Below are 115343 nucleotides of genomic sequence, written 5' to 3' on the forward strand. Positions count from 1 at the left end.
AGAGGTGTATCCGAAAACCCTAATTTAATTTCTTCCGCGGGGGGATAATTAGTTTTCTCAAGCTTAAACCCTTCTGGAATTTGAATGCTAACCTGGCTCGGGATTAAATAATCTTCTTTAGGTTTATCAGAATTTATATGCCAGGTATCTTTGATATTTAATTTTACAGCAATTTTAAATTGACCACCAGCATTCACTTTATCAAATGATGAAATTGTATTTATCCTGATTAAGTCTTCAGGACCAAACTGAGATAAAGACGAATCTTGTAAACCAACTAAAAAAATAATTACTATCAGATAAAAATATTTATTCATTACGATTCCATGAATTTGAGTTTATTAATTTTATTTTCTCCAGCCTTGAACAATTGGATATCTTCTACCATAACCAAAAGCTTTTTTAGAAATACGTAAAGCCGGGGCAGCTTGTCTTCTTTTGAATTCGTTTAGGTCAACCATACGCAATATCTTTTCGACCAATTTCTTATCCCCAACGGTAGAACTAATTTCAATTGCTTCTTTATTTTCTTCAAGATACATTCTTAAAATTTTATCGAGGATTTCATAAGGTGGAAGTGTATCCTGATCTTTTTGATTGGGTTTGAGTTCTGCAGAGGGTGGTTTTTCAATAATATTGTGTGGAATAATTTCTTTATTTCTATTAATATAATTTGAGATTCTATAAATATCTGTTTTATACACATCAGCAATTACAGCCAATCCTCCATTCATATCCCCATACAAAGTGCAATAACCCGTTGCCATTTCAGATTTATTGCCGGTGGTTAGTAAAAGATAATTTTCATTGTTCGCCAAAGCCATTAAATAAACACCACGAATTCTTGCCTGCAGATTTTCTTCAACAATGCCTTTCATTGATGATTTAAATTCCAATGACAATTTTTTGAGCGCTTCATCAACTGCGGATTGTATTGAAATATTTGAGTGTGAGATGCTTAAATTCTGAATGAGATTTAAAGAATCTGTGATACTTCCTTCGCTTGAATATTTTGAAGGTAATAAAACCACGTGAACATTCCCCGCCCCTAAAGCTTTTACAGCAATGTAAGTGACCAATGCTGAATCAATCCCGCCGCTCAATCCAATTAATACTTTTTTAAAATTTAATTTGCTGCAGTACTCCTTTAAGCCGAAAATCAAAGAGTTCAATACTTCTTCTTCAAATGATTTTTCCGAATTATTTATTTCGGGGTATTCTTTGTTTGTATCGAAAATAATATAGTCCTCTTCAAAAGATTTACCAAGCCTTACTAAATTTCCTTTAGCATTGAAGCACATACTTGCACCATCAAAAATTAATTCGGTTTGCGCTCCGACATTACAAACATAAGCTAACGGAACTCTGTCATCTTTGGTTAAAACCGATAACATTTTTCTGCGGTCTTCTCTTTTTCCGTAAGAATATGGACTAGCTGAAATGTTCAAAAGTACCGTTGCTCCTTGTTCAATCAGTTTTTTAACCGGGTCATTACTGTATCTTCGCATAAACCAATAATCACTATCATTCCATATATCTTCGCAAATAGATATTCCTAATTTTTCACCCTTAAATTCATGAGTAAATACCTCAGAAGCTGAATCAAAATATCTCATCTCATCAAATACATCATAATTCGGAATTAATGATTTGTGTTGAACGAATTGAATTTTGCCATTATAACACAGAAGTGCTGAGTTGTGAATATCTGTTCCAATATTATCATCGTCTTCGGTAATTGACCCAAAAAGCAATCCAACCTCTTCGGTTTGAGAAGCAATTTCAGAGGCAGCATTCACAACCGCATCCCTGAATTCTTTTTTTTCGACAAGATCTAAAGGTGGATATCCGGTTAAAATAAGTTCCGGAAAAAGAACGAGATCAGCTTTATCCTCAATTGCTTTTTGGTAGCCATCAATAATTTTTTTTTTGTTGAAAGCTATATCGCCTATAATAGAATTTACCTGACAGAGTGCAATAATCATAAATATTGAAAAAGTTTATTCTAAATTAAATTGAATTTTTTATCAAACAAAGACATTAAAAACTGCATGCACAATGTTAATACAAATTGCGTCAAAAATTACTTCCCTTTCTTCCGTTAATGAATCCGATACTCAAAATATATTACCGATTGAATAAAGGAATTAAACATTTAGAAATTAATAATTATTATTACATTCGAAAAAAGATTCAATTGTTAAGTAAAGTTAAAGGTGAAGAAATGAATAAAAAATTATATAGATCGAGAAATGACAGAATGCTTGCCGGAGTTGCCGGTGGACTTGCTGATTACTTCGGCATTGATCCTGTGTTAGTGAGAGTGATTTTTGTACTGGTTTTTTTTCTCGGCGGTGGTGGATTATTGGCATATATAATTTTATGGATTGTAGTTCCTGAGGAACAATTAGTCTTTAATATGTCTGAAGGTCAGAATTCGTCAACCGGCACAGGTCCTTCAGCTAATTTGAACACTGATCAATCTTCAACAAATTATTTTGAGAACTATCAAAAAAATTTAACACAAAAAAGTAATAACAGATCACTACTGGGAGGAATAGTTTTAATTGTTATTGGAATGTTATTTCTCGCGGATAATTTTATTCCGCATATTCATTTCGGAGACTTCTGGCCATTAATTTTAATTGCGATTGGTGTTGGCTTATTATTGAACTCTAAAAAAAATTGAAGGAGATAAAATGAAACCGAAACATATTTTTTGGGGAACCTTGTTTATTATACTCGGAGCATTAATTCTTGTCAATAATTTTCAATCAATTAATCTTGATTGGGGTTCGCTCTGGAAATTTTGGCCTGTTGCTATAATTCTTGGAGGTGTCTCTATCATTTCAAAAGATTTAGTATTAAAATCTATTATTGCTGGATTAGCGGCTTTAGTACTTGCCGTAACGGTATTTGCTTCAGTAAAAACTTTTGGTGAATGCACAGACGATAACTTCAGAATAGTTTTCGATGATGATGAAGAGTACGACTCTACAAACTCATCGGACACTAACTTTTATTTTTTCAATTCTAAAGAAGAAATTAAACATGCAAAACTTTCTTTTAATGCCGGGGCGGGTTCGTTTAATTTAGTTTATCCGACAGACACTTCCATTTTTTCCGCACAAGTTTCGGGAAAAGATAAAAACTACACTTTAATTTCTAAAGTTGAAGGCAGCAATGCTGATATCGAAATGGAAATGAAGCAATCGCGTTTTAATATTTCAAAAAATAATGTTAAACACAAAGTAAATTTATCCTTAAATAATAAACCCGAATGGGAACTCTATTTTGATATTGGCGCGGCAGCTATTGATCTTGATCTTTCTCCTTACAACATTCAAAAAGTTGACATAGACATGGGTGCTGCTTCATTGAAAATTAAGCTCGGAGATTTAAATAAGGAAACTAAATTTTATGTTGATGCAGGGGCATCATCTATCGAAATCTCAGTGCCGGAAAATGTTGGATGTGAAATAAGAACCGATGTATCCCTTTCTTCAAAAGAATTTGACAGATTCAATAAGATTAATTCTGATCTTTATCGCACTGATAATTTTGAGAAAGCTGAAAAGAAAATCTATCTTTACATTAATTCAGGTGTATCCTCAATAAATGTCAAACGTTACCCTAGTGGTTGGTGAGAAATTAAAAACCTTGTAGAAAGTCAATCAATTGTTTTTTTTCGAGCTTGAGGAAGCCATTTGTGCTTTTCCAGTACAACACAATCATGTTCATCGAAAGTTATTCCTTCATTTACCAGAAGCTCTTTCATTAAATTCGGATCACCAAAATGAATTTTGCCAGTTAATGCACCAAATCTGTTTACAACCCTGTGGCATGGCAATCCGGAATCTTTAGCTCCATTTAATGCCCATCCAACTGTGCGCGCAGAAGATCTAATTCCGCACACTTCAGCTATGTCTCCATAAATAGCGACTTTACCGTAAGGTATTTTTGCAACGACATCAAATACTTTTTGAAAAAAATCTTTATTCTTTTTTCTTAAATTCTTTTTTTTATAACCGGCTCTCATCAATATTAATTTTTACTAAATTTAAGTAAATAAGCTTTGATGAAATTTGAAATATCCCCATCCATTACACCTTGAACATCCGAAGTCTCTTCATCGGTGCGATGATCTTTAACCATATTGTATGGATGAAAAACATAAGAACGGATTTGACTCCCCCATTCAATTTTCATTTTTGCCTTTTCAATTTCATCAAGAGCTGCCATCTGTTTTTCCACTTCCAATTGATAAAGTTTGGAACGCAAAGGCCGCATTGCTTTAACTCTATTTTGACCTTGAGAACGTTCGCTTTGGCATGCCGCCACAACTCCGGTAGGAATATGCGTGATTCGTACAGCAGTTTCAACTTTATTTACATTTTGCCCACCCTTTCCACCTGAACGATAAGTATCAACACGCAGATCGGCTGGATTTACATCTATTTCTATCGTGTCATCAATTTCAGGAATTGCAAAAACAGATGCAAAGGAAGTGTGTCGTCTTTTGTTGGAATCAAAAGGTGAAATACGCACAAGCCTATGAACTCCATTTTCAGCTTTCAGATAGCCGTAAGCAAATTCACCGTCAACCTCAATAGTGACACTTTTAATTCCAGCCCCATCACCCTCTAACATATCCACCAATTGCATTTTGAAGCCGTTCTTCTCCCCCCATCGTAAATACATTCTCATAAGCATATCAGCCCAATCCTGTGCTTCGGTTCCGCCAGCACCAGAATGAATTGTAATAATGCAATTGCTTGAATCATCTTTACCGCTAAGCATATTTTTCAGCTCGGCTTTATCAATTGCGAGATTTAGATTATTTAATTCGGATTGAACTTCGGGTATTAGTGATTCGTCATTTTCAATTTGAGCAAGTTCAATTAATTCTTCGAGTGATTGCGCTTTAGAGTAAATTTTTTGCCATAACTCAACCCAATCCTGTAATGATTTAGTTTCAGCTAAAATTTTTTGTGCCTCAATCTGGTCATTCCAAAAGGAGCTTTCTGTACTTTTGTTTTGAAGGTCTTTTATTTTCGCTATTTTATTTTCGACGTCAAAGATAACTCCGTAAATCTTCGATTCGTTTTTGATATCCTTTTAGTGTTTTTATTTCGTCGTCGTACATTTCTATCCTTATTATTTCCTAAAATTAAATTTCAATTTCCATTCGAAGCAGTGCGGCAGCAAGCGTTTTTCCCTGAGCATCATGCTTCAGCGAAACAGTTCCCCCTCCCCCAAGTGTGTTATGAAGCAAAAAATTCAAAGCCCTCAGATTTGGTAATTCGTATCGCTCAACTTCACCAAGGCAAATTCCTTTAAAATGACTTTTAACTTTTTCAACAGTTAAATGTTTTCTGATAATTTCGTAACCATCATCATTATATGCAATAATACCAACATTTGCGGCATCACCTTTATCGCCGCTCCTACCATGAGCAATTTCAATTAATCTTTTTTTCATTTTATACCTCAAATATTTTTACTTCGGGTTGAACTAACGTTTTTGGGATCAGTGCAGGCCAGTAGGCTACTACTTCACTTGGTTTTGGTCTGCCGCCTGCAAAACCCGTTACACTTGGCGGTCCGGTTAAAATTAGAGGTGCAATTTCTTTACCAAATCTTTCAACCGAAAAATAATCCTGCGAACGAACTGCAACTCGAAGCATTATTTCATTAATATTTTCTTCATCTAATTTAGCTGCAAGCGGACCGTGACAGGAATTGTAGCCGATAAATTCGCTTCTGATTTCATCAAATTTTAGATTGAGATTTTCTAATCGCTTCCGTAGAATTTGATCTGCAGCTTTTGCTTTGGTTAAAGCATCAGGCCATGAGTAAGTCAATGAAGCTGAACTGGAATATCCGCTTGAGTATGAGCAAGATACTTTATAGAAAGGAGTTTCTTTAGCTCCTTTCACATTGAATACTTTAACTCTGTTGTTACCGAGATCATCGAGTTTAATTGATGTGAAATCAGCAACGCAATCGGGGGTGATGTAAGATTTCGGATCACCGATTTCATAAAGCAATTGCTCAGCTACAGTTTCGAATGAAACTCTGCCTCCGGTGTTTTCATGTTTGGTAATGATGACATCACCATTTGGAAAAGCTTCTGCAATAGGGAAACCAATTTCTGCGAGATTAGGAATGGATTGCCAATCTCCCAAAAAATTACCGCCCGATGATTGCCCGCCGCATTCAAGAATATGTCCTGCAACTGTTCCGGCAGACAACAGATCGTAATCGGCTTTCCCCCACCCAAATTCATAAATCATTGGGGCTAAAGTTAATCCTGTGTCGGTTGTTCGTCCTGTGATTATTATTTGCGCATCTTTCTGCAATGCTTCGACAATCGGGAAAGCTCCAAAGTAAACATTTGCACTTAGAATTTTATCTTTGATAATTGAAATGGATTGATTGTCTTCCATATTAGCAAGTCCAGCACCTTTACTAATTAAGTCATCCAGATTATTTTTGATATCGTCTCCAAGTACAACACCAACCTTTAGTTTTCTAATCCCTAAATCTTTAGCAACATTGATAACTGCTTCGGCACAGGCGATAGGATTCACTCCCCCGCCATTTGTAATTACTTTAATATTTTTCTCGATACAGATTGGCAAAATTCTTTTCATCAATTCCGGGATATCCTTTGCGTAGCCGAGGTTTGGATTTTTATTTTTTTGCTTTTGTAAAATTGACATTGTTACTTCTGCAAGGTAATCCATCACGAGGTAGTCAATCTGTCCTTTAGTAACTTGATGGTAGGGGGCATCAATCAAGTCTCCCCAGAATCCTTGTCCCGAGGCAATTCTAATTTTTTCTTTCATTTAATTACTCAATTCTATTATTGAATTAGATATTTCATTTAATTGATTTTCAGAATTTATTTTAAACCAGTGAATTCGTTTATCTGCATTGAACCATGTCAATTGTCGTTTAGCAAAATGCCGGGTATTTCTTTTGATCAATTCGATGGCTCTTTCAATAGATATTTTATTATCTAAATAGGAAAATATTTCTTTGTAGCCGACTGTATTCAATGCATTAAGTTCTTTTGTAAAACCTTTTGCTAAAAGTGATCTAGCTTCTTCTACTAAACCATTCTTTATCATCTCATCAACACGATTATTAATTCTTTCATAAAGAATATTTCTTTCCCAGTTTAGACCAAATTGAAAATATTTTATATTTATTTCACGCTCATATTCTTTATGAAGCTCGGAAATTTTTCTTCCCGTTAAATGATAAACTTCGAGTGCACGAATCACGCGTTTCCAATTTTGAGGAAACATTTTTGCTGCTGCATCAGGGTCAATAGATTTTAATTTTTCATACAGAAATTCATTACCATTATTTTTTCTTAGAGCAGAAAGATGTTTTCGGTACTCTTCATCATTGTCCTCAATTTCGAATAATCCATCAACCAATGCTCGAACATAAAGACCCGAACCACCGACTACAATTGGTATTTTATGAACATTAAATAATTTCATAAAAATACTTAAAGATGATTTTTCAAATTTGCTTACATTAAATTCTTGAGTAGGCACAAACTCATCTATAAAATGATGCTTAATTTCTGATAGTATTTTTGCATCAGGTTTTGCGGTTCCAATATTTAAATATTTGTAAATCTGTCTGCTGTCAGCCGAAATAATTTCCGAGTTCAAATTTTTTGCTAATAAAAATCCAAGCGAAGATTTACCAGAACAAGTCGGACCGGCAATTACAATTACTGTGCGTTCCAACCTTCTTTACCAATTAAGAGAACAAATTTGAATTCGGGAATTTCTTTAGTCTCAAATTCATTTTCAGAAATTTTGGTTATGACAATTAGTTTTTGAGAATTACGATTTCCAACTGGAATCACCAACCTTCCACCCACCGCCAATTGTTTTTTTAATGTTTCGGGAATTGAAGGAGAACCTGCCGTAACAATTATTCCGTCGAATGGTGAATATTCATCCCATCCCAAAGTGCCGTCACCATATTTTGTATAAACACGGATTCCTAGTTCATCAAATAATTTTTGCGTATTGTGTAGAATATCAAGCTGTCGTTCAATACTATAAACAGAAGCTCCCATCTTGTTTAATATTGCTGCTTGATATCCCGAGCCTGTTCCGATTTCAAGGATTTTGTTGTCCGGTTTTACTTTTAATTCCTGTGTCATAAGCGCAACAGTGTAAGGCTGCGAAATCGTTTGTCCAAATCCAATAGGTAAAGCAACGTCTTCATAAGCATGATGCTTCATAGCAGGGGGACGAATTTATGTCTCTCAATCTCACCAATAGCTTTGAGAACAAAAATATCGTCAATTCCTTTATTAGATAATTTATCTACTAACTCTTCTCTTTTAACTCTGTACATCTTTTAATTATTTTTTCTTTATCTAAAGATAAAAATAAATGAGTAATTATTTAATTTTGAATGACTAAAATACATTGGATAAAAAATGATCGAATCAATTTCTGGTGCATTGTTAATTATGGGTATGCGTATTTGCGATGTAACTATCGGAACAATTAGAACATTATTAGTTGTTCAGGGAAGAAAATACTTAGCTGGTGCTGCTGGTTTTGTTGAAGTTCTGATTTGGATTTTTGTGATAAGATTTATTTTTCAACATCTTGACAGTGGTTATAATTATTTTGGATACGCTGCAGGCTTTGCAATTGGAAATATTGTTGGAGTTACACTTGAACAAAAAATTGGATTGGGCTTTGTCCAGTTAAACATCATATCCAAATATGCAACTGATGAAATTGCAAACTCGCTTCGAAAATCAAAATACGGAGTTACGATATTACCAGCAGAAGGGGGAAGCGGTGGCGTTTCGATAATTGTAGTAATTGTTGCCAGAAAGTTTCAACCGGATGTAATTAAACTTGTTGAATCAATTGATAAAAGTTCATTTATTACTGTTCAGCCTTCGATGCCGTTTCGTGGATACACCCACGGACCAAGAAAATAAATTATTTTTTTTAAAAGATTTATTGATTTTAATGTTTTTTTTTGCAAATATGCAGTTGAAATAATTTGTTCTTTTTCAAAAAAACAAATAAGAGACAAATGAATCACTCATTTTCTGTTTCACTAAATAACTTACTTACTCATAATTCAATTCTGGAGGTATAATGAATAGACTTCAAACTATTCTGCAAGCAACTCTTCTTTCATTAGTAGTAGTTGCGTTCACGTTCGCTCAGGACTTTTCTCGTTCTAGTATTTTCAATCACGAAAGAGCTCCTTATCAAGTTGATGCAACCGTCCTGCAGTGGGATGACGGCGTTAATTTTGATGCTATCGGTTTAACATCCGGTGGTACTTTCGAAGTCTCTGCTCGTTTCCCAGCTTCATTAGTCGGTGGATTAGCCGGCATGACTTTAGATCAGGTAGAAATTTATCTTAATGATCTACCCTCTCCATTGGTCATAAAAATTTATGATCAGGGAACACCTTCTCTTCCTGGTGCATTATTATACAGCGAAGACGTTACCTCAAGTGCTGTTGGTCTTTCTTGGAATACTTTCACACTTGCTTCATCAGTCACACTTTCAGGTAATGACATTTGGGTTGGGTATGAAGTAACTCATGGTGCTGGATTATTTCCTGCAGGTGTTGACGATGGTCCAGCAGTGACTGACGGTGATTGGATTTATTTCAGTGGCGCTTGGGACCACTTAAATAATTTCGGTTTACCTTACAATTGGAACATCCACGCTTATGTTAATGATGGCGGCGGGGGAGATCCTATCGTTTTCGCTGATAATTTCGACGCTTACACTGCTGGTCAGCAATTAGCTTGTCAGAATCCAGTTGACTGGACTACATGGAGTGAAGATCCTTGCAACGCTACTGAAGATGCTTTCATTTCTAACGCTCAATCTTTTAGTTCCCCAAATTCTGTTGTCATCGTTCAAAATAATGATCAGGTTAAATTACATGGCGATTTAACATCAGGTAAATGGGAAATTAACTTTATGGTTTATATTCCAACTGGAGCTGCTGGTTATTTCAACACACTATCTGGATTTACCGGTGGTGCTTATGAGTGGGCAATGGAATGTTACTTCAATGCTGGTGGTGCTGGCAGCATAAATGCTGGTGGTACGGGTACAGGAACTTTTACATGGGTTCCGGATCAATGGAAATTTGTTCGGGTTGTTGTTGATTTAGACAATGACATGGGCGAATTCTGGTACGATGGTAGTATGGTAAATTCTTGGATGTGGACTGCAGGAGCAACTGGCACAGGTGGAGCACTTCAATTAGCTGCTAACGATTTCTTTGGAGCTACTGCAACTGATCAAATGTATATAGATGATTATCAATTGATAGATCGACTCATTCCTGTTGAGTTAACCTCATTTACTGCGACTTCTAATAATAACGAAGTCGTACTAAACTGGTCAACTGCAACTGAAACAAACAATCAGGTTTTTGAAGTTGAAAGAAAATCTGAAGGTTCAGAATTCAGAACTATCGGTTATGTTGATGGTAAAGGTACAACAACAGAACAGCAGAATTATTCTTATATGGATAAAAATGTTGAAGTTGGCACATATACTTATCGTTTGAAACAAATAGATTTTAACGGACAGTTTGAATATTCAAATGAAGTTGAAGTTGAAGTTTCAGCACCATCAGTATTTGCTTTGGATCAAAACTATCCAAACCCATTCAACCCTTCTACCATTATTAATTATAGCATTCCGGAAGTTGGTTTCGTTAAATTAGCAGTCTTTAACCTTTTAGGTGAAAAAGTTGCTGAATTAGTAAATCAGGTTGTTGAAGCCGGTAGCCATCAGGTTACTTTCGATGCTTCATCACTTCCATCAGGTGCTTATTTCTACAGTATTGAAAGTGGAAACTTTACTCAAGTAAAGAAAATGCTTTTAACCAAGTAAGAAATATTTCCTTCCTTACTAAAAGAGCCGCTGAAATATGCGGCTCTTTTATTTTAAAGTGTTATTCAAATTATAATTTTCCGTCTGCACTTAATATGGGGTTAACTTGCTCCTTCTTCTTTTTTAGAATTGTAATCTAAGCTGTGGTTGATCTAAAGGGGGGATCGATTTCTTGTGGACTTTACTTTACCTGAATTATGTTCCTCCACCCTTCTTTGAATTTCATTGGTTGAACCAATATATCTTTTATTGTCCTTTAGGCTTTGAAGGATATAAACGAAGTACATAACCTTAAATGTTTTTTTGAAGCGCCGGTCGGATTCGCCCCGCATAGCGGGGTTGCAGACCTTCGCTTTAGGCCACTTGAATATGTATCAAAACTTAGTGCTATGAATTAACATTAAGATGATTCAATTCAAAGTCAAGCTTTCCCTTCCGACTCTTAATATACAATTCTCTTTTTGTGGCTTCTTCTTTTGTATTATACTCTTCAAGGTGAATTAATCTGAGGGGGGTTCGATTTCTTGTTGACTTAACTTTACCCGAATTATGTTCCTCCACCCTTCTTTGAATTTCATTGGTTGAACCAATATATCCTTTATTGTCCTTTAAACTTTGAAGGATATAAACGAAGTACATAACGCTTAAATGTTTTTTGAGGCGCCGGTCGGATTCGAACCGACGAATAAAGGTTTTGCAGACCTTCGCCTTAAGCCACTTGGCTACAGCGCCATATCAAAAATGTTTCAAAAAAAAACAAATCCACTTTCGTGGATTTTTGAGCGGGAAACGGGACTCGAACCCGCGACTTCAACCTTGGCAAGGTTGCGCTCTACCAACTGAGCTATTCCCGCATTATTAAATTTTCGAATGCAAATATAAGAGCGCTAACTTAATCTTGCAAATTTTTGCTTACTCAATTTATTCTTTTGTAAAAAGAAATTATCTTTAAAACAATAAATAGAAAAAATATAATGGAATTTACATCAAGTATAATTGTAGGCTATCTTTTTGGTTCTTTCCCAACTGCTTATTTGTTGATGAAAAAAACGAAAGACATCGATATCACAAGTGCAGGTTCTGGTAATGTTGGAGCTATGAATTCCTACGAAGTATCTGGATCAGCGATGATTGGATTCTTTGTATTTGCAATAGATTTTCTTAAAGGATTTCTGACCGTATTCGTTCTTAATATGTTATTAAATAACTCATTTATTTTTGCTGCAATAGGAGTTTTGTTTGCACTGTTTGCTCATTGTTTTAATCCTTGGTTAAACTTCAAAGGAGGTAGAGGTTTGGCTACTGCCGCAGGAAGTGCTGTATTAATTTTCCCATTTTTATTTTTCGTTTGGGTATTACTATGGGTAATAATTTATATAATGAAAAAAGATATTCTATTCAGTAACATTGCATCTAATATTTTAAGTCTTTTTGTTGTCACATCAACTCCAACACTGGCCGTAAAGTATAGTTCAGCAGCTTCGGTTGAAATTGGTTTATTAATGTTATTTACATCTTCATCAATGCTGATAATAATAATAAAGCATATTGAACCTTTAAAAGAAATAATAAAAAATAAAACAATATTTAACGGAAAAATAAAATCATGAATAAAACTGTTTTTGTTCAAATATTATCAATGTATTTATTGGTTGGGTCATTACTCCACCCTATTAAAAGCCAGGGTTTAGATAGTTTATCCCATAACTTTCAGAGTAGCTCTTACGAAACGAAAAGTGGAAACAATGATCAAATTTCAAATCAGCGAAGAAACATTATTACTCAAACAGTAGAGCGTGTAAGCTCTGCGATAGTCGGAATCAATGTAACAGAAATTCGTCAATACCGGGACCCATTTTCAAATTTCTTTGACGATCCATTTTTCAGACAATTTTTTGGAAATCGTGGAAATAATAATCAGGAAGTTAAAAGTCTTGGTTCAGGTTTTATTATTTCTTCTGATGGCTACATAATAACAAATGATCACGTTGCTGGTAATGGCAGTAAAATTACAATCACCATGACAAATGGAAATCACTACGATGCGAGAATAGTTGGAACTGATCTGGTTTCTGATATTTGTTTGTTAAAAATTGATGAAAATAATTTGCCTTATGTTACTCTTGGAAATTCAGATGATATACTTATTGGGGAGTGGGTAATAGCTCTCGGAAACCCTTTTGGATTATTTGAATTAAATGATCAGCCAACAGTAACAGTTGGAGTAATCAGTGCTTTTGGAATGAACCTCGAACCAATTGACGGGAGATTTTATCTAAACATGATTCAAACTGATGCTTCAATCAATGGAGGTAACAGCGGCGGTGCATTGGTAAATAGTATTGGCGAAGTAATTGGAATGAATACTCTTATTTTCACTGCCGGCAGTCAAGGAAGCATAGGGCTGGGGTTTGCAATTCCAATAAATAAAATAAAAAAAATAATTAATGAGCTTAAAGAGCGTGGAGTAATTGATCGCGGCTTTGATATTGGGATGAGAATTCAAGGCATTGATGAAGGAATTGCAAAGTACTATAATCTAAAGGATACCAAAGGCGTTATTGTTACACAAGTAATGCGCAACTCACCCGCTGCAAAAGCGGGAATTGAACCGGGTGATATTATTATTCAGGTTGAGAATTATAAAATAAATAATGAAAATATTATTCAAGGTGTATTTCAAGAATTTAGAAGAGATCAAACAATTAAGATTAAGCTTCTTCGAGAAACAAAAGAACTTACACTGCAAATGAAGTTGGAGAAAATTTAATGATTGAAAGATACACCCTCCCCGAAATGGGTAAAATTTGGACTGATGATTACAAATACAGCACCTGGCTTAAAATAGAAATACTCGCCTGCGAAGCAAGAGCATCTAAAGGTGATATTACACCCGAAGAATTAATTTTGATTAAAGAGCGATCAAAATTTGAAGTAAGCAGAATTATTGAGATTGAAGAGACTACCAAACATGACGTTATTGCATTCCTAACCAACGTTGCCGAACATGTCGGGACAGCTTCCCGGCATATTCATTATGGAATGACTAGTTCGGATGTTCTCGATACTACCCTCTCCTTTCAAATTAAGAGGGCTGGAGAAATTTTAATGAAAAAACTTTTTGCCTTAAAGGAAGTTTTGAAAGAAAGAGCACTTGAGCATAAATACACTGTTTGTGTTGGCAGATCGCATGGAATTCACGCAGAGCCGACAACAATGGGATTAAAATTCGCTTTATGGTATGAAGAGATAACAAGAAACATAAAACGGTTAGATCACGCTATCGCAGTTATTTCTGTTGGGAAAATTTCCGGTGCAGTGGGTACATTCGAACATCTTTCGCCGGATGTTGAAGAATATGTTTGTAAAAATTTGGGGTTGAAAGCCGCTCCAGTTTCAACTCAAATTATACAAAGAGATCGGCATGCAGAATTTATGACTACCCTCTCCATTATCGGAGCTACTCTTGAAAAAATTGCAATTGAGATTAGGCACTTGCAGCGCACAGAAGTGTTGGAAGCAGAGGAGTTTTTTTCAAAAGGACAAAAAGGTTCATCGGCTATGCCTCACAAACGAAATCCAATTGTTAGTGAGCGAATAGCAGGTCTTGCACGAATACTTCGTGGGAATGCTTTAGCTTCGATTGAAAATGTTGCACTATGGCACGAAAGAGACATTTCACATTCTTCCGTTGAGAGAATTGCTATTCCTGATAGTTGCATCGCTCTTGATTACATGCTGGATTTGGCTGTCAAGCTTTTGAAAAACTTAATTGTTTATCCTGAAAACATGAAAAAGAATTTAGATATTACACGAGGACTTGTTTTTTCTCAAACAATTTTATTGAAACTCATTACAAAAGGGATGTCAAGAGAAGACGCATATAAATTGGTTCAAACTTGTGCGATGACTGTCTGGAATGATCAAAGTAAAAATCTAAAGGATGAACTTTTCCGGGACAGTGATGCAAGTCAAATACTATCTAAAAATGAAATTGAAGAAATATTCAATTCGAAAAGCATGTTAAAAAATGTTGACATTATTTTTAATAGAACCATTCTGAAAGATTAATCCACCCACATAAAATTGCTTGCATATTTTGTTACTTTGTTTTATTTACTTACTGAAACTTTAAAAATATTTTGAATTTTAAATCGGCAAATAATATGAAAAAACTTCTCATTGCCGCAATTGTCATAATTGCTGCAAATTTTTTAATAATTCGTTCATCACAAATTTTTACTAACGATAAAGATTCCTCTGATACTTCCAAGGTTGTACAGCCCGAAGAAATATTTTCTCAAGAGAATCAAATAATAAATACAATATTATCACGCTATCATTACAACAAGTTTCAACTTGGTGATTCACTATCTTCAGTCATTTTTGATCGCTATATCAAATCGCTAGACCCAAGCAGAAGTTACTTCCTCAAATCTGACATTGACGAGTTTGAGGCATTCAGATATAAAATTGATGATTTCTTAAAACTTGGTGAACTTAACCCTGGCTTTACAATTTTTAATCGTTTTAAAGATAGATTAAACGAGCGTATTGATTTTGTTCAAAATATTCTAAACGATGAATTTGATTTCACTAAAGACGAGTATTATCAAATTGACCGCGAGGATGCCGATTGGCTTAATAGCAGTAATGATGCAAATGAAATTTGGAGACTTCGAGTCAAGAATGATGCACTAAATCTCAAAATCGCCGGTAAGGAATGGAGTGCCGTTAAAGAGACATTAAAGAAGCGCTATGAAAGTTATCGCAAGGCAGTGATTCAATATAACAGCGAAGATGTATTTCAATTATATATGAATGCTTATACTGAAGCGCTTGATCCGCATACAAATTATTTCTCACCAATGACCTCTGAAAATTTTAATATTGATATGAGTCTTTCTGTTGAAGGTATTGGTGCACAACTCCAAAATGAAGATGAATATGTTAAAATAGCTGAAATCATCCCCGGCGGTCCCGCAGCTAAAAGCGGGTTACTTTTAGCTGATGATAAGATTGTTGGAGTTGCTCAGGGAACCGACGGCGAAATGATAGATATTATTGGTTGGCGTGTAAATGATGCAGTGAAATTAATCCGCGGAGAAAAAGGCACTACTGTTCGATTATCAATCTTATCTGCTTCCGATGGAGTTAATGCATTGCCGAAGGAAATAACCCTCGTGAGAGAAAAAGTAAAACTTGAAGAACAGGCTGCAAAAAAATCAATGCTCGAATTGTTGAAAGACGGAAAACCCTACAGAATTGGAGTCATTACTATTCCAAAATTTTATAGTGATTTTGAAGCACAGCAGCGAGGAGAGAAGGATTATAAAAGTACAACTCGAGATGTTAAAAAAATACTTGCAGAACTAAAAGAAGAAAAAGTTGATGGCGTTATAATTGACTTACGGAACGATGGGGGAGGTTCATTAAACGAGGCAATTGATCTCACTGGTTTATTTATCAAAGATGGACCTGTTGTTCAGGTAAAAAACAGTGATGGCACAATTGAAGTCGGTGAAGATCCTGATCCGAATATTATTTATGATGGTCCACTTGCTGTTATTGTAAATAGATTTAGTGCATCAGCTTCGGAAATATTTGCAGGTGCAATTCAAGATTATGGGCGGGGATTAATACTCGGTGAGCAAACTTACGGTAAAGGCACTGTGCAAAATCTAATTGATCTTAACAGACTTATGCCCGGGTCGAAAGATAAACTTGGTCAGGTGAAATTAACTATTGGAAAATACTACCGTATAACCGGTGGAAGCACTCAAAATCTTGGAGTTATCCCGGATATACTTTTCCCTTCTGCTTTCGATGCTCACGAATTTGGTGAAAGCTCGGAACCAAGCGCACTTCCATGGGATCAAATTAAATCTTCGCAGTATCAGATGTTTGGTGATTTTAAAATGAATTTATCCAAATTAAAATCTTTACACGAAGAAAGGATTAAAACCGATCCTGAGTTTGATTTCCTGCTTGAAGATATTCAACTTTACAAAGATTCAAAATCGAAAAAATTAATTTCATTAAACGAAAAGATCAGACGACAGGAAAAAGAGGAATCCGACGAGCGAAGTTTTCAAAGAGAAAATGAAAGAAGAAAATTAAAAGGGCTAACTTTACTTAAAAAGGGTGAGGTTGATACAACAAAGAAAGAAAAAGAAAGTGATCCAATCCTTGATGAAAGCGGAAATATTTTGGTGGATTTAATTTCCCTTTCGATTGGATGATTAGATTTTTTTAATCTTTTATTATCTGCAGAAGAGAGTTTTTTGCAATTGGAAGAATTGTTGCTCTAAATGGCAATATTAAATTTGTCTCGCAAAGATATACTGCAGGATTTAGTATCTCATCATAAGTTCGTATAAAATCTGCAGCAAGCCTTTCGACCGATGATTCTACTAATTCGATGGGTATTGAACGAAGAAGAAGAAGCGATACAATTTGGGTTGGGTCGGTATCAATCCATTTAAAAATAATTTCATATTTATAGATATAAAGTGATTCAGAATTTTGATCATCTATCAGAAAGTATCCTTTACCTCGATATTTTGCTGCGGGATTAATATTCTGAATGCGAAGATTCTCTGTGACAAAATCTTCGATAACCTTTGCTTCCTCATGCAAATTTTTAAGCGACGGAAAAAACCACTCCGAAATTTTCAGATTCAGATCAGTAGTATTTTGGCACTTAATGTTTGAAGAGTCCACTACACCCTTCGAAAAATTATCTCGCTGAATTTGTAATTTATTCGTGACAGTTCTGTCGAGTCCGAAAATATTATTTTTTTCCAGCTCGATTAGAAATGACTCAACTTCGTTGATTGACGGATACAACTTCAAATGAGTAATGTCATCTTCCCAGATTTTCATCTTGTTCATCAAGCTATATACTAATGATTCTGGATCGGAATTGGTTTCAAATAATTGCTTAATAATCTGCTTCATCGTAATTCTAATTTTTGGCTTGAATAGCAAAATTTGAACCAAAGATAAATTATAAAAAGCCGATTATTTTAATTGAAAAGTAAACGTAAAATTTTGAAATTGAAAAAATTACAGGTAAAAAAAGAAATGACTGGAAAACCGGGGAGATTCAATTAAAAAGAATCTCCCATGAAAATAGTGTTAAAGCTCGAACTTAATGCCTTGTGCTAGTGGCAAAGTTGAACCAAAATTGATTGTGTTTGTTTGGCGACGCATATATGCTTTCCATGCATCAGAGCCTGATTCTCTTCCACCTCCTGTTTCTTTTTCTCCTCCAAAAGCACCGCCAATTTCCGCACCTGATGTACCGATATTTACATTAGCAATTCCACAATCAGAACCCCATGCTGAAAGAAATTCTTCAGCTTCACGCATGTTATTTGTAAAAATTGATGAGGATAATCCCTGCACTACGGAGTTTTGTAATTCAATTGCCGAAGAAACATTTCCCGAATATTTTATTAAATATAGGATCGGCGCAAATGTCTCTTCCTGCACTATTTGAAAACTATTTTCCGCTTCAACAAGTGCGGGCATAACATAAGTACCTGATTCAAATCCTTTGCCGCTAAGAACTTGTCCGCCGAAAAGTAGTTTACCCCCCTCTTGTTTAACACGTTCGATAGCTTTAGTAAACTCATTAACTGCGTCCTTATCTATCAAAGGACCAACATGATTTTTTTCATCAAGAGGGTTTCCTATTCTTAAACTTGAATATGCCTTAACAAGAGATTCTTTAACTTTATCGAAAATACTTTCATGGATGATCAATCTTCTTGTACTGGTACATCTCTGTCCGCATGTTCCAACTGCACCAAATACTACTGCAGGAACAGCCATTTTCAAATCCGCATCGGGGCTCATAATAATTGCATTGTTACCACCAAGCTCTAGTATTGATTTACCAAATCTTTTTGCGATAACTTGTGCGGCATGGCGACCGACATTAGTCGAACCTGTAACCGATATAAGAGGTATGTTTTTATCATTTAATATTGTTTCCCCTATTGTAGATCCTTTACCAACTATCAAAGAAAATATACCTTCTGGTAAATTATTCTCTTTAACTACTTGCGAAACTATTTTTTGAGTGGCAATAGCAGATAGTGGCACTTTTGATGAGGGCTTCCATAAATTTACGTCACCACAAACTGCAGCAAGCATTGCATTCCATGCCCAAACTGCAACTGGAAAATTAAAAGCTGAAATAGTTGTAACTATCCCTAATGGATGATACTGATCGTACATCCGATGATTTGGTCTTTCTGATTGCATTGTGTAACCGTATAACTGTCTCGATTGACCAACTGCAAAATCACAAATATCAATCATCTCCTGAACTTCACCTAATCCTTCTTGTAATGATTTACCCATTTCGAAAGAAACTAATGATCCTAATTCCTTTTTATATTCTCGAAGTTTTAATCCTATCTGTCTTACAATCTCCCCTCTTTTTGGTGCGGGAATGGTTCGCCAATACTTAAATGCTTCAAGCGAAGTTTTAATAATATTGTTATAATCATTTTCCGATGCTTGATAAACTGAAGCAATCACTTCTCCATTTGCCGGAGATGAAATTGTAAGTTTTCCTTCTGACATAGTATGATTCCATACACTGCCTGTTGATGAGCCAAAATTATTTTCTTCTATCCCGAGCCTTTTTAAAAAATCCATGGTTTCTCCTTTAGAATTTTATTTTGTTTTATCTATTATTTGTTTTAGAGTTAATGATTTCATTTTGTCTTCAATTTCGACTTGGATATCTGCGAACAGCTTGAGAAAGAAATCATTTAATTTAGCTGATCGCTCATTTTTTTGTATGTGCTCTTTATTTACATTCAAGTGAAATGCTTTTCTATCTTCGATAGCACAATAAATCTCTTGCAAATGAATATCGGCAGGATTCTTTTTAAGAACGAAGCCACCGTAGGTTCCAATGTTGCTTTCAATCATTTTAGTCTTCACCAGCAAAGAAAATATTTTACGTAGCTTAGAAGCGTTTATTCCAATACTTACTGAGATCTCTTGACTTGTTTTGCCAGCAGGGGAAGCTTCAGCCAGATAACATAATGCTTTTACAGTTGTTGAAAGTTTTGTTGATGCTGACATAATTTAATTTATTTGTTACAGTAAGTGTAACTAATGGACAATTGATTTCCAAATTAATTATTTAACCAATCATTTAGCCAATATTTGAATTGAGAAACTATATTAGACAAAGTAAAGTGCAATTTTTGACCAATTTCAGAAGGATCATTAAAAAAGCAATGGGAGCAGATTTGAATTTTCACATTATCTTGCTTAAGTTGCTATTGAAATGTTAACAGTTTGTATGAAAATAAAAATTAAAAACTTCCAAAAAATTACAGGCAAAAAACTGCTTAGGAGTTATTTTGTCTCCCGATTCGAAAATTTATTCTAATTTTCTGCCTCCTCTCCGTTCTAATCTTTTTTTTCATTATTAAATTTTAAAGGATAATACCATGTACAATAATAATTATGATGAGGCTGTTATGGATAAATCAACTGTAATAAAACCAGAGAACGTTCACGAAACTTTAAATAAATATATTCTAACAGATGGTTTCCCGTTTGTTTTGGATCTAGAAAAAAGCTGCGATGTTCATTTAGTTGACAAGCTATCTGGAAACACCTACCTCGACTTCTTTACTTTTTTCGCATCATCCCCGCTAGGGTTAAACCATCCTAAATTAAATAGCCCTATTGTAAAAAAAGAACTGGCAGACGCTGCAGTAAACAAACCGTCCAATTCGGATATTTACACAACCCAAATGGCAGAATTTGTAGATACATTTGCGCGAGTAGCGATGCCTCCTTATATGAAACACCTTTTCTTTATTTCTGGCGGCGCCTTAGCTGTGGAAAATGGGTTGAAGGTTGCCTTCGATTGGAAAGTCAGAAAGAATTTCCTAAAGGGTTACAAAGAGGAAAAAGGTCAAAAGGTAATTCATTTTAAGCAAGCCTTTCACGGAAGAAGCGGTTACACTTTGTCTCTTACAAATACCGATCCGAATAAGGTTTTGTATTTTCCGAAATTTGATTGGCCAAGAATTACAAACCCCAAAATTACTTTCCCTCTTGAAAATAATATTGATCAAATTATTAAAGACGAGGAAGCAGCGCTTAGAGAAATCCAACAGGCGATCAAAAATAATCCTGATGATATTGCGGTTATCATAATTGAGCCAATTCAGTGTGAAGGTGGGGACAATTATTTCAGAAAGGAATTCTTTTTAAAACTTAGAGAAATTGCGGACCAAAATGATATTATGTTGATGTTTGATGAAGTACAAACCGGGTTTGGTATGACTGGAAAATTCTGGGCTTCGGACTATTATGTTCAACCTGATATTATTGCTTTTGGTAAGAAAGCTCAGGTTTGCGGGATAATGGTTTCCGATAGAGTTGATGAAGTTGAAGATAATTGTTTTAAGAAATCAAGTAGAATCAACTCCACCTGGGGAGCTGATCTTGTTGATATGGTCAGATCAACTCACATACTTAGAATAATTGAACAAGAAAACCTGATAGAGAATTCAAAAGTGTTGGGTGAATATCTTTTAAATCAATTATATAATCTGCAAGCAAAATACTCAAACTTAATTCAGAATAGCCGCGGACTTGGATTGCTCTGTGCTTTTGATTTTAGAACAGGAGAACTAAGAGAAAACTTCAAGCAATACTGCCTCGATAATAAACTTATCATACTTGGTTGTGGTGAAAAGTCAATCAGATTCAGACCACCACTAAATGTAACTCAAAATGGTTTAGATGAGGGCTTGAATATTATTGAAAAAGTTCTCAATTTTATGTCATCAATAAACTAAATTAATAACTACTTGCACGATGCGGCTCCGACTAAGGAGCCGTTATCGTTTTAAATATAATTATGTTATACGTCGTCAGCACTCCAATTGGTAACTTAAAAGATATTACTTTCAGGGCGATTGAAGTATTGCGCGATGTTGATTTTATTGTTTGTGAAGATACACGAGTAACTTCAATCCTATTGAAACACTACGAAATCTCGAAAGAGTTAGTTTCTTTAAATGCATTCTCAGAAAGATTTAAAATTGATAAAGTTATTGAACGATTATCTAATGGTGAAAACTGCTCAATCGTTTCTGATGCTGGAACACCGGGGATCTCCGACCCGGGTGCGAGATTAATTTCTGCATGTATAAAAATTGGTATTGGTGTCTCATCAGTACCCGGAGTCAGCGCAGTTATTACTGCGCTCTCAATTAGTGGACTGCCGACAGATTCATTTGTTTATTATGGATTTTTACCAATAAAAAAGGGGCGACAAAAAAAATTACAAGCAATTAGGGACGAAACTAGAACTGTTATCATCTACGAATCTGTTCACAGAATAGAAAAACTCATCAAAGAATTCTCTGAGTTATTTCCAGAAAGAACCATTGTTATATGCAGAGAGCTTACTAAAAAATTTGAGGAAATTTGGCGAGGTAAAGCGAGTGATTTATTTAATTCATTAAGTGAAAAAACTATCAAAGGTGAGTTTGTTGTTTTGATTGCTCCACAAGATTGGATTGAAGATTAATTTTCGTCGCTGTATTTAATAAGCGAATTGACCACGTATTTTTTCAGTTTATCTCTGCCGCTCAAAAACGAAAGTTCAATAATAAAAGATAACTGAACTACCTCTCCACCCAGAGTTTCAATCAATTTACAAGCGGCTTCAGCAGTGCCACCTGTTGCAAGCAAATCATCGTGTACTAAAACAGATTCGCCAGGCAAGATTGCATCCTTATGTATCTCAAGCACATCTGTACCATATTCCAATGAATATTCAACTTTGATTTTTTCTGCAGGTAATTTCCCCGGCTTCCGGATTGGAACAAATCCAGCATTAAGTTGCTGAGCCAGCATCGGACCGAAAATAAATCCTCTTGATTCAATTCCGGCAACTTTATCAATATGAATATTTTCCGTAAAGCTTAATAAATTATTGAGAGACATTTTCAACACAGTGGGATTTTTTAGAAGCGTTGTGATATCGCGAAACATTATCCCCTGCTTTGGAAAGTCTTTGATCGAGCGAATATATTTTTTAAGATCGTCGTACATAACTTTTATTTTATGTTTAAAAAAATGCTAATTCCTTTAATAAAATCTTCCGAGCTCCGGCTAATAACATTTTGATTAACCGCTAATCGAATTGCTGAATCTAAATTTAAATCGCCGATGTTGTTGATCAATTCTTTTGTCAGTTTCAGACTCAATGCAGAATTGTTGTAAAGTTTTGCGGCAAATTGAATTGAATCAGAGATGATATCGTCAGACACTTGATTGACCAGCCCTTTTTTAAATGATTCATCTGCATCAAAAATTTCTCCGGTCAGTAAAAATTCTTTAGCCCGCCCTTCGCCAATTCTTCTGATTAAAAATATAGAAACAATAGCTGGAACAAAGCCAATTTTTACTTCCGGATAACCAAACCTTGCATTCTTTTTATCAGCAATAATAAAATCACAGACCGAGGCTAACCCGCAGCCGCCGGCAACAGCCGGACCATTTATTGCTGCAATCACTGGCTTAGGAAATCTATATATTTTGAGAAGAAGTTCTGCGATGTTTTCCGAGTCAATTTTATTTTCAATAATTGAGTAATCTTTTAACTGCTGCAAGTAATTCAAATCTGCACCGGAACAAAATGAACTTCCCTCCCCTGTTATAATAATCACTTTAACAGAAGTATTGTTCTCCAATTTGTCCAATTGATTTTTTAACGCTATGATTAATTCTGGGTTCAAAGAATTTCTTTTATCCGGACGATTAAGTCTTATCATTGCTGTATTATTTATAATTTCTACTTTAATCATTTCCACTGCGGATTTAAAAAGTCGGCTTTGAAAGTAAACTTAAATAATAATTCATTTGCAGGTAGGTGGAGAAAAATCCAAATAAAATTCCAGCAGCCACTTGTGAAATATCATGACACCTTAACTTGATTCTTGACCAGCCGACTAAAATAACAATCGGTGATAGATATAAAGCATCGTAGCCAAGATAGATTGTCATTGCTGCAAGTGCACCTGCTGCACCAATACTGTGGGCACTAATCTTCCAAAATTTATTAATCAATACGACGATGATCGTGTTTGTGATATAACAAATCCAAAACGAAAGCGTGATAGGATTTACTTGCGATTTAACCAGTACATAAAATCCCATCATATAAAACAACACAGATACCATATATGGAAATGTTCTTTCGTCTTTAACAGTGGCATCTTCATCGCCAATCATTTGCCGTTTTCTAAGATACAAAAAAAGCATGATTATAAAACCAAATCCAAAAGTAAATGCCGTTACTATGGTAGTGTATTTTCTTTCAGGTAATACTTCAAGATTGATTGCGAAGAATGTAAAAATTAAAATCGTAAACGAAGGGGGAACAAATATAGTCGAAATAATTCTTGCCAATTTATTAGTGCTGCGACTCAAATTAATCTCTCACACTTCAGTTAGTTGATTATTAAATGTATCATTGATTAATTGTTCAGAATAGTCAGATAATATTTTTTGTACCGAATTAAAATCATCAACCTGCATCAAGCTGTTTCTGATTCGTGAAGCGTATCGCATTCCTTTCAAATAACCCGAATAAAATTTTCTATGTTCCATTACGGCACGTTTTTCACCTTTAACCTGCACGGCTAATTCGAGATGACGAATTGCAGTTTTGATCTTCTTTTCGAAACTCATTTCAGCATTCGTTCTTTCTCCAGCTAAAAGTTTTTTTGCTTCACTAAAAATCCACGGGTTTCCAATTGCGCCTCTGGCAATCATGATTCCGTCAGCGTTAGTCTCCTTAAAAGCACGAACTGCATCTTCAGCCGAAAGAATATTCCCATTCAAAACTATAGGAATGGAGACAGCCTCTTTTACTTTGGGAATCCAACTCCAATCAGCCTCGCCTTTATGCCCCATCGTTCGCGTACGGCAATGGACGGTCAATGCTTGTGTACCAACGTCCTCGAGGCGTTTCGCAATTTCAATTATTTTTATTGAGCTTTGGTCCCATCCTAATCTTGTTTTAACAGTAACCGGGAGTGCGACAGATTTAACAACTGCTTCCACGAGGTTTTGAAGATATACCGGGTCCTTTAGCAAGCCTGCGCCCGCGCCGCATCCAACCACATTTTTTACCCAACAGCCGGCATTAATATCTATCAGATCCGGATTCTCTCCTTCAGCTATTTTCGCAGCCGCTACCATCGAATCAAGATTTGCACCGTAAATTTGAATCCCGACCGGTCTCTCGGCTTCGATTATCTTTAACTTTTTATGAGTCTTCTCAGAGGCTCTAATTAAGCCTTCGGAGTTAACAAATTCTGTATAGACAACATCTGCACCAAGTTCGCGACAAATCAATCTAAAAGATATATCTGTAACATCTTCCATTGGTGCAAGAAGAATTGCTTTCTCGATTTCTATTTTTCCAACTTTAAACATGCAATTGCTAATTTTAAGATTTCTTAAATGAAAACTAATCTTTTATTCTTCAAGCTTCAAAACTTTTGGCAAATAAAATACACTTAACAAAAAAATGAATAATGTAAATATTCCCCCTGTGATGAATGGAAATTGATAGCCTAAAAACTCAAAAGCGAAACCACCCCAAAGGGGACCAAGTACACGACCAAATGCCGAAAAGGATTGATTAATCCCAAGGGTAACACCTTGCTCAGCATCTGGAGTAGCTTCTGAAATCAAACTCAATAGTGTTGGCTGCAATGAACCTGTGCCGATTGAAAGTAGAATTACAATAAGTGCAAGCCCAAGAAATGAGCCTCCGTAAGGAATTAGAAAAAGTCCGCTCATCATAAATAGTGCGCCAAATGTAATTAGTTTTCGCTGATTGAAATACTTGCTGGCAATCCTTAATAACCATCCCTGTACGATTGCTGAAGAAAGTCCAACTATTCCAAACATATAACCATTTTGTCTATCCGTAAAGTTATAAATTTTGAAACCGAGCAGAGCAAAAGTCCCATAAATATTTGCCACTGAAAAGGTAAGCATAAGAAATAGCGTGATCAATAATGCCAAATCAGGCTTTTGAAATATTTTTTTTATCGCTGCAACATCCAGGATTTTTCTTTTATTTAAAACTGCAGTTTCCCGGTTCAGATTCGATTCGGGCAGAAGTATTAAAGTCAAAACAAAGGCCAGGATTGAAAATCCTGCGCTGGCAAATCCCGTAACCATATAGCCATATTCAGCTAATAATCCCCCAATCAATGGTCCAAACACAAAACCGAGCCCGAAAGCAGCGCCGATTAACCCCATCCCTTTCGATCGTTCCTCACGAGTGGTAACATCCGCAATAAACGCTTGTGCAACACCGATACTGCTTCCTCCGATTCCTGCAATAATTCTGGAGATCAAAAGCATCCAATAAGAATGTGTGAAAGCAAAAAGAATGTAACCAAATGCATTCAGCAGCAAACTTATTACTATAAGCGGTCGCCTTCCGAACTTATCCGAAAGTTTGCCAAAAATAGGATTGAAAAAAAATTGTGTGAGTGAATAAATTGCAATTGTGACCCCAATGGCTGTTTCATCAACCCCAAGAATTTTTATTGCGAAGACTGGAAGAATCGGAATAAGAATTCCAAATCCTAAAAGATCTATAAATACTGTTAAAAAGATAAGGGAAAGAGCAGATTTATTTTTCATTAAATTTAATTAAGAATTTTTTATACATTGAAATCAAAAATTCATCTTTGAAGAAATAAATCTCTTGTCGAATAACGAAAAGATATGATGCGTATCTGAAAATGCTTCCTTCATTGCTATTTGATTTTCTCCGGATATAAAATTATAATCAATTTTATTTTCAGTGACAATGATATAACGTTTACCGAGATTTGTATCACCTTTAAAAACCCAAACAGGATGGTACTCAATATTAGAAATAAAAATAGAATCAGTTGCAATAATTTTAGTTAAAGATAAAGTCAAAATAACTCCTGCATCTGAGTAGCGCCATCTTTGATTCGATATAAAATTACCCAATGAATAAGCAACAAAGCCTGAATCAAGTTTAGCATTAGATGTTTTAATAATTCTAACCGGTTGAATGACATGCGGATGTCCGCCAATAATAATATCAGCTCCTGCGTCAATGGTTTTTCGTACAACTTCTTCCTGGAATAGATTCGGTTCACGTTGATATTCTTCACCAAAGTGAAAATTTACAAGTACTATTTCTGCTCCATCTTTACGAGCTTTTTTAATATCGGATGCGATTAATTCTTCATCAATAATGTTTATGAGATACTGTTTATGAGTTGGAATGGGATTGCCGTTTGTTCCATAAGAGTAAGCAATCACACCCAACCTGATTCCTTTTATGTCAATTATTCTGATAGAGTCCCGATCACTTTGAGTTGCAAAAGTGCCGGTATGATTTAGATTCATTTTATCTAATTCTTTAATTGTTCTAAGAATTCCATCCTCACCTCTATCAAGAGAATGATTATTCGATGTAACGAGTAAATCGAAACCTGCATTTTTTAATGCTTCAACAAATGAATTTGGAGTATTAAAAAATGGATAACCGGAATAGTTTTTCGTAGTACCTGCCAATACCGTCTCAAGATTTCCAAATGCAAAATCAGATTTAGAAATTATTTCTTTCACAAAATCGAAGACAGGATTAAAATCAAAACTATCATTTGCGACTTTTGCATAATTATATTGAACAGAATGACACATCAAGTCACCAGTTGCACTGATCGTGATCGTAACGATAGAATCCTTTCCTACAACCGAAGTTTTTGGGATAGTTAGATTAGGGAAATGACTATCAAATGAAATTACTGCAGAGAAAATTGCCAGTAAAATAAGTGAAGATTTTTTCATAAAATAAATAAGGCTGGGCTAATTTCTTAGCTCAGCCTTAAAGCATTCAATAATAAAAAATTATTGTTTTGTAGCTTTTCTTTGAGCTTTAACATCCTGAACATCTTTACGAACATTTTGAGCCAACTTTCTCAAGTCGCTCAAGCCTTTGCGTAAACGAGTTCCGGCGGCTGCCTGTCCCTTTTCGTAGAACTTTTGAAAGTCAACTTCCAGATCTTGAACAGCTTTCATTAAGTCTCTGTAATTATCCATGGCACCTCCTTATTATTAGTGATTGATTAGTTATTTAGAGTTTTCCAGAATTATTTCTGCAATATCTTTTACCGAAACTTCATCAGTTTTTTCAAAATGTTTAACGCCATCAGTAAGCATTGTCATACAAAATGGACAAGCTGAAGCAATTGTGTCAGGATTTGTTGATAATGCTTCTTTGGTTCGTTCTTCATTTATTCTGCCGCCTTCTTCATCTTCTAAGAACATCCTTCCTCCTCCGGCACCGCAGCAAAATCCTTTACTTTTGTTTCTTGTCATCTCCGTTAATTGAAGTCCTTCAATTTTATTCAAAGAGGAACGAGGTGAATTATAAACACTATTATATCTTCCAAGATAACAGGAATCGTGGTAAGTAGCATTTATTTTTTCTTCGGAAGATTTTAGTACTATTTTTCCTGAGTCTATTAGATTCTCGATCATCTCCGTGTGGTGAAGCACTTCAAAATTACCGCCGAATTGCTTGTATTCATTTTTTAAAGAATGAAAACAATGTGGACATGCAGTTACAATTTTTTTAACTCCATAGTTATTCAAAGTTTCGATATTTTCTTTCATCAGCATTTGAGCAAGATATTCATTTCCTAAGCGACGAGCCGTGTCACCATTGCATTTTTCCTCATTGCCAAGAATTCTGAAATCAATATTAGCTTTTTGCATTAATGTTGCAAATGATTTTGTAACTTTTTTATATCGTTCATCAAAGGACCCTGCACAGCCAACCCAGAATAATATTTCCCCATTAGGATCGTCTGCCATCAATTTTATATTCATTCCATCAGCCCAGTTCGCTCTGTCTGATGAATTAAAAGCCCATGGAGTAAAATTTGTTTCGAGGCTTTTAAATACATTATTTAAATTTGATGGAAATACTGATTCTGTTAGAACAAGGTTTCTTCTTAAATCTATTATTGAATCTACATGTTCAATCATTACCGGGCATTCCTGAACACAAGCCATGCAAGTTGTGCATTCCCAAAGTTCCTTGTCCGAGATATAATCATGAATTAATGATTTATCGAATACTTCAGGTTCTGTTTTGCCTTCAACTAATAATGATGCTTTGTCTTTTGTTCTTCGTCTTATATCAACAATTATTTTTCGAGGTGATAAAGATTTGCCGGAAATTGCTGCAGGACAAGAATCAGTGCAACGACCGCATTCCGTGCATGAATACCCATCGAGAATTTGTTTCCACGATAGTTGTTCGATATCTGCAGCACCAAATACTTCTATTGTTTCATCATCAAGATTAATCGGCTTAATTGTATTTCTGATTGAATCAATGTTTGCAAGAAATGTATTTGGAATAGAACTAATTACGTGAAAATGTTTCGAGTAAGGCAGAAAATTCATGAAAGTAAATACAATAACAATGTGAAGCCACCAAAATATCTCAAAAAATATATTTGCATTGGTACTATTTTCTGTGAAGAATAAACCAGCCAAATAATATGACAATGGACGATATTCGAAACCATGCGGATTAAAGTCTTGTATTGCCGCTAAAGAAATATTTTGACCGAACATTGCAATACAGACACCAACGATCATCAACAAAATAAAAACTGCGTCCTTTTGACCATGATCATCCACAATAAGCCTGGGAATTTTTTTGATGAATCTGCGATATAATGCAAACAGAACAGCGCCGATAATTAATACTCCGAATAAATCCTGAATAAAAGTTATGAGCGAGTAAGATATTCCAAGAAAAGATAAATTAAACTCTGAGTAAAAACCCTGTGCAATGCTTTCGATCACCGCAAACAGAAATAAAATAAATCCCCAAAAAATTATCAGATGCAACGTCCCGGCAACAGGATCACGAAGCAGTTTTGTTTGAAGGAACGCAACTTGCCAGACTCTCTTTAACCGAAAAGCTACATTTCTACTTCGATCATCCTTCTTTTTTCCAACAAGCAAATATTTTATAATGTTGCTAATACTATAAATAAAAATTGAAACTGATAAGACAAATACAATCAGGAATATTATCTTCTTAATTTCCATAAAAATTAAAGTGGTCTTCTTTCTGTGAAATGATTATTAACCAAGCCAAAAATAGATGAAGCGATAAAAATCTTAACCAAACTCCAAATGGAAAAAATTAAAACTCCAACTTTCATTGTTTCGGAAAGATCATGTATAAAAAACAAATCGAGATAAATCGCTCCGCCAAAAACAATAAGAAAGTTGGCAATAAACATCGCAAAAACAACAAAGAAATATTTGTTACTAAAGGCAATTAGTGTCCCCATTACAAACGCTGCGATAGGAAAACACAATAGATAACCGCCTGTCCGACCGCTCAAACGAGCCATCCCAATTGTCTCATCAGGAATATGCGCAAAAACAGGAAGTCCGATAATACCCAATGTTAAATAAAATATTTGACTAATAGCACCATCACGTGCCCCTAAAAATGCCCCAGAAAGAATACCAAAAACAGATTGTAATGTGAATGGAACCGGCTGTACGGGAATCGAAAATTGTGCAGCAATAGCTGTTAGCATTGTAAATGAACCTATCCAAAATAGTTTGGATGATTTAATTTTTCGCAGAATTTCAATCAATACAGTTGTCATCATTTAATTTTAGAAAAATTTATTCCATTTGTTTAATAATTTAAACAATCGTACCAGTGAGTAAGAAAATTAAGGCTGATAAATTGGTTAATCATTTTAAAATGTTTATGCATAATTTCTTTGATTGTGAATACTTTTACTATTTCGGATAAACAGACTCAAGCTAATCGAAATCAAATTTAAAACAGTAGTAACCAAACTCGATTTTATGGCTAAACTCAAAAAAGTACAAAATCTTTACTTAGTACAATCAAAATATGGTTAATATGAGCAGAAAAGTCAAGAAATCTATTCATTAATAGAATTTTATTTTTACTACTCTGATTAAGGAATATAATCCATTTTCTAAATGGAAATGGAAATCAAAATGAAACTGAATTTACAATTGCACCAAAAATGTTTATTTTTACTTCTAAATAAATTGAAATATAATGAATAGATACTTATTAGTAATTCCTTCAATAGATATCAAAGATGGCAAAACGGTCCGGGTAGTACAGGGAATACCCGAACTGAATTGTGCAGAATATGGAAATGATCCAGTTGAAATGGCTAAAATATGGCGAGCTGAGAATGCTAAAATGATTCATATCGTTGATTTTAATGCATTGATTGATGGTTCAAAATCTAATTGGAAAATTGTTGAAGAGATATGTTCTTCGGTTATTATTCCTGTTGAATATGCAGGAGGAATACGTACTTTAGATGACGCAGAAAGTATTTTTGAAAAGGGAGTTTCCCGAATTGTTATAAGCACCTTGGCATTTGAAAATTCAAAACTATTTATAAAAATATTTGAAAAATTTGGACCGCAGAAAATCGCGATCGGTGTTGATGTCATAGATAACGAAATTGTTACAAACGGTCGCATTTCTCGAACTGGGATGCTCTATCCTGAATTTGTTTCGAACATGAAAAGCATCGGCGTTAAAAGATTTGCGGTTACTGATGTTTCGAGAAATGGAGTTTTAGGTGGACCGAATCTTGAACTTACTAAAAACATTGCGCAAATTACCGGTGGCAGGATTACACATTCTGGTGGAATCAGGAATAAAGACGAATTATTAGACCTTCAATCTTTGATGGAACTGGGGGTTGATTCCGTTATTGTCGGTAGAGCGCTTTATGAAAATAGATTTCCCTGCCAAAAACTTTGGCGGGTAGCTGAGTCTGGAATTTTTAATTAGGATTAAAATATGGAATCAAATAGAAAAGCCATTCATTCAAACTTCTGGGCAAATATTTTTAGCTCCACTCAAGGTAGTGACAATATGAATAAATCCTTAAAATCAATTCCAATATTCAAGGAATTATCCAACAGGGACCTGAATCTCTTAAAAAAAATTGTCCACTCGCGGAATTTTGTTACAGGTGAATTTATTTTTTATCAGGGAGATCCGGGAATTGGTCTGTATATTATTCTTGAAGGCGAAGTTATTGTCCAACGTACTTTTAATTCGGATGTAATAGTAAGCATGGCACAATTTAGCAAAGGAGATTTTTTAGGAGAACTTGCATTAATTGACGGAGAGAAGAGATCGGCTTCCGCAATAGCTAAAAGCGATGCTAAACTCGCTGTTATCTTCAAGCCTGATCTTGATGAGTTTATAGCCACCTACCCGCGAAAAGGTATTCTAATCCTTAATGGAATTGCTCAAACAATTGCCGCACGTCTAAGACAAATAAATGAAGATCATTTAACGCTTCTTCAAAAAACAAATTTAATCTCGGAGAGTAACTATGGAACCTAATATCAAAAAAATTCTTGTACCAATTGATTTTTCCGATTATTCAAAAAGTGCTTTGAGGTATGCCGTAAGTTTTGCAAAGTTGTTTAATTCTGAAATGGTGATGATATATGTTGTCGAACCGATTATCTATCCACCGGATTTCAGCATGGGACAAATTGCAATTCCCTCGGTAAATACTGAGTGGGATAAAACTGCTATAGAGCAATTAGAAAAACTTTCAAAATCTGAAATTCCTGTAAATATTAAAGTGAAAGCTTTAGTGAAAACAGGGAAACCTTTTGTGGAAATAATAGAAACGGCTTCCGAAGAAAATGTTGATCTGATTATTATTGCAACACACGGGCACAGCGGAGTTGAACACATTTTATTTGGAAGCACAGCAGAAAAAGTAGTAAGAAAAGCACCCTGCCCTGTTCTAACACTAAGAGAACCAATTAAGGGATTTAATTATATGGATAACAGGGGGAAAAAGTAAAATATTAACGGTTGAAATTTTTCGTAGTTATTTAATCGTTTTAATTTTTTCTCTCAACCACAAAATCAACTAAGGATTCGAGCGATGATTTGCATTCCGAATCAGAAAAATTTGCCAAAGAGTCTTTTGCAAGTTGAGAATATTTTTTAGCCACTGAAATGGAATATTCAATGCCTCCATTTCTATGTACAAAATCTATAATTTTTTGGACTCCATCTTTACCCGGCTTTTTCAAAAGCGATTTTACTTTTGAGGATTCGGATTGGCTTACCTGATTTAGGGCAAATATCAGCGGTAAGGTTATTTTCTTCTCTTTAATATCCCCGCCAATAGGCTTTCCAATTAAAGAAAATTTACCATCATAATCAAGAATATCATCTCTAATTTGAAATGCCAAACCCAAATTGTGCCCATAATTTTTCATTGCTTCATGATCGCTCGCGAGTGAGGAAGTGCTCATCGCTCCAATCTGGCAGCAAGTTTCGAGCAAGGAGGATGTTTTGTCCGAGATAACTTTAAAATAAGTCACTTCATCAATATTTAGCTTTCTTGTTTTTTGAATTTGCAAAAGTTCTCCTTCAGACATCCTTTTGACGGCATCTGTAATCACACCTAAAAAATCAAAATCTTTTCCTTCAACTGCAATAAATAAACCTCGCGACAACAGGTAGTCACCCATTAACACAGCAATTTTATTTTTAAATATATAATTGATTGACCAGAAATTCCGTCTCTTATCAGAATTATCAACAACATCGTCGTGAATAAGAGTTGCCGAGTGCAGTAACTCAACCAATACTGCTCCACGATAACTTCGCTCATTAATCTCGCCAAATATTTTAGATGATAACAGAACAAGTAAAGGTCTGATCTTCTTGCCCTTCTGTCGTATAATATATCGTGCGATTAAGTCAACGAGACCAACTTTGGATTTCATTGCTTCTCTAAAAATAGATTCAAAGCTCGCTAATTCTCTTTGAATTGGTTTACTTATTTCAGAAATGGAATTTGAAGTCACAATTTTTTTGAAGATATTTTTGATATAAAAATACTTATCTCATAAAGTATTACTAAAGGAATAGTTAGAACTATCTGTGAAACCGGATCGGCTCCGGGAGTAACAAAAGCCGCAAGAATTAAAATCGTTACGATTGCATGTCGTCTAAATTTTCGCATCAATGAAGGTTTTAATATACCAAGTTTTGAAAGGAAGAAAGAAACCATAGGCAGTTCAAATACAAGTCCCGCTGCAAGCATAACACTTAAAATTATAGATATGTATTCGTCAACTGCAAATTCATTTTTAATCTGATCGCTCCCAAACTCTACTGCTACTCTAAGAGTGAGCGGTAACATTACGAAGTAGGCAAAAACAATTCCACTTATAAAACATAGTGTAGAAAATATTACAATTGAAAGGATATATTTTCTTTCTTTTTTCCTCAAGGCTGGGGCAATAAATTTCCAAAGTTGATAGAATAAGTTGGGAAGGCTAATAATTATGCCGCCAATTACAGCAACTTGAATGTAAAGAAAAAACTGTCCGAATGGTTTTAGATTTTGAAGTGTTGCCCCTGTATCCCGCGCAGGTTTAAGCAATATTATATAAATGATTTGATCAATAAAAAACCAGGCAAGTGCTCCACCCACTAACACGCCGATAATAGAATAAATTAACCTCCAGCGAAGTTCCTCAAGATGGTCGAGGAAGTTCATCTCAACTTCTTGAACTTCATCATCTGATTTGTTATTGGATGCTTTCTTTTCGGTTGACACAAAGTTAATAGTTTAATTTAAATCGTTGTAAAGAGGAAATTTTGAACACAAAACTTTAACTTCTAAACGCAAAGCAGCAAGCTTATCCGAATCATCAGCAGAATTAATTGCACGGTTTATAATCGAAGCAATTTGCGGCATCTCTGATTCTTTCATCCCTCGAGTTGTTATTGCCGGTAGTCCAATTCTGATTCCGCTTGTGACAAACGGGCTTCGTTGATCAAAAGGAACCATATTTTTATTCACAGTAATTCCGGCTGCTTCTAAAGTGATCTCTGCTTTTTTCCCGGTTATATTTTTATTTGTCAAATCAATTAGCATTAAGTGATTGTCAGTTCCGCCTGAAACAAGATCAAATCCGTACTCAGTCAGACTAACTGCAAGCGATTGAGCATTATTTACTATTTGCCGAGCATAGCCTGTAAATGAGTCTTCAAGTGCTTCACCAAATGCAACAGCTTTTGCCATAATTATATGCATCAATGGACCGCCTTGAATTCCGGGCATTACCATGCTATCAAGAATTTCAGACATCATTTTTGTTCTATCACCTTTGGGTGTTTTAATACCAAATGGATTTTCCCAATCTTCGCCCATTAAAATAATTCCACCTCTTGGTCCACGCAAGGTTTTATGAGTAGTTGAAGTAACCACGTGACAATGCTTCAATGGAGAATTTAATAATCCTTTCGCAATCAAGCCGGCGGGATGAGCCATATCGCACATCAAGTAAGCACCAATTGCATCAGCAATTGTTCTGAATTTTTCATAATCCCAATCACGACTGTAAGCACTTGCTCCTGTTATGATTAATTTTGGTTTTTCCTTTTTTGCAAGGTCTTCAATCAAATTATAATCTAAAACTTTTGTTTGAGGGTTAAGTGTGTAGCCAACAGCTTGATAAAGTTGCCCCGAAAAATTAACAGACGAACCGTGTGTGAGATGTCCTCCATGCGCGAGTGAAAGCCCCATAAATTTATCGCCTGGTTTTAAAAAGCTCATCAACACAGCCATATTAGCTTGCGAACCGGAATGCGGTTGAACATTAACATACTGTGCGTTGAATAATTTCTTTAATCTTTCTCTTGCTAAGTCTTCAGCCATATCAACAAACTCGCAGCCGCCGTAGTATCTTTTGCCCGGGTATCCTTCGGCGTATTTGTTGGTAAGCACAGAGCCGGCTGCTTCAAGTACAGCCGCACTAACAAAATTTTCAGAAGCGATAAGTTCTAATTTGTTTTTTTGACGTTCAGTTTCAAGCTGAAGAATTGAAAATATTTCAGAGTCTTTTGTTAAATGATTATACATAATTTTAATAGTATAGTGAATAAAAGCTAAAAAGGTTTTGAATCATGAAATTCAAAACCTATTTAGAAAATCTACAAGAATTTTATTATGGAACTGTAATGCTTCTTCCAATCCAGCCGAAGCAGCCGCCTGTGATAGGTATGCTCGTACCAGATTTGTAACCCCTGAAAAAATAATCTTCTTTTAAAGGGACTGAACTTCCAAGAGCATTTATTCTATCCTGTGCATCGGTTAAGCTCGGGTCCATATTTCTTGCACGGCGATAAGTTTCAACTGCTAATTGGTAAACTAATTTAGTTTCGAAATCAAATGAACAGCCTCTTGCCGATTGTTCGTAAAGAAGCCCTTCATAAAAAATAGCTCTTCCCCATCCCCCGCCAACTTCACTTGCTTTTTGGAATTGTGTTCGTGCTGCGGATAACTGTCCTTTATCTTTGTACACGATTCCCAAATTCAGATAATGCTCTTTCTTATCGGGTTCTAATTGAATGAGTTTTTTAAACGCATCCTCTGCTTTATCAAGTTTCTCAGTTTTTTGATACGCTGTTGCAACTTGATTCCAGTAATTTATGGTTTCGGGAGATTTTGAAATTAAATATTCCAATGCAATAATAGCTTCTTCGTAACGACCGGCTTTAATAGCAAGTGAAGCATATTTCCAAGCTTTGCCTAAATTTTCCGGATCGTTATCCCAATTCTTTTTAGTTAGGTCAACCAACTGATCAATGTTATCAACTAAACTTTCAAGAATTTGAGGCCAGGTTGTATTGTCAGGTTCACGTTCGCTTAAATAAGTATAAAGATCAAGAGCTTTGGTTTTGAGATCATTTTCATCAGAGGCATTGCTGACATACAACTGTCCTAATCTATTATAGTAATAACTTGAAATTTCAGGATCTGTTTGAATAGCCATTTCATATAATTTAATTAATGAATCGGCTGCAAGATTTAACCATGTTTCAGCAACGAATGCTTTTCTGTATTGGAAATAGCCTTTATCCACAGGGTAGTATTCAATTGCCATATCATAAAACATCATTATAGAATCCTGTGCAGATTGTTTTAATTCCGGGGTTGTGTTGGATGAATCATGCAAATACCACATTGTGTCTTCCATCTTATGATAGAAAAACTTTGCAAACTTTGATTTATCCATAGCAATTACTTCCCAACCATACGGATAGGCACTTATGTAATCTTTATTTTTATAGTATTCTGAAAAAAGGCTATAAGTTTCCAGAAGTTTTATTGAATCAGCACTAACAAGTGAGTCTTTAAAATTACTCGCTTTCATAGATGATTGACTCATGATTAAAATTATAAAAGATAAAATCAAAGGTTTAATATGCGTTTTCAATTTTATTCCCTTAAAGTTGTTGTTAGAATTATTTATCATATCTGATGAACCAGAGCTCACCTAAACTTATACCTAAATTTAATTTAATTGCTTCTTCTTTCAAAAGTCCTGAATCAATCTTTCCGCGAATAAAATATTCCAGACCGATGTCAAGAGTATTTTCTGAACCGAGTGGAATAGAAACACCACCTGAAACAGAGCACTTGTTTATACCGATATTGTTAAACACGTATTGTGTTTGTTCAAAATTTAAACCTGCACGAAGCATTATTTGTTCCCAGAATGTACTACCGATACTTCGCTTTGGTTTATATTCAAAACCTGCACTAAGTAAAAATGAATTTCTTAAATTAGAACTACGCTTTCCAGCAAATTCATAATCGCTCCACTGTTGAAAAGAATAATCTAAAGCAACCAGATATTCCTCTGAAAACATTGATGAAATTCCTAATGTTAGTCGAGGGGGAATGTTAACATCAGACCTGCCGCTAAAAATCGAATCAATTACTCCGAGTGTTTGAGAAGTTAGAACTGTATCGGCATTAATTTTTCCGAAGTATGAAATTGATCCGGCAATTCTAAAATCGCTTATAGAAAGTATATCAATTTGATTAGATAAATTGGGTGAGATAAGTCCAAATGTTCCTCCAATACCATTGAAGACAGTTCGCTTATCATACTTTGCAGAAGCACCCGAACCATCAATAAAATCTACGGCTGAGGAATAATCAATATTACCAAAATAATAATCGAATGAAACTCCGGATATAAAATCTGCCGGTAATTTATAAGATGAACCAATAAACATTTTAGATAATCCACCTGAACCTTCGTATGACAGATTGTAGGCTGAATTGATCGGATCGCCAACGGTATAGGTTTGTGCTGTTTTATAACTAACGTTTGTCACAGGAATAAGTCCGCCTGCAACTCCAATTCCATATTCTGAACTGACAGGGAATCCAAAGGTAAAACCATTTATTTCAGTTTCTGCGGAGTAAGATTTTTGTTTATTATCTGAAACAAAAATACCATTAAGACTTATACCAACTTCAAACCTGGTTTTTGAAATTTTATACCAGCCAGCCGGGTTGATTGAGTTTATAAAATCAGCATCTGAGACAGCAACTCCAAGCTTACCTAATCCAGATCGTCGGGCAGAATAAGAATATTCATAATCTCCGATGCCATACCGTGTATAAGTCGAGCTACTTTGTCCAAACGATAGACTAAACTCAAGTATAATAAATACAAATGAGAGGACAATTATTTTCATAAACCATCTTTCAAAGTATAAGTAATTTTAATTTTGGGACGGAGTAACGGATCGATGTAATCGCTGCCATATAAAATAAATTTCTCGAGTCCATTTAGTCTGTCAAAATTTTTAAGAATAATTCCCTGATTGTTATGATTAAATTGCCAACTTCGCGCATAGCTGGTAATATCGCCGGAGAATATATTTCCACTCCGATTTAATAATATAACTGAAGCCGCATCGGAGGAATCAATCGTACTGTCAATAACAAAAAATGTTGAGATGATACTTGAATAAGTCGAACCTACTTTACTTTTCAATGTATCTTCGGTTAAAAATAATTCAGCTTTATTTATCACTGAACCTTCCGGCAAAACAGTAAGATCAAAGAATAATCTTGAATTAACTGTCAACCCAGATTGAACAATAATATTTCCGACATCCGCAACAGGTAAATCGCCGGTTACAATGGAAACATCTCCAAAAATAGAAGAAGTTAAAGTATCTATATAAGCCCCAACCTTTTCAACTACTATCTGAACAGCAGGATAATTTGTCCCATTGACACCAAATGCCTCAAACCCCAAAACCTTTTGAGATAATTCTGAAGGATTTAAATACATTCCAAGATTAGAACCCATAGTTGCATCGGAAGCATAAAGCAGCCAATCACGAACAAGTGAAGTATCCAATTCAATAGAAGTTAAAGTATCAGTAATATTTTTTGAAATAATTCTATCATCGGGATCATAATTCAAAGCTGCTAAACTATCAGCCGAAAAGCCAAGCGGTGTCCAGAATTGATTAACTTTATGAATTGTAAAATCATAGGGTGCGGTTTCGTCGCCAATAAAATAATTATTAGTCAATGAAAGAGATGCAGAAAGAACCGAAATTTCACCGGCAAGAATATCTTCTTTAATACTGTCTGCAAGAGTAAAACTAAATCGCAATAATAATGACGCTTTAGTATTTTCAAATTTACCTAATAATAATCTCGAAGAGTTTCCTAACGGAATAACTTCTTTGAAATAGGTGGAGGATTGATCCGTAGAGTCAATCGAACTGTCAAAAGATTTAACTGAGATCAAGTCATCAGATAGAAATTCTTCCCCAATTGAGGATGGAGAATCACTACAAGACAAAAAATGAATTGAGAATATTACAGCGATCAGAAGAACTATTTTTTTAATTATCAAATTTAAATTTCTCCATCAAAGTCGTTTTGAATAAAATTTACAGCATCCATTAAATTAGCGGCAGCAAAACTTGGAAATTTATTTTGCTTTTGCAATGCAGAAATACTTTCCAATCCATTACCGGTTTTTATGAGAACGAATTTACAGCCTGCATTTTTGGCGCACTCATAATCACTAATCGAGTCGCCAATGAAATAGCTTCTTTTTAAATCTATATCAAATTCTTCGGAGGCCTGGTAGACTAACTCAGGTGATGGTTTTCTGCAATTGCACTCTTCTGATGAATTAAACTCTGGATGATGCGGGCAGTAATAATATTTATCAATCTCTGCGTTACCTTCAGATAGTAATTCATTTATTTTGTGATTAACAAAATCAACTTGCTCTTTAGTAATAATTCCGCGAGCTATACCAGATTGATTTGAAATCACAATTAATAAAAAATTCAATTTATTTTTTAAAATTGATAAAGCCGGAACAGCATCACTGAAAAGTTTTACTAATTTTACATCACCCAAGTAACCCGGGTCTTCATTTATTGTCCCATCACGATCAAAAAAAACAGCAGGACGACTCATCAACTATTCTTCGTCGAGTACTTTTTTGTATAAGTCAATATATTTTTTAGCCGAAGAAAGCCAGCTAAAATCAGATTTCATTCCAGCCTTCATAATTTTTTGCCATGTTTTTGTGTCTTCAAAAATCTTTAAAGCTCTTTTAATTTCTTTTAAAAAAGTATCAGTATCATATTTTTTAAAAACAAAACCATTGCCTTCACCGGTTTCCTCATTATAATTAACTACTGTGTCTGCCAAACCACCTGTTTCGCGAACAATTGGGACGGTTCCATAAATCAAACTGTACATTTGATTTAAACCGCATGGTTCATACATAGATGGCATTAAATAAATATCAGCACCAGCTTCGATAACATGAGCCAATTCATCATTGAACCCAAGGTAGCAGGCAAATTTGTCTGGATATTTAATTGCCATTTTTTCAAAGAAGATGTGGTATTTTCTTTCACCGGTTCCAAGAACAACAAATTGAAGATTCATCTTCATCAATAAAGGAAATATTTCTGTAATCAGATCGATACCTTTCGAATCATAAAGGCGTGAAATGATTCCTAAAATCGGGGTTGTTTCATTAAATTTAAAACCAAATTTTCGGGTAAGTTCTTCTTTATTTATCCTTTTATCTTCAATGTTTTTTATCGAATATTTTTTTACAATTACTTTGTCGGTTTCAGGATTCCAAATTTTAGTATCAATGCCATTTACTATACCAAAGAGATTTTCTTTCCTCTTCATAAAAATACTTTTGAAACCGGAGCCAAGTTTTTCATCTGTTCTAATCTCATTTGCATAAGTCTCACTAACTGTATTAATTGCGTCGGCATAAAGCAAACCGCTCTTCATAAAATTAATTTTACCCTTATGTTCAATTCCCTTTTCTGAATTTAATGACTCAGGAAGCCCTGTCTTCTTGAATGTTGATTTTGGAAATTCGCCTTGATAACCAAGATTATGAATAGTGAATAGAGTTTTAAATTTACTAAACTCCACTTCCTTGCTATAAACATTTTTTATATATCCGGGAATTAAACCGCATTGCCAATCGTTGCAATGAATTATATCCGGCACCCAGCCAAGCTTAATTAGTAACTCACAAACGGCACGACTCATCAATATAAATCTCTCATCATTATCAGGATAATCTTTTTCAGTCATTGGATCTGCATAGAGACTATTACGACTTCCATAGTATTCCTGATTATCCAAAAAATAGATTTGAATTCGAGTTCTTGGCCCGGGCAGGAAGCATGATTTGAGAGAAAATACTACTTCTTTATCTCCGATTTTTATTAAAATATCCTTTAAACGAACGACCTCATGAATCTTAAATTTCCTGTCATCAACTGCACCATATTTGGGAATTACAATTCTAACTTCGTGACCCAATTCGGTTAGCATTTGCGGTAAAGCTGAAGAAACATCAGCAAGCCCGCCTGTTTTTACAAAGGGGAATACTTCAGAAGATACAAATAGGATTTTGAGTCGTTTGGCAGCCATTTTGGTAAAGATTTTTATGAAATAATGTGCAAAATTACAAAATCATAACCTCTTTCCCAAAAATTTACTCTATTTAAGATTTAATCTATTCTTGTTATGAAGGAGAATTAGACTTTACTTTACTTATTCAGCTATTTGCTTTATATTTGAAAAAATAAATTAGATAGAAATGAAAATTTTTTCTGCCACTAAAATCGCTCTATTAATTCCTGCTGCTCTTTTCTTAATTAGCTGCAGTGCTTCAACTTCAGACAGGTTTAAAATTACTTCTAAAGATTCTGAGGAAGAATCAAATCCGAAAGAAAATAATTTCGTGGAAGATTTCGATTTTTCCAAATACCGACCTCCCTTTAAATTGCCTGAACCAGAAATCACGACTAAAAAAACCAGCTCAGAAATTTGGTTTGAGTTTAATGCTGATACACATAACTTAAATAAAGAAAAAACCATCTCTGGAACAACAAGTGGTTATCGTGTTCAAGTTTTATCTACAGACGATCTTGATGAAGCCAATCAGATGAGGTCTAAAATTTATTTTGGCACCGATCAAAAAGATGTTTATGTAATTTTTGACCCTCCTTTTTATAAAGTTCAAATTGGCGATTTTACGAATTCTGCTGATGCAGATAACTTGAGTTTTAAGTTGAAGCAGCTCGGCTATTCAGAAGCAAGATCAGTGAATGAGACTATTAACCTGTTTAAATAGATGAGAACTCTTCTTAGTAATCCTGCCCAAATTGTTTCTGTAAGCACCAATGGCAAGAATTATAAACGAGGCTCTGAAATGAACAATCTCGGCCTGGTTTATGATCACTCTATTTTAATTGAGGATGATATCATTCTAGATTTGATCCCCGATTCATCTGTTTTTAAGCAGGCTTACGATCAAAAAATTGATGTCGCAAACAAAATAATTCTTCCGGGGTTAGTTGAATGTCACACTCACAGTGTCTTTGCAGGTTCGAGAGCAGATGAATTCAATATGAAATTAAAAGGAGTTAGTTATGAGGGAATTGCAAAACAAGGTGGAGGCATTCTTAAAACTGTAAATGCCCTTCGAAAAAGTTCCATTCCGGAATTAATTAACCTAACCAGGAATAGAATAAATAGATTTATTTCGCAGGGAGTTACTACTCTCGAAATTAAAAGCGGATATGGCTTAGACTTTGACAACGAAATTAAACTCCTCGAAGTTATTAATATATCAAATGAAGAATCCAATATTGATTTAATTCCAACCTTTCTTGGTGCCCATACAATTCCCCTGGAATTCAAATCTGAAAGAGAAAATTATATTGAATTAGTCATTGAGAAAATGATTCCTTTTATTGCTAAAAACAACCTTGCAATTTTTTGCGATGCTTTCTGCGAATCAGCAGCATTTTCGGCTGAAGAAACTGAAATGATTTTCCATGCTGCGACAAGACATGGATTAAAGTTGAAATTACACACCGAACAATTTAACAATATCGGAGGGGTTGCAGTCGCATTAAAAAATAATGCAGTCAGCGTTGATCATCTTGAAGTTTTAGTTGATGCTGATATTCAATCACTTTGTAATTCTAACATTGTTTGTGATCTACTACCGGGTGTATCATTCTCTCTCGATTATCAATATGCACCGGCAAGAAAATTAATTGACGGAAATGCAATCTTAGCACTCGCCACAAATTACAACCCGGGTTCTTCGCATATCTTAAATATCAGTTTGATTATGAGTTTAGCAGCAATTAAAATGAAGATGAGTTCAGAAGAAATCATTTCGGCTTATACAATCAACGCAGCGAAATCATTGTGTGTAGAACAGAAAACAGGCAGTATCGAAATTGGTAAATCAGCGGACTTTGCTCTCTTCAATACTGATACTTATGAAGATTTAATTTACAATATCGGCTCAAATCTTTGCTGTATGACCATCAAAAATGGAAATGTAATTTATCAATCAGATAAATGATTATCATTTAAAAATAAAATTGATATCCGTTAGCGACCAGCGTGCTTTAAGTGTAAGCTTGTCAAAGTAATATGAAAATCTTTCGGCATGTTTGATTGGATCAGGTAAACCAAAAGAGTAATTTCCGCTGCCATCTTCATCAAGAAAACACCACAAAGAATAATGCCCGGGTTCAATTCTTTGAAAATTAAAATTCATTAGCTCATCCGGATTAGTATAATAAATTAGGCTTTTATTATCTTCTTGTAAAACTAAAATCGGGTTCAAAGAAACATCCACCCCGATAAGTTTACCGCTGACTCCTGTAAAATCAAGTCCCGTAATTGTAGAATATGAATATGTAATCACTGTATCAGTTTTATTTCCTTCTACATCTATAAATTGTGATAAATCAATTTTTAGAAAATATTTGTTTTTGGGCAGGAGATTTTTTTGAAGCGAAATCCTGAGGGTTGCATCATCAATAAAATTCAACTCTAACTGAAATTTATTTCCAGAAGTATCAACAAATGAAATGGCATCGGAAGCCTGGCTTTTATCAAAAGCGTCATCAAAAAAAAGAAAGAAATCATGAGTGGTAAAATCCACTTTGTTGTAATTTTTATCAGGAATAGCTTTAAAAACTGAAAGCTTGTTTGTATCAGGTTTGTCGGAAATTGTTAAAGCGGTAAAGTCTTGAAAAAATAAATTTCCATTTTTATCTTTTAATGTATCAATTAGAAGGAACGCTGATGATGTTATTGACAAAGTATCTTTTGTAGCGAGAGTTATTTCATCAATCTTTGTATTACCTTTAAATGCGTAGAGTGGAGTAATGATCAAATGAGATGTTGAATCCACTACCTTGAAGTTCGAAGCAATTATTAATGAGGAATCAATTGGCTCACTGAATTTTACAATTATATGATGACGATCAGTAAAAGTAGCAGAAAAAATTCGAGGGGGGATGGTGTCATACTCAGAAAGTAAAAAATTAAAATTTGAAACAAGTGTATCCTCATCAGAAAGGACTATGTCTTTAAATGGCATCCCAATTTTATCCTGCTCAGGCTGAAAGATGAGATCTTTGAATTCATCAGCTACAGCATAAACACGATAAACTCCTTTTGATAATCCGCTTAATGAATAAAAGCCATCTTTACCTGATTGAGAAATGTAATCCGGTTTTCTGATCAATAGTGTATCCAAATCAGATTTCACTTTATACCCAAAAATCATATTCCCATCGGGTTTGTCCGAATATATTTTACCTTCAATTTTTCCTTTATCAATTTTATCGCCTGTCGAGAAAGTTAAAACGAATGCCGAGTCCATTCTATTCTTATTATTGTAATCAATTACATCAGTACCAACATTAAAAACGTAAGTGATGCTGTCATTTAATTTTTCCGGAAAGTAAATTCTTACAGAGGTGCCGCTCCAGTCGAACTCCGGAACACCATCGAAGGATGGTGAAATAAATAAAGCATCACTCAATGATCGTTTATCAATATACTCCGAAAATGAAAGCTCGATATAATCATCCATAAAATTTGTAGCTCCATTTAGGGGATATGTTTCAACAACTATTGGAGGAGTAGTATCAATCTCTCCCCCTCCCGGAGGCAGCTGGTTTGCACAACCGATAAATGCAATCACTATAATTATAAATAAAAATGAAAAAACTATTTTGAATTCTTTTTTAACCATTGACGATAATTATTTACTTTCTTCAAATGTTCATTGAAAGTTTTTGAGAATGCGTGACCGCCTTTAGTATCCGCTACAAAATAAAGATAATTATGCTTATCAGGAAATAAGCAGGAAAGAATAGCATCTTTGCCGGGATTATTAATTGGTCCGGGAGGCAATCCAGCATAGAGATAAGTGTTGTAAGGCGAATTTATTTTTAGATCACTATTAAATAGTCTTCTCCAATTTCCATTTAATAAATATTGAACAGTTGGATCAGCTTGAAGCTTCATTCCCATTCGCAAGCGGTTCAAATAGACTCCCGCAATAATGGGCATCTCACTTTTTATATTCGTTTCCCCATCCACAATTGAAGCGAGAGTGAGAATTTCATGTTGTGTAAATCCCAATTCCTTCGATCTTTGCTCAAGTGAATCACTCCAGAAAGTTTTGAATGAGTCTAACATTGCTTCGATAATTTCACCGGGAGAGCTGTTTTCATAAAAATAATATTTTCCCGGAAGCAGGTATCCTTCAAGGCTTTTAGAATTAGCACTAACTGATTTCGTGAATAATTCATTTTTCATTTTATTTACAAAATCAGCAGAATCAACAAACACGCTCCATTTCAACCTTGAAGCAATCCACTGAACCGTATTACCGGGGATGATATTTACCTCTCTTAAATAATCTGCATCTCCCTTCGTGAACAAATCAAGCAGTTCAATATAACTTAAATCGTTTGGAATTTTATACCGGGCTGCTTTGATTTTCTTTTCAGCGCCATAAATGAATGCTATAATCTTAAAGTTAAAACTGCTGGGAATTATTTTTTGATTTTCGAGGTTTACTGCAATTTTAGAGAGAGGTTCGTTATTCTTTATTTCAAATTGAATCGGCGATTCGAAAGGATAATGATTACTTGTAAAAAAAGTATAATACAACAAAAAAAGTACACCAAAGAAAAATAGAAATAAGGCAATCCATTGTGGGCGGCTAAAATATGCTTTCAATGATTAACACCTGATTTATTTTTATCTTTAAACAAGAAAGACAGATCAATATCAGACTTCTGAATGAGCCGGGATTCTTCAATAATTTTGACATAAATTTTTTTAATTGATTTTTGGAGTACAGTTTCATTTGAAATTGAAGTTACATTTTTCAAGATTTCCTGTTCACGCCTGGACGAATAAGTTTGAATATTGAGATCCTTTTTTATTTGTCCAATCAGAAAAATTAATTTAATTCTCTCTGATAATTGTGTAGCAATGTTTCGATCCATCAGATCAATATCATTTCTCAACTCTTTAAGGAGATTTTGTTTTTCTTGCTCGGTGGATTGTTTTAAACCAATTAAAATTTTTTGTAGCTTCTTCTTATCAATCATTTTCTTTAGAAATAGAATTAAAATAATTTTCACTCAGAGAAGGATAGGCATTAAATTCAAGCGAATAAACTTTTCCTGATTTATGTAACTGAAATCCCCGCTGTGCAATCATCGCTGCATTATCACCGCAAAATTCCAGATCAGGGATCACAACTTGTTTTTTATATTGAGATGAAATATCAATTATCATCTGCCTAATTGCATTATTTGCAGCTACGCCGCCAACTAAACTAATCGAATTAAATTCAAATTGATCCAAGGCTCGTTGAATACTTTTGTGCAAAGATTTGACCACCGAAAGTTGAAAGGAAGCTGCAATATTTTCAATTTCCTTTTGACTCATACTGCCAAATTCCGATTTTATTTTTTGAATGTGTCTAAGCACAGAAGTTTTTAATCCACTGAAAGAAAAATCAAATTTATTAGATGAAATTTCTGCTACTGGAAATTTAATAGTTGGGTTTTTGCATTTCTCTGACAGCCTTTGAATTGCCGGACCACCGGGATAAGGCAAGCCTAACATTTTTGCAACTTTATCAAATGCTTCTCCAGCAGCATCATCAGCGGTTTCGCCAAGTTTGGTAATTCTTATAAAGCTATCAACCTTTAACAGCAAAGTATGCCCCCCCGATACAACTAAAGTCAGCATTGGAAATTTCGGTTTCTCTTCCATTAAAAAACCAGAATAAATATGACCTTCGATGTGATTGACAGGAACGAATGGTTTGTTGAGCGCATAGGCTAAACCTTTAGCGAAAGTCAATCCAACAAGCAAAGCTCCAATTAATCCAGGACCTGCTGTAGCGCATATTAAATCAATATCTTTTAACGCTAATGATGCTTTAGCCAAAGCCTGCCTCAATAAAGGTACAATAATTTGAAGATGTGCCCGGCTGGACAACTCAGGAACAACCCCCCCATATTTTGAATGAAAATCCTGAGAAGAGATTAAATTCGATGTAATAATTCCATCAGATAGTATTGAAACAGATGTTTCATCACACGATGATTCTATTCCGAGAACATTCATTTAGGAAAGATGAAAAATACTTTTGAAGATTTGTCCGGCGATGTGAGGATTTTCCTTCATCCTTCTTATCGAGTAAGCGTACCAGTCTTTTCCAAACGGAACATAAATTCTAATTTTGAAGCCATCATTATTAATTTTATCCCGCAGATTTTCTTTTACACCGAGAAGCATCTGAAACTCAAATTTATCTTTTGGAATATTCATCTCTTTAATTAATTGGTAAGCATGTTCTACGAGATAATCATCATGTGTCGCTATACCAACATAGTTACCATCTTTAAGAATGAGCTTTAAAAGGTCAAGATAGTTTTCACGCACCTTTTGCTTATCCTTGTATGCAATAGCCGGAGATTCGATATAAATACCTTTACATAATCTGTAGTCAGTTCCAAGCTTATTCAATTCACGAATATCATTCATGCTGCGCATCAAATAAGATTGAATCACAATGCCAACGTTATCATATTTTTGATTTAATCTTTTGAACAAATTGATTGTTGTATCGGTAGTGGATGAATCTTCCATATCTATTCGTACGAAACTCCCCATTCCTTTGGCTTTAACGACTAATTCTTCCACTTGCGAATATGCAAAATCCTCAGATATGCTCAATCCCATTTGAGTAGGTTTTATTGAAAGATTTGATTTCAGATTATTTTTTTGGATTGCATCAAGAACTTTTAATGCTTCGTTCTTCGCTGCGATAGCTTCATCTTTATTTTTTATTGACTCCCCCAAAACATCCATTGTAGTAAAAATATTTTTGCTGTTAAGCAACTTAACGAGTGTAACTGCCTGTTCCAACGATTCCCCTGCAATGTATTTTTTCGCAAAATATCCTACAATTGATTTGGGTAATAATTCGGTGGCTTTGACTATTATATGATTGAAGACTGACACAAATTTCTCCTGGTTGATGATAAGGAATTTTAAAATTACTTATCAAACTTAAATAGTTTTGATTGTTTTGCCAACAGGATAGGAGTCCGCTAATAGATAAGCAGAATTTAGAGCATTAAATTTATTAAGATCATACTTAATATTTGTTGATGAAGAATTGCGTGAAAACCCACATAAAAAATATATAAAAAGAGTTTGTACCGAATTGAACAGTTTCAATTTTGGGAGACTGATTTTTTTCTTTGATGAAAGAATTACTTTCTGGAAGGTAGGTTATGTAATGAAGCAATTATTTTTGCTAAAATATTTTAAGGCTGCAATCCTGGTATTAGCTTCGTTTATAAATTGGAATGAAATTCCGCTCAATTCACTTTTTGACTAATCCACTTAGGAGGTTGATAAAAATATCTACTTTACTTTTTAATTCTGAAGGAGAATTATCATTAATAAAAGTAAAATCTGCGCGTTTCCTTTTCTCCTCATCAGGAATTTGAAATTTTTCTCTGCGAATAAAATCATGTTCGGTTAACGATAAAGAAGAAATTTTTCGTTGAAGTCTTAATTCTCTTGGCGCAGAGATTAATGCGATATAATCAAAGTATTCTTCAAAGCCTGCTTCATAAATCAAAGCAGCTTCCACAAACACAATTCTTTTAGCGCGAAATATTATTTCTATCTTCTTATCAATCTCTTCCATAACAACCGGATGGACAATTGAGTCTAACTCGATTAATTTTTTCTCATCGTTAAATATTTTTTCAGCAAGCAGCTTTGTATTTAATTCTTTTCCGTAAAAAACTTCTTTCCCAAAAATTTTTAGAATTCCTTTTTTGACAATTACATTATTAATGTACAACTGCTTGGCAACATCATCAGCATAAATTACAGAATAATTCATTGCTTCAAGAAATTTGCAAAAAAGAGATTTACCGGAGCCAATACTTCCGGTTATGCCGATTTTGTATCTATTGTTTTTCATATTTCAATTTAAAATTGATAAAAAAAATTAAACATCAAAAACTAAAAATTTTATTAATAACTGACATTACTCACTTTGTAATTTCTTAGTGTCTTTATGACTTTTTGGTAAAAGAATAAGTAAAAAATTAAGCCACAAATCATCAAGTTTCACTAAGGATGATTCATGAAAATTCAATTTATGCGTAATATAAGTTAATGACTTAAGTTACGTAAAATGAATTTTAAGAGCTTATATTGTCATTCACGTTAAAAGGTGAATGCTTTCGAACGTAATATTAAGCATCAACAAGCTGAAAAATTAATTTGCATAACTAATTTTTCTAACTTCACGGATTACAGTGACTTTAATCTGACCCGGATATTCCATTTCTGATTCTATTTTTGCAGCTATATCATGAGCCAATTTCTCGGCAATAACGTCATCAATTTTTTCGTGTTCAACAACAACTCTAACTTCCCTGCCGGCTTGTATTGCATAAGTTTTTGCAACGCCGTCAAAAGTTTTGGCAAGTGCTTCAAGATTTTCTAAACGTTTAACATAGCTTTCTAGAGGCTCTCTCCTTGCGCCAGGGCGTGCACCACTTATTGCATCAGCCGACTGTACAAGGGCTGAAATCGGATGCTCCATCTCGATATCATCGTGGTGAGATCCTACTGCGTTAACAACTATTGGATGTTCTTTGAATTTTTTAGTCATATCGTAACCAAGTAAGGCATGAGGACCTTCAAGACTTTTGTCAAGAGTTTTTCCAATATCGTGAAGCAAGCCTGCTCTTTTAGCAAGATTAATATCAAAGCCAAGTTCAGCAGCCATAATACCGGTTAAGTATGCTACTTCGACACTGTGCTGCAAAAGGTTTTGTCCATAGCTTGAACGGTATCTCATTTTTCCAATATGCTTAACTAATTCAGAATGCATGTTATGAATTCCAAGCTGCATAATTGTGTTTTCACCGTCACGTATCATTTCTTCTTCAAGTTCGATACGAACTTTTTCCACTACCTCTTCAATTCTGGCGGGATGAATCCTGCCATCTGTAATTAATCGTTCAAGAGAAACCCTTGCAACCTCACGGCGAAATTGATCGAAGGAAGAAAGAATGACTGCTTCGGGAGTATCATCAACTATTACGTCCACGCCCGTGGCACTTTCGAATGCACGGATGTTTCTACCCTCCTTACCGATAATTCGTCCCTTCATCTCATCATTCTGTATCTGCACAACAGACACGGTAGATTCGATTGAATGATCGGCAGCAGTTCTTTGAATTGCCTGTACAATAATTTTCTGTGCTTCTTTTTTAGCATCAATTTTAGATTTCTCATGAATCTCTTTAATCATCACAGAAGCATCAATTTTAGCTTGATTAACCAAATTCTCCATGAGCATTTTTCTTGCGTCCTCAGTGGTTAATCCTGAAAGTTTCTCAAGTCGTTCATTTTGCTCAGATTCTAATTTCTGAACATCTTTTGTCCGCTGATCAAGTTTTTTCTTAGCCTCAATTAAGTCTCTTTCGACAAATTTTAATTCTTTTTCTTTCTTCAAGGAAAGATCAAATTTCTTCTCTACATTTTCTTCGCGGGAGCTGATTTGTTTTTCGAGAGCAGAAATTTTCTGTCGTTTCTGGTTAATCTCGGAATCGAATTCAATTTTCTTTTTATACCATTCGTCTTTTACTTCGAGTAATTTTTCTCTTTTAATATTGTTTGCTTCTTTTTGTGCATCAGCAATTATTTGTTTGGCTCTCTCTTCAGCCGAACTAATACTTTTCTTTCCAACTTTATTATTAAATATCCATCCAATAAAAAAGAACAATACCATCAGAGCGATAAGTACTGGAATAATAACAAGTAGTTCCAGTTGCATTTTTCCTCCGTTTATATTTTTAAGGAATTATTAAACGCATCTGTCAGCCCATGAGAAATAAGGAAAACCTTATTTAGTCAATGCGGGAATATCCTGAACGTTTTTTGCTTCCACCGTTTCGCCGAAGCGAAATCTCCGCAAGCGGAGTGAGGCCTGCAATAGGCGTTGAAAGTAATGCTCCCTTCTAGATAAGAGTTAGTTTTCCTATTTAGAACAGACTGACAGAGCGTAATATTATTTATTTAGGATGGAGTAGGCAGATCTTGTTCAGAAAAGAGAAGCTTTATTTTTTTAATTTTATCGGATGCTTGTATCAAAAATTCTCTGTTTTTATTTTTCTCAATGAACAAATCATAAGCAATATTCAGACATGCTATTATAGCAATCGTCTGAGGAGGTTGATCAGGCAGTTCATCTTTAGTTTCATCCATAACCTTATTAACATAAATCGCGAGTTCTTTAGCTATCTCCTCGTCTTCAACCAAAAGAGAATATTCTTTATCGAAAATTTTTATTTTGAGCTTCTTTTTATCCGTCATTTATACCAATTCCATCTTACGAACATTTTTTTAAGAACTTAAGTGATAATCAATTTTAGTAATCAGTTGTTTAATTTTATTCTTTAAGATTTCTTTCTCCTCTACATTTAGATTTAATTTGTCAGAGTTTTCTTCAACTTCCGGCTTTTGTTCAAGCTGGCTTTCCAATTGAGCAATCCTCTGGTTCAAAAGGTTTTTTTCTTTTTTTAAAAGAAAAACAATATCCTCAAGTTCATTATTCCGATTTTTCAACTCTTCGAACTTATCTTTTACTGAAGAGGCTTGACTCTCAATAAAATTTAAGTCGCTTAAAATCATATCGTATTTTGTCAAATCCACCAAATTAGATTCCTCTTAATTGTGCTCTAAATTCTTTTTGAATCAAATTTATTAATTGCGACCATTCTTTCTCTACTTCTTCATCTGTCAGCGTCCGTTCACCGCTGTAATATTCAAGTTGAACAGCCAGGGATTTTCTATTTTCACCTAAGCTTTTATTAGAGAATACATCAAATAATTTTACTGACTTTAACAGCTCAGAACTCTTTGACTGAATGAACTTTCTTAACTGTTCATAAGTAATAGAATCATCTAAAATAAAAGCAAAATCTCTAACAACTTTTGGATACTTCAACGGCTCAGAATATTTTTTAGTATCTGCTTTGGCAAGCTTCAATTGCTTTATATCGAATTCAAAAGCAAATACATTTTGAGCAATACCAAATTGCTTTAAAATACTTTTTCTCACTCTTCCACCGGAGCCAATCTGATTATTCAGTATCGTTTTGCCAATGAACAAATCAAAGATTTCATTTCCAATCGCATAATAAACATCATTTAAAACATTGTCAAGTGAAAATTTAACTAAAAAACTATCAACTACTCCTTTAAGTGAATAAATATCGAAGAAATCTTCATCTGAATACCACTCTTTCAAACTGTTTCTGCCGGATAATAAAATTAGCAGCCTCTGTGATTCTGTAAAATCTTCAAAACTATTTATAGAATTTTTACCTTCACCTAAATTAAATACATCGCCAATCTCGAATACCGCTAAGTCCTTTTCGCCCAGATTATTATTCTTCCCGACTATAGTTAGAGCACCCGGTAATAGCGATGTTCTTAAAAATTCCATGTCAAGATTTTGGGGATTTAACACTTTAATTTTTTGACCGGTTATGCTTGCGACTTTTTCGCTTTGCAAAGGATTATTTATCATCTCGAATAATCCTAAAGAAGTACATACATTTCTGATTGAATCAGCGAAAGCTGTCTGGTCAATATTTTTTTTGAAAGAAAAAGATATTTTAGTTTCAGTTGGGATGTTATCGTAACCATTAATTCTTGCAATCTCTTCAATTACATCAATCTCCCTTTCGATATCGGGACGGAAAGCAGGAACAATCAACTGAAGTGAATCATTATTCTCATTCAATATTTTAAATCCGAGATTTAGAACAATTTCGGTAATTCTTTTCGAAGCAATATCAAATCCAAGTATTCTTTTAACCTGACTAAATCTTAGTGTAACTTGTTTAAGCGGGATATTTACCGGATAGATATCAATTGAATGATTAAGAAGTTCGCCGCCGCTAATTTCAGAAATGAGTTGAACTGCTCGTTCTGAAGCCCAAACTGTTTGGTCAAAATTAGTCGTTCTTTCGAATCGGTACGATGCATCGGTACTTAAACCGAGCAGGCGTGAAGTTCTTCGAATACTCGAAGGATTAAAGTATGCACTTTCGATAAGAATATTTTTAGTAGCTGAGTTAATTTCAGAATTCTCCCCTCCCATAACTCCCGCTATAGCGATTGGTTTTGCTGCGTCGCAGATTAATAAAGTATTTTCCGGCAGATCGCGTTCTTTCGAATCAAGCGTAATAAATTTTGATTTTGCTTCAGTACTTCTAACAATGATTTTTTTCCCTTCGAGCCTGTCAAGATCAAAAGCATGCAGTGGCTGCCCGCATTCATACATCACAAAATTAGTCACATCAACTATATTGTTTATCGGGCGCAAACCAATCTTTGTTAATCTGTTTTTTAACCATTCCGGTGAATCTTTGACATCAACGTTAAGTACGATTCGTGAGGAATATCGGGGACAGTTCTTCTGATCCTCAATAATTATTTCGGCAACAGAAGATGATTCTTTTGTTGATTCATTTAATTTTATTGAAGGAATTTTTAATTCAAGATTGAACAAAGCAGCAAGGTCGCGAGCTACCCCGATATGAGAAAGTGCATCCGGACGGTTGGGTGTGATTGCAATATCAAGTATCACATCATTCAGCCCAAGAGCATCAGAGATTGGAGTTCCTTCTTTAACTGAATTATCAAGAACCATTATGCCGGAATGATCATTACTGATTAGAAGCTCATTCTCCGAGCAAATCATTCCGAAGGACTCAACACCTCTTAACTTTGCTTTAGAGATTTTGTATCCACCGTTTGGAATTATAGTTCCGATGGGTGCGAAAACTATTTTTTGATCAGCTTCAACATTTGGAGCGCCGCAGACAACCTGAAGAATATTTTTTCCATCGCTTACCTTGCATAATGAAAGCTTGTCTGCATTCGGGTGCTTTGTCTTTTCAAGTACCGAAGCAACAATAAAATCTTTATATATTTCTCTTTCATTTATAACGTCCTCAACTTCGAGACCGGACATATTTAAGGTACTAATAATTTGATCAACAGGAATACCTTTGAGGTCAATGTAATCAGCGAGCCAATTTAAAGATATTTTCAATTCTTAATTCTCAATTAAAATTGTTTTAGAAATCTGATGTCATTTTCAAAAAATATTCTTATATCGGAAATGCCATATTTCAATAATGCTGTTCTTTCGATACCCATTCCAAAGGCATAACCGGAATATTTTTCGGGATCATAACCAACGTGTTTAAATACATTCGGATCAACCATTCCGCAGCCTAATATTTCTAACCAGCCACTGTTCTTACAAATCTTACACCCATGCCCATTACATAAATAACATGTAATATCCATCTCAGCACTTGGTTCGGTGAAAGGAAAAAAGCTCGGTCTGAAACGATACTTTAAATCTTCACCGTAAAACTGTTTTGCGAATGCGACGAGCGTGCCTTTCAATTCAGCAAAAGTAACATTTGTATCAACATACAATCCTTCCACCTGATGAAACATGCAATAGCTTCTTGCGCTGACAGCTTCATTGCGATAGACCCTTCCCGGCATAATTGCTCTTACGGGGGGCTGCATAGATTCCATAACACGTATCTGTACAGGCGATGTGTGAGTGCGAAGCAAATAATCTTTGCTTAAAAAGAATGTGTCCTGCATATCCCTTGCCGGATGATCGAAAGGAAAATTTAATGCTTCAAAATTGTAGTAATCTGATTCTAATTCAGGACCTTCAAAAACAGAAAATCCAATACTTTTGAAAATAGATTTTATTTCATCGAGAGTTTGAGTAAGTAAATGTTTACTGCCGATGATTCTATTCTTGCCGGGAAGAGTAAGATCAATTTTCTCCGAAATGCTTTCAGTTTTTGATTCGAGATTATTTTTTAAGCTTGATAAGGAAACTTCAACTTTGTTTCTAAGTTCGTTAAGTAATTTACCCGCTTCAGGTTTTTCTTCTTTAGAAATAGTTTTTAATTCATTAAATAAATTTGAAACTAATCCGCTGCGGCTTAGATATTTTATTTTTATTTCTTCGAGGTGTTTAAGGTCTTTAATGGCGGAAGTATCTTCGTCAAATTGATTGAGGAGAGATGTAATTTTATTCTTCATATCACATAAGTTTAAAGAAATGCCCTCCTCATTCTGCAATGAAAACGAGGAGGGTAAAAATTAGTTTAAAGAAAACTTAACTAATTCAGCAAAGGAGCCGGGATTTTCGGCAGCGATGCTTGCAAGCACTTTACGGTTCACGTCAATTCCCTTTTGATCCATTGCATGAATCAATTTAGAATAAGTAGTTCCATTTAAGCGAGCAGCAGCATTTATCCTGACAATCCACAACTGTCTGAAAGTTCTTTTCTTTAATTTACGATCACGGTAAGCATGGGTTAGAGCTTTTTCGACATGATTTTTAGCAATCGTAAATACATTTTTCCTTGCACCCCAATAGCCTTTGGCAAGTTTTAATATATTCTTACGTTTTCTGTGAGACGCAACTTTGTTTTTTGATCTTGGCATTTATCTATCCTCTTTCCTTATTGTAACATTCTTTCGACACGTTTCTCTTCAGCTTTAGATACTAAAGTAGCCTGTCGAAGATTTCTTTTTCGTTTAGTTGATTTAGAAGAAAGGATGTGGCTTTTGTAAGCTTTTTTCCTTTTAAATTTTCCTGATGCAGTTTTTCTAAATGTTTTACCTGCACCACTGTTGCTCTTCATCTTTGGCATATTCTATCCTATTTTATTTTGAACTTTTTTAGATTTAATCTTTCCAATTGGAACAAGAAGCAATCCCATGCTCCTGCCTTCCATTTTAGGTTCAACTTCAACTTTTGAAGCTTCTTTGGTTCTTTCTATAAAGCGATCCAATAATTCCTTACCTTTTTCCTGGTAAGCCATTTCACGACCTTTAAAGATAACAACAACTTTAACTTTGTTTCCTTCTTCAAGAAAATTAATTGCATGTTTTACTTTAAAGTCAAAATCATGAACATCAGTATTTGGATGAAGCCTGATTTCTTTAAGCAGTGAAACCACTTGATTTTTTTTCTGGATCTTATCTCTTTTTTGCTGCTCAAACCTAAACTTACCATAATTTATTATTTTACAAACAGGCGGCACAGCTTGAGGAGCAATCTCGACTAAATCAGAACCTCTTTCATCAGCTAATCTTAACGCATCTCGAACAGTATAAATACCGAGCTGCGATCCATCAATATCTATTACCCGAACACGAGGAGATCTTATCTCCTCATTTATGCGAATGCTGTCTTTTTGAGCGATTAGAAACCTCTCTAATTATTTAGAAATATATTTACTATTAATTTCTTCTCTGATCTTTTCAGAAAAGTCTTTCAAAGTGAAAGAACCAAGATCGCCTTTCTTGTGCTGTCGAACCGAAATTGTATTTGAACTCTGTTCTTTTTCACCAAGGATTATCATATACGGAATTTTAGTGGTTTCAGCTTCTCTTATTCTATAACCAATCTTTTCGTTTCTATCATCAAGCTCAACTCTGAAGCCGCTTGCTTTCAATTCATTAAAAACCTTAAGCGAATATTCGGAAAAATTTTGTGAAATAGGAAGAACAATTAATTGAACAGGCGCTAACCACAATGGAAACTCACCTGCAAAGTGCTCTATCAACACTCCAATAAATCTTTCAAGCGAACCAAACGGAGCGCGGTGAATAACTACAGGTCTATGTTTTTGTCCGTCATTTCCAATATATTCAAGATTAAATCTTTCAGGCATGACATAGTCAATCTGTACAGTTCCCAATTGCCATTTGCGCCCGAGAGCATCTTTTACCATAAAATCAATTTTAGGTCCATAAAAAGCTGCTTCACCTTCAGCAATATAATAATCTAATTTCATTAAATCAGCAGCTTCTTTAATCTCCTGCTGAGCTTTTTCCCAAAGAGCAACATCACCGCCATACTTTTCAAGATTATTATCACGGAAAGACAGTTGTGTTGTAAAATCTTTAAAACCCATTTGAGCGAATACAACCTGAATCAATTCGATAACATTGCAAACTTCATCTTTCAATTGATCCTGCCGTACAAAAATATGCGAGTCATCTACCGAAAAAGAACGCACACGGGTAAGCCCATTTAATTCTCCCGATTGCTCGTAACGATAAACAGTCCCAAACTCTGCATAACGAATCGGAAGATCTTTATAGCTCCTGGGTTTTGAAGCATAAATTTGAAAGTGATGAGGGCAGTTCATCGGCTTCAATAAATATTCTTCTTTGTCACCTTCAAGTTTTATCGGAGGAAACTGACTGTCTTTGTAATACGGGTAATGCCCGCTGGTTTTGTAAAGATTTATATTCCCGATATGCGGAGTAATTACGGGGAGGTAATTTCTTTTCCTTTGCTCTTCTCTTAAATAATTTTCGAGAGTCTCGCGGAGTATAGTTCCTTTTGGAAGCCAAATTGGCAAGCCGCTTCCAACAGTATTGGTTATAAGAAATAATTCTAATTCCTTGCCAAGTTTTCTGTGATCTCTCTTCTTTGCTTCTTCAAGTCTGAATAAATAATCATCAAGCATCTTCTTTTTCGGGAAGGAAATGCCGTAAATTCTTTGAAGCTGTTTATTCTTTTCGTCCCCCCTCCAATATGAACCCGAAACACTAAGAAGTTTTACGAATTTAATTTTGCCGGCTGAAGGAAGGTGGGGACCTGTGCAAAGATCGGTAAAGCCGCCTTCTTTATAGATAGATATTTTCTCGGAAGTCTCATCAATTTCAGAAAGAATTTCTAATTTATAATTATCGCCTTTTTCTTTGAAAAAATTTACAGCTTCCGCTTTTGAAAGTTCCTGCCGGTTGAAATGTTCATCCTTCTTAGATATCTCAATCATCTTATCTTCAATAACTTTAAGTTCATTTTCAGAAAGATGAGTATTTATATCAATATCATAATAGAAGCCTGATTCGATTGCCGGACCAACACCAAATTTTGCTTCGGGATATAATTCCTGAATGGCATGAGCCATTAAATGAGAAGTCGAATGCCAGTAAACATGCTTACCGTCCGGGTCATCAAAAGTTAAGAATAGTATTTTTGCGTCTTCGTTTATTGGTGAATGCAAGTCTTTAACAATACCATTAACTTTAACTGAAAGAACATCATCAGCTAATCGGGAAGAGATTGATTTAGCAATCTCATAAGCAGTAGTTCCGGCTGCGAATTCTTTTTCGTTACCGTCAGGAAATAATATTTTAATTTTATCGTTCATTATGTTTATTGTGACTTCTGAAAAATAATTTTCTAATCTTGAGTTACTCCACTGGCGATGCAATTAGAATCAAATACATAATCAATGGATTCCCGTTTCTGGGAAGACAACCTTACAATGACATCAAGCTTCTTTTTATAATAGAAATCATTCTTCAATGCGGGTCTAGTGGGCTCGAGGCATCCCTGGAAAACCTGAACCTTTGACCTTCTGCACGTCAAGCAGACGCTCTAACCAACTGAGCTAAGAGCCCGGGTCAATTAACAATTTATAATTAAAAATGAGGATATCTCAAAAGTCTCATTTTGTCAGTCTGAGCTTGTCGAAGACTAATGGCAATGCCATAATGAATTCGCACTTCGACTGGCTCAGTGTGACAGTAAAAATTATTTTTAAGACAGCCTCATTTCAGTGAATGAAGTACCGAGGGCCGGACTCGAACCGGCACGGGAACAAGTTCCCACAGGATTTTAAGTCCTGTGCGTCTACCAATTCCGCCACCCCGGCTTTTTAATACAGAATTAGCGTGCAAATATATCGAAACAAGTTTTTTTATGCAAGAAAATGTAATATTTATTACTCTGAATGATCAAACTATTTCATTGCACCATCTGAAAAATAGAACTCGGGTGAGGCTGTCTCCAAAGTTAGTTTTTGTCAACCTGTCCCGATAAATCGGGATCAGGTTCTAAGTATTAAACAGAATCGAAGCATTACAAATGCGTAAGCTAAAGTATTCAGGTGTTCTCTTTATTACACATCTTTGTCTTATGATGCTGAGGACATAACTGCAATTTACAATAGCAATTGTCCTTTGTTAAAATTGCAATTATAAAAACCTCTAATTAAAGATTTAAAAGTTTCGTTAAGAAAAAACGTAGAAGATAGAGATACAATAATAGAGCATCCTTTGCTTATCGTTAGTGTATGATTAATGATTTACATCTGAATAGAAACAGATGAATAACGAACTCTAACGTAAAAAATTTAGGAGAAATTATAAATTGATCCATTAGATTCAGATAAAGATTAAAAAAATCTGTTGCCTGTCCTCACTGCAAAAGTAAAAGTACAGGAAGAATTTTTTCAATTTTCACAGAAGTAACTTCAAAAGAAGTTGACATAGATGTGGGGGGTTGCCCTTCGACTTGCTCCACATAGTGGCAAGCAGAGTGACAGAGAGGTGGGGGGTTGCCCTTCGACCCCGCTCTGCGGGGCAAGCATTCTCATCCTTCGACAGGCTCCACATAGTGGTAAGCAGGATGACAGGAGTCCTTTGATGGTGGCAATGCCACCACTCAGAGTGACAGGTGTGGGAGTTTTTTATTTTGTAATTAAACATAATTGTATAGTGTGAGGTATTTTTTTACTAAAATAAATCATTCGTAAGTATAAATGACGGAATTTATTGTCTCTTTATTAAAATTGATAAAAATATAAAACTTATTTGTTGGCACTCTTGTTGTCATTATGATTTATTAGCTAAGTTTGTTTTGTAGTTTTAAAAATAATATTTATAATGCGATCCATAATATTCACTTCTGAACCCCACCCTAATTTGTATTATCGTTTATGTACCAACCAGGTCAATTGGACTTATTCACCACCAAGACTTAAAACGGGAGTTAGACTAATAGCATAAAATTATTATAAATACTTAATCACTTTTTCTATACAAGTAATTCAATTAAACACAGAGGAGAAATAAAAATGAAAAAGTTAATATGTGTTCTTTTATTATCAGTCATTGCATTGACAGGCAATTTATTAGAAGCTCAAACCAATGTCAGCGGTATTATCACAACTAATACTGCGTGGACGGTCACAGGCAGCCCATATATTGTAACCGGTAATACTTTGTTAGACAGCGGCTATACACTCACTATTGAACCAGGTGTTGTTGTAAAATTTAACAGCGGATTATCAATTCAAATTGATGGAACATTAATTGCTCAAGGAACAAGTGATCATAAAATTACTTTTACATCTAATACTGCAGACACAGCCGGTGCATGGGGCTATATTTACTTTAGCAGTGCAAGTACGGATGCAGTCTTTGAAAATAATATTTATGGCAATTATCTCAGCGGAAGCATACTCGAACATTGTATTATTCAGTATGCCGGAGGCATAAGCGTAACTGATAACGGTGCTTTACGTCTTGAAAATGCTGCGCCTTTTATTAATTACTGCAGTATCACAAATAACAGCGCTTCCGGAATTCGTGCGTTTGATATGAGCGGAAGTTTTAAAATTTCAAATTCAGTCATAACAAATAATGTATCCTCAGCCAATGGAGGCGGCATATATATTTATAACGATCAATGGGATGGTATTGCAGCAACATCTCTTATTTTGGGAAATACTATTTCAAATAACAGCACAACATATCCTTCTTCAACATCTGAAGGCGGTGGTATTTATATGGCAGTTGGTAATTATAAGACAATAATAGTTTCAAATAATATTATCAATGATAATACTGCAAATAATGGAGGCGGTATTTGTAACGCCTACCACGGAACTGCTTATATCTATAATAACGTTCTTATAAATAATGAGGCATCAAATAATATTGCTAATGTTGACGCCGGCGGTGCGGCTATATATAACAAAGCTTCTTCTTTTATTTATAATAATATAATATCTGATAATGCATCATTATCCAATGGGGGCGGCATAATTAATTTCCAGGGAAATTCATCTGTCGTCAATAATAATGTAATTGTTGATAATACTGCGACAATTACCGGGGGAGGAATATACTGCTGGGATGCTGCTTCACCAATGATCCTTAATAATCATATTGTCAGAAATACTGCGAATGATGATGCAGGCGTTTATTTATTAAATGGCTATAATGACGGGCTTAAATTCAACAGCATTGTAGATAATAAAAATACAGACTATAACAATATTTATAATAGAACGATATATATAACATCAGATCATCCTGAAATAAATAACAACAATATATTTAATAACTCTGCTTTTATTGAATTGTACAATGACAATGCCCAGGGTTCTGCAAATGTGGTCAGCACTAATAACTGGTGGGGTACAGTAAATGATGCAGATATACAGGCAAAAATATACGACTGGTTCGACGATAATAGTTTGGGAATAGTAAACTACAGTCCTTTTTTAACTGAACCTGATACTGCCGCTCCATTATCTCCGCCGGCAAATGCAATAAAAACAGACCTTGGCGGCGGGCAGGTTCAAATAACCTGGCTTCCCAATCCCGAACCGGATGCTGCCGGATATCATATTTACTATGGTGGTTTTAACGGCTTTTCTTTCACTCATTCTGTTGATGTGGGAAATAATATCTCGTATATCTCCTCAGCACTATCTATAACCGATGTTATCGCAGTTACGGCTTATGACAATATGTACAGTCCGGCAAACGAAAATGATTCTACCATTGTAAATGATAATATGATCAATGGCAATGAAAGCTGGTTTACGTTTGCAGTAGACACTTCAGCAATTAGTAATATTACGCAGGATGACAATGAGATGTCCATTAGTTATTCGTTAGTTCAGAATTATCCTAATCCTTTTAACAGTACTTCCGTAATAAAATATTCGATTCCAATCTCTTCGCAAGTGATACTAAAAATATTTAATGCACTTGGTGAAGAATTAGAAACATTAGTAAACGAAGTAAAAGGAGCAGGGATTTATGAGATAGATTGGAATGCAGTCAATCTTCCAAGCGGAGTTTATTTCTATAGATTGCAGGCGGGTGGTTTTGCATCAACCAGGAAGATGATTTTATTGAAGTAATGTCCGTCAATCATTTATTAAATTAAAGACCGTCACCGTGGCGGTCTTTTTTTTATCTGAAGATCAGTAATGAAAATTGTCAGGCTTTAATAACAGACACCGTATTTGTAAAAGTGGGGTTCAATCCCATCGGGATGTTATTATCATAGCCTTAAAGATCCTCAAGGTAATTAAATCGGCAGTACAATGATGGGTATTGGGAAATGGTTGTGGGTGGTGGGAGGTTGCACTTCGATGGCGGCAATGCCACCACTTAGGATGACATTATGTAATGAATTCGCACTTCGACTGGCTCAGTGTGACAGTTCCTTCGATGGCTCATGGTGACAGAGAAATCTATGAGGTTTTTAAGTCTGAAATTCTTTGCATTAAATTTTTAAAAGGGGGCTGTCTCAAAAGTATCATTTTGTCAGTCTGAGCTTGTCGAAGACTGATGACAATGCCATAATGAATTCACACTTCGATGGAATGCCACCACTCAAGGTGACAGTTGTCCTTCGACAGGCTCAGGATGACAGTGAGGAGATGGAAGGTTAGAGAGCAGAGGACAGAAATTAAGAATTAAGAGTTAAAAATTAAGAATTAAGAATTAAGAATTAAGAGTTAAAAATTAAAAATTAAGAATTATAAATTATGCCATAGTCATCCCTTTGAGATAAATTGAATTGAAAATTGTAAATTGTCAATTGTAAATTGTAAATTCTGCATAGGCATCCTTTTGGGAGAAATTGCAAACACTTTATAATTTATCCCGTTATAATCGGGATGAGACATAATTTATAATTGACATTGGGATGTGGGAGGTTGCACTTCGACAGGCTCATCCTTCGACAGGCTCCACATAGTGGCAGGCAGGATGACAGGAGTCCTTCGATGGTGGCAATGCCACCACTCAGGGTGACAGGTGATTCATTCTTGTTTAACTCTTTTGATGTATTGCCACGAGCTTTAGGTCGCGGATAAATGGGGAAAAATTATAATGGACTTTGGTCACATCTTTTTGTTTTTGTATGCGGCTACAGCCGGGGTTTTATTATTATTATTACAGCCCGATCTAAAGATCGAGGCAATGGAAGAGTTGAACTGACCGCTGCTGGAGAAATTTGATGTGCTGATGTTCACCGGATTACTTAAAATTAAAATCCCTCCCCCATCCCTCCTTCCCTCTTCACGTGCAGAAGGAAAGAGAGCGGAGAAGGGTTAATCATTTTAACTGCAGGTTATGCGCATTTCACCTGCGAAGGATGTTAATGATTAGACTGCAAGTACAGTGCTTGAATAATGCACTACAGCACCGGAAGCATCAAGTGTAGCAAGTACAAAAAATGCTTTTTGATCCTGATAGAGATTAAACAACTGAGTTTCCTGATTTGAAAGCACAGCTTCAAAAGAAAGAGCTGAGTTCAAATTAGTGCTTAAATTACCCGATTGTAAAGTCAAATAATCATAAGCAGGATTAAGCGGATCGGCAGGATTACTAAGGAACAAAACAGCAGTCATACCGATATTAGGTTCTGATGCGGTAATGATCCCGGCATTCGTACCGATAGCACTGATATCCACAGTTAAGCCGGTTGAGGTCAAGTTTACGGCGGTTACACCAACGCCAAAACCTACATCGGGAGTCAGCTTTATACCATTAGCAATCGTCTCTGCCTGAACATAAGGATAGTTACGCTGCATCATGAAATTAAAAGCACTTAGTCCTTCAGGGGCTTTTGATTTCCATATCGCTTTTAACCTCAACGATTTATTCATTGATTGTGCGAGCTTCATCGCTATCCTAAAACGCGCACGTCTTAGGACAGCTTCCGACTTCATATCCATCGTGTAATCAGTGGGCCTAGAGGCAATATAATTTTCGCCTTTTATTTTCTTGAATACTACATCGCCAAGACCGCCGGTTACTTCTCCGAGGATGTGTTTTTTTAATTGAGCCATTATTATTCTCCATTTTTATTAAATGTTTTTTAAATTATTTAAATAGTTTTTTTCGCAATTCAGAAATTGCTTTTGTTTAGTTTTAAACTACATTAAGGCGGAGGTGCACGACCATTTATGATGTGTTTGAAACATTCCATTACCTTTCGCCTCATTGATCTTTTCTTAGGTTTAAGGTATTTGTGAGATAACGTGCACGGTATTAGAGCGGCTTTTAAACGAATGAGGTGCGGCAAATGAGCGGCTTTTAAACGACTCAGGTGCGACAAATGAGCGGCTTTTAAACGACTCAGGTGCGGCTTAGGTACGTGAAGGGGAAGGGTTTTGTTTATGTCACGCTTAACCCTGTTTAATATTTTAGAAGGAAAACTACCGCTGATTGATCTGACTCGAGAAGTAATTTTTAGTGCCTTCGTTCGTATACGATATATAAATAATTTACTTTTCACTACTTATTAATTCGTTCAATAAGCAGCTTTTTACTAAAAGTAAAAAAAAAAAATATTTCGTAAAACAGACTCTCATAACCGAAATGGACAGACAGTTAGTGTCAATGTTTTTCCATTCTTGCTACGAATTTGAAGAATAATAACGAATTATGAAATAAGTTGTAAGTGTGATGATGGGTATGTTAAAAAATAACAAAATGTTTTCTTATCGTCTACGTGTAAGACCATGTCGATAAATGGGAAATTATATTTCTAAGTTCCTACATACAAAGGAAGCCCACCAGGAGATATTAATTCATTTTTTGATTTACATTTGCTTTATTAAAGTGGCACATTGAGGTCAAAACATCAAAGGACTGTCTTATAGTCAATTATTTTCAGCCAGACAGGTTGCACGGGATCAAGTCCAGTTTTGTATTCAGAACAGAAATTTTAGACACCTTATATTGAAAAGACCTGATAAAAAGGATGAAAAATGGATTTACAAAATTAATCGTTGAATAATTTTTATAATTTTTCGTAAAACTGTGTTTCTTAACCGAATTAATGATTAGAAGACAAATTATTCTTATCATATATTCAAATGATTATCAATATTAAGGCATTGAATTTTGTTCACTAGATATTTTTATAGACTTATAATTATTTCAAAAGAATGGGGATGTAATTGATTGATCCGTATGAAGAATCGATAAAAATAATCGAGGAAACGTTGCCTAATAAATCCCAACTGAAAGACTGGGTGGGGGTCGTTAAGATAAATGGCTCAAATACTATGGAAAAGATAGATTTGAAAGACATCTTACTGCCGAAGATATAATTAGTGAATTTGCAGAAAGAGTATTAGTGAAGAGCCGGGTCTGGAATCGAGAAAAGTGCCCGAATTTTAATGATTTTGCTTTTTCATCTATGACAAGTATTATAGAAGGATTGGTAGCCTCAAGAAGGGTAGTTGAATCGGATCCTGAAATTACATTACCTGACGAAGATGAGGCAGGCAATCGAAGTGCTTTTAATAGTTACGCAACAGAAAAAAATTATATCTTTACTGATTTTGAGAATAAGGAAGAACTAGATAACATGAACAAGATACTAACAGGAGATCCCAACAATCCTGATGATGATTGCGGACTTGTTTTCCTTTTATGGCGGGAAGGACAAACAAATAAAGAAATCGCTGAATACTTTAATAACGATGTTGCCAAAGTTGCAAATATAAAAAAACGTATTCTTTACAAACTTAAAACTTAATAATCTAATTAATACCGGAGGTTTTGTGCACACGGGCAAAAAAGATTTTGACGCCCTGTTAAATTTTTGTCTTTTTTCGGATTTCGAAGACGAGGCTCAGCTTAATAGATATCTCGAAGAGCAAAATTTAGATATCAATTCTATATCAGAAAACTTAACTAAAATTTTTAGACAAAAAAAAGCTGATTACCTTCTAAAACAAGGTGAAACATTTAAAGAAAATTACCTGAGGCAAATTAACAAGGATTATTTGCAGCAGTCTGATAACGAGATATTCCCTATCTCAGATAAAAATTTAGCCAATGGCGTACCGCAAAGCTAGTCTAGAGGAGAATAATGATTCGCCGAATGATGAAAATCAGCTTGACAAATTGAATGCTGTTAAAAAGCGAAAAATTCTTTAAATAATCCCCCACCTGCCGAATGAATAATGAACCCGAACACAAAGCCGAATTAGTAATTACAAAATATTGTATTACTTCACCGAAGCAGCTGGATCTTGAAAAAATAGCTAATGCTGAATACATAATTGTTGAGGAAACAGCGGCTGCAGCATACGCGGGGAATATCGTTTTCAGTGACGGATTTGGACTTATTAGAATAAACAATTCTAATTCATTGTCCGGGCAAAAACGCTTTACGCTCGCTCACGAACTCGGGCATTATTTTAGTGAAAGAAACAGTACACTTAGAAAATTTAACTGCACTGCAAAAGATTTTATGAGTTTCAGCTTCGGGAATTTGTTTGAACAAAAAGCTAATCAATTCGCTGCAGAATTGCTTATGCATAAACCGTGGTTTACAGAATTCACGAGGAAACTTGAAATAAATAGGCAGGTAATAAAGGATATTGCGGATTATTTTGGAGTTACGTTGAGTGCCGCTGCATTAAGATATTCCCTGATAGGTAAATATCCAATTGCTGTAATTATGAGCAGTAAAGAAAATCCAAAAGATAAATATGGAAAAGTAATTTGGAGCTCTATCAATGAATACTTTCCTTTGAAATGGATACCCAATGGTCTGGAAGTGAGCAAAGATTCACCTGCTTCAGATTTCTTTAAGGGTAATGCGATGCAGGAGGGTGAAGATCTTGTCCCTGCCTCAGCCTGGTTTTCTCAGGATTATAATTGTGATAATTCTTATTTCCGGGAAGAAAATCTTGCAATGCCGAATTATAATTCAGTACTAACAATATTATGGACTCAGTAGAAATAGGAGATTGGAGGTTGGAGATTGGATGAGGGAGATTGCCCTTCGATGGTGGCAATGCCACCACTCAGTGTGACAGAGAAACCTATGAGGTTTTGCCCTGTAACCCTGGAGGTTTTTTGTGAACTCACCCCTCGGAACGGACGGGAGTCCTTTCCCTACATTTTGATTGTGAATGGCTTTGCATTAAATTTTAAAAGTCCTCTCCTTTGGAGAGGATTTTCCCGAAGGGATTCCTATGGAAAGGTGAGGCGGTTTCATAGTTCAATTAGTAAACGAGAGTATTTAGAATTAGACAAAAACATTCAATATTTTTACAAAAAAATTATTTTGGACAAATATGATGAATTAACTAAAGAAACGAATTGGTGAATTAAAGAATTGAGGATTTGACGTATTAAAGAAATAATTGAGAATTCAATTATTCCGAAGATTAAATAAGTAAAGGAATTGAAATCAATAACGCTATTTCCAATTTAGCTTAATGGTTGTTAAATTAAACATAAAAATTAAATGAACATGGAAAAAATTATTAATATTCACATCGAAAAACTGCCTGAAGGATATTTCCTTGCAACTTCAGATGAAGTACAAGGATTAGTCGCACAGGGTAGAACTATTTCCGAAACAATTGAAATTGCCCGTGATATAGTAAAAAAATTATATGAAGCCGGACGAGAGGATATTCAAACGGATAAATTGATTGATCCTGCTTTCAAATTTGATTACCCTATTATCATTGGAATTTAATTTAAGGATTGTTAAAGGTGGGAAGATTAGCAGGATACAAGTACCGGGAGATTGTAAAAATTCTAAAGAAATTTGAGTTCGAGTTTTATCGCCAAGCTGCAGGAAGCCACGAAATTTGGTACTCTCAAAAGAAAAAAAATATACAACAATCCCAAACCATTCCGGTGATATGCCGGAAGGTACATTAAGAGCCATATTAAAACAAGCCGACATTTCTTTAGAAGAATTTTTATCTGTTTAAAATCGGATGATGCTAAATTCTAATTCCACCGGGCAGGCAGTGCGGGGTTTACCCCCCTTGAATATTATATTATTCAACCGGACAAGCCTGTGGGAGAAAGTAAATATTAAGAATCAGAATACAGAGTCAGAAGTCAGAAATCAGAAATTGGGAATTATGCCATAGGCATCCCTTTGGGAGAGATCGCAAACACTTTATAATTTATAATTTAGAATTTAGAACACTTCATAGTTTATAATTGACATTGGGATGAGGGAGGTCGCACTTCGACCCCGCTCTGCGGGGCAAGCATTCTCATCCTTCGACCCCGCTCTGCGGGGCGAGCATTCTCATCCTTCGACCCCGCTCTGCGGGGCAAGCATTCTCATCCTTCAACTGGGTCCACATAGTAGCAGGCAGGATGACGGGAGTCCGTTCCCTACAGTTTGATTGTGAATGGCTTTGCATCGAATTTGAAAAGTCCTCTCCTTTGGAGAGGATTTAGGATTCCTATGGAAAGGTGAGGCGTTTTTATGTTTCCATAAGCATAATTTTTTTAATAGATTTAAATATTAAAATAATTGTATTTAATCAAAACCATTTTAGTAATTCTGATTTTTATAAATCAAATATCCTGCTGCAATGTATAATCAAAAGTAAAGCGATGGAAAAAACAGAACACACACCTGAAATGAAAGATTTTATAAAAGAGCACAGCTATCTTTGGTGGTGGGTGCCGGAAGATAAAAAGGAATTTTTAAGCCTGGATTCTATTGTAGAAGCAATTTTAAATTATGGGTATGTAAAAGATATTAAAAAGCTTTTTGAGATTGCTGGAATTGAGAAAGTATCCGGAACATTCTTTAAACATATTGCCGGAATGAGACCCAACTATAGCAAAAAAACTATCAACTTCTTTAACATCTATTTCCAAAGACATGCACAAAGAAATTTTAACTGAAAATCAACTTAAACTATTATCCTTATTAAAGGATTTTTCTAATGACTATATTTTAGTGGGCGGTACTGCAATTGCTCTGTACCTGGGACATAGATACTCAATTGATTTTGATCTATTTACCTCGAAAGTTATCAAAAGAAAAAGCATTAAAAATTATCTGATTAAAAACGGACATAGCTTAAATCAATTAATAAAAGAAGAAGCAGATCAAATACATTTTATGGTCAATGATGTAAAAATTACTTTTTTTCAATACCCTTTTAGCATAAATGAAACAGTTGATTTTGAAAGTATTATAAAAATACCAACACTGATTAATCTTGCAGCAATGAAAGCATTTGCTTTAGGCGGCAGAGGGAAATGGAAGGATTATGTTGATATTTATTTTTTATTAAAAGATCATTTTTCATTAGACGATATAATCAAAAGAGCCGAAGGATTATTCGGAAATGTTTTTAACGATAAACTTTTTAGAGAACAGCTTACTTATTTTGAAGATATAAATTATGATGAGGAAGTGATCTATTTGAATACACCAATTGATAATGATGTAATAAAAAAATTCTTAATTGATGCTGCAACAGAAAAGTTTTGAAGAGGATGAGGGAGGTGGGAAATTGGAAATTGGTGGTTGGAGGTTGGAGGTTGGAAATTGCACTTCGACTGGCTCCACATAGTGGCAGGCAGGATGACAGTTGGGAGACGGAAGGTTAGAGGACAGAAATTAAGAATTAAGAATTAAAAATTAAGAATTATAAATTATGCCATAGGCATCCCTTTGGGAGAAAGTAAATATTAAGAATCAGAATACAGAGTCAGAAGTCAGAAGTCAGATATCAGAAATTGAAAATTGAAAATTGTAAATTCTGCATAGGCAGCCCTTTGGGAGAGATTGCAAACACTTTATAATTTATCCCGTTATAATCGGGATGAGACATAATTTAGAATTTAGAATTTAGAATTTAGAATTTAGAATTTAGAATTTAGAATTTAGAACACTTCATAGTTTATAATTGACATTGGGATGAGGGAGGTCCCACTTCGACCCCGCTCTGCGGGGCAAGCATTCTCATCCTTCGACCCCGCTCTGCGGGGCAAGCATTCTCATCCTTCGACCCCGCTCTGCGGGGCAAGCATTCTCACCCTTCGACAAGCTCCACATAGTGGCAGGCAGGATGACGGGAGTCCGTTCCCTACATTTTGATGGTGAATGGCTTTGCATTAAATTTAAAAGTCCTCTCCTTTGGAGAGGATTTTCCCGAAGGGATTCCTATGGAAAGGTGAGGCTTTTTTTTTATTTCCTTAACCATATTTTTTTTAATAAATTTACTTTAAACTTTTTGAAGTTAATGATATCCATTTAGAGTGTATAGTTTAACTCGAAGTGATGCCTTTGGTAAAATTTTTAATCGTTAACATTATGAAGTTTTCTTTTGCGGATATAATTTTGAACAGATAATTAGTTTTAATAGACTTAAAGAAACAGTTGCTAATTAAAAGCGCGATGAAGAAATTAAACATCTACCCCGGATATGCTAATTCTTCGGGAATTGGAATGAATCAGAATATTATAATTGAGCATACTTTGCGCTACGAGGATATTACTCCCATAAAAGAAATCATTAAAAAATTTGGCTTAGAAAAGTGTAAAAGTGTTTGGGAGAGAACACTAATTCCTGATAAACGGCTCGAAAAACTAAATTATTTTCTCGCCAGATTTATCTTTAATATTTCCGATGATGATGACACTATCAAAAAATATTTATTGCTGCATAATAAGAGTAGAATTGAAAGGATAAATGAAATTCTTAACCGATAATACTTTATCACTTTTCAACGAACTTTCCTGTTATGAATTTCTAAACGGTTTCACTTTCGTCGGTGGAAGTGCTGCCGCGTATTATTTAAGTCATCGGTTATCTGAGGATCTGGATTTTTTTACCTGGGGGAAAAAACTTCCTCTTGAAACGGATGGTTTAATCAATCGAATTTCCGAAAACCGTGAATTGTCAATTGCGAATAGATCGGAGACTTATCTCGACATTTTCATTGACGGCATTAAAGTCACTTTCTTTGCTAATGATTGGCAGGCACTTAAAGAAAACAGAATTAAAATCACTAATCATATTTACGCTGCAGACCTGCCATTGCTCTGTGCAATGAAGATTAATACTCTCTCGCTCAGAGCAAAATTCAGAGATTATTATGATCTCTATGTAATGAATAAAGAAAAATTCAGTATTGAGGACATTTTCAATCTCGCAGTTAAATTTTTACCGGGTATTACAAAAAAAGTATTCGCTATGCAGCTTACTTATATAGGCGATATAGAGGATGAAAGCATTGCGCACCTATCTCCTAAATACAATGTGTCTCTGGTTCAAATTCAAAAACATTTTGAAGAACAAATTAGAACCATACTCTGATTATAAATAATAGTAAATTACTAAGAAGTGATGGCAATGCCAGCAGGCAGGGGGACAGGTGTGGGGTTTGGGAAGAGTGGAGGTTAGAGAGCAGGGGACAGAAATTAAGAATTAAGAATTAAAAATTAAGAATTATGCCATAGTCATCCATTTGGGAGAAATTGTAAATTGGAAATTATGCCATAGGCATCCCTTTGGGAGAAAGTAAATATTAAGAATCAGAATACAGAGATCAGAAGTCAGATATCAGAAGTCAGATATCAGAAGTCAGATATCAGAAGTCAGATATCAGAAATTGGAAATTGTAAATTCTGCCCTAGGCATCCCCTTGGGAGAAATTACATACTTACCTGCCTAAAACAGGTTAGAAATTTTATTTATTAATATTTATATATAAAGACTATGGAAACAAAAGAAATAATAAAGCAAATAGTTAAATTGCCGATTGAAGACAGATTAGTGGTTATTGAAAAAGCTCTTAAATCTATCCGCGAAAAAAATACTAAGGGAAAATTAGGTAAAGCTGTTGCTGAATTACTACACGAATATAAATCTAACATAGAGTTAACAGTTTTTACCGAAATTGATTTTGAGAACTTTTATGAAGCAAGGTGATTTATGGCTTATCAATCTTGATCCTACAGTAGGAGCTGAAATTGAAAAAACCAGACCGGCTGTAATTGTAAATGAAGACATATTGGGCAGGCTGCCGTTTAAATCATTGTACCCGTTACAGACTGGAAAGATAGTTATAAAATTGCACCGTGGATGATAAAAATAAAACCAGATAGCCTTAATAATCTTAAAAAAGTTTCTGCTGCGGATTGCTTCCAGGTTAGATCAATTTCTGAGCAAAGATTTGTAAAGTACCTTGGTAAAGTTGATGAAGATATTTTATAGCTAATAAAATACGGACTTGCAAAGGTATTTTCAATTGACATCTAATTTTTTTATATCATTTAAGATTTATTCCGTCGAGCCGGGTTTTGAAGAGGAATTTAATCGAAAAGGATTGGACGATTGAATGAATGCACAGAAAAGGATATACTTCTTTCATTCAACCAATCACATAAATCAGTCATTCTATTGCTTTCATTCAGTCAATCTATTTATTATTAAACATACTTTTGAATTGTGAAACTTAAACAAATAAAATATTTTAGTTTCTTCCCCTAGCTGGGAATATTTTTCGTCCTACTTACGGGCAGAGGGGGCTACAATTAGAAATTTACAATTACAAATTATGCCATAGGCATCGCTTTGGGAGAAATTGCAAACACTTTATAATTTATAATTTAGAATTTAGAATTTAGAATTTAGAACACTTCATAGTTTATAATTGACATTGGGATGAGGGAGGTCGCACTTCGACCCCGCTCTGCGGGGCGAGCATTCTCATCCTTCGACCCCGTTCTGCGGGGCAAGCATTCTCATCCTTCGACCCCGTTCTGCGGGGCAAGCATTCTCATCCTTCGACAGGCTCAGGATGACAGGAGTCCTTCGATGGTATTGGTACTGAGGATGACGGGAGTTCGTTCCCTACAGTTTGATTGTGAATGGCTTTGCATTGAATTTTAAAAGTCCTCTCCTTTGGAGAGGATTTTCCCGAAGGGATTCCTATGGAAAGGTGAGGCTTTTTTTTTATTTCCTTAACCATAATTTTTTTAATAAATTCATTTTGAAATTATTGAAGTTAATGATATCAATTTAGGATGTAAAATGAACAATGTAGAATTGATGATTAACTACAGAGTGATCGCTTTGGCATAGGTTGAAATTGGTTTTAATGGATCAACCTATATGTGCTGTAAAAAAATAAAAGAGTTTTAATAGTCAACCAATTAACATCACTGAATAATTTAATATTTTCATAAATGAAGTGGAGAGAATTATTATGGATACTATGCTCTTAGAAAAAGCCTTGAATTTACCGCCAAATGAACGCGTAATGTTTGCAGAATTAATACTTGCAAGTTTGGAACGTGAAGATGATGAAGTTCGTTTAGCCTGGCAAAATGAAGTGAATGAACGAATTAAAGCAGTTAATCAAGGGAAAGCAAAATTATTAGATTTTGACGCTTTGTTCAATGCAAGTTAAGATTCATGAGCTGGCAGTGAAGGAATTAGAGGAAGCAATTGAATGGTATGAACTTCAAGCGAAGGGAGTGGGAAAAAAATTTAAAGAATCTGTATTAATGCAGATAAAAAAAATAAAAAAGTACCCTAACTGGTATCTACTAGAATCAGATGAGATTTACAAAGCATATATCCCAAAATTTCCTTATAAGATTCTCTTCACAATTGAAAAAAATAAAAATATTACAATTTGGGCTTTGTCTCATTTACATAGAAAACCCTTGTATTGGCAGAAAAGAATAACTTAAGGACTTAATTTACGCATTCAGCAAACTGCTGGCATTGCCGGAAGGCAGGATGAGGAAGTCCTTCGTCAGGCTCAGGATGACAGGTGGGAAATTGCACTTCGACTGGCTCCACATAGTAGCAGGCAGGATGACAGAGAAACCTCCGAGGTTTTGCCCTGTAACCTTGGAGGTTTTTTGTGAACTCACCCCTGCCCCTCTTTCCCGCAAATGAGATATACGTTCCGGGGGCGGGATCTACGACTTTGTAAGAGAGGGGTATCGGATTTGATGAAATCACAAAACGCGGTACAGGCAAGCGGGGAAATCTGAAGGAGTTTAATAATGATATCGAACTCATTGAAGGAGACATAAGAAGTTTTCATATTAACCATCAAGCTGTTTAGGGCATTGATGTGACTCTGCATTAAGCGCATTACTATCTGCTTCTCCCGGTGGATTACAGATGAGTATTTCAGATAGTTAAAAAAATTACTTACTTTTGTTTCAGCAAAAACAGTACTGTATTCAAAATTGATTTTATGTAAAGCTAAACGAAAGCAAGTATAATTATCTTTTAATTAAAATAATTTGAATGATACATTTTTTTTGATCCATTTAATCTAAAAAAAATGAATAAAAAAAAACTTTTAAAGAAAATCTTAACGAATAAACAAAATGTTTCTTTTAGTGATTTTAAAAACTTAATTGAGGCATTTGGATTTAGAATGGACAGAATTAATGGAAGTCATCATATCTTCGTACACCCTTTTGTAAAAGAATTGATTAATATCCAGAATATTAAGGGGCAGGTTAAACCTTACCAAATTAATCAGTTTTTAACTCTCGTTGAAAAACATAATTTATCTTTAAAGGAAAAAGAATGAAAGATTATCACATTAACATATTTTATAGCGAAGAGGATAAGGGATATATCGCAGACATCCCCGATCTTAAGAACTGTTCTGCATTCGGCAATACACCCGATGAAGCATTAACAAATGTTTTAAAGGCAAAACAGTCATGGCTGCTTTCGGCTAAAGAAAATAAAATTATAATACCGAAACCAAAATATTCGCCTGCTATCTATCATACCATTACCCCATAATGAATTGACGGTTTAGGAAAGAGATCCGGAACGGACGGGAGGCATTCGGAACGTACGGGAGTCCGTTCCCTACGTTTTGATTCTTCAATAAATTGTAGCAGTTGCCGTTGATATACATGTTTGTCTGTCATTCCCGTGAAAACGGGAATCTATGCAGCTAAACGCAATGGCAGATCGGTGACAATATTAAATGACAAAATCTGAACAATTGAAAATGTTAATGTGCTTGCTGAATGAATTGGATTTGTTGGATACCTGGTAATGCCACACAGGAATGACACATAAGGCTTGACTTATGGGACAACCTCTTGTTGTTTTTATATTATTCAATTCATTTTACCGTGAAGTGAACTCACCCCTACCCCTCTTTCCCGCAAATGAGATATACGTTCCGGGGGCGGGATTTTTGTCCCGCAGACGAGATGGTTAATATGGGGGCGGGATCTTCTTATAAAGAGAGGGAATTTCATTTATTGAGATTTAAAAAACAGGTGGAACAGGCAAGCCGTGTTCCCTACATTTTAATGCTTGCAAAAATTGTTGTAGGGGAAGGGCTTGCCCTTCCCGATGTTTTGATACAAAGCGTTCGGAACGGACGGGAGTCCGCTCCCTACAGTTTGATTGTGAATGGCTTTGCAATGAATTTTAAAAGTCCTCTCCTTTGGAGAGGATTTAGGTGAGGCGGTTTTATTTTTATAACTATAATTTTTTTAATAAATTCATTTTGAAATTTTTGAATTTATTTCTTTAGCTATTCGGGCAGAATTTTAATTTACTGCACTGAATTCACGGATTTACGGAAGAATGAAGGATTGGATGATTGAATGATTGTCTGTCCATTTGAGTGTTATTAGAAATAAAATGAGAGAAAAAAGAATTAAGAGTAATAGAACAATCATTGAAATACATCATTGAATTTAAAAGTACCGCTCTAAAAGATTTACATAAAATAAACAATTCGGATGCCAGGAAACTGTTAGTCAAAATTGCGATTTTAGAAAATGGAATGAAAGGTGATATTAAAAAATTGACCAATTACACTCCTGAATATAGACTGCGATCAGGAGACTACCGAGTATTGTTTGAAATTATTGAAAACAAAATAATTATTTATAGAATAAAACACAGAAAAGATGCTTACTAATGAAAGGTATGAATATGGAACTGGAACCCCAAATAATTAAAAAAGATGGTGAAAATGAATTTGTTGTTTTACCGTACAATGACTATCTAAAAATAAAACAGGCATTGGAAGATTATGAGGACCTAATAGATTTAAGAAAAGCGAAAAACGAAACTATTAACGAACCCGGAATTCCATTTAAAGATGTCAAAGAATTACTCAAAACTAATAATCTGATTTAAGTACCATTTGTGCATGGGTAAATTTATTGATTTATAAATTAACGGATTAACTTCAAATTGGAAATTGGAAATTATGCCATAGGCATCCCTTTGGGAGAAATTGGAAATTATAAATTGGAAATTGTAAATTAGAAATTATGCCATAGGCATCCCTTTGGGAGAAAGTAAGAATTAGAAATTGTAAATTATAAATTATGCCATAGGAATCCCTTTGGGAGAAAGTAAGAATTAGAAATTAGAAATTGATGATTGAACTATGGACGAAGGATTAGGAAACAGATTATTTGATTTTGCAGTTAGAATCATAAAATTTTGTAGAGCATTACCGAGAGGAAAGAATATGAAATTCCATTAAATACCAACTTATTAAATCTTTTCTTCCAGTGGCGCAAATTATGAGGAAGCTCAAGGGCAATATCAAAACCAGATTTTTATAATAAAATTAACATTCTCTAAAAGAAATGCGTGAATCGAACTACTGGTTAAGAATTATTTTTGAGATTAGCGAAGTTGATAATCAATTGAAATATTTACTCAAGGAATCAGAAGAATTAAAAAAAATTCTTGGTGCTATATATTCCAAATCGGCAAAGAAATAATGGATTCAATTAGAAATTAAGAATTAGAAATTAGAAATTGAATTGCAAATAATTAAGAATTTATAATTTATCATTTAACCTTTATAATTTATTATGAGATTTTTAGTTACCGGCGGTGCCGGCTTTATTGGTTCTAACATTGTTGAGGAACTACTTAAACGCGGACACGCTGTACGTGTATTAGATAACTTCTCTACAGGGAAGCGGGAGAATCTGAAGGACTTTAAAAATGATATTGAACTGATTGAGGGGGATATCCGCTCTTTTCATATCGTTCAGAAAGCAGTTAAAGGTATAGATGTAATTTTACATCAGGCGGCTTTTCCTTCTGTGCCCCGCTCTATCAATGATCCTATTACAAGTAATGAAGTTAATGTTGTGGAACTCTAAATATTCTTGAAGCTGAAAGATTCCGGAGTTAAGCGGGTCGTTTATGCCTCTTCTTCTTCTGTTTATGGTGATAACCCTGAACTGCCGAAGCACGAAGGTATGATGCCTAATCCCCTATCCCCTTATGCAGTTAGTAAGTTAGCGGGCGAAAAATACTGCCAGGTTTTTTCCCGTTTATACGGAATTGAAACCGTAGTATTAAGATATTTTAATGTATTTGGACCAAGACAGGATCCCAACTCCGAATACTCTGCTGTAATTCCAAAATTTATTAAACTCATATCCAATAACCGGCAGCCGACTATTTATGGCGATGGAACACAGAGCCGTGATTTTACTTATGTAGCTAATGTAGTTGAAGCAAATATACTTGCAGCAACTAAAGAAGTGGAAGCAGGAATTGTAATGAACTGTGCCTGCCATGGACAGGTTACTTTGAACGAACTCGTAGCACAGGTTGCCAACCTGTTGCATAAAGAAGCAAAGCCAATTTACGCTGAACCAAGGCAGGGGATATTAAGCATAGTTTTGCTAATATAGATTTAATTAAGAAAAATCTTAATTTTAAACCAACAATTAATTTCAATGATGGTTTAAAAGAAACGATAAAGTATTATTCAGCGGGTAATGCTTCTAAGCAATGAGAATCAGTGAATTAATTAATATATTAAAACTTAAGTTTAATAAATCCCAATTTTCAAAAAACTTTTTAACACTTTTTTCAGGAAGTGTAATCGCACAAATCATTCCACTTATTGCATCACCCTTCATCGCAAGATTATTTCCTCCTAGTGAATTTGGTCTGCTTGCCATTTTCGCTGCCATAGAAAGTTTTTTATTAATATTCTCTTCCATGCAATACGAACTCGCGATTATGCTACCGGAAGATGATTCAGAAGCTTTTCACCTTTTAATACTATCTTTATTGATAACGTTAATAGTTACTATCATATCGGCTCTAACAATTCTTATTTTTAATTATAAAATTGCAATTTTATTAAACAGTCCCGAACTGGCTGGCTGGTTGTTTCTCATTCCGATTGAGATTTTGATCTTAGGCAGCTTCAAGTCCTTGAATGTCTGGGCAAGCAGGTATAAAAAATATCGTAGAATTTCTTTTAGACAAATAACTCAGTCAATAACACAATCTGTATCTAAAATAATTTTTGGATTACTTGATTTTATTTCAGGTGGATTAATAGTTGGAATGATATTAGGTGAATTTACATCAACACTGGGGTTGGGTCGCAGTACATTTAAAAGATGATAAAAAATATTTTATAGGATAAACCTCAAAAAGATGGTTCAATTGGCAAAAATATGATCAGTTTCCTAAATATAGTAGTCCGTCATATGGTTTCATAGATATATTCAGTAAAAATGGAATCATTTTTATTATAAATCATTTTTTTAGTGCCTCTGTGCTTGGATTGTTCTCTTTTTGCAAATAATCTTCTTCGAAAGCCTTTGGTACTTATCGGCAATAATATAAGGCAGGTGTTTTTCCAATCAGCGAGTGAGAAATATAGGAATAACAAAACGAATATCTGGCCTTTTACAAAAAAAATTATATTATACTTATTTTTAGGAGGAATCATTTTATTCTTACCATTATTGTTTTTGGGACCTCAGATATTTGCATTTGTATTTGGTGAAAGATGGAGGGAAGCAGGGGTTTATTCACAATATCTTACTCCATGGTTGTTAATGAATTTTGTACTATCCCCTATTTCATCTGTACCGATGATTCTAGGACAAACAAAAAAAATATTTTTTATTACGACTATTAATAATGTTGGTATTCCAGTTATAATGACTATTCTTTTTTTGAATAATATTAATTTAGCAAATGCATTATTTTATATTTCTATTTTTGTAATTGGATTTTCATTTTATACGATAATGTGGATTAGAAATATTTGTAAGGCAACTACTTTAAATAATTAAAATTATAACTAACCTATATTATAGAAAAAGATATGCTTTTTAAAGAAGAAACTATTAAATATTTGAACGGAGAAAAATTTTCAAATAGCTTAAAAATATTAATTTCGAAGAAGGAAAATACTATCACTAGTCGAATAAAATTGCTTGAGAATTTTTCTAAAAATAAAAAAATAAAAGATATGTCGTTGCTGTGATCACATACCATTAATCCATGAGAAAATTTAAAAAAATACATGGTTACATAAAAGAATTAGTGAAGTGGCTTCAAGATGAATCGGTATAGATATTGATACAAATGCTATAAAATTTATCAAGGATCATTACAATTATGAAAATATATTTTTTGGCGATGTAACCGCAAAAGATAAAATAGAATTAATATCTAATGAGACTTGGGATGGAATGATCCTCGGCGAAATTTTAGAACATATTGATAATCCAGTTGAATTCTTGTCTGCAGTAAGACAGAATTATAAAAATAATATTAGAAAACTACTAATAACAGTTCCAAACGCTTTTTTAATTACCCGTTTGGTGATACACCAGAAAATGTTTTCATTAATAATGAAATCAAATATCTTAAAAGATTTTTAATAAAATTTACATCATTCCTAAATACTCACTGAAAAAATAATCTAAAATTAAAGAACTCATTTACAGTCGATCTTTCTTACAACCAATACATCCATGAAAAGCATCCTATAAAATATATAAAAAATATTTTCTTAGTTTTTATTAATGCATATCTTTTTCAAGAAACACTTAAAAATTTAACAAAAGTTGATTCTATAAAAGAATTTATAAATCATTCTTTTTCTATTAGAAGCAACAAGAACCAAAAAATGGATGGAAATACAACATACTCAAAAACTATACTCGAATTCGGACAGATTATTTGTTATACATTTTGGACTGAAAATAGGACGTTAGGACTAGGTTTATTTGCAAATCGTCATAAGAATGTCATAGTTATAAGCCGTGCCCATGGAACAGACTTATACGAAGAACAAAAAAATGGCTATATCCCTTTGAGGTTTGTAACAATTAAACATCTCCATCATCTTATTTTGATCTCATCTGCTGGTTATGATTATATCTTGGCAAAATACCCTGCATTTAAAGAAAAATACCACATTTTCAAATTGGGAATGCAAGACCAGTATTCTATGGCAAAACATTCCACAGATAATGCTCTAAGAATAATTTCTTGTGCACGAATGGAAAAAGTAGAAGCAATTGATTTGCTTCTAAGAAGTTTAATAAGACTCAAGATCAAAATCCAGAATTGCTAATAGAATGGAATCATTTTGGAAGTGGGTCAGAATTGAAAATATTCAACGAATTATTCGTAGGCTTCCTTCTTCAAATTTGAAAATTAATTTGCGCGGTAATATTAATAACGATGAACTATTGGAATACTATAAGAATAATTTAATTGATATCTTTATTAATACGAGTGATTCAGAGGGACTACCAGTATCTATTATTGAGGCACAAAATTTTGGAATTCCTGTTATAGCTCCAGCATTAGGTGGTATACCAGAAATAGTAAATGGAAATAACGAGTTATTTATTATCTTCACAACCTAATGAAATTGAAATTGCAGAAACAATAAATCTGTTTTAGTAGAAATAGACAAGATTGAGAAGAAAAAAATGAAGCCAGAAAAAATTTCTTAATCAATTTTAATGCAGAAATAAATTATAACGAGTTCGTAAAAAATTTCTTAATATAATTTTTGTTTAATGGAAAGTCTAATTAAAAAAAGTATACGAAAACTAATTTACTACTCTAATTATAATACGATAAAGAATAGTCTTACTGTCTTCAATTATCACCAAGTTAGCTCTAAATTTGAACCTAAAATGCACGATATGGGCACGTGGACAAAGATAAATTTTTTAAAAGCAAATGAATTACATTAAAGAACATTACGTGGTAGTTACTTTGCAAGAAGGATTTGAGATTATTAAAGACAAACAAAATGTATGCTAAATATGCTGCAATAACTTTTGACGATGGCGATAAAACATTATATGATATAGTGCCAATCTTAACCAGTTATAATTTACCTGCTACATTCTTTCTCAATACTGCTTATTTGAACAACGAAAGTTATGGTTATCAAATAATTAAATATTTATTACATGCTGAAGATGGTATGGTTGTTCCAGAATTTCTACTAAAAAATGTAAATAATATTCGCAACACTTTGAATAGAATTGAATATAAGCACTTTAGGGAAATATTCAGAAATTTTTTAAAAGAATTTCAACCCAATTTAGATTTATATATAAATGAATCCTTTATAGAGAAATTAGATCAATCATTATTCCATATAGGGTTACATGGCCATACACACGAACGTTATTCAATGATGAATGAAGAGTGGCAGAAATTAGATTTAATAAAGAATATTGAAATACTTTCTTCTTATAACAATTACCGTCCTTTTTTTGCAATACCGTATGGTAAGAGTATAGATTGGAATATGAATACAATTAAAATAGCACTAAATTTAGATTGTGAAGTATTATACCACGATTCGATTAATCTGTTTTATAGAGTCGGTATAAACCGTATTCCTGCGGATCATTTAACAATAGAGGAATTAATGATCAAGAACTTAGAGGATAAAATTTTGGCAATTAAGATATCAAAACATACCCTGAAGATTTTCAAAGAATATTTCCACTCTTACAAAAATTCCTAAATGTTCAGGAAAATACAAGTAAATTAATTAGATTATTTGATAACTTTTGGCAGACAGATGAAAAACATTGTGGCTATTTGTTGGAAGATAATGGAAAGATTGTAGGATTTTTAGGTTATTTATTTTATCGAAGAATAATAAATAATGAAACACATAAACTTAAGGATTTAGAAGATTCATACTTTATAACATTAAGCGATTGGTTCGTTTAAAGGATTTATTGATTCAAAAAATAAAAGTATTCACTAAAAGCGAAGATCTAAATCAGATAAATTGATGGCACAGAAAAAAAAGTAGTGAGCGATCATTTAAGATTTAGCAAATTAAAATATGCAGCAGTACTTATTAATGGGGTAAAAATTTTCATAGTTTATACAATCAGGCAAAAGAAGAAGCTTCCATTCGCAGAGATACACTATATTAGTAATCTTGAAATATTTCTCGAAGAATTTCAATGGTTAAGAAGTTTGGTTTCATTCAAATTAAAAGTATTTGGATTTTTTATTGATAAAAGATTTTTGACGGGAAGAGTATTTCCATTTATGTATGAGTATAAATATCCTATCCCTAATATTTATATTTCGGAGTTACTTGAACCGCACCAAATAGATCTGTTATATTCTGAAAAATTTGTCTTATATGGATAGGAGGTTATGAATATACTTTTTGTTCATCATGGAAAAGGTATCGGTGGAGCGCCTTTAAGTTTATTATATTTTTTAAAGGAGCTTAAGAATTATAATTATAAACTCAAGGTAATTTTTATTTATGAAAGTGATGTTGTTAATCTGTTCAAGGAAGCAAATATTGAAATTAGATTTTGGATCAAGGATTTACAAATACTTCTATAAATATTATGGGCATAGTGAAGCGGGATTTTATAAATGGTACCAGATATTTGCACAGACACGACGAATAATATCCTGGGTATTATCTGCTTTTTATTACTCAAAAAAGATACTTGAAAAAGAGAATTCTGATATAATTCATTTTAATTCTTCCGTTTTAACCGACTGGTGTATTGCAAGTAGAAATTTGAAAGCAAAAAAGATTATTCATATTCGTGAACCTTTAGCCCGAGGTTACTTTGGAATTAGAAGAGATCTTCTTAGATACATTTATTCAAAATATTGTGATCACATAATTGCAATCAGTCCAGATAATATGCGAAGAGTTAATTTGCCAAATAAAACTAGTGTTGTCTATAACCCAATTAATTTTAATGACTTTGACTATTCGAAATATAGTCAGCAGTCAAATGAAAAGGTTAAGAAAATACTTTTTCTTGGAGGCATTCACAAAGCTAAAGGATTCGATGTCCTTGTTGATGCACTTAAATATTTAAATAGTAATATTCAAATAATCTTGTGTGGGTATTATAGTGATTCAAATTCAAGCCAGCAGTTATTTAGTAAGATGCATAAAAAATTAAAAAATTGCAAAAGCTCTAAAAATGTACAAATCCTAGGGGTCGTTAATGATATTCAAAATGTTATAGCATCTGTTGATGTTGTTATCTTTCCCCACTATTCCTCATTTCGCCAGACCAATAATTGAAGCCGTGCAATGGGCAAACCTGTGATTGCGTCTGATTTACCAGGATGGATGAATTAGTAATTAAATAATGAAACAGGTTTGTTGGTTGAACCAAATAATCCGGAGTCCCTGGCAAGGGCAATTAATGGGTTATGTTCCGATAAGGAAAGATGTAAAAGGATGGGAGAAAAATGGTTACATTAGAGCTTTGGAATTATTTAACGTCAAGATTACTGCAAAACAATTAATGAAGGTTTATGAATCGGTTTTATAAATACAGCTTATTGTTTCTATTGATAGCACAAAGCAGTATTCCCTTTTTCTTTGGAAACGAATATTTAATTGCAGGATTTATTTATTCTTTCATATTATTTTTATCTATAAATAGATCAATAGACAAATACATAATCCTCTATTCAGCAATTTTTGTTTCTTTATTCATTTTGCATTTTTTCTTTGCCGATGATTTTGTATCGAGTTTAATGGTAGGCTATATCATACGTATTTTCTTTGCATATTTTACTATTAGGGTTATTGGCGAGGAGTTTGGTAAGTACGTAGTTAATATTATTTATTTTTTCGCAGTTGTCAGTTTTTTTTCTTTTTATATACCGCTTTCATTATTTCGGCTGCAAATATTACAACTTCATTATATTATAATGTATTCAAAGGTTTAGAGGTTTACCCTGATAATTTCCGCATAAATATTATACTTTATACACCGGATTACTGGTTAAATTGGATCCCTCCGCGTAATGCAGGACCCTTTTTGGAACCGGGTGGATTTGCAACATTTCTTGTTGTGGCTATTATCTTAAATTTTGAAACTAAAAAAATGTTTGATAAAAAAATATCATTTTTTATTTTAGCTTTACTCAGCACCTTTTTCTCGCTCATACATATTGCTTCCCCTCATCTTAGTATTATTCTTTTATCCAAACGAAATTTCAGGAGTATTGCCATTGGATACCATTCATAATATTCTTATCATACTTTAGTTATTATCAGCTTCCGTTCTTAGGAAAAAATCGAATCACAGTACACGGAGTTTAGTTTATATAGCAACCCTTATAGCGAGCGTACCCGTTTAGCAAGTACATACTATGACATTCAGTCAATTATGAAAAATCAATAATTGGTAAAGGAAGAGTGGAAAGAGATGAATTCGAGCGTGATGTTAATGGATTTACTGCACTTGTCAAACAATTTTGGACTTATAGGTTTCTTTACTTATTTCGGTTTTATTTTTTATTTCCTTAAAGAAAAAGGGCATTATTTCAAAATATAAATAATGAATGGATTTTTTATTCGGTGATAATACTTGCTGGAAAATGGATTCTCTCAGGGATATTCGGAAAACCTTTTTTATGTCTCTTTTTTATTTATATAACTGCTTATAAAAGTTATAGCCAGATAACTCATTAATTTATTATGAAAAAATACTTTTTATACCCTTCTGCTGGTTTAGGGGTGCCCCAGTAAGTCTTCTTTATATTATTAAATATCTTAATATACCTAATACAAAAATCCAAGTACTTTTTTAAAAAAATTCTGATGCTGTAAAATTATTTGAAAAATTGAGTATAAAATTGTATAGTAGTTAAAGGGTATTTTTACGAAAATTTCTATAAGTATTTTATTCACACAGTTCCAAATAATATTAAATACTACCAAATTATAAGAGCCGTACGCGTGTTTTTCTCCTGGATACTTTCCTCTTTCATATTTGCTCCAAGTATCCTTAAAAAAGGAACCCTGATTTGTTATATCTAAATTCATCGGTGCTTTCTGATTTTGCATTTGCCGCAAAAAGACAAAAAATTAAAAATCTTGTTCACATCAGAGAACCTATTGCTCAGGGTATATTTGGATTACGTAAAAAACTAATAAGTTTGATTTTTAATTATGCTTGTGATGATATCATTGCAATTAGTCATGATAATGCAAAAGGTTAGAAAATAAGAGGACAAAAGTGATTTATAACTTTGTTGATTCTCCTGAAAATTCTCAAACGCAAGAATCAATAAGAGAGTTGAATGAAAATTTTACTTATTATCTCTATTTAGGAGGAAAATTCAATACTTAAAGGCATTGAAGTAATAACTGATGCATTAAAGTATCTTGATAAGAATATATGTATTATTTTTTGTGGATATTTTAATGACAATATCACAAGAAAGGAAAAATCATTAACTATTTCTTTAAAAGATACCATTCTAAAAGAATTAGAATATTGAATAAATTGAGAAATGCCGAGAATGCAATAATTATTGGTTTTACTAATGATGTGCCTCATTATCTTGAACTATCACAAGGACTGATATTCCCCGCTATTCGAGAACATTTCCCAAGACCAATTATTGAGGCTTTTGGTGACGAAAAGAAAATAGCAATCGCTTCAGACTTACCGGGAATTGAAGAAATAATCAAGGATGGAGAAAATGGATTTCTATTTAAAACATTCTCTTCAGAAGATTTAGCTAGAAAAGTAAATTTTACAAAAGGATTAACAACTAAAGAAAGAATTCAGATCGGAGAGAAAGCCTATGAGAGCTATTTAGAAAAGTTCTCAGTTAAAAATGTTAACAGAATAAGAGAAATAATAATATCTATTATTGGGGAATAATAAAAAATTATGTCAAATTTCATAAATAATATATTAAAAAAAATATGGACTAATAATTAATAAATATCCACCCGTGATTTGGATCGACGTATCAAGTTGCTCAACACTTGTAGTATTGACACAGTATTGGATGTTGGGGCAAGTACCGGGGGGTATGGGATATTAATGCGTAATATTGGTTATAATGAAAGGATAATATCTTTTGAACCAATTAAGCATTCATTTAATGAACTAAAAAAAATGCAATTCGAGATTCGAAATGGGTAGTTTATAATTACGCATTGGGTGATGTTGATAAAACTGCTATGATCAATATAAGTGAAAATTATGATAGCAGTTCATTTTTATCTATTACAGAGGTGCATTGTGATATTGAAAACAAATCAAAGTTTTTTTCAAGTGAAGAGGTAGTTATAAAAAACTGGATTCAATTTACGCTTCTCTTAAATTGAGCAATGAATCAATACTATTAAAATTAGATGCACAAGGATTTGAAAAACGGATTTTAGAAGGAGCCCAACAGTCAATAGATAAAATAAATTGTATCCAAATTGAATTGTCATTCCAGCCACTATATGGTGGCTCAAGTAATTATCTTGAAATGATTAATTACTTAGATACTTTAGGATTTGAAATTTGCGGTATAGAGCCTGGTTTTCAGGATAATAAAACTGGTAAATTATATCAATTTGATGGATTCTTTATTTCTAAAAGACTTAATCATCTGTTTAAATAAGTTATTTAACTTTGAATGTATGAAGGAAGATATATAAAGATTTAAAATTGTTGAATGGTGTATGAAATCTAAGAATATTATTTTCACCGGCAGCTTTCAATATCCTACAGGATATGCATCAACCAAAAGAATAGATCACCTGATTACTTATTTAAATAAAGCTGGATATAATTGTCAGGTTATATTATTTAGTAATAACAAAAGATCGGGCATTTTAATCAGACGGTTTATAAGTGTTTATATCATTTCGATATTAAAATTCTTAATTTTTTATTCTTACCGGTTTCTCTCGCTCTTTTTATTAAACTTCTATATGATAATCCTAAAAAGGATAAAAACTATCTTTACGTTTATAGTGGTATTACATTTGAAAATATATTAATTATAATCTTTGCAAGATTATGGAATTATAAAATCATTGTGGATTATGTTGAAGATTTTTCTTTTAGTCAAGAAAAAGTTACTTTTATTCGAAGAATAAAAAACTGGTCAAATAGTATATTGGGGAAAAAAGTTTCCAAATTTGCTGATTTCATAGTGGTTATTTCAGAATATTTATTAACAAAATATAAAAGTTAGTGCCAGATAATTTTCCGGTTTTACTTCTTCCTATTAGTGCTCAGCCAAATAATTTTAATAAAAACACATACGTGAATAAACAAATTAAGATTTTATACTCCGGTACTTATGGTGTAAGGATGGCGTTATCTTTTTAATTCATGCATTTAAAAAACTCGTTGATGATAACAATGAAGTCATATTAATCCTTACTGGCGTAGTGAAGGTAAAAGCTGCGGAGATAGGAAATTCAGGGAGAATTATTTGTGAAAAATATTTTAACCCTGACATAAATGGTCAATTGTTTTATAATTTTATCGGAACGTAAATAATGCTGTCAAATAAAAATTTTCATCGTTTATTAAGATTTTTACTAAATGTTTTATGCCATTGAAAATTTTAATAATAAAAAGATCTTTGGGGAAAGCCGGTAACAACTTAAAATTTGGACCAAATGTTTCATTCTATAACCGTAAGAAATTTTTATTGGGAATGATGTATTTATAGGAGATGGAAGTACGGTTGCCGGGAATGTAAAGGTGACAATAGGAAATAATGTAATGTTTGGGCCGGAAGTTATGATACGAGGTGGTGATCATAATTTTTCATACGTTGGTAAGCCGATGCGTCAGGTTAAGGAAGGTGGTATAAATTTGCCCAGTACTATTGAAGATGATGTCTGGATAGGAACAAGAGCTATTATATTGAAAGGCGTTACAATTAGAGAAGGTTCTGTAATCGGTGCTGGATCAATTGTTAGTAAAGACATCTTACCGTATTCAGTGTCAGCGGGAATACCTTGTAAACCTATTCGATGCAGATTTACCGGCTCCGATTTAGAAAAACATTTGAGTATGGTAAATTCTAAATATAGCTTGGAAGAAATAATTTCCCTCTATTCAAATCAGAATTTGAAAGACCTGATTGTTTAACAAAAATATTCTCATTCTGGTGCCTGGTAAAGATGCTCGTGGCGGGATAAATAATTATTATTTTACTTTAAGAAAACACCTGCAATCAAACATCTTCTATTTACAGCGTGGCGAACGTAATTGGCCTAATAGGCAAAATGTATTCTTTGAAGTTTGGCGTGAATAACTGATCTTATTAAATTTTTCATTGTAATAAGAAAAGAAAAATTGAACTAGTTCAAACTACTACCTCCTTTCTTCGCTTGCATTATTCAGAGATGGTCTATTTGTAATATTCTGTAAGTTATTAAATAAAAAGTGATTGTTTTTATTAGAGGCTGGGATTATAGTTTTGCAAGCAATTTAGAAGGTAAAAGTTTCTCACTATTCAAATTCATATTCTTTAAAGCCGACGCTCTGATAGAATTATCAAAAGACAATAAACAAAGGTTATTAAATTGGGGTTATAAAAAGAATATTTATTTGGAAACCACTACAGTTGATGATGAAATAGAAAATGCAGCAACATTAAATATTATATTAGACAAATATGAAACCATCCCGGAGTCAATTAATATACTTTTACTTTCTCGAATAGAAAAAGAGAAAGGAATTTTTGAAGCTATTGATGCCTTTGCTGCTATCCTTTCAAGCAATCTAAAATATAAACTTATCGTTGCCAGGTGACGGCAATGAAATAATAAATGCAAAAAATATGTTATTGATAAAAAAATTAATGGTGTGTTTTTTAGGTTTTGTAAATGGGCAAAAAAAAATAGATACTTATCTTGATGCTCATATTTATTTATTTCCGACTTATAGTGAGGGTATGCCGAATTCAGTTCTTGGAAGCGATGGCTTGCGGTTTACCTATATTAACAACTCCTGTTGGCGGTATTCCGGATATTTTTGAAAACGGTAAAATGGATATTTTATTGATGTAAAAATATACCTGATATCACGGAGAAACTCATCAAACTTAGCAATAACAGAAAAATATGCTGGAAATAGGGTCTTATAATTTTACTTATGCACGGAACAATTTCTCAGCGAAAATAGTGGCTTCGAGAATAATTAGTATATTTGAAGAAATATTAAGAAAATAATTATTAAATATGTGCGGCATATTCGGATACATAGGCAATAATCCTAAATCATTTGATAGAGAGTTATTAACTCTAAAGCACAGAGGTCCCGACAATAATTCTTCTTTTTCACACCAATCCTATAACAAACATATTTACTTAGGTCATACACGTCTAAGTATTGTTGATCTATCCGCCAAGGCTAACCAGCCTATGTCATCATCAGATCAGGAAATTATTTTAATATTTAATGGTGAGATTTATAACCATAATGAACTTAGATTAAATTGTCTTAAGGATGAAAAGTTTATTTCAAACTCTGATACCGAAACTATATTAAAACTGTATCAGAAGCTTGGTTTAGATTTTATTAATGAGCTTAACGGCGATTTCGCTTTATCAATTTATGATAAACGATTGGAAAAGATATTCCTTTTCAGAGACAGGCTAGGGTAAAACCACTTTACTATTATAGAAATGAAAATGAATTTATATTTGCTTCTGAAATCAAAGCAATATTTGCTGCAGGAGTTGAAAAGAAAATTTCAGAACAAAGTTTGAATGAGTATTTTATTTTTAAGTATGTACCGGAAAACAATACTTTGCTTTCGAATGTTTATCGGTTGCAGCCCGGTAATTATATTACTCTTGATTTGAAATCTTTTGAATTGATCATTAAATCATACTGGCAGCTTAAAAAGAAATCCGAATATTCGAAAATGCATTATGAGGATGCAAAGGATCTATTAAGTGATTTGACGGGCAAAGCTATTAGAGCACAATTGATGTCCGACGTACCGTTAGGGACTTTCTTTTCAGGTGGTTTAGATTCTTCTATAATAGTTTACCACTTAAAAGATCATACTGATATAATACATTATGCCGCAAGGAAGTCTAAAGAGGACCTTAAAAATGAGGTTCCACATCCGATTATCATTATGCAGAAAAACTTGCAAAGGAATATTCATTGAATCTTATTCCAATTGATATTGGTAATGAGGAGCTTAATGTTGATATAATTAATAAAACATTATACTATTCGGATGATCTCATCGCAGATGGATCACAGATTCCATCGTACCTAATTACACGTGAAGCTTCAAAACGAACTAAAGTATTGCTTTCCGGTATGGGCGCAGATGAACTATTTTTAGGATATGCAGGTCATCAGCTTACTTTAATGGCAAGTTATTTTGATAATTTACCGCAGTTCTTAAAATCCTTAAGCGGAAGTTTATTAAGTAACTTAAAAGCGGGGCAAGGATCATTAAAAGCATATAAGCGTTATCTCCAAAAATTTGGAAGATATATTAACAATCCCCTTAGATATGGTTTTTATAACATAGTTGGTGACCTTGAAAATTCAATGTCTGTTTATTCATCGCCCAATAATAATCCTTTAGAAGTGTTCAGAAAATATTTTGGAAATGATAATGATCCCTTTGATAACATCTCTGCTTTTGAATTGAATAATTTCCTGGTGAAAAATCTGCACTACATAGATCGAATGTGCATGGCAAACTCTATTGAAGGGCGTGTCCCCTTTTAGATTACCGACTTGTTGAGTTTGCATATTCACTTCCCCGTTCTTATAAACTAAGTGCATCGGGCAGAGGTAAACGAATATTAAAGGATATGGCATCACAGTATTTACCTGATTATATTATAAAAAGAAGAAAATCAGGTTTTGGAATGCCTCTAAGAAGTATTTTTAGTAGTGAAGATAAAATAAATTCTTTAATTGATTATGAAATGTTAAATGAAATTAAAAACTTTTCAGTTGATAATATTAAACGCATTATCAAAAACCATATAGATGGCTCAGAAGATAACTCTGCTTTGATTTATTCAATAGTTTCATTTCAGATGTGGTATAAGATATTTATTAATAGATAGCTTATTAATTTTAACAATTAAAATTTGTATTACATTTACATATGATTGAAAAAGATATTGAACAAGTAAAAGATTTTTGGGATAAAAATTTATGCGGGAATCGCTTTGTAAAATCGAAATTTCCTTCAAAAGAGTTTTTGAAGAGTACACTGTTTTTCGATACAAGAAAACACATCACTTACCCTTATATATTAATTTTGACTGTGCTGCTGGCAAAGATGTTTTAGAAATTGGTTTAGGCATTGGTGCTGATGGAATAAATTGGGCAAGAAAATCTAAAACCTATACAGGTGTTGATCTCACTAATGAGGCAGTTGAAGCGACAAAAATACATTTTAACTTAAAGGGTTTAGCAGGAAATATTATACAAGGTAATGCTGAGAAATTAGACTTTCCAAATGAGGCATTTGATTTAGTTTACTCACATGGTGTTCTTCATCATACACCCAATATGGTTAGTGCTTTTAATGAAATTAATAGAGTTTTAAGAAAAAATGGTGAAATCATAATAATGTTATATGCTAAAGAATCTTTTAATTATTGGATTAGAATTCAATTGCTTTTCAGGATAAGACTTATAATTGAAATCATTAAAAATTATTTTGGCATAAAAAGCAAAGGTGTTTGGAAAGCTCATATTTTCAACTTTAAGAAAATTGGTGGCAGGTATATGAGTTGGAAAGAATTCCCGCATCATTGTACAGATGGGCCAGATTGTGCCATAGCTTTTATACTATCTAAGCAAGCAGTTATCAAGTTATTCGAAAAACTGGTTTTAAAATTACAAAAATTAAAAAGCACACTTCCTTGGGGGTAAATTTCCTAAGGTAGAACGATTTATCGCTAGCTTGATAGGTTTTCATAGAATCATTTGGGCTGAAAAGAAATAAAAAAAACATAACAGAATCAATGAAACAGCTAACACTAAACCTTAATAAATATTTCTGTGCTTAATCTTTCATAAAACTTGAGATTTATTCAATGCAAATTCAACTTTAGGAAAAACTTTAAGCGCTAAAATCTCCGTATCTAATCTGCTACCAAAAGTATCTAAGTTTATTCTCTATCTTTCCCCTCTATACTTTCACGGAATATTTGATAAAGTATCTTCTGGACCTATTATATTTCTTGTTACGTGAATTTTAATATCCTCACCTTCTTGTTCTTTCTTCTCTTGCGTTTTTAGTTTTAAATTTTCTTCAAGAACTTTTATAATATTGATCAGATCTTTTTTCTTCATATTCTCATAATCTGTTTTTCTCAATGCTTCGTATGCTCTGTCAAGTTCCTCTGAGATTTTTTGAGCCCTGACTACATTTTTAATTCGCTGCTCTGATATGAACTGCTCCTCAATAATTTGCGTAACCTCTTCAATTTTATCTTTTAACTCCTTGCTCCATTTAATTAATGTTGGTTTACTCACATTTACCTTCTTCGCAATCACATCAAATGATAATCCTTCAGCTCTTAATTCAATAAATTTCTGTTGCTTTTCAATACTGATAGTCATATATATACCTATGATTTACTTTAAATAATTTTACTAAAAATCTATTATAATTAAAGTTATAATTTCCCTATAGTAATACCTTTGTTATAATTTTCAATTTATAATTGACTTTAATTTATCACAAAGTGATGCCTTTGGCATAATTTAGAATTAAAAAATGTAAAGAAACAGTAAAGTTTTAGTTAACTTCTTTCCCTTCAAAAATAATAATTCAAACCGTTAAAACAATGACTAATAATTTTTTGTATTTAGTTCTCAACGGGATTAATCCGTTGAGAATAGTAATTCTAAGAGTTATGAACCGTTTCAACGGTTTACAAAAACTATCTCCACTAAGTAACCCAACGAAGCATATATCCCGATTTATAACGATATTCACTCAATCATTCAATAATCTCCTAACCGTTAAAATTTTTTAATTAAAATAAGAAAACGAGTGGTCATTTAATTATTTTAGCATATTATTTTGATTTTAACTAAGCATTAAAAATTTTATACTACTATGATTCAACTTGTCCAAAATCTTAAAGACGGAAAAATGGAATTGCTTGAGGTACCATTACCTGCATTGGACAATAATAAAATATTAGTAAGAAATTATTATTCTGTTATAAGTGCAGGTACAGAAGGAAAAACGGTTAAGGATGCACGCCTTGGATACATTGGTAAAGCAATGGCAAGACAAAAGGAGGTTAAGCAAGTATTTGAATCTGTTAAAACTCAGGGTATTACACAAACATATCAAATGGTAATGAACAAACTGGATGCTCCTTCGCCATTAGGTTACACTTGTCGCCGGTGAAGTAATAAATATTGGCGATAAAATAAATGATATTAAGGTAGGTGATTTTGTAGCCTGCGGTGGTGCAGGTGCAGTACACTCGGAATATGTTTCTGTACCGCGTAATTTATGTGTTAAACTCCCCTCCCCCACAGATATTAAGTTAGCAGCTTTTACAACAGTAGCATCAATTGCACTCCAGGGTATCAGGCAGGCAGACCTTAGATTAGGTGAAAACTGTGTAGTAATTGGATTAGGATTAATCGGTCAATTAACTTTGCAAATGTTAAATGCTGCAGGTGTCTTCCCTATCGGTATTGATGTTGAAGAACGACAGGTTGGGTTAGCAAATAAAATTGGAATCGGGAAATCTTTTACCCGCAACAGGAATGATATTGAGAAAACGATCTACGAACTTACTAAAGGTTATGGTACAGATGCAGTTATAATTACTGCAGGCACAGCCTCAAATGATCCTGTTGAACTTGCAGGGCGATTATGCAGACGCAAAGGTAAAGTGATAATAGTTGGAGCAGTACCAACCGGATTTACACGAGAGCATTATTATAAAAAAGAACTTGAGTTAAAAATGTCCTCAAGCTATGGACCGGGCAGATATGATTCTGATTACGAAGAAAAAGGAATAGACTACCCGATCGGTTATGTAAGATGGACTGAGAACCGGAATATGCAGGCATATATTGAACTGCTGGATTCCGGTAAGCTTAAGATGCAGGATTTAATTACACACGTTTATGATTTTGAAAAAGCTGCTTCTGCTTATGATATGATACTGAAAAAAGAAGAGCAGTTTGTGGGGGTGGTTCTTGACTATAAGATAAAAGATTCCCAAAGGGATGCAGAGCCAAAAAGTAAAAAGATAAAAGTTACAAGTGAAACGAGAAATGAAAAGGTGCACGCCCTTCCTTTGCTCAGGGTGCACGCTCAGTATGCAGACGACGGAACAGGAAGCATAATGAAGAGCAAACTACTTACGGCCATCTACCAACAACCTACTACATACCACCCACTAACTCCTAAAATCGGTTTTATTGGCGCAGGAAGTTTTGCACAGAATTTTCTACTGCCTAATCTTAAGGGCAAATGCGAATTTATCAGTGTTGCCACGTCCCGTAGTCATACTTCAAAAAATATTGCTGGTAAGTATGGATTTAATTCTGCAACGGGAAATGCGGATGAGGTTATAAATGATGAAAATGTTAATACAATTTTTATTGCAACCAGACATAATCTGCATGCTGAAAATGTTATTAAGGTTTTAGAGGCAGGTAAAAATGTATTTGTAGAAAAGCCGCTTGCTATGAATGAAGAAGGATTAGAAATTATAAATTCAAAATTTCACTGCCCAATGGAAAATTATAAATTCAAGGTTGATGGTTGGCTATAATAGAAGGTTTGCACCCTTGATTGTTAGGTTAAAAAGTGAAATAAGCAGCGTACTGCCAAAAGCAATTAATTACAGAATAAATGCAGGTACAATTCCAAAAGAACATTGGGTGCAGGATAATGAAATTGGCGGCGGAAGAATTATAGGTGAGGTTTGTCATTTTATAGATCTTTGTATGTTCGTTGCCGGTGCGCCGATAGTTTCAGTTTCAGGTGATGTAATGGAAACAGCAGACAACTTGATGGATACTATTTCTATCAGCTTAAAATTTGCGGACGGCAGTATTGCAAACATTTCTTATTTTTCCAATGGTGACAAATCCTTAGCTAAAGAATATCTTGAGGTATTTTGCGGCGGGCAGGTAATGATTGTTGATGATTTTAAAGAACTAAAAATATTAGGGAGTAAATCACATACAATAAAAATGAAGAAGCAGGATAAAGGACATGCTGCAGAAGTTGATGCGTTTATTAAATCAATTAAAGACGGACTCCCTCTCCTATTCCATTTAATGAGTTGTATCTAAGCAGTCTTGCAACTTTTAAGGTGATTGAGGCAATCAAAACAAGATCAGTCATAAAATTTTAATCGCAATGGATTTATTAAATGAAGCTTTGGGCAGGCTGCTAAGATATATTGAAAAAGAGAACTACCGTGGGTGGGATCCTTATGATGCACTTTCTTCTCCTTTGTTTAAGCTGCCATTTTTTAGATCAAATAAGTTTATAAGATTTGCTGCACAGCAAGCGGTTAAACGATCTCCTATTAATTTAAGACCATTGTTATTTATTCCTAAAGGTTATAATCCCGTTACATTGGGATTGATGCTGCAAGGTTGCTTCCGTTACTGCAAAGAAAATTCAAAATTCAAAACGTCCGGAATGTCAAATTAGCAAAGATTGAGTTTTTAATTAGTGAGTTAGAACGATTGCAGTCAAAAGGGTTTTCGGGAAGCTGCTGGGGTTATGATTTTGATTGGGAGGCAAGAATGCAAACATACCTGCATTTACACCTACAGTGGTTGCAACAGGCTTTATTACTAATGCACTTTTTATCTGTTACAGCATTACCGGAAATCAAAAAGCAAAAGAACTACTTATAAGCTCAGCTAACTTTGTATTAAAAGATTTAAATCGCACTTATTCTGGAAACCATCATCCATCATCCCTTATCCATCATCCATTTTGCTTCTCCTACTCCCCTTCTGATAAACAAATAGTTTATAATGCAAGTATGAAAGGCGTTAGAATATTATCACAGGTCTATTCAATTACGAAAGAGACACAATTATTGAAACTGCAAAGAATGCAGTTGAGTTTGTTATTAAAGATCAGAATGCTGATGGCTCATGGTTCTATTCTAAAAAGGATGCAGGTAAATGGGTAGATAACTATCACACAGGATATATACTGGACTGCCTTGACGAATACCGCAATCATTCTAATGATAAAAGCTATGACGAAAATATTAAGCGCGGTTATGAATTCTACATAAACAACGTTTTTGAAGAGGATGGAGCACCTAAGTTTTACAATAACAAAAAATATCCAATTGACTGTACTGCAGGAGCACAATCAATATTAACATTAACCAGATTTGGGGATAAGGATATTGCTTTAAAAGTTGCAGATTACATGATTAAGAATATGCAGAATAAAGCAGGATTTTTTTATTTTAGAAATTATGGTTATAAAAAAGATAAAACATCATTCATGCGCTGGTCAAATGCATGGATGTTCACTGCCTTAGCTGTCATACATCAAATTAAGATGAAAAAGAAATACGCACTTTTACAAATGATGTTGAAGATCATTCTATCTGGTTCAATGATTTAAGATATGAAACAGGGAAAAAGTTGTTGCTGAGGGAATGCCTATCCTTTTAGATATTTATAAAAAGTTAAATATAAAACAACTTTTTTTTTTACCGGTTACATGGCAGAAAAATTTCCAGAGGTTGTAAGAATGGTGTTACCATACGGTCACGAAGTTGCTTCACATGGGTATTCTCACAAAGTTGCTGAAGCTTTTGATGTGTTACCTTTAAATAAACAGATCGAGCATTTAAAAAAATCCAAACAATTACTCGAAGATATTTCCGGTCAGGAAGTAATTTCATTTCGAGCGCCTGCATTAAGAGTAAATCAACATACCCCAATTGCACTGGAAGAAACAGGTTTTAAGATTGATTCCTCTGTTGCTTCACAGAGGTTTGACATGTTTTTATCTTTTGGGGGATTAAATAAATTAAAATGGTTGACTGCACCCAGGCTGCCTTATAGAACTGCAAAAGATAATCTTTTTAAAAAAGGAAATAGTTCAATTATCGAAGTACCTCTATCTGCATTATTACTGCCTTTTACAAGCACTACTATGCGAATATTTCAAACATTGACTTTCATACAAAAAAGGATAATTAATATTGAATCAATGTTGAACGAAAAACCAATGGTATTCGATATTCACCCAAACGAATTCATTGATGAATCAAGCGATGTTAGGGTAATCAAGAGAAGGGCTTCAAATACAATCTCTTATTTTTTAAAAGATGTACTAAGAGGAAGATTGAAAATTAAAAACCTTGGTAATAGTTGTGTCCCGATTTATGAAAATTTAATCATTTATTTTCAATCTCATAATTTTAACTCATTACCGCTCAAAGAATACTGTCAAACCAAAGGTTACCTATGAGAATTTTTATTGTAACAATGGATGACCCTCTTTATACAATTCCCTTCTTTAAGGAAATAATAGATGCGCGTAAAAATGATATTGTTGGTTTAGCAGTTGCATCGGGCGATAGAATGAAGATTAATAAACATAGATCTAAGTTTACTTACCTGATCAGTTTATTATTAATAATGGGACCCTTTTTCTTCCTCTCTAATTCTCTTATTACTATTTCATTCAAAATTAGAAAGTTTCTTTCAAATAAAATCCCTTTTATTAAAACACCCTCAATCATAGGATATGCTAAACAAAAAGGGATTAAAACCTTTGTGATAAAATCACCAAATGATAAAATATTCTTAAATGAGCTTAGGGGCTTGTCACCTGATGTGATAATTAATCAGTCACAGCATATTCTAAAATCTGATTTTTTAAGTATCCCAAAAATAGGTGTACTTAATCGTCATAATGCATTGTTACCTAAAAACAGAGGAAGGCTAACTCCTTTTTGGGTATTATACAATGATGAAAAAGAAACCGGTGTATCAATTCATTTTGTAAATGCGGGAATTGATTCTGGTGATATTATAGTTCAAAAGAAATTTGAAATTGTACGGGAGATACATTTAAAAGCATAGTAAATAAAAATTATAAAATTGCGGGTAAAGCGATGATAGAAGCACTTAATTTAATCGAATCCGGTAATTTCAAAAGAATGAACAATTCGGATGAAGAAGCCACATATAATTCCACCCCATCCTTTAAGCATGCTTTTACATATAGAATCCATAGAATATTTAGATGAAAAAAATCTGTTTTCACCTGGCTCATCCTGCCCATTATCATTTATTTAAGAATATTATAAAAGCTTTGCAAGTAGATAATAATGTCTTGATTACCTATAACGATAAAGATGTATTAAAATACTTATTAGAAAACGATCGTGAATATAATTTTAAATTTGTGAAAATAGATTCACTGAGAAAATCAAACTCAATCTTATCCCTAAGTTCTGAATTTGTTCAGAAAGAATTTGGCTTGTACAAAGTTCTTAAAAAAGAAAGACCGGATTTAATAGTTGGCACTTCAATCATTATTGCTCACATCGGCAAATTGCTTGGGATAAAATCCATCATAGTGAATGAAGATGATTTTGATGTAGTATATAATTCTGTGAGGATCGGTTACCCATTCGCTAATAATATATTATCCCCTGCTTGCTGTAGAACTTTACATTTTGAGAGTAAATCTATTACTTATAGTGGTTATCATGAGTTGGCGTATTTAACGCCTGAGTTTTTTCAACCGAATCTGAATAATATTATCGAATTAACTTCGAACAACGTTAGTAAATATTTTATAATTAGATTCTCTGCATTGGCAGCGCATCACGATGTAGGAAAAAGTGGAATTAGTTCCGAAATTGCTGAAAAAATAATTTCGTTGCTTAGTCAATATGGAAGGGTTTACATTTCCTCGGAAAAAGATCTTCCAAAGCGGTTCGCAAAATATAGGATTTCAATAGATCCACTTAAAATTCATGATGCATTAAATTTTTCTTTCTTATACATTGGCGATAGCCAAACAATGGCAGCAGAAGCTGCGGTGCTTGGTGTACCTTCAATCAGGTTTAATGATTTTGTTGGAAAGCTAAGCTATCTTGAAGAATTAGAACACAAATACGGACTTACTTACGGAATAAAAACTTCAGAACCTGAAAAATTATTTCAAAAAATAGATGAACTTCTCTCTATGCCCAATCTAAAGGAAGAGTGGCAGAAACGCAGAATGAAAATGCTCGCTGATAAAATTGATGTAACTGCTTTTATGGTTTGGTTTATAGAAAATTATCCGGAGAGTGTGAAAGTGATGAAAGAAAACCCAGAGTATCAGGAAAGGTTTAAATAAGATAAAAGTCCCGCAATAATGTATGAAGCAGCAGAGGTGGCGGGAGGGGAGGACATAAAGGAAAAAGGTTAATTCAAGATAAAAGATTAAAAGCCTGCCCTGAGTCTATCGAAGGGGAAAAAGATAAAAATGCAGATAAAAAATCAGAAAGATGAATCAGAAGTTTAGATTAGAAATACTTGTAATAATTATTCTTTATGCAACTTTTGGTGTTGTTTCATTAGTTACGTTAAATGCACATATAGATGAGAGAGAATCTCATTTACCCACTGTACAGAGCTTTTTGGATAATGATTTAATAACGGCAATTAATGGGGCTGGTTACAAATCGGCAAGTACACCCCTGCCCTATCTAATTGTATCGGAACCGTTAAAGATATTAAATATTACCCCAACACTTTTTGCCGCACGATTATTTAACATACTGGTATCGTTAATTGCATTATTTATTTTTATACGGCTTTGCGATGAAAAGAAAAACAGACTCATCTTCCCTGCCCTGATTTTATTTTTCTATCCATATTTTCTTAAGCCCTCTTTGCATTTTTTATGTCCATTTACGGATTGATGTTCTTTTTGCTTTTCATTTATTTGATTCAAAAAAAAGGCAATGGAAGAGTTTTCTTTGCAGGACTAAGTCTTGCGGCGGCTGTATTATGTCAGCAGTTCTATTTAATTGTATTTGTGTTTTATGCGGGTTATTTAATGTACAAAGAGTTTAAGTTGAAAGTAAGTTTAGAATCTTTATTAAATGTGTCCTATTTTTTGCTGCCATTCATATTACCTGTGAATGGTTTAAGCGGTCTAACCGGTGTGTTAGTAACATTAGGTGCAGTATTGCTGCCGTATATGGCTTTTAATATTAAAGAAATAAAAGTGGTTGTTTTAATAATCTTATTAGTTGTCAGTGTTTTCCTTGCGGTGTTTGCTTTTCCGGTTTGGGTCAGTCAGCCAACTGAAGGCGGAATAACAGGGATAACTTTTAATTTTTTATCAAAGGTTAATGATTTTAGCAGTGTTTTATACCTTATCCTAAAAACATCTTTTGTTTTTCAGGTATGGCATCGTTTATAATTTTCTTTAAAAAGATAATTGATGACAAATCAAAACTGCTGTATCTATTGTACACTGCTCTGGCAATTGGGTTTTCATTAAACAGGCTTCCATCGGAAAGGCATATGCTTCCGCTTATTGTAACGGCGTTTTTGATTGTCTTTAATCAGGAAAGTAAAGCATCTGTATTAAAACCCTGGCTAGCGTATCAGGTAATTATAGGCGGGGTGTATTTTTATTATATAATGTATTCGTATTGACTGAGGATAAATGATCCCAAAGGGACAGACAATTATAAATTAAAAATTATCAATTAAAATTATCAATTAAAAATTATCAATTATAAATTAAAAAATTATCCCATAGGGGCAGGCTGATTTGAACGGATTTAGTATTAGTGAAAATTAGGCATTTCGCGGCGTAGAATAGAAGTTGATTTAGATGTATAAAAAATATCAATCCCGGAAATACAGAATTATATTAGCAGTTTTGTTAATCATTTTGGCAGGGGTGGTCTATACAATTTATGGTGTATTTATTAAGGATGATACACCTGCAACATTTTTACCCTTTTTAGAATTAGAAAGAAATCAATTAAATCAGCCGCTTAAAAAAATTACCTGTGCCGATTACTCAATAGGTCTAACTAAGGAGGGCGGATTATTCTTAAAGTACAATAAAGAAAATAATGCTTCAGAATTCTTTTACTATATTAATTACAAGGACAGGAAAGGTAAACATTCTGAAGAAATTTTATCTAAGTTTATAGTTACCTATTCAGACAGCAGCACGTTAGTAATAAAATGTGCGGGGGAAATCCAGAAGACTGTTTTAACAATAAAATGGATCGCGGAAAGTAAAACCTTGAAAATTATATCAGAGACATTATTTAATAGTGAAATAAAGCTAAATAGATCGGCGTTGATATTATTACCCTCCCGTCGGATAAACAGTTTCACTAAGAAAAATGGATTGATCGAAAACAAATTTGATGCTGATGAATACTGGATAGGTAAGCGCGGATTAATCGAGTGTGGTGAAGGATCCGGGAAATATATTTTAGACGGCGGTTCGTTATCTTCGATGCAGGTTGAAGTTGAAAGAAATGAGATATGGCTTAATTCAGATTATTATATGGATCATCCAGGTATTCATATAATAAAAAATGGCAGTGGTAAATGGACGGATGTATCGCCAAATAAATATAGAAAGGGAGAATCAGTTATCTCAGAATTTTCTATTTTATTTGGAAATGAGTTAGACACATATCCTAAGCTGATGACAAACCCCTCAGGGTATTTATCAGCATTAATATTTACTGAACATGCAGACAATACGATATTAGAGACCAACAAAGCCGTTTATTTTGGAAGCGCTCAAATAAATAATCCGAAAGCTGCAATCGGCGGGTTTATTAAATATAAAATACCTGTAACCAAGAGCGTATTTTTTTCTAATGTTGATAAGTTAAACAACCTCGACTTTAATTCCGGTATAAAAGATTTACAATTAGCTGTAATTGATAACCCCGGTTATATTGAATTCCTAAAACTGATTTACGGGTACGGCAGGTGTGAAATTGCTTTTCATACTATTGATCCATCCAATGACAGAATAGGGCTTGTGGATTCAGCATTTTCATTTCTTAAAAATAATTTTAATGTTACAACATGGATAGATCATGGAATGTCTGATGGATTTAGTAATCGTGAATCATTTTCAGCGGATGGATTAGACAGCAATTCCGAAAATTACATGAGCGATTACTGGGATAAATATGGTGTGAAATATTTTTGGAATTCTTCATTTGAAAAAGAAAGCGACTGCGGATCGCTGAAGTCTAAATTTATGAGCGGACACATAATAGATTTTTTACACTGCTATCTTGATCGCATAATAGGAAATAATGATTTATTAAGAAGTGAAGACGGCGAGCATATACCTGCACCGGTGTATTGGCAGAATAATACTATTAATCCGAAATTTTATTCATGGGGAACACTCAGAAGTTCAGGTCATTATCCCGGCTGGATCTGGAACTATGTTTATAGAGAGAAAAAACTGAATGAGCTCGTAAATGACAGAGGAGTAAATATTGTACATTTTTATCCCGCATTTGTGGGAAATAAACTAGGTTATAATAATGGAATAATAGAAAAAAACGGGACTTCCTACATCATTAACGAAGATTTCGATAAAATGTTAGCAAGGTTAGCTAAGTACCGGGACAGGCATAAAATAAACATTACCACGATTCGTGATTTTATGGATTACCAAATTGCAAAGGAGAAAATAAAAGTAATTCCTGTTTCGAAGAATAAGTACAGTATCCATAATCAAAATGAATATGAGATTAAAGGTATTTCATTCTCGGTAGGGGCAGGGAGTAAAATCCGGGTTAATAAGAAATATGATTCGAAGCGTGTCGGGGAGGAAATAATTTTTTGGTTTGATATGAGTGGAGGGGAGGAGGTTGAAGTGGAGATAGAGTAGGTCAACAGCCCTCAGGAAACAAGGCTCAGGTTCAGGTTCAGGTTCAGGTTCAAGGTCAGGTTCAAGGTCAAGGTCAGGTTCAAGGTCAATTATTAATGTACAATGTTCACGTTACGTCTGCAGCGGTGGACGAATGCTCCCCTGCCCTGGGTGAAGGAGTTGGTTTTGCAGAATGTTAAGAATGTGGGGAAGCGATTTTTAATCAAGACAAAAGTCCCGCAATAATATAGAAAGCGAGGGAAGCGGGATGTTAGTAGAACTTCCAATTAAAGTTGGAGAAATATGAAAAAAGATGATTTAAATGATAGACTTTTTAGTTTTGCTGTCCTGGGGGGTGGAATAAGACAGCAAGAGAATATTGCGGATTGTATAATTATTTTCATTAAAAGCAAGCGAAATAAAAGCAATTCTATTCAACCCCCTGAAGTATTAAAGTTTTTACCAAAGCTTTCTAAAACACCAGAATTTGGCGTAATAAGATACCAACTCTCGAAATCCGCAACATCTAGCGGTGCTAATTATGAAGAGGCTCAAGCCGGTTCATCAAAAGCTGATTTTAATAATAAAGTTAGAATTTCTCTTAGAGAGATGCGTGAGTCTAATTACTTGCCCGGTGTAATATTAAGCTAATAGTCAATGGCCAAGCAAGTGTACTCTTTCTAGTTTTTCATTCACCAGTATAGAGTTTTATTACACAGGGTGCAGCTTAGAATAATTAAAGCAACTATGGATGCAGTTAAGTGTGGGCAAGAGCTCTCTATTTTAATAGATGAATCGGAACAATTAAAAAAGATTCTGGGAGCTATTGTAACTAAAACAAATAAATCATCTTAACTTTTTACTTTTTACTTTGTACTTTTTTCTTTGTACTTTTTGGCTCTGCATCCCTTTGGGAATCTTTAATCTTGCGCTAAAAGAATGTGGTTAAAAAGGTAATTGTGAGACGGCAAAGGTGAGACGAGAAACGTGAGATGTTTCTGCTGCTAACTACTTCAATAGCACGCGGATTAAGCGGATTCGACTGATATTCGCACAGATCAGTTTAAATCAGCCTGCCCCTATGGGGTTTCATCATTTAAATCAGTGTACCATTGTTTTAGAACTATCGAGATAGCACCTCTAATGACAAGGGTGGGAAGTAAAATGTCAAAGGTGAGACGGGAAACGGGAGACGGTAGAAGTGAAACGTGATACTTCGATGGCAATGCCACTCAGTATGACAAAACAGGGTGACATACAGATCCTTCGCAAAGCTTCCCAGAGGGGACAGGCAGGGTGACACAACGCTTAGCAGTAAGCCTCTCCCCTGTGCGTTTTGATAAGCGGCAGGCTAATTGTTTGATTACAGCAAAATTTGCTCGATATAATACCCTTACTTTGATACAAATAATCATCACGTTATAGTTGACTTTATTACAATATTATTCTATTATTACTCCATAAATAGAACAATACATAAAAAATTGACAAAAAATGAAATTTAATAGAACGGCATTAAAATTTTTAAGCGAATGGAAATTAAAATCTGATCGTAAACCATTAGTAATAAGAGGAGCGAGACAGGTAGGTAAAACTACACTTGTAGAAATGTTTGCAAAGAATTTTAAGCAATTTATATCGTTAAACTTAGAATTAGCTGAGGATAGATCAATTTTTGAAAATAAAAAAAATTTTGAAGAAGTAATTGATGCATTATACTTCTTAAAAAATGCGAATAAATCTGAAAAAGACACCTTACTTTTTATAGATGAAATACAAAACTCACCCCAGACAATAAAGTATCTTAGATACTTTTATGAAAATCAAAAAGATATTGCAGTAATAACAGCGGGGTCGTTATTGGAGACAATAATAGACAAAGAATTAAGCTATCCGGTAGGAAGAGTAGAATTTTTTGCTTTAAGACCATTTTCATTTCGTGAATATTTAACGGCTATGGGAGAAGAGCAAGCAATAAAGGCAATAGATACAATTCCGTTTCCTGCTTATGCAGCAGATAAACTGATCACATTGTTTAGAAAGTATGCGCTGATTGGCGGTATGCCGGAGGTATTAAAAAATTTTGCAGAAGATGGTGATCTGGTAAAAGTTAAAGACATAATAAAAAACCTTGTGCTTTCTTATAAAACTGATGTAGAAAAATATGCAAGGAATGATACAGTTAATAAAATAATAAGGCACATAATTGATAAGGCGTTTTACTTTGCCGGCGAGAGAATAAAATTTAACAGGTTCGGTAATTCAGATTACAGATCGCGAGAGGTAGGTGAATGTTTCAGGATACTTGAAAAAACTATGTTACTGAAAATGGTCTATCCAGCGACAAGTACAATGCTGCCCATAATTCCAAATATTAATCGAACACCCAAATTATTATTGCTTGATACCGGGCTTGTAAATTTTATAAGCGGAATTGAAAAAGAAATATACCAGGCAAAGGAATTAAGTGATTTATATAAAGGCAGGATTGCGGAGCATATTGTTGGACAGGAATTGATGACAAAAGAAATTTATCCTGATAGTAATCTTGTTTTCTGGGTCCGTGATAAAAAACAGGCGGATGCAGAATTAGATTACCTTTTTGTACATAAAGGGAATGTTATACCTTTAGAAGTGAAATCAGGCGCAGCTGGTAAGTTAAAATCTTTACAACAGTTTATTAATTTAAACGAATCCGGCGAGGGTATAAAAATCGGGGTAAGGATTTATTCCGGTAATTTGAGTATTCAGAAGGAACGCACATCTGAAGGTAAAGAGTATTTCTTATTAAACCTCCCTTTCTATTTATTGGATAAATTGACCGATTATATTGATCAGATTAACGGTGTTGATAATAAAATTATTTAAGAAATTTAATGCGTGATTTTACAATAAAAAAATATGGTTTACTTTTAGAAAGACTTTTGGTAAAAGGTTATACTTTTATACCATTTCGTGATTACCAAGCTGATAAATTTTCATTGTTAAATGTTTAATCTTCAATGGATGAGAAGTCAGAGGGCAGAGCTTCCCGATGGATCGGGATTTCCACTACGTTACAACAGAGCGGCAAGCGCGAAGGGCAAACAGCGGAACGCAGGGACCCTTCGACTATCCCGATGAATCCGGGCAAACTGCTTCTCAAAGGGTGACAGGACGCTGAGCGCTAAGCCCCATTCGCTAAGCATCTTAAGACACGATGTAGATTTATTGCCAGAGTATGCATTAACACTGACAAAACTTGAAAATAAATTAGGAATATTCGGTACGTATTTTTTTAGAATTGTCCAGGAAAGTTTTGAAGAAAAGATAATAAGAGAGATTGTAGAGATAGGCACGAGATAGGGTATCATTATGAGGAGTTAGATTTAGTAAGAAAAAAGATTCCCGAAGGGATGGCGAGCTAAAAAGTATCCCAAGGGGATGGCTGTCCATAAAGTTCACCCCGTGAAATACTCTCTGTAAGATTGCGGTAAAATAATTTGATTAATAATTCAGGCTTTTGCATTTATTGATTTAATTATTTCACGGGGGAACAAAGATAAAAGTTTGATAAAAGATAAAAGATTAAAAGCCTGCCCTGAGTCTATCGAAGGGGAAAAAGATTAATTCAAGATAAAAGATTCCCATGGGGATGGCAAGCCATAAAGTTTAGTACAGGATAAAAGTCCCGCAATAATATATCAAGCAGCTGAGGTGGCGGGATGTCGTTTACACTTCCAATAAAAGTTGGAGGAAGTATGAAAAAAGATGATTTAAATGATAGACTTTTTAGTTTTGCTGTCCTGGGGGGTGGAATAAGCCTGCAAGAAAATATTGCGAATTCTGTAATTATTTTCATTAAAAGCAAGCGAAATAAAAACGATTCTATTCAACCCCCTGAATTGTTAAAATTATTACCGCAGTTACCCAAAACACCAGAGTTCAATATTATTCGATATCAGTTGGCAAAAGCTCAACATCTTCAGGTGCTAATTATTCACCCCGTCAAATATGAAAACAAACTATATTACGTATGTTTTAAAAAGTAAGTTAGATAGTAATTTCTATGTCGGGTATACAACAAACTTAAAGCAAAGATTAGACGAACATAACAGCGGCAGCACTGCTGTCCGAAATAATTTTAATATCAGTTAAAATAAATTAAAATTAAATTGTATTGAGAAGGAATTGTATATAAATAAAAACAATCCCTATTCCCCATAAGGCAAGTTGATTATACAGAAGAGCAAACCGTTAAAACGGTTGGCAGTTAAATATTTTTTAAGTTCTCAACGGGATTTGGCTTGCCATCCCCTTGTGAAATTCCGTTGAGAATGTAAATCAAATTGTGATTAACCGTTTCAACGGTTCCATAGTTCAATTAGTAAACCAGGGTATTTAGAATTAGGCAAAATCATTCAATATTTTTTCAAAATAATTATTTTGGACAGATATGGAATTACTATTGTTATTTCGATATTAGAACAAAAATGCTTAATTTTATTATCATTTTAAGGAGTAAATAAAAATGAAATTTAAAGTTATTATGACTTATGATAAGGAGTATGAGGGTTATGTAGTTGATGTTCCGGAACTTACCGGTTGCATGAGCCAGGGTAAAACATTAGACGAAGCTTTGAATAATATTAGGGATGCAATAAAAGGCTGGTTGGAAGTGGAAAAGGAGCATGGTAGATTTAATACCGAAAGTCGGGATGAGGAATGCGAAATATTTTTGGGAGAGGTGTTGGTTTAGTGGGCATTTTCTCTAATTTTTCAGGTAAAGAAGTCGTTAAAATATTCGAAAGATTTGGATATGTTTTAAATCATCAATCCGGCAGTCATATGATATTATATCATAATTCAAAACCTACGTTATCAATACCAAATCATAAAGAATTAGCTCCAGGATTGTTGAGGGGACTTATCAGGAAAAGTGGAATTACTGTTGAAGAATTTTTAGATGCAAAATGAATTGCAGTACAATTCCATTGATTTATTGTGACTTACATTTTGTAATTCTTTTCATTGCTGATAAGCAGTTCTAGGTTGTGCAGATAAAAAGACCTTTAATAAATTTATAAACCATCTAAAAACTATATTTTTACTAAATAGAACAGCATAGCGGCAGGTTCTGATAAACACAGATTTCCGCTGATCATTTATTGGTTTTTAAAGTCAACTATAAATTATTCCTCACTAACCCTTATCACCCCGGCCTTTACTTTGAAAGAGTACACTCAACCCACCCTGTTTTCTCAATTAGCATTACAAAGCATTATCGAGCTATCGGTTTATTAAATAACAATGATATCGTTTGGTTATGGATCGGGTCATATTCAGATTATGATAATAGGGTATGTCAATTGAGAAATAAATAGAATCATTATTTATATGCTGAATTTGATAAGAGGGTAAAGAAATTGTTAATTCAAGATAAAAGATTAAAAGCCTGCCCTGAGTCTATCGAAGGGGAAAAAGATAAAAGTTTTGGTGAAGACAAAAGTCCCGCAATAATATATGAAGCAGCAGAGGCGGCGGGATGGCAGGACATAAAGGAAAAGATTAATTAAGATAAAAGATTAAAAGGCCCGGCTTGAGGGAAAAAAAAATTTTGGTGATGACAAAAGTCCCGCAATAATGTATGAAGCAGCAGAGGTGGCGGGATGGCAGTAGAACTTCCAATAAAAGTAAAAAGTCAAAATAGAACACAGATCCTTCGACAAGCTCAGGATGACAATTTAACAATGCAGCAATTAAACGATGATACTTCGATGGCAATGCCACTCAGGGTGACAGTTCCCTTCGATGGCAATGCAGCGATTTAGCAATTCAACAATCCAACCATTCAACAATGCTGCTTCGCACTTTGGCTCCGCTCAGCCTGACAAAACAAATAAATATCCTTTATGTTCTATTCGTCCTTTCTATTTGAATAATCCTAAAGATGTATTATTTTTCGATTACAATTGTAGTCATTTGACTATAATAGTAGTCAGACAGAAAGTAGTTTAATATGGTAACAAATAAGATATTAGAATTTGTTTTTAGTGCACCAAGCCACATTACTGTACTGCGGGTGTTAAATGAAAGGAATATTGGAATCTCCGGCAGAGAAGTATCCAGGTTAACAGGATTATCAGTAAGGGCTGTACAGGTATCATTAACCAACCTTAGTAAAACCGGCATAGTTAAAATAGCAGAGGGGAAACGGGAACACTTATTTACAATAGACAGAGAAAAATACCTTGTTAAAGAGCTGGTTGAAAAAATATTTAATGCTGAAAACGACTATAGCATGCAGATTCTAAAACTGATAAGAACAAAATTGAAACCTTACACAGTTAGTCTTATCCAATTTGGAAGTACAGCCAGAGGTAATGAAACACCGGCGAGTGATTTTGATTTATGTATTGTTTATGCCGGCAAATTAAAAGTAATTGAGGAAATAGTTTCCAAACTGCGCTCAGAGTTATATATTTTATTTAATATAACTTTAGCGCCTATTTATGTTTCGGCTGCAAAGTTCAGACAGCTTGGCAAGCAAGAGAGACCGCCCGTCAATAGTATTATTAAAGAAGGGAAAATAATTGCAGGAAAATTGATCAAGGAATTATTGAATGGTTAAACGGGTATCATCCAAAGTTTATGACTCAGTCAAATATAAAAATTTTATTAAAGTTGCTGATAATTTTAAAGAGGCTGCAGATTTAGCATTTGAATTTGAATACTTTAATGCTGCGGGAGTTTTGTATATACATTCTGCCATTGCATACTCAGATGCGATAACAATCAAATTATCAGGTAAAAAAAGCAGCGGCGAAAATCATTATCAAGTGATACAATTACTTGAGGATATTATACCTAAAGTCAGGGTTGATAATAAAGCGTTTAATAATCTAAAGACACTTATTGATCACAAAAATCTTATTTCTTATACAGGGGATGTTTATCAGAAAAAGGACTTAGAAAAGATTCGAAAATCATTTCACAGATACAGGGAGTGGGTAGTATTTCTACTAAGAGACTTCTAAAAAATTCAATTCGTTATTCCCGTGTAAACAGGCATCTATTGATTATGAGAAGATTCCTGCTGATGTTTATCCCGATGCAATCGGGGCGGGAATGACATTCAAATCTAAGTCTATTTTTCAGAAGTCCCTTTTTGATAATTTGTGCTTCTATAGGTAATTTTTTCCTGCAATAACAGCAAACTCCATTTTTTATAATTGATAGTTTTAGTGCTTATGATTTTTTTCATAATTTAGCATTATAGATTTATACTATTTTATAAAAATTATTTTTAGAAAGATCTGAAGAACAAGGGGAAAATTGAAATACGTGATCTGCTTCTCAAAATACTATTCCATTATACTGCCGCTCCCCTGCTTAAAAAACTTCACCTATCCGAAACAGTTTCTACTTAAAAAATTAAAATTAAATCAAGAAACAAAATGAATAAAATTATAAACGCAGAATTTATAGCACCAAACGTAAAGCGATTTACAATAGAAGCACCAAAGATTTCATTAAAGCGAAAAGCCGGGCAGTTTGTTATAATAAGACTTAAAGACGGCGGCGAAAGAATCCCGCTTACAATAGCAGATTCAAATAAGGAGGATGGTACAATCACGCTTATTGTACAGGGAATAGGAAAGACAACAAAAGAATTGAATGCACTTAACAGCGGTGATTTTATACTGGATGTAGTTGGTCCGCTCGGGAAGCCTTCACACATAGAAAATTTTGGAACTGCTGTAAGCATAGGCGGAGGGGTGGGAACTGCGATTGCCTATCCGACCGCCGCAGCGTTAAAAGAAGCAGGCAATTATACCATTGCAATAGTCGGAGGCAGAAGCAAAGAATTTGTTATTCTTGAAGACGAATTAAGTAAAATATGCGACGAAGTTTATCCGACAACAGACGACGGGAGTTACGGCTTTCATGGATTTGTTACTCAAAAGCTAAAGGCTTTGATAGACTCCGGAAGAAAAATTGATTTCGTACTGGCAATCGGTCCAATCCCTATGATGAAGGCAGTGGCAGAAACCACCCGCCCTTACGGTATTAAAACTGTGGTAAGCCTGAATCCAATTATGGTTGATGGAACAGGTATGTGCGGCGGATGCAGGGCTGTGGTGGACAATAAGACAGTTTTTGTTTGTGTTGACGGTCCTGAGTTTGATGCACACTTAGTTGATTTTGCTACGCTTGAAAGAAGGAACCGGACTTACAAAAATGATGAGCAGATATCAATGCACAATTTTGAATGCCATAATGAAAGAGCATTTAAACAAGGGTTGGGGGAAATGAAGATTGGAGAAACCAGTAGAGACTTCTGAAAAATTATTTACTGGTTGCCGGTCATTCCTGCGGAAGCAGGAATCTAAAACAAAACAAATGGATTCCCGTTTGCACGGGAATGACAAGCTGAATTTTTCAGAAGTCTCAAATAAATAATATTCAGAATAGTTCTACGGAGAACACATTGTTCAAACAAAGTGCCGCAGGTATAAAATGTTAATAATTAAATTTTAGATTGAATTAAAGAAACACATATTACTATGAACGAACTAAGCAAAAAAGATAGAATGAAGATTCCGCGTCAGCAGATGCCTGAACAGGACAGTAAAAAACGAGTATCAAATTTCAAAGAAGTTAATCTGGGTTTTACAGAGGAACTTGCAAGATTAGAAGCACAGAGATGTTTGCAATGCCCCAAACCTGTCTGCATTGATGGCTGCCCGGTGGGTGTAAAGATTAATGAATTTATTAAACTTGTATCGGATGGAGATTACCTTGGTGCGGCAGCAAAGATTAAAGAGGATAATATGCTGCCTGCTGTTTGCGGCAGGGTATGTCCACAGGAAGAACAATGCGAGGCACAATGTGTTGTTGGTAAAAAAGGTGAGCCTATTGGAATTGGCAGGCTCGAGAGGTTTGCTGCAGATTATGAGAGAGAACACGCGGGATTAAGAACTGCTGCCCTTACACCGAAAAGCGGTAAGAAGGCGGCGGTAATTGGCAGTGGTCCGGCAGGGCTTAGCTGTGCAGGTGATTTAATTCAGATGGGTCACGATGTAACAGTATTCGAAGCGCTGCACGAACCCGGCGGAGTTTTAATTTATGGAATACCGGAATTCAGGCTGCCGAAAGAAATTGTAAAAGCCGAAATAGAAGCATTGAAAAACATGGGTGTGGAATTTAAAACAAATGCAGTTATTGGCTTCACCGATACGATAGATGAATTGATGCAGAATGGATATGATGCTGTATTCATTGCTGTTGGTGCAGGGCTGCCCTACTTTATGAATATTGAAGGTGAAAATCTGAATGGAGTTTATTCAGCAAATGAATTTCTTACACGGGTAAATTTGATGAAGGCGTATAAATTTCCGGAGTATGATACTCCTGTTTTTAATGTCAAGGAGAAAAATGTCGCAGTGTTCGGCGGGGGGAATACGGCAATGGATGCGGTAAGGACTTCAAAAAGGCTGGGGGCAAAAAGTGCTTACATAATTTACCGCAGATCTGATGTTGAGATGCCCGCACGAAAGGAAGAAATTCATCACGCAAAAGGAGAAGGCATAGAATTTATTTATCTTTCAAATCCTGTTAGGTTCATTGGTGATGAAAATGGCTGGCTTAAAGGGGTAGAGCTAATGAAAATGGAACTTGGAGAGCCTGATGCTTCGGGGAGGAGGAGACCTGTACCGTTAATAAATTCAGAATATACTCTCGATATTGATATGGCTGTTATTGCAATTGGTAATGGTTCCAACCCAACCATTCAAAAAACTACTCCGGACATTCTATTCAATAATCGCGGAACTATTTCCGTGAATGAAGATACGATGACAACTTCTAAAAAAGGTGTGTTCGCAGGCGGAGATATAGTTACAGGCGGAGCAACTGTAATTCTTGCAATGGGTGCTGGACGAAAAGCAGCTAAAGCCATTAATGAATATTTATCCTGAGGTGGAGGCGTTAAGGCTGCCGGATCAGGATTTAAACGATTAAATATTTTATGATTGAAGCCGAACAGGGATTGGGAGAATCAGTATCAGAGGCATACTATCATTTCAGTTTGATAAATGATCTTGAACTAATCAGTGAACCGGCTGCCAAAATGAATTGCAGGTATTTTATATCCTTTCTTTTTTTTATTAAATTAAGGAAGGAAAAATATTTACTAATAAATTTCGGGCTGAAAGATTATAAACGAACAAGAAATAGAGTTAAAGAAAGAGCTTCCACTGAGCGTATCCATTAAATGGATGTCGGTCAGTTTTTTTATTTATATTGCTGCATTCCTGTTAATTCATTACATCAGAACCAGAGTCTTCCTATTAGATAATAACGCAGCAATAGTACTGGCAGTGTATTTAATCTCCTGGGCAGCAGGCGGATTAGCAGCAGGTTCATTCAGAAACAGGGCTTCACGAAGTTTATACTCCCGCCTTAATAAAATATGGATTTCATTCATCATCGCTTTCGGGTTAAGCTCTATAATACTTACTTTCTTCACTCAGATAAGCACTTCACGGGTGACTCTTGCGGCGGCTTTTATGGCAGCCCTCTCCATAGAAGTTGTGATAGAGTTTATCCATTCATTAGATAAACAGATTGAGTTTAAGCCGAAGAAGAAAAAAATAAATACAAATTTTATTATTCTCGATTTTTCAATTCTGACAATTGTACTGGCAATCTTTAATTTTTACAAGTTCGGGATAGAGAATCTAACCGAGAATAATTTACTAATGACACTGGCGATTTATCTTGGCTGGTTTGTTTCTTCATTTACATCACACCAATTCAGACTGGTTGAGGAACGTAATGTGTGGTCATGCATTAGCGTACAGGTGAAAAATTTTATTTTAATAATCGCTGCTGTATCAGCTATAGTATTTCTGTTAAGGTTTTCGGATGAATACAGAGTGCTGTATTTATGGTCGGTGTTTTTTTATTCACTGCTCTCGCTGGTATTAACGCTATACTTATTTGCAGATAAAATGAATCCAAAAGTTGACAGTGTGATAAACCGTTTTCTTACTGCGTTTGAAATGAAAGAGATTGAGCAGCCTAAACAAATTCACTCGAATGGAAAATATTCTCTTAACCCACAATCCATATCAGATGATAAATTGATACAGAGATTACAAAATAATTACCTGCGGGGCTATGATTCTGTTTTTTCGTTTATTGATAAAAAATTAGACCTCACAACTTTTGATCTCAGGAACAGTATTGTAATAAGGTCGGCAGATATGTTTAATATTCTATCCTTGCCGGATCAGAACCTTGAACTTTTTATCAACCTGCGGGAAATAAATGATTTTAGATTGATTAATTCTTATTTCGCCGGGCTAAACAAAAGACTCGTTGACGGCGGAATTTATATCGGCTCGGTGGAGCCAGTACGGAACAGATACCTGAGATTTATCAAGAAATACCCCTTCCTTACGGCGCACTTGTTTTATTTTTTTGATTTTATCTGGTACAGGGTTATTCCCAAAATTCCAATTATAAGGAAAATACTTTTTGCTTTTACAAAAGGAAGGAACAGAGCATTA

128 protein-coding genes, 3 tRNA genes and 7 pseudogenes (2 of these 138 cut by a window edge) are annotated in these 115343 nt (G+C 34.2%); 87 read left to right on the plus strand and 51 right to left on the minus strand.

The window, feature by feature from the left end; all coding sequences use genetic code 11:
• A protein-coding gene (locus tag IPH11_00285) for a thioredoxin fold domain-containing protein (protein ID MBK6912180.1) crosses the window boundary here: on the minus strand, nucleotides 1-317 show its start. Its footprint begins 1468 nt before the window's first position; 317 of the gene's 1785 nt are visible here — the first part of the coding sequence; it begins with the start codon at nucleotides 315-317; its stop codon lies off the left edge, out of view.
• A gap of 30 nt (nucleotides 318-347) precedes the next feature.
• Entirely contained in the window at nucleotides 348-1985 is a 1638-nt protein-coding gene (locus IPH11_00290; GenBank protein ID MBK6912181.1) for an NAD+ synthase, read from the minus strand.
• Nucleotides 1986-2224: 239 nt separating this feature from the next.
• Here IPH11_00290 and IPH11_00295 point away from each other — a divergent pair, with 239 nt between their 5' ends.
• The gene (locus tag IPH11_00295) at nucleotides 2225-2689 is read left to right on the plus strand and encodes a PspC domain-containing protein (GenBank protein ID MBK6912182.1); all 465 of its coding nucleotides are present in this window, start codon (nucleotides 2225-2227) and stop codon (nucleotides 2687-2689) included.
• A gap of 10 nt (nucleotides 2690-2699) precedes the next feature.
• On the plus strand, nucleotides 2700-3647 hold the full coding sequence (locus IPH11_00300) for a hypothetical protein (GenBank protein ID MBK6912183.1): 948 nt from the start codon (nucleotides 2700-2702) through the stop codon (nucleotides 3645-3647).
• A gap of 23 nt (nucleotides 3648-3670) precedes the next feature.
• Here IPH11_00300 and IPH11_00305 read toward each other — a convergent pair whose 3' ends face one another.
• From IPH11_00305 to IPH11_00330, 6 genes and pseudogenes are all read right to left on the minus strand, one after another.
• Nucleotides 3671-4039, minus strand: a complete 369-nt coding sequence (locus tag IPH11_00305; GenBank protein MBK6912184.1) for a methylated-DNA--[protein]-cysteine S-methyltransferase — start codon at nucleotides 4037-4039, stop codon at nucleotides 3671-3673.
• A 5-nt stretch (nucleotides 4040-4044) separates the two neighbouring features.
• Complete coding sequence (gene prfB / locus IPH11_00310; GenBank protein ID MBK6912185.1) at nucleotides 4045-5112, minus strand: peptide chain release factor 2; 1068 nt, start codon at nucleotides 5110-5112, stop codon at nucleotides 4045-4047.
• A gap of 58 nt (nucleotides 5113-5170) precedes the next feature.
• The gene (locus tag IPH11_00315; protein MBK6912186.1) at nucleotides 5171-5482 is read right to left on the minus strand and encodes a hypothetical protein; all 312 of its coding nucleotides are present in this window, start codon (nucleotides 5480-5482) and stop codon (nucleotides 5171-5173) included.
• Nucleotide 5483: 1 nt separating this feature from the next.
• Nucleotides 5484-6851, minus strand: coding sequence for a DUF1446 domain-containing protein (locus IPH11_00320; GenBank protein ID MBK6912187.1), 1368 nt, complete (start codon nucleotides 6849-6851; stop codon nucleotides 5484-5486).
• Nucleotides 6852-7772: a tRNA (adenosine(37)-N6)-dimethylallyltransferase MiaA gene (gene miaA, locus IPH11_00325; protein ID MBK6912188.1), complete on the minus strand. Its 921-nt coding sequence runs from the start codon at nucleotides 7770-7772 to the stop codon at nucleotides 6852-6854. It abuts the gene before it with no gap.
• Nucleotides 7757-8394 (minus strand): annotated as a pseudogene (locus IPH11_00330) (protein-L-isoaspartate(D-aspartate) O-methyltransferase). The gene miaA and the pseudogene IPH11_00330 overlap by 16 nt, the downstream one beginning before the upstream one ends.
• An 85-nt stretch (nucleotides 8395-8479) precedes the next feature.
• On the opposite strand from IPH11_00330, the gene IPH11_00335 reads away from it, so the two are divergent.
• Nucleotides 8480-8998, plus strand: coding sequence for a DUF2179 domain-containing protein (locus tag IPH11_00335; GenBank protein MBK6912189.1), 519 nt, complete (start codon nucleotides 8480-8482; stop codon nucleotides 8996-8998).
• Nucleotides 8999-9161: 163 nt separating this feature from the next.
• Complete coding sequence (locus IPH11_00340; GenBank protein ID MBK6912190.1) at nucleotides 9162-10934, plus strand: T9SS type A sorting domain-containing protein; 1773 nt, start codon at nucleotides 9162-9164, stop codon at nucleotides 10932-10934.
• 152 nt (nucleotides 10935-11086) lie between these two features.
• On the opposite strand, the gene IPH11_00345 is transcribed toward IPH11_00340, so the two are convergent.
• The 4 genes from IPH11_00345 to IPH11_00360 all read right to left on the minus strand — a co-directional run bounded on the left by IPH11_00345 (nucleotide 11087) and on the right by IPH11_00360 (nucleotide 11788).
• Nucleotides 11087-11221 carry a GIY-YIG nuclease family protein gene (locus tag IPH11_00345; GenBank protein ID MBK6912191.1) on the minus strand — a complete coding sequence of 45 codons (135 nt, stop codon included), beginning with the start codon at nucleotides 11219-11221 and terminating at the stop codon, nucleotides 11087-11089.
• A 100-nt stretch (nucleotides 11222-11321) separates the two neighbouring features.
• Nucleotides 11322-11573 carry a GIY-YIG nuclease family protein gene (locus tag IPH11_00350; GenBank protein MBK6912192.1) on the minus strand — a complete coding sequence of 84 codons (252 nt, stop codon included), beginning with the start codon at nucleotides 11571-11573 and terminating at the stop codon, nucleotides 11322-11324.
• A gap of 19 nt (nucleotides 11574-11592) precedes the next feature.
• Nucleotides 11593-11666 (minus strand) — tRNA-Cys (locus IPH11_00355).
• A gap of 49 nt (nucleotides 11667-11715) precedes the next feature.
• Nucleotides 11716-11788, minus strand: a tRNA-Gly gene (locus IPH11_00360).
• A 120-nt stretch (nucleotides 11789-11908) separates the two neighbouring features.
• Between IPH11_00360 and IPH11_00365 the strand changes: the two genes are divergently transcribed.
• From IPH11_00365 to IPH11_00380, 4 genes are all read left to right on the plus strand, one after another.
• Entirely contained in the window at nucleotides 11909-12544 is a 636-nt protein-coding gene (locus tag IPH11_00365) for a glycerol-3-phosphate acyltransferase (protein MBK6912193.1), read from the plus strand.
• Complete coding sequence (locus tag IPH11_00370) at nucleotides 12541-13704, plus strand: trypsin-like peptidase domain-containing protein (GenBank protein ID MBK6912194.1); 1164 nt, start codon at nucleotides 12541-12543, stop codon at nucleotides 13702-13704. The genes IPH11_00365 and IPH11_00370 overlap by 4 nt, the downstream gene beginning before the upstream one ends.
• Nucleotides 13704-15005, plus strand: coding sequence for an adenylosuccinate lyase (locus IPH11_00375; GenBank protein MBK6912195.1), 1302 nt, complete (start codon nucleotides 13704-13706; stop codon nucleotides 15003-15005). Before IPH11_00370 ends, IPH11_00375 begins: the two co-directional genes overlap by 1 nt.
• A 95-nt stretch (nucleotides 15006-15100) precedes the next feature.
• Entirely contained in the window at nucleotides 15101-17176 is a 2076-nt protein-coding gene (locus tag IPH11_00380; protein ID MBK6912196.1) for a carboxy terminal-processing peptidase, read from the plus strand.
• Between the two features lie 10 nt (nucleotides 17177-17186).
• On the opposite strand, the gene IPH11_00385 is transcribed toward IPH11_00380, so the two are convergent.
• From IPH11_00385 to IPH11_00395, 3 genes are all read right to left on the minus strand, one after another.
• On the minus strand, nucleotides 17187-17894 hold the full coding sequence (locus tag IPH11_00385; GenBank protein ID MBK6912197.1) for a hypothetical protein: 708 nt from the start codon (nucleotides 17892-17894) through the stop codon (nucleotides 17187-17189).
• 180 nt (nucleotides 17895-18074) lie between these two features.
• The gene (locus tag IPH11_00390) at nucleotides 18075-19607 is read right to left on the minus strand and encodes an aldehyde dehydrogenase family protein (GenBank protein MBK6912198.1); all 1533 of its coding nucleotides are present in this window, start codon (nucleotides 19605-19607) and stop codon (nucleotides 18075-18077) included.
• 18 nt (nucleotides 19608-19625) lie between these two features.
• On the minus strand, nucleotides 19626-20042 hold the full coding sequence (locus IPH11_00395) for an Rrf2 family transcriptional regulator (GenBank protein MBK6912199.1): 417 nt from the start codon (nucleotides 20040-20042) through the stop codon (nucleotides 19626-19628).
• A gap of 404 nt (nucleotides 20043-20446) precedes the next feature.
• Between IPH11_00395 and IPH11_00400 the strand changes: the two genes are divergently transcribed.
• Together IPH11_00400 and rsmI are read left to right on the plus strand one after the other, a co-directional pair.
• The gene (locus tag IPH11_00400) at nucleotides 20447-21781 is read left to right on the plus strand and encodes an L-lysine 6-transaminase (GenBank protein MBK6912200.1); all 1335 of its coding nucleotides are present in this window, start codon (nucleotides 20447-20449) and stop codon (nucleotides 21779-21781) included.
• A 56-nt stretch (nucleotides 21782-21837) separates the two neighbouring features.
• Entirely contained in the window at nucleotides 21838-22518 is a 681-nt protein-coding gene (rsmI, locus tag IPH11_00405) for a 16S rRNA (cytidine(1402)-2'-O)-methyltransferase (protein MBK6912201.1), read from the plus strand.
• Here rsmI and IPH11_00410 read toward each other — a convergent pair.
• The 9 genes from IPH11_00410 to IPH11_00450 are packed head-to-tail and all read right to left on the minus strand — an operon-like array spanning nucleotide 22515 to nucleotide 30712.
• Entirely contained in the window at nucleotides 22515-23045 is a 531-nt protein-coding gene (locus IPH11_00410; protein MBK6912202.1) for an adenine phosphoribosyltransferase, read from the minus strand. The genes rsmI and IPH11_00410 overlap by 4 nt on opposite strands.
• 5 nt (nucleotides 23046-23050) lie before the next feature.
• Complete coding sequence (locus tag IPH11_00415; GenBank protein ID MBK6912203.1) at nucleotides 23051-23800, minus strand: enoyl-CoA hydratase/isomerase family protein; 750 nt, start codon at nucleotides 23798-23800, stop codon at nucleotides 23051-23053.
• Between the two features lie 13 nt (nucleotides 23801-23813).
• Nucleotides 23814-24425, minus strand: a complete 612-nt coding sequence (locus IPH11_00420; protein MBK6912204.1) for a hypothetical protein — start codon at nucleotides 24423-24425, stop codon at nucleotides 23814-23816.
• Between the two features lie 9 nt (nucleotides 24426-24434).
• A complete protein-coding gene (gene dusB, locus IPH11_00425; protein MBK6912205.1) occupies nucleotides 24435-25436 on the minus strand; it encodes a tRNA dihydrouridine synthase DusB in 1002 nt (333 codons plus the stop codon).
• Between the two features lie 42 nt (nucleotides 25437-25478).
• Nucleotides 25479-26663: an MFS transporter gene (locus IPH11_00430; protein ID MBK6912206.1), complete on the minus strand. Its 1185-nt coding sequence runs from the start codon at nucleotides 26661-26663 to the stop codon at nucleotides 25479-25481.
• A gap of 33 nt (nucleotides 26664-26696) precedes the next feature.
• On the minus strand, nucleotides 26697-27851 hold the full coding sequence (locus IPH11_00435; GenBank protein ID MBK6912207.1) for a CapA family protein: 1155 nt from the start codon (nucleotides 27849-27851) through the stop codon (nucleotides 26697-26699).
• A gap of 60 nt (nucleotides 27852-27911) precedes the next feature.
• Nucleotides 27912-28103 carry a histone H1 gene (locus tag IPH11_00440; GenBank protein ID MBK6912208.1) on the minus strand — a complete coding sequence of 64 codons (192 nt, stop codon included), beginning with the start codon at nucleotides 28101-28103 and terminating at the stop codon, nucleotides 27912-27914.
• Nucleotides 28104-28133: 30 nt separating this feature from the next.
• Nucleotides 28134-30134, minus strand: a complete 2001-nt coding sequence (locus IPH11_00445) for a 4Fe-4S dicluster domain-containing protein (GenBank protein MBK6912209.1) — start codon at nucleotides 30132-30134, stop codon at nucleotides 28134-28136.
• 5 nt (nucleotides 30135-30139) lie between these two features.
• A complete protein-coding gene (locus tag IPH11_00450; protein ID MBK6912210.1) occupies nucleotides 30140-30712 on the minus strand; it encodes a biotin transporter BioY in 573 nt (190 codons plus the stop codon).
• Nucleotides 30713-31140: 428 nt separating this feature from the next.
• Here IPH11_00450 and IPH11_00455 point away from each other — a divergent pair, with 428 nt between their 5' ends.
• From IPH11_00455 to IPH11_00465, 3 genes are read left to right on the plus strand one after another with little or no spacing between them, the layout of a single operon-like run.
• Entirely contained in the window at nucleotides 31141-31896 is a 756-nt protein-coding gene (locus IPH11_00455; GenBank protein ID MBK6912211.1) for a 1-(5-phosphoribosyl)-5-[(5-phosphoribosylamino)methylideneamino] imidazole-4-carboxamide isomerase, read from the plus strand.
• 9 nt (nucleotides 31897-31905) lie between these two features.
• A complete protein-coding gene (locus tag IPH11_00460; GenBank protein MBK6912212.1) occupies nucleotides 31906-32460 on the plus strand; it encodes a cyclic nucleotide-binding domain-containing protein in 555 nt (184 codons plus the stop codon).
• Complete coding sequence (locus tag IPH11_00465; GenBank protein MBK6912213.1) at nucleotides 32450-32935, plus strand: universal stress protein; 486 nt, start codon at nucleotides 32450-32452, stop codon at nucleotides 32933-32935. Before IPH11_00460 ends, IPH11_00465 begins: the two co-directional genes overlap by 11 nt.
• A 40-nt stretch (nucleotides 32936-32975) precedes the next feature.
• Here IPH11_00465 and IPH11_00470 read toward each other — a convergent pair whose 3' ends face one another.
• From IPH11_00470 to glgA, 8 genes are all read right to left on the minus strand, one after another.
• A complete protein-coding gene (locus IPH11_00470) occupies nucleotides 32976-33872 on the minus strand; it encodes a polyprenyl synthetase family protein (GenBank protein MBK6912214.1) in 897 nt (298 codons plus the stop codon).
• 77 nt (nucleotides 33873-33949) lie between these two features.
• On the minus strand, nucleotides 33950-34651 hold the full coding sequence (gene tatC / locus IPH11_00475) for a twin-arginine translocase subunit TatC (protein MBK6912215.1): 702 nt from the start codon (nucleotides 34649-34651) through the stop codon (nucleotides 33950-33952).
• 72 nt (nucleotides 34652-34723) lie between these two features.
• Entirely contained in the window at nucleotides 34724-36019 is a 1296-nt protein-coding gene (locus IPH11_00480) for a serine hydroxymethyltransferase (GenBank protein MBK6912216.1), read from the minus strand.
• A gap of 85 nt (nucleotides 36020-36104) precedes the next feature.
• Nucleotides 36105-37328: a tetratricopeptide repeat protein gene (locus tag IPH11_00485; GenBank protein ID MBK6912217.1), complete on the minus strand. Its 1224-nt coding sequence runs from the start codon at nucleotides 37326-37328 to the stop codon at nucleotides 36105-36107.
• 76 nt (nucleotides 37329-37404) lie between these two features.
• Nucleotides 37405-38652: a hypothetical protein gene (locus tag IPH11_00490; protein ID MBK6912218.1), complete on the minus strand. Its 1248-nt coding sequence runs from the start codon at nucleotides 38650-38652 to the stop codon at nucleotides 37405-37407.
• Nucleotides 38649-39833, minus strand: a complete 1185-nt coding sequence (locus IPH11_00495; protein MBK6912219.1) for a hypothetical protein — start codon at nucleotides 39831-39833, stop codon at nucleotides 38649-38651. Before IPH11_00495 ends, IPH11_00490 begins: the two co-directional genes overlap by 4 nt.
• Nucleotides 39834-39835: 2 nt before the next feature.
• Complete coding sequence (locus IPH11_00500) at nucleotides 39836-40411, minus strand: HAD family hydrolase (protein MBK6912220.1); 576 nt, start codon at nucleotides 40409-40411, stop codon at nucleotides 39836-39838.
• Nucleotides 40412-40414: 3 nt separating this feature from the next.
• Nucleotides 40415-41908, minus strand: a complete 1494-nt coding sequence (gene glgA, locus IPH11_00505; protein ID MBK6912221.1) for a glycogen synthase GlgA — start codon at nucleotides 41906-41908, stop codon at nucleotides 40415-40417.
• A 169-nt stretch (nucleotides 41909-42077) separates the two neighbouring features.
• Here glgA and IPH11_00510 point away from each other — a divergent pair, with 169 nt between their 5' ends.
• On the plus strand, nucleotides 42078-42614 hold the full coding sequence (locus IPH11_00510) for an SPOR domain-containing protein (GenBank protein ID MBK6912222.1): 537 nt from the start codon (nucleotides 42078-42080) through the stop codon (nucleotides 42612-42614).
• Nucleotides 42615-43862, plus strand: coding sequence for an imidazolonepropionase (locus IPH11_00515; GenBank protein ID MBK6912223.1), 1248 nt, complete (start codon nucleotides 42615-42617; stop codon nucleotides 43860-43862).
• 3 nt (nucleotides 43863-43865) lie between these two features.
• Here IPH11_00515 and IPH11_00520 read toward each other — a convergent pair whose 3' ends face one another.
• The 16 genes from IPH11_00520 to IPH11_00595 form a co-directional block, all read right to left on the minus strand.
• Entirely contained in the window at nucleotides 43866-45551 is a 1686-nt protein-coding gene (locus IPH11_00520; protein MBK6912224.1) for an Ig-like domain-containing protein, read from the minus strand.
• Nucleotides 45527-46546, minus strand: a complete 1020-nt coding sequence (gene mltG, locus IPH11_00525) for an endolytic transglycosylase MltG (protein ID MBK6912225.1) — start codon at nucleotides 46544-46546, stop codon at nucleotides 45527-45529. Before mltG ends, IPH11_00520 begins: the two co-directional genes overlap by 25 nt.
• Nucleotides 46543-46923, minus strand: coding sequence for a chorismate mutase (locus tag IPH11_00530; GenBank protein MBK6912226.1), 381 nt, complete (start codon nucleotides 46921-46923; stop codon nucleotides 46543-46545). Before IPH11_00530 ends, mltG begins: the two co-directional genes overlap by 4 nt.
• Nucleotides 46916-47953 carry a tRNA (adenosine(37)-N6)-threonylcarbamoyltransferase complex transferase subunit TsaD gene (gene tsaD, locus IPH11_00535; GenBank protein ID MBK6912227.1) on the minus strand — a complete coding sequence of 346 codons (1038 nt, stop codon included), beginning with the start codon at nucleotides 47951-47953 and terminating at the stop codon, nucleotides 46916-46918. The genes IPH11_00530 and tsaD overlap by 8 nt, the downstream gene beginning before the upstream one ends.
• Nucleotides 47954-48853 (minus strand): proline dehydrogenase family protein, encoded by a 900-nt coding sequence (locus IPH11_00540; GenBank protein ID MBK6912228.1) that lies wholly within the window; start codon nucleotides 48851-48853, stop codon nucleotides 47954-47956.
• Between the two features lie 367 nt (nucleotides 48854-49220).
• On the minus strand, nucleotides 49221-49832 hold the full coding sequence (locus IPH11_00545) for a dephospho-CoA kinase (protein MBK6912229.1): 612 nt from the start codon (nucleotides 49830-49832) through the stop codon (nucleotides 49221-49223).
• 300 nt (nucleotides 49833-50132) lie between these two features.
• On the minus strand, nucleotides 50133-51701 hold the full coding sequence (gene rny / locus IPH11_00550; GenBank protein ID MBK6912230.1) for a ribonuclease Y: 1569 nt from the start codon (nucleotides 51699-51701) through the stop codon (nucleotides 50133-50135).
• Nucleotides 51702-51943: 242 nt separating this feature from the next.
• Nucleotides 51944-52240, minus strand: coding sequence for a cell division protein ZapA (locus IPH11_00555; GenBank protein ID MBK6912231.1), 297 nt, complete (start codon nucleotides 52238-52240; stop codon nucleotides 51944-51946).
• A 30-nt stretch (nucleotides 52241-52270) separates the two neighbouring features.
• Complete coding sequence (locus IPH11_00560; GenBank protein ID MBK6912232.1) at nucleotides 52271-52579, minus strand: hypothetical protein; 309 nt, start codon at nucleotides 52577-52579, stop codon at nucleotides 52271-52273.
• A gap of 4 nt (nucleotides 52580-52583) precedes the next feature.
• The gene (locus tag IPH11_00565; GenBank protein ID MBK6912233.1) at nucleotides 52584-54992 is read right to left on the minus strand and encodes a phenylalanine--tRNA ligase subunit beta; all 2409 of its coding nucleotides are present in this window, start codon (nucleotides 54990-54992) and stop codon (nucleotides 52584-52586) included.
• Nucleotides 54993-55006: 14 nt separating this feature from the next.
• The gene (gene pheS, locus IPH11_00570) at nucleotides 55007-56017 is read right to left on the minus strand and encodes a phenylalanine--tRNA ligase subunit alpha (GenBank protein ID MBK6912234.1); all 1011 of its coding nucleotides are present in this window, start codon (nucleotides 56015-56017) and stop codon (nucleotides 55007-55009) included.
• Between the two features lie 60 nt (nucleotides 56018-56077).
• Nucleotides 56078-56425, minus strand: coding sequence for a 50S ribosomal protein L20 (gene rplT, locus IPH11_00575; protein ID MBK6912235.1), 348 nt, complete (start codon nucleotides 56423-56425; stop codon nucleotides 56078-56080).
• Nucleotides 56426-56442: 17 nt separating this feature from the next.
• Nucleotides 56443-56634 (minus strand): 50S ribosomal protein L35, encoded by a 192-nt coding sequence (gene rpmI, locus IPH11_00580; protein MBK6912236.1) that lies wholly within the window; start codon nucleotides 56632-56634, stop codon nucleotides 56443-56445.
• A gap of 3 nt (nucleotides 56635-56637) precedes the next feature.
• Nucleotides 56638-57165: a translation initiation factor IF-3 gene (locus tag IPH11_00585; protein ID MBK6912237.1), complete on the minus strand. Its 528-nt coding sequence runs from the start codon at nucleotides 57163-57165 to the stop codon at nucleotides 56638-56640.
• Nucleotides 57166-57204: 39 nt separating this feature from the next.
• Entirely contained in the window at nucleotides 57205-59154 is a 1950-nt protein-coding gene (gene thrS, locus IPH11_00590) for a threonine--tRNA ligase (protein ID MBK6912238.1), read from the minus strand.
• Nucleotides 59155-59575: 421 nt separating this feature from the next.
• Nucleotides 59576-59661: transfer RNA gene (locus tag IPH11_00595), tRNA-Leu, on the minus strand.
• Nucleotides 59662-60280: 619 nt separating this feature from the next.
• Between IPH11_00595 and IPH11_00600 the strand changes: the two genes are divergently transcribed.
• The 3 genes from IPH11_00600 (at nucleotide 60281) to IPH11_00610 (ending at nucleotide 64053) form a co-directional block, all read left to right on the plus strand.
• Nucleotides 60281-60511, plus strand: a complete 231-nt coding sequence (locus IPH11_00600) for a hypothetical protein (protein MBK6912239.1) — start codon at nucleotides 60281-60283, stop codon at nucleotides 60509-60511.
• A 353-nt stretch (nucleotides 60512-60864) separates the two neighbouring features.
• Nucleotides 60865-62946 (plus strand): right-handed parallel beta-helix repeat-containing protein, encoded by a 2082-nt coding sequence (locus tag IPH11_00605; protein MBK6912240.1) that lies wholly within the window; start codon nucleotides 60865-60867, stop codon nucleotides 62944-62946.
• Between the two features lie 963 nt (nucleotides 62947-63909).
• Nucleotides 63910-64053 (plus strand): hypothetical protein, encoded by a 144-nt coding sequence (locus IPH11_00610; GenBank protein MBK6912241.1) that lies wholly within the window; start codon nucleotides 63910-63912, stop codon nucleotides 64051-64053.
• A 147-nt stretch (nucleotides 64054-64200) separates the two neighbouring features.
• Here the strand turns inward: IPH11_00610 and IPH11_00615 are convergent, their stop codons facing one another.
• Entirely contained in the window at nucleotides 64201-64887 is a 687-nt protein-coding gene (locus IPH11_00615) for a hypothetical protein (GenBank protein ID MBK6912242.1), read from the minus strand.
• A gap of 1358 nt (nucleotides 64888-66245) precedes the next feature.
• On the opposite strand from IPH11_00615, the gene IPH11_00620 reads away from it, so the two are divergent.
• The 32 genes and pseudogenes from IPH11_00620 (at nucleotide 66246) to IPH11_00775 (ending at nucleotide 84852) form a co-directional block, all read left to right on the plus strand.
• On the plus strand, nucleotides 66246-66587 hold the full coding sequence (locus tag IPH11_00620) for a hypothetical protein (protein ID MBK6912243.1): 342 nt from the start codon (nucleotides 66246-66248) through the stop codon (nucleotides 66585-66587).
• Between the two features lie 25 nt (nucleotides 66588-66612).
• Nucleotides 66613-66909 carry a hypothetical protein gene (locus tag IPH11_00625; protein ID MBK6912244.1) on the plus strand — a complete coding sequence of 99 codons (297 nt, stop codon included), beginning with the start codon at nucleotides 66613-66615 and terminating at the stop codon, nucleotides 66907-66909.
• 101 nt (nucleotides 66910-67010) lie between these two features.
• Entirely contained in the window at nucleotides 67011-67799 is a 789-nt protein-coding gene (locus tag IPH11_00630; GenBank protein MBK6912245.1) for an ImmA/IrrE family metallo-endopeptidase, read from the plus strand.
• Nucleotides 67800-68318: 519 nt separating this feature from the next.
• Entirely contained in the window at nucleotides 68319-68549 is a 231-nt protein-coding gene (locus IPH11_00635; protein MBK6912246.1) for a DUF1902 domain-containing protein, read from the plus strand.
• Nucleotides 68550-68566: 17 nt separating this feature from the next.
• Nucleotides 68567-68790, plus strand: a pseudogene (locus IPH11_00640) (type II toxin-antitoxin system HicA family toxin).
• A gap of 249 nt (nucleotides 68791-69039) precedes the next feature.
• The gene (locus IPH11_00645) at nucleotides 69040-69219 is read left to right on the plus strand and encodes a hypothetical protein (protein MBK6912247.1); all 180 of its coding nucleotides are present in this window, start codon (nucleotides 69040-69042) and stop codon (nucleotides 69217-69219) included.
• Between the two features lie 214 nt (nucleotides 69220-69433).
• Entirely contained in the window at nucleotides 69434-69730 is a 297-nt protein-coding gene (locus IPH11_00650; GenBank protein MBK6912248.1) for a hypothetical protein, read from the plus strand.
• Nucleotides 69708-70325, plus strand: coding sequence for a nucleotidyl transferase AbiEii/AbiGii toxin family protein (locus tag IPH11_00655; GenBank protein MBK6912249.1), 618 nt, complete (start codon nucleotides 69708-69710; stop codon nucleotides 70323-70325). The genes IPH11_00650 and IPH11_00655 overlap by 23 nt, the downstream gene beginning before the upstream one ends.
• A 429-nt stretch (nucleotides 70326-70754) precedes the next feature.
• Nucleotides 70755-70934, plus strand: coding sequence for a hypothetical protein (locus IPH11_00660; protein ID MBK6912250.1), 180 nt, complete (start codon nucleotides 70755-70757; stop codon nucleotides 70932-70934).
• A gap of 300 nt (nucleotides 70935-71234) precedes the next feature.
• Nucleotides 71235-71549 carry a hypothetical protein gene (locus IPH11_00665; GenBank protein ID MBK6912251.1) on the plus strand — a complete coding sequence of 105 codons (315 nt, stop codon included), beginning with the start codon at nucleotides 71235-71237 and terminating at the stop codon, nucleotides 71547-71549.
• Nucleotides 71530-72156 carry a nucleotidyl transferase AbiEii/AbiGii toxin family protein gene (locus tag IPH11_00670; GenBank protein MBK6912252.1) on the plus strand — a complete coding sequence of 209 codons (627 nt, stop codon included), beginning with the start codon at nucleotides 71530-71532 and terminating at the stop codon, nucleotides 72154-72156. Before IPH11_00665 ends, IPH11_00670 begins: the two co-directional genes overlap by 20 nt.
• Before the next feature lie 402 nt (nucleotides 72157-72558).
• Nucleotides 72559-72771 carry a hypothetical protein gene (locus tag IPH11_00675; GenBank protein ID MBK6912253.1) on the plus strand — a complete coding sequence of 71 codons (213 nt, stop codon included), beginning with the start codon at nucleotides 72559-72561 and terminating at the stop codon, nucleotides 72769-72771.
• Nucleotides 72758-73056, plus strand: a pseudogene (locus IPH11_00680) (type II toxin-antitoxin system PemK/MazF family toxin). Before IPH11_00675 ends, IPH11_00680 begins: the two are co-directional and overlap by 14 nt.
• A 450-nt stretch (nucleotides 73057-73506) precedes the next feature.
• On the plus strand, nucleotides 73507-73734 hold the full coding sequence (locus tag IPH11_00685) for a hypothetical protein (GenBank protein ID MBK6912254.1): 228 nt from the start codon (nucleotides 73507-73509) through the stop codon (nucleotides 73732-73734).
• Between the two features lie 316 nt (nucleotides 73735-74050).
• Nucleotides 74051-74254 (plus strand): addiction module protein, encoded by a 204-nt coding sequence (locus IPH11_00690; protein MBK6912255.1) that lies wholly within the window; start codon nucleotides 74051-74053, stop codon nucleotides 74252-74254.
• Complete coding sequence (locus IPH11_00695) at nucleotides 74244-74540, plus strand: type II toxin-antitoxin system RelE/ParE family toxin (protein MBK6912256.1); 297 nt, start codon at nucleotides 74244-74246, stop codon at nucleotides 74538-74540. Before IPH11_00690 ends, IPH11_00695 begins: the two co-directional genes overlap by 11 nt.
• Nucleotides 74541-75148: 608 nt before the next feature.
• On the plus strand, nucleotides 75149-75403 hold the full coding sequence (locus IPH11_00700) for a type II toxin-antitoxin system HicA family toxin (GenBank protein ID MBK6912257.1): 255 nt from the start codon (nucleotides 75149-75151) through the stop codon (nucleotides 75401-75403).
• The gene (locus IPH11_00705; GenBank protein MBK6912258.1) at nucleotides 75400-75624 is read left to right on the plus strand and encodes a type II toxin-antitoxin system HicB family antitoxin; all 225 of its coding nucleotides are present in this window, start codon (nucleotides 75400-75402) and stop codon (nucleotides 75622-75624) included. Before IPH11_00700 ends, IPH11_00705 begins: the two co-directional genes overlap by 4 nt.
• Before the next feature lie 473 nt (nucleotides 75625-76097).
• Nucleotides 76098-76304, plus strand: coding sequence for a hypothetical protein (locus tag IPH11_00710; protein ID MBK6912259.1), 207 nt, complete (start codon nucleotides 76098-76100; stop codon nucleotides 76302-76304).
• Between the two features lie 218 nt (nucleotides 76305-76522).
• Nucleotides 76523-76768 carry a type II toxin-antitoxin system RelE/ParE family toxin gene (locus IPH11_00715; protein ID MBK6912260.1) on the plus strand — a complete coding sequence of 82 codons (246 nt, stop codon included), beginning with the start codon at nucleotides 76523-76525 and terminating at the stop codon, nucleotides 76766-76768.
• A 14-nt stretch (nucleotides 76769-76782) separates the two neighbouring features.
• On the plus strand, nucleotides 76783-76989 hold the full coding sequence (locus IPH11_00720; GenBank protein MBK6912261.1) for a type II toxin-antitoxin system Phd/YefM family antitoxin: 207 nt from the start codon (nucleotides 76783-76785) through the stop codon (nucleotides 76987-76989).
• A gap of 256 nt (nucleotides 76990-77245) precedes the next feature.
• Nucleotides 77246-77588: pseudogene (locus tag IPH11_00725) on the plus strand (four helix bundle protein).
• A gap of 93 nt (nucleotides 77589-77681) precedes the next feature.
• A pseudogene (locus tag IPH11_00730) lies at nucleotides 77682-78622 on the plus strand (SDR family oxidoreductase).
• Entirely contained in the window at nucleotides 78619-79245 is a 627-nt protein-coding gene (locus IPH11_00735; GenBank protein ID MBK6912262.1) for an oligosaccharide flippase family protein, read from the plus strand. Before IPH11_00730 ends, IPH11_00735 begins: the two are co-directional and overlap by 4 nt.
• A 353-nt stretch (nucleotides 79246-79598) precedes the next feature.
• Entirely contained in the window at nucleotides 79599-79925 is a 327-nt protein-coding gene (locus tag IPH11_00740) for a hypothetical protein (GenBank protein MBK6912263.1), read from the plus strand.
• Between the two features lie 842 nt (nucleotides 79926-80767).
• Nucleotides 80768-81217, plus strand: coding sequence for a hypothetical protein (locus tag IPH11_00745; GenBank protein ID MBK6912264.1), 450 nt, complete (start codon nucleotides 80768-80770; stop codon nucleotides 81215-81217).
• 4 nt (nucleotides 81218-81221) lie between these two features.
• Nucleotides 81222-81515 carry a glycosyltransferase gene (locus IPH11_00750; GenBank protein ID MBK6912265.1) on the plus strand — a complete coding sequence of 98 codons (294 nt, stop codon included), beginning with the start codon at nucleotides 81222-81224 and terminating at the stop codon, nucleotides 81513-81515.
• Nucleotides 81516-81910: 395 nt separating this feature from the next.
• The gene (locus tag IPH11_00755; GenBank protein ID MBK6912266.1) at nucleotides 81911-82639 is read left to right on the plus strand and encodes a polysaccharide deacetylase family protein; all 729 of its coding nucleotides are present in this window, start codon (nucleotides 81911-81913) and stop codon (nucleotides 82637-82639) included.
• A 296-nt stretch (nucleotides 82640-82935) separates the two neighbouring features.
• Nucleotides 82936-83286 (plus strand): hypothetical protein, encoded by a 351-nt coding sequence (locus tag IPH11_00760; GenBank protein ID MBK6912267.1) that lies wholly within the window; start codon nucleotides 82936-82938, stop codon nucleotides 83284-83286.
• A 160-nt stretch (nucleotides 83287-83446) separates the two neighbouring features.
• Nucleotides 83447-84196, plus strand: coding sequence for a glycosyltransferase family 4 protein (locus tag IPH11_00765; GenBank protein MBK6912268.1), 750 nt, complete (start codon nucleotides 83447-83449; stop codon nucleotides 84194-84196).
• A 67-nt stretch (nucleotides 84197-84263) separates the two neighbouring features.
• Nucleotides 84264-84449, plus strand: coding sequence for a hypothetical protein (locus IPH11_00770; GenBank protein MBK6912269.1), 186 nt, complete (start codon nucleotides 84264-84266; stop codon nucleotides 84447-84449).
• Nucleotides 84433-84852 carry a hypothetical protein gene (locus IPH11_00775; protein MBK6912270.1) on the plus strand — a complete coding sequence of 140 codons (420 nt, stop codon included), beginning with the start codon at nucleotides 84433-84435 and terminating at the stop codon, nucleotides 84850-84852. Before IPH11_00770 ends, IPH11_00775 begins: the two co-directional genes overlap by 17 nt.
• A 49-nt stretch (nucleotides 84853-84901) precedes the next feature.
• On the opposite strand, the gene IPH11_00780 is transcribed toward IPH11_00775, so the two are convergent.
• Complete coding sequence (locus IPH11_00780; GenBank protein MBK6912271.1) at nucleotides 84902-85072, minus strand: hypothetical protein; 171 nt, start codon at nucleotides 85070-85072, stop codon at nucleotides 84902-84904.
• Nucleotides 85073-85935: 863 nt separating this feature from the next.
• Between IPH11_00780 and IPH11_00785 the strand changes: the two genes are divergently transcribed.
• The 12 genes and pseudogenes from IPH11_00785 to IPH11_00840 all read left to right on the plus strand — a co-directional run bounded on the left by IPH11_00785 (nucleotide 85936) and on the right by IPH11_00840 (nucleotide 92804).
• Nucleotides 85936-86130: a hypothetical protein gene (locus IPH11_00785; protein MBK6912272.1), complete on the plus strand. Its 195-nt coding sequence runs from the start codon at nucleotides 85936-85938 to the stop codon at nucleotides 86128-86130.
• A 287-nt stretch (nucleotides 86131-86417) separates the two neighbouring features.
• Nucleotides 86418-86801, plus strand: coding sequence for a glycosyltransferase (locus IPH11_00790; protein MBK6912273.1), 384 nt, complete (start codon nucleotides 86418-86420; stop codon nucleotides 86799-86801).
• Nucleotides 86802-87249: 448 nt separating this feature from the next.
• Nucleotides 87250-87537 carry an FkbM family methyltransferase gene (locus IPH11_00795; protein ID MBK6912274.1) on the plus strand — a complete coding sequence of 96 codons (288 nt, stop codon included), beginning with the start codon at nucleotides 87250-87252 and terminating at the stop codon, nucleotides 87535-87537.
• Nucleotides 87538-88115: 578 nt separating this feature from the next.
• Complete coding sequence (locus tag IPH11_00800; protein ID MBK6912275.1) at nucleotides 88116-88253, plus strand: hypothetical protein; 138 nt, start codon at nucleotides 88116-88118, stop codon at nucleotides 88251-88253.
• Nucleotides 88254-88655: 402 nt separating this feature from the next.
• Nucleotides 88656-89027 (plus strand): acyltransferase, encoded by a 372-nt coding sequence (locus IPH11_00805; GenBank protein ID MBK6912276.1) that lies wholly within the window; start codon nucleotides 88656-88658, stop codon nucleotides 89025-89027.
• 297 nt (nucleotides 89028-89324) lie between these two features.
• On the plus strand, nucleotides 89325-89693 hold the full coding sequence (locus tag IPH11_00810) for a hypothetical protein (GenBank protein MBK6912277.1): 369 nt from the start codon (nucleotides 89325-89327) through the stop codon (nucleotides 89691-89693).
• A 167-nt stretch (nucleotides 89694-89860) separates the two neighbouring features.
• Nucleotides 89861-89950 carry a hypothetical protein gene (locus IPH11_00815; protein MBK6912278.1) on the plus strand — a complete coding sequence of 30 codons (90 nt, stop codon included), beginning with the start codon at nucleotides 89861-89863 and terminating at the stop codon, nucleotides 89948-89950.
• A 171-nt stretch (nucleotides 89951-90121) separates the two neighbouring features.
• Nucleotides 90122-90547 (plus strand): hypothetical protein, encoded by a 426-nt coding sequence (locus IPH11_00820; protein MBK6912279.1) that lies wholly within the window; start codon nucleotides 90122-90124, stop codon nucleotides 90545-90547.
• A gap of 101 nt (nucleotides 90548-90648) precedes the next feature.
• Nucleotides 90649-91062 carry a hypothetical protein gene (locus IPH11_00825; GenBank protein ID MBK6912280.1) on the plus strand — a complete coding sequence of 138 codons (414 nt, stop codon included), beginning with the start codon at nucleotides 90649-90651 and terminating at the stop codon, nucleotides 91060-91062.
• Entirely contained in the window at nucleotides 91059-91640 is a 582-nt protein-coding gene (locus IPH11_00830; GenBank protein MBK6912281.1) for an asparagine synthase, read from the plus strand. Before IPH11_00825 ends, IPH11_00830 begins: the two co-directional genes overlap by 4 nt.
• Nucleotides 91628-91987, plus strand: a pseudogene (locus IPH11_00835) (hypothetical protein). Before IPH11_00830 ends, IPH11_00835 begins: the two are co-directional and overlap by 13 nt.
• Before the next feature lie 91 nt (nucleotides 91988-92078).
• Nucleotides 92079-92804 carry a class I SAM-dependent methyltransferase gene (locus IPH11_00840; GenBank protein ID MBK6912282.1) on the plus strand — a complete coding sequence of 242 codons (726 nt, stop codon included), beginning with the start codon at nucleotides 92079-92081 and terminating at the stop codon, nucleotides 92802-92804.
• A 267-nt stretch (nucleotides 92805-93071) separates the two neighbouring features.
• Here IPH11_00840 and IPH11_00845 read toward each other — a convergent pair whose 3' ends face one another.
• A complete protein-coding gene (locus IPH11_00845; protein ID MBK6912283.1) occupies nucleotides 93072-93497 on the minus strand; it encodes a hypothetical protein in 426 nt (141 codons plus the stop codon).
• Nucleotides 93498-93999: 502 nt separating this feature from the next.
• Between IPH11_00845 and IPH11_00850 the strand changes: the two are divergent.
• From IPH11_00850 to IPH11_00970, 25 genes and pseudogenes are all read left to right on the plus strand, one after another.
• Nucleotides 94000-96274: pseudogene (locus IPH11_00850) on the plus strand (bi-domain-containing oxidoreductase).
• A 5-nt stretch (nucleotides 96275-96279) separates the two neighbouring features.
• Entirely contained in the window at nucleotides 96280-96579 is a 300-nt protein-coding gene (locus IPH11_00855; protein MBK6912284.1) for a hypothetical protein, read from the plus strand.
• A gap of 82 nt (nucleotides 96580-96661) precedes the next feature.
• Nucleotides 96662-97072 carry a hypothetical protein gene (locus IPH11_00860; protein ID MBK6912285.1) on the plus strand — a complete coding sequence of 137 codons (411 nt, stop codon included), beginning with the start codon at nucleotides 96662-96664 and terminating at the stop codon, nucleotides 97070-97072.
• A 248-nt stretch (nucleotides 97073-97320) separates the two neighbouring features.
• Nucleotides 97321-97521 carry a hypothetical protein gene (locus IPH11_00865; protein MBK6912286.1) on the plus strand — a complete coding sequence of 67 codons (201 nt, stop codon included), beginning with the start codon at nucleotides 97321-97323 and terminating at the stop codon, nucleotides 97519-97521.
• Between the two features lie 99 nt (nucleotides 97522-97620).
• Nucleotides 97621-98376 carry a polysaccharide deacetylase family protein gene (locus IPH11_00870; protein ID MBK6912287.1) on the plus strand — a complete coding sequence of 252 codons (756 nt, stop codon included), beginning with the start codon at nucleotides 97621-97623 and terminating at the stop codon, nucleotides 98374-98376.
• On the plus strand, nucleotides 98373-98993 hold the full coding sequence (locus tag IPH11_00875) for a hypothetical protein (GenBank protein ID MBK6912288.1): 621 nt from the start codon (nucleotides 98373-98375) through the stop codon (nucleotides 98991-98993). Before IPH11_00870 ends, IPH11_00875 begins: the two co-directional genes overlap by 4 nt.
• 163 nt (nucleotides 98994-99156) lie before the next feature.
• Nucleotides 99157-100263, plus strand: coding sequence for a DUF354 domain-containing protein (locus tag IPH11_00880; GenBank protein MBK6912289.1), 1107 nt, complete (start codon nucleotides 99157-99159; stop codon nucleotides 100261-100263).
• Nucleotides 100264-100414: 151 nt separating this feature from the next.
• Nucleotides 100415-100831 carry a hypothetical protein gene (locus IPH11_00885; GenBank protein ID MBK6912290.1) on the plus strand — a complete coding sequence of 139 codons (417 nt, stop codon included), beginning with the start codon at nucleotides 100415-100417 and terminating at the stop codon, nucleotides 100829-100831.
• Nucleotides 100813-101337 (plus strand): hypothetical protein, encoded by a 525-nt coding sequence (locus tag IPH11_00890; protein MBK6912291.1) that lies wholly within the window; start codon nucleotides 100813-100815, stop codon nucleotides 101335-101337. Before IPH11_00885 ends, IPH11_00890 begins: the two co-directional genes overlap by 19 nt.
• 420 nt (nucleotides 101338-101757) lie before the next feature.
• On the plus strand, nucleotides 101758-103809 hold the full coding sequence (locus tag IPH11_00895) for a hypothetical protein (protein MBK6912292.1): 2052 nt from the start codon (nucleotides 101758-101760) through the stop codon (nucleotides 103807-103809).
• Nucleotides 103810-104091: 282 nt separating this feature from the next.
• Complete coding sequence (locus IPH11_00900) at nucleotides 104092-104439, plus strand: four helix bundle protein (GenBank protein MBK6912293.1); 348 nt, start codon at nucleotides 104092-104094, stop codon at nucleotides 104437-104439.
• A gap of 843 nt (nucleotides 104440-105282) precedes the next feature.
• Nucleotides 105283-106656 carry an ATP-binding protein gene (locus IPH11_00905; protein MBK6912294.1) on the plus strand — a complete coding sequence of 458 codons (1374 nt, stop codon included), beginning with the start codon at nucleotides 105283-105285 and terminating at the stop codon, nucleotides 106654-106656.
• Nucleotides 106657-107528: 872 nt separating this feature from the next.
• Entirely contained in the window at nucleotides 107529-107819 is a 291-nt protein-coding gene (locus tag IPH11_00910; GenBank protein ID MBK6912295.1) for a hypothetical protein, read from the plus strand.
• Nucleotides 107782-107925 (plus strand): GIY-YIG nuclease family protein, encoded by a 144-nt coding sequence (locus IPH11_00915; GenBank protein ID MBK6912296.1) that lies wholly within the window; start codon nucleotides 107782-107784, stop codon nucleotides 107923-107925. Before IPH11_00910 ends, IPH11_00915 begins: the two co-directional genes overlap by 38 nt.
• A 373-nt stretch (nucleotides 107926-108298) precedes the next feature.
• The gene (locus IPH11_00920) at nucleotides 108299-108526 is read left to right on the plus strand and encodes a type II toxin-antitoxin system HicB family antitoxin (protein ID MBK6912297.1); all 228 of its coding nucleotides are present in this window, start codon (nucleotides 108299-108301) and stop codon (nucleotides 108524-108526) included.
• Nucleotides 108493-108744 carry a type II toxin-antitoxin system HicA family toxin gene (locus tag IPH11_00925; protein ID MBK6912298.1) on the plus strand — a complete coding sequence of 84 codons (252 nt, stop codon included), beginning with the start codon at nucleotides 108493-108495 and terminating at the stop codon, nucleotides 108742-108744. The genes IPH11_00920 and IPH11_00925 overlap by 34 nt, the downstream gene beginning before the upstream one ends.
• 449 nt (nucleotides 108745-109193) lie before the next feature.
• On the plus strand, nucleotides 109194-109343 hold the full coding sequence (locus tag IPH11_00930; protein MBK6912299.1) for a hypothetical protein: 150 nt from the start codon (nucleotides 109194-109196) through the stop codon (nucleotides 109341-109343).
• Between the two features lie 93 nt (nucleotides 109344-109436).
• Nucleotides 109437-109598, plus strand: coding sequence for a hypothetical protein (locus IPH11_00935; protein ID MBK6912300.1), 162 nt, complete (start codon nucleotides 109437-109439; stop codon nucleotides 109596-109598).
• Entirely contained in the window at nucleotides 109579-109785 is a 207-nt protein-coding gene (locus tag IPH11_00940) for a hypothetical protein (protein ID MBK6912301.1), read from the plus strand. Before IPH11_00935 ends, IPH11_00940 begins: the two co-directional genes overlap by 20 nt.
• 1 nt (nucleotide 109786) lies before the next feature.
• Nucleotides 109787-110398 carry a nucleotidyltransferase domain-containing protein gene (locus tag IPH11_00945; GenBank protein MBK6912302.1) on the plus strand — a complete coding sequence of 204 codons (612 nt, stop codon included), beginning with the start codon at nucleotides 109787-109789 and terminating at the stop codon, nucleotides 110396-110398.
• On the plus strand, nucleotides 110391-110804 hold the full coding sequence (locus IPH11_00950; protein MBK6912303.1) for a hypothetical protein: 414 nt from the start codon (nucleotides 110391-110393) through the stop codon (nucleotides 110802-110804). The genes IPH11_00945 and IPH11_00950 overlap by 8 nt, the downstream gene beginning before the upstream one ends.
• A gap of 420 nt (nucleotides 110805-111224) precedes the next feature.
• Nucleotides 111225-112112, plus strand: a complete 888-nt coding sequence (locus IPH11_00955; protein MBK6912304.1) for a sulfide/dihydroorotate dehydrogenase-like FAD/NAD-binding protein — start codon at nucleotides 111225-111227, stop codon at nucleotides 112110-112112.
• 222 nt (nucleotides 112113-112334) lie between these two features.
• Nucleotides 112335-113747: an NADPH-dependent glutamate synthase gene (gene gltA / locus IPH11_00960; protein ID MBK6912305.1), complete on the plus strand. Its 1413-nt coding sequence runs from the start codon at nucleotides 112335-112337 to the stop codon at nucleotides 113745-113747.
• Between the two features lie 50 nt (nucleotides 113748-113797).
• Nucleotides 113798-114043 (plus strand): hypothetical protein, encoded by a 246-nt coding sequence (locus IPH11_00965; GenBank protein MBK6912306.1) that lies wholly within the window; start codon nucleotides 113798-113800, stop codon nucleotides 114041-114043.
• Between the two features lie 4 nt (nucleotides 114044-114047).
• A protein-coding gene (locus tag IPH11_00970) for a sugar transferase (protein ID MBK6912307.1) crosses the window boundary here: on the plus strand, nucleotides 114048-115343 show its 5' portion. 624 nt of this gene lie beyond the right edge of the window; only the first 1296 of its 1920 coding nucleotides appear in the window; the start codon lies at nucleotides 114048-114050; its stop codon lies beyond the right edge, outside the window.

Source organism: Ignavibacteriales bacterium, assembly GCA_016709155.1.
Lineage (GTDB): Bacteria > Bacteroidota > Ignavibacteria > Ignavibacteriales > Ignavibacteriaceae > JADJEI01.

What these genes read in the sequence shown, in the direction of transcription:
- IPH11_00290 (MBK6912181.1), bottom strand. Translation starts at nt 1,985, where the DNA reads ATGATTATTGCACTCTGTCAGGTAAATTCTATTATAGGCGATATAGCT.
- IPH11_00295 (MBK6912182.1), top strand. Translation starts at nt 2,225, where the DNA reads ATGAATAAAAAATTATATAGATCGAGAAATGACAGAATGCTTGCCGGA.
- IPH11_00300 (MBK6912183.1), top strand. Translation starts at nt 2,700, where the DNA reads ATGAAACCGAAACATATTTTTTGGGGAACCTTGTTTATTATACTCGGA.
- IPH11_00305 (MBK6912184.1), bottom strand. Translation starts at nt 4,039, where the DNA reads ATGAGAGCCGGTTATAAAAAAAAGAATTTAAGAAAAAAGAATAAAGAT.
- IPH11_00315 (MBK6912186.1), bottom strand. Translation starts at nt 5,482, where the DNA reads ATGAAAAAAAGATTAATTGAAATTGCTCATGGTAGGAGCGGCGATAAA.
- IPH11_00320 (MBK6912187.1), bottom strand. Translation starts at nt 6,851, where the DNA reads ATGAAAGAAAAAATTAGAATTGCCTCGGGACAAGGATTCTGGGGAGAC.
- IPH11_00335 (MBK6912189.1), top strand. Translation starts at nt 8,480, where the DNA reads ATGATCGAATCAATTTCTGGTGCATTGTTAATTATGGGTATGCGTATT.
- IPH11_00340 (MBK6912190.1), top strand. Translation starts at nt 9,162, where the DNA reads ATGAATAGACTTCAAACTATTCTGCAAGCAACTCTTCTTTCATTAGTA.
- IPH11_00345 (MBK6912191.1), bottom strand. Translation starts at nt 11,221, where the DNA reads ATGTACTTCGTTTATATCCTTCAAAGCCTAAAGGACAATAAAAGATAT.
- IPH11_00350 (MBK6912192.1), bottom strand. Translation starts at nt 11,573, where the DNA reads ATGTACTTCGTTTATATCCTTCAAAGTTTAAAGGACAATAAAGGATAT.
- IPH11_00365 (MBK6912193.1), top strand. Translation starts at nt 11,909, where the DNA reads ATGGAATTTACATCAAGTATAATTGTAGGCTATCTTTTTGGTTCTTTC.
- IPH11_00370 (MBK6912194.1), top strand. Translation starts at nt 12,541, where the DNA reads ATGAATAAAACTGTTTTTGTTCAAATATTATCAATGTATTTATTGGTT.
- IPH11_00375 (MBK6912195.1), top strand. Translation starts at nt 13,704, where the DNA reads ATGATTGAAAGATACACCCTCCCCGAAATGGGTAAAATTTGGACTGAT.
- IPH11_00380 (MBK6912196.1), top strand. Translation starts at nt 15,101, where the DNA reads ATGAAAAAACTTCTCATTGCCGCAATTGTCATAATTGCTGCAAATTTT.
- IPH11_00385 (MBK6912197.1), bottom strand. Translation starts at nt 17,894, where the DNA reads ATGAAGCAGATTATTAAGCAATTATTTGAAACCAATTCCGATCCAGAA.
- IPH11_00390 (MBK6912198.1), bottom strand. Translation starts at nt 19,607, where the DNA reads ATGGATTTTTTAAAAAGGCTCGGGATAGAAGAAAATAATTTTGGCTCA.
- IPH11_00395 (MBK6912199.1), bottom strand. Translation starts at nt 20,042, where the DNA reads ATGTCAGCATCAACAAAACTTTCAACAACTGTAAAAGCATTATGTTAT.
- IPH11_00400 (MBK6912200.1), top strand. Translation starts at nt 20,447, where the DNA reads ATGGATAAATCAACTGTAATAAAACCAGAGAACGTTCACGAAACTTTA.
- IPH11_00410 (MBK6912202.1), bottom strand. Translation starts at nt 23,045, where the DNA reads ATGTACGACGATCTTAAAAAATATATTCGCTCGATCAAAGACTTTCCA.
- IPH11_00415 (MBK6912203.1), bottom strand. Translation starts at nt 23,800, where the DNA reads ATGATTAAAGTAGAAATTATAAATAATACAGCAATGATAAGACTTAAT.
- dusB (MBK6912205.1), bottom strand. Translation starts at nt 25,436, where the DNA reads ATGTTTAAAGTTGGAAAAATAGAAATCGAGAAAGCAATTCTTCTTGCA.
- IPH11_00430 (MBK6912206.1), bottom strand. Translation starts at nt 26,663, where the DNA reads ATGAAAAATAAATCTGCTCTTTCCCTTATCTTTTTAACAGTATTTATA.
- IPH11_00435 (MBK6912207.1), bottom strand. Translation starts at nt 27,851, where the DNA reads ATGAAAAAATCTTCACTTATTTTACTGGCAATTTTCTCTGCAGTAATT.
- IPH11_00440 (MBK6912208.1), bottom strand. Translation starts at nt 28,103, where the DNA reads ATGGATAATTACAGAGACTTAATGAAAGCTGTTCAAGATCTGGAAGTT.
- IPH11_00445 (MBK6912209.1), bottom strand. Translation starts at nt 30,134, where the DNA reads ATGGAAATTAAGAAGATAATATTCCTGATTGTATTTGTCTTATCAGTT.
- IPH11_00450 (MBK6912210.1), bottom strand. Translation starts at nt 30,712, where the DNA reads ATGATGACAACTGTATTGATTGAAATTCTGCGAAAAATTAAATCATCC.
- IPH11_00455 (MBK6912211.1), top strand. Translation starts at nt 31,141, where the DNA reads ATGAATAGATACTTATTAGTAATTCCTTCAATAGATATCAAAGATGGC.
- IPH11_00460 (MBK6912212.1), top strand. Translation starts at nt 31,906, where the DNA reads ATGGAATCAAATAGAAAAGCCATTCATTCAAACTTCTGGGCAAATATT.
- IPH11_00465 (MBK6912213.1), top strand. Translation starts at nt 32,450, where the DNA reads ATGGAACCTAATATCAAAAAAATTCTTGTACCAATTGATTTTTCCGAT.
- IPH11_00470 (MBK6912214.1), bottom strand. Translation starts at nt 33,872, where the DNA reads ATGAAATCCAAAGTTGGTCTCGTTGACTTAATCGCACGATATATTATA.
- tatC (MBK6912215.1), bottom strand. Translation starts at nt 34,651, where the DNA reads ATGAACTTCCTCGACCATCTTGAGGAACTTCGCTGGAGGTTAATTTAT.
- IPH11_00480 (MBK6912216.1), bottom strand. Translation starts at nt 36,019, where the DNA reads ATGTATAATCATTTAACAAAAGACTCTGAAATATTTTCAATTCTTCAG.
- IPH11_00485 (MBK6912217.1), bottom strand. Translation starts at nt 37,328, where the DNA reads ATGAGTCAATCATCTATGAAAGCGAGTAATTTTAAAGACTCACTTGTT.
- IPH11_00490 (MBK6912218.1), bottom strand. Translation starts at nt 38,652, where the DNA reads ATGAAAATAATTGTCCTCTCATTTGTATTTATTATACTTGAGTTTAGT.
- IPH11_00500 (MBK6912220.1), bottom strand. Translation starts at nt 40,411, where the DNA reads ATGAGTCGTCCTGCTGTTTTTTTTGATCGTGATGGGACAATAAATGAA.
- glgA (MBK6912221.1), bottom strand. Translation starts at nt 41,908, where the DNA reads ATGGCTGCCAAACGACTCAAAATCCTATTTGTATCTTCTGAAGTATTC.
- IPH11_00510 (MBK6912222.1), top strand. Translation starts at nt 42,078, where the DNA reads ATGAAAATTTTTTCTGCCACTAAAATCGCTCTATTAATTCCTGCTGCT.
- IPH11_00515 (MBK6912223.1), top strand. Translation starts at nt 42,615, where the DNA reads ATGAGAACTCTTCTTAGTAATCCTGCCCAAATTGTTTCTGTAAGCACC.
- IPH11_00520 (MBK6912224.1), bottom strand. Translation starts at nt 45,551, where the DNA reads ATGGTTAAAAAAGAATTCAAAATAGTTTTTTCATTTTTATTTATAATT.
- IPH11_00530 (MBK6912226.1), bottom strand. Translation starts at nt 46,923, where the DNA reads ATGATTGATAAGAAGAAGCTACAAAAAATTTTAATTGGTTTAAAACAA.
- tsaD (MBK6912227.1), bottom strand. Translation starts at nt 47,953, where the DNA reads ATGAATGTTCTCGGAATAGAATCATCGTGTGATGAAACATCTGTTTCA.
- IPH11_00545 (MBK6912229.1), bottom strand. Translation starts at nt 49,832, where the DNA reads ATGAAAAACAATAGATACAAAATCGGCATAACCGGAAGTATTGGCTCC.
- rny (MBK6912230.1), bottom strand. Translation starts at nt 51,701, where the DNA reads ATGCAACTGGAACTACTTGTTATTATTCCAGTACTTATCGCTCTGATG.
- IPH11_00555 (MBK6912231.1), bottom strand. Translation starts at nt 52,240, where the DNA reads ATGACGGATAAAAAGAAGCTCAAAATAAAAATTTTCGATAAAGAATAT.
- pheS (MBK6912234.1), bottom strand. Translation starts at nt 56,017, where the DNA reads ATGAAGAATAAAATTACATCTCTCCTCAATCAATTTGACGAAGATACT.
- rplT (MBK6912235.1), bottom strand. Translation starts at nt 56,425, where the DNA reads ATGCCAAGATCAAAAAACAAAGTTGCGTCTCACAGAAAACGTAAGAAT.
- rpmI (MBK6912236.1), bottom strand. Translation starts at nt 56,634, where the DNA reads ATGCCAAAGATGAAGAGCAACAGTGGTGCAGGTAAAACATTTAGAAAA.
- thrS (MBK6912238.1), bottom strand. Translation starts at nt 59,154, where the DNA reads ATGAACGATAAAATTAAAATATTATTTCCTGACGGTAACGAAAAAGAA.
- IPH11_00600 (MBK6912239.1), top strand. Translation starts at nt 60,281, where the DNA reads ATGTGGGGGGTTGCCCTTCGACTTGCTCCACATAGTGGCAAGCAGAGT.
- IPH11_00605 (MBK6912240.1), top strand. Translation starts at nt 60,865, where the DNA reads ATGAAAAAGTTAATATGTGTTCTTTTATTATCAGTCATTGCATTGACA.
- IPH11_00610 (MBK6912241.1), top strand. Translation starts at nt 63,910, where the DNA reads ATGGGGAAAAATTATAATGGACTTTGGTCACATCTTTTTGTTTTTGTA.
- IPH11_00615 (MBK6912242.1), bottom strand. Translation starts at nt 64,887, where the DNA reads ATGGCTCAATTAAAAAAACACATCCTCGGAGAAGTAACCGGCGGTCTT.
- IPH11_00620 (MBK6912243.1), top strand. Translation starts at nt 66,246, where the DNA reads ATGACAAGTATTATAGAAGGATTGGTAGCCTCAAGAAGGGTAGTTGAA.
- IPH11_00630 (MBK6912245.1), top strand. Translation starts at nt 67,011, where the DNA reads ATGAATAATGAACCCGAACACAAAGCCGAATTAGTAATTACAAAATAT.
- IPH11_00635 (MBK6912246.1), top strand. Translation starts at nt 68,319, where the DNA reads ATGGAAAAAATTATTAATATTCACATCGAAAAACTGCCTGAAGGATAT.
- IPH11_00645 (MBK6912247.1), top strand. Translation starts at nt 69,040, where the DNA reads ATGAGGGAGGTCGCACTTCGACCCCGCTCTGCGGGGCAAGCATTCTCA.
- IPH11_00650 (MBK6912248.1), top strand. Translation starts at nt 69,434, where the DNA reads ATGGAAAAAACAGAACACACACCTGAAATGAAAGATTTTATAAAAGAG.
- IPH11_00655 (MBK6912249.1), top strand. Translation starts at nt 69,708, where the DNA reads ATGCACAAAGAAATTTTAACTGAAAATCAACTTAAACTATTATCCTTA.
- IPH11_00660 (MBK6912250.1), top strand. Translation starts at nt 70,755, where the DNA reads ATGAGGGAGGTCCCACTTCGACCCCGCTCTGCGGGGCAAGCATTCTCA.
- IPH11_00665 (MBK6912251.1), top strand. Translation starts at nt 71,235, where the DNA reads ATGAAGAAATTAAACATCTACCCCGGATATGCTAATTCTTCGGGAATT.
- IPH11_00670 (MBK6912252.1), top strand. Translation starts at nt 71,530, where the DNA reads ATGAAATTCTTAACCGATAATACTTTATCACTTTTCAACGAACTTTCC.
- IPH11_00675 (MBK6912253.1), top strand. Translation starts at nt 72,559, where the DNA reads ATGGAAACAAAAGAAATAATAAAGCAAATAGTTAAATTGCCGATTGAA.
- IPH11_00685 (MBK6912254.1), top strand. Translation starts at nt 73,507, where the DNA reads ATGAGGGAGGTCGCACTTCGACCCCGCTCTGCGGGGCGAGCATTCTCA.
- IPH11_00690 (MBK6912255.1), top strand. Translation starts at nt 74,051, where the DNA reads ATGGATACTATGCTCTTAGAAAAAGCCTTGAATTTACCGCCAAATGAA.
- IPH11_00695 (MBK6912256.1), top strand. Translation starts at nt 74,244, where the DNA reads ATGCAAGTTAAGATTCATGAGCTGGCAGTGAAGGAATTAGAGGAAGCA.
- IPH11_00700 (MBK6912257.1), top strand. Translation starts at nt 75,149, where the DNA reads ATGAATAAAAAAAAACTTTTAAAGAAAATCTTAACGAATAAACAAAAT.
- IPH11_00705 (MBK6912258.1), top strand. Translation starts at nt 75,400, where the DNA reads ATGAAAGATTATCACATTAACATATTTTATAGCGAAGAGGATAAGGGA.
- IPH11_00720 (MBK6912261.1), top strand. Translation starts at nt 76,783, where the DNA reads ATGGAACTGGAACCCCAAATAATTAAAAAAGATGGTGAAAATGAATTT.
- IPH11_00735 (MBK6912262.1), top strand. Translation starts at nt 78,619, where the DNA reads ATGAGAATCAGTGAATTAATTAATATATTAAAACTTAAGTTTAATAAA.
- IPH11_00745 (MBK6912264.1), top strand. Translation starts at nt 80,768, where the DNA reads ATGGATGGAAATACAACATACTCAAAAACTATACTCGAATTCGGACAG.
- IPH11_00750 (MBK6912265.1), top strand. Translation starts at nt 81,222, where the DNA reads ATGGAATCATTTTGGAAGTGGGTCAGAATTGAAAATATTCAACGAATT.
- IPH11_00755 (MBK6912266.1), top strand. Translation starts at nt 81,911, where the DNA reads ATGTATGCTAAATATGCTGCAATAACTTTTGACGATGGCGATAAAACA.
- IPH11_00770 (MBK6912269.1), top strand. Translation starts at nt 84,264, where the DNA reads ATGAAACAGGTTTGTTGGTTGAACCAAATAATCCGGAGTCCCTGGCAA.
- IPH11_00775 (MBK6912270.1), top strand. Translation starts at nt 84,433, where the DNA reads ATGAATCGGTTTTATAAATACAGCTTATTGTTTCTATTGATAGCACAA.
- IPH11_00780 (MBK6912271.1), bottom strand. Translation starts at nt 85,072, where the DNA reads ATGAGCGAGAAAAAGGTGCTGAGTAAAGCTAAAATAAAAAATGATATT.
- IPH11_00805 (MBK6912276.1), top strand. Translation starts at nt 88,656, where the DNA reads ATGTTTGGGCCGGAAGTTATGATACGAGGTGGTGATCATAATTTTTCA.
- IPH11_00815 (MBK6912278.1), top strand. Translation starts at nt 89,861, where the DNA reads ATGGCTTGCGGTTTACCTATATTAACAACTCCTGTTGGCGGTATTCCG.
- IPH11_00820 (MBK6912279.1), top strand. Translation starts at nt 90,122, where the DNA reads ATGTGCGGCATATTCGGATACATAGGCAATAATCCTAAATCATTTGAT.
- IPH11_00840 (MBK6912282.1), top strand. Translation starts at nt 92,079, where the DNA reads ATGCGGGAATCGCTTTGTAAAATCGAAATTTCCTTCAAAAGAGTTTTT.
- IPH11_00845 (MBK6912283.1), bottom strand. Translation starts at nt 93,497, where the DNA reads ATGACTATCAGTATTGAAAAGCAACAGAAATTTATTGAATTAAGAGCT.
- IPH11_00855 (MBK6912284.1), top strand. Translation starts at nt 96,280, where the DNA reads ATGGATTTATTAAATGAAGCTTTGGGCAGGCTGCTAAGATATATTGAA.
- IPH11_00865 (MBK6912286.1), top strand. Translation starts at nt 97,321, where the DNA reads ATGATTAAGAATATGCAGAATAAAGCAGGATTTTTTTATTTTAGAAAT.
- IPH11_00870 (MBK6912287.1), top strand. Translation starts at nt 97,621, where the DNA reads ATGGCAGAAAAATTTCCAGAGGTTGTAAGAATGGTGTTACCATACGGT.
- IPH11_00875 (MBK6912288.1), top strand. Translation starts at nt 98,373, where the DNA reads ATGAGAATTTTTATTGTAACAATGGATGACCCTCTTTATACAATTCCC.
- IPH11_00880 (MBK6912289.1), top strand. Translation starts at nt 99,157, where the DNA reads ATGAAAAAAATCTGTTTTCACCTGGCTCATCCTGCCCATTATCATTTA.
- IPH11_00885 (MBK6912290.1), top strand. Translation starts at nt 100,415, where the DNA reads ATGAATCAGAAGTTTAGATTAGAAATACTTGTAATAATTATTCTTTAT.
- IPH11_00890 (MBK6912291.1), top strand. Translation starts at nt 100,813, where the DNA reads ATGTCCATTTACGGATTGATGTTCTTTTTGCTTTTCATTTATTTGATT.
- IPH11_00895 (MBK6912292.1), top strand. Translation starts at nt 101,758, where the DNA reads ATGTATAAAAAATATCAATCCCGGAAATACAGAATTATATTAGCAGTT.
- IPH11_00900 (MBK6912293.1), top strand. Translation starts at nt 104,092, where the DNA reads ATGAAAAAAGATGATTTAAATGATAGACTTTTTAGTTTTGCTGTCCTG.
- IPH11_00905 (MBK6912294.1), top strand. Translation starts at nt 105,283, where the DNA reads ATGAAATTTAATAGAACGGCATTAAAATTTTTAAGCGAATGGAAATTA.
- IPH11_00910 (MBK6912295.1), top strand. Translation starts at nt 107,529, where the DNA reads ATGAAAAAAGATGATTTAAATGATAGACTTTTTAGTTTTGCTGTCCTG.
- IPH11_00915 (MBK6912296.1), top strand. Translation starts at nt 107,782, where the DNA reads ATGAAAACAAACTATATTACGTATGTTTTAAAAAGTAAGTTAGATAGT.
- IPH11_00920 (MBK6912297.1), top strand. Translation starts at nt 108,299, where the DNA reads ATGAAATTTAAAGTTATTATGACTTATGATAAGGAGTATGAGGGTTAT.
- IPH11_00925 (MBK6912298.1), top strand. Translation starts at nt 108,493, where the DNA reads ATGCGAAATATTTTTGGGAGAGGTGTTGGTTTAGTGGGCATTTTCTCT.
- IPH11_00935 (MBK6912300.1), top strand. Translation starts at nt 109,437, where the DNA reads ATGGCAGTAGAACTTCCAATAAAAGTAAAAAGTCAAAATAGAACACAG.
- IPH11_00940 (MBK6912301.1), top strand. Translation starts at nt 109,579, where the DNA reads ATGGCAATGCAGCGATTTAGCAATTCAACAATCCAACCATTCAACAAT.
- IPH11_00945 (MBK6912302.1), top strand. Translation starts at nt 109,787, where the DNA reads ATGGTAACAAATAAGATATTAGAATTTGTTTTTAGTGCACCAAGCCAC.
- IPH11_00950 (MBK6912303.1), top strand. Translation starts at nt 110,391, where the DNA reads ATGGTTAAACGGGTATCATCCAAAGTTTATGACTCAGTCAAATATAAA.
- IPH11_00955 (MBK6912304.1), top strand. Translation starts at nt 111,225, where the DNA reads ATGAATAAAATTATAAACGCAGAATTTATAGCACCAAACGTAAAGCGA.
- gltA (MBK6912305.1), top strand. Translation starts at nt 112,335, where the DNA reads ATGAACGAACTAAGCAAAAAAGATAGAATGAAGATTCCGCGTCAGCAG.
- IPH11_00965 (MBK6912306.1), top strand. Translation starts at nt 113,798, where the DNA reads ATGATTGAAGCCGAACAGGGATTGGGAGAATCAGTATCAGAGGCATAC.